Below are 113,574 nucleotides of genomic sequence, written 5' to 3' on the forward strand. Positions count from 1 at the left end.
GACGGGTCGCCGATTGCTGGCAGATACTTGCGGAATGGCTGTCCGGGGACCGACCGGAGTCGGCGCTCACGTCGGACAACCCGGAGAACATTACGGATCGGGGGAACCCCGTGTCAACTTTGGTCCTGGGGCCTACCCACCAAGCCCGTCGGCACTGACGAAGGGGCCGGCCCCCCGGGAGCCGGCCCCTTCTGACCTGCGCGCTTGTTACACGTTGAAGCGGAACTCCACCACGTCCCCGTCCTGCATCACATACTCCTTGCCCTCCATGCGGGCCTTGCCCTTGGCGCGGGCCTCGGCGACCGAGCCCGCTTCGAGCAGGTCGGCGAAGGAGATGACCTCGGCCTTGATGAAGCCCTTCTGGAAGTCGGTGTGGATCACACCGGCCGCCTCGGGGGCCGTGGCGCCCTTCTTGATCGTCCAGGCGCGGGACTCCTTGGGGCCGGCCGTCAGGTAGGTCTGCAGGCCGAGGGTGTCGAAGCCGACGCGGGCGAGGGTGGCCAGGCCCGGCTCGTGCTGGCCGACGGACTCCAGCAGCTCAAGGGCCTCCTCCTCGTCCAGCTCGGCGAGGTCGGCCTCCAGCTTGGCGTTCAGGAAGATCGCCTCGGCCGGGGCGACCAGGGCGCGCTGCTCGTTCTTGAAGTCCTCGTCGACCAGCTCGTCCTCGTCGACGTTGAAGACGTAGAGGAAGGGCTTCGTCGTGAGCAGGTGCAGGTCGTGGAGGAGTTCGTTGCGCTCGGTGCCCTGGACGATGCCGTGCGCGAAGAGCGTGTCGCCCTTCTCCAGGATCTCCTTGGCCTCCTCGACGGCCTTGACCTTGGGCGCGATGTCCTTCTTGATCCGCGACTCCTTCTGCAGGCGCGGCAGGACCTTCTCGATGGTCTGGAGGTCGGCGAGGATCAGCTCGGTGTTGATCGTCTCGATGTCGTCCTTCGGCGAGACCTTGCCGTCGACGTGTACGACGTTCTCGTCCTTGAAGGCGCGGATGACCTGGCAGATCGCGTCGGACTCGCGGATGTTCGCGAGGAACTTGTTGCCCAGGCCCTCGCCCTCGGAGGCGCCGCGCACGATGCCGGCGATGTCGACGAAGTCGACCGTGGCCGGAAGGAGGCGCTCGGAGCCGAAGACCGACGCCAGCTGGGCGAGGCGGGGGTCGGGGACGCCGACCACGCCGACGTTCGGCTCGATCGTGGCGAACGGGTAGTTGGCCGCCAGCACGTCGTTCTTGGTCAGGGCGTTGAACAGGGTCGACTTGCCGACATTCGGCAGGCCGACGATTCCGATCGTGAGCGACACGTTGCGACTTCCCGTAGATGAGAGGGGCCAGGGGCTGCCAGGGGCCAGAGACACTGACCGATCCACCAGTCTACGGCGTCGTCCGCCATGGGCTCACGGGAGCGTCGAACGCCTGGCCAAGCTCTCCTCATCGGCGTGTCTGAGGGGCGATTCGGCACATAAACCGACCTAGGTTGGTCCAGTGGAGTATCACAGGACGCGACCCCCGAACGACGGACCACGCCGCGGCACGCCCCGCCCGCCGCTGCCGCCGCAGGCACGGCGGCCGGCCGGTGAGCGCAGGCCCGCGCCGGGTGCGCAGCGGGGGGCGCGGCCGGTACGGACCGCCCGTCCGGTGCCCCCCGGTCCGGTGCCGGGCCTCCGGCTCACCGGGCTCGGCGGGGGGTTGTTCTGCACGGTCGTGATGTTCCTGCTCGGCTTACTGGACCAGCTGCTGTTCGGTTCGTCGCTGACGCTGTACGGGGTGCTGTTCCTGCCGGTGTGCGTGCTGACCGCCCTGTGGGTGCGGGGCAGTGATGTGCTCACCGCGCCCGTCGTCGTACCGATCGCCTTCGCGGTGGGGCTCTTCCCCGCCGTCGACGGCGGCGGGGGTCTGCTCGGCCGGCTGGTGGGTCTGGTCACCGGGCTCGCCACGCAGGCGGGCTGGCTCTACGGGGGGACGCTGATCTCGGGAGTGATCGTGCTCGTGCGCCGGGTGCTGTGGGTGCGGGCCCGCAGGCGCCGCACCTGAGCACCGCTCCGCTATCCCGCGTGGTCGTGCGCCGCGCGCATCGCCGCTCCGACGATCCCCGCGTTGTTCTGCAGCTGGGCGGGCACGATCTCGGCCTGGACGCCGTCGATGAGGTGCAGGAATCTGTCCGCCTTGCGGCTCACCCCGCCGCCGAGGATGAACAGCTCGGGCGAGAAGAGCATCTCGACGTGCGCGAGGTACTTCTGCACGCGGCGGGCCCAGCGCTCCCAGCTCAGCTCGCCGTCCTCCTTGGCCTTGCTGGAGGCTCGCGTCTCGGCGTCGTGGCCGTTCAGCTCCAGGTGGCCCAGTTCGGTATTGGGCACGAGGGTGCCGTCCATGAAGACGGCGCTGCCGATGCCGGTGCCGAAGGTGAGCAGGATGACGGTGCCCTTGCGGCCCTGGCCGGCGCCGAACTGCATCTCGGCGACGCCCGCCGCGTCCGCGTCGTTGACCACGGTCACCGGCAGGCCGCCCAGCCGGTCGCTGAACAGGGCGCGCGCGTCCGTGTCGATCCAGCTCTTGTCGACGTTGGCCGCCGTACGGACCGTGGCGCCGCCGGTGACCACTCCGGGGAAGGTCAGGCCCACCGGGCCCGTCCAGCCGAAGTGGTCGACGACCTGCTTCACCCCGTCGGCCACGCCCTCGGGCGTCGCCGGGTGCGGGGTGAGCACCTTGCACCGCTCCTGAGCCAGGTCGCCCTTGTCCAGGTCCACGGGAGCGCCCTTGATCCCGGATCCGCCGATGTCCACGCCGAAGATCTGCATGGCTCCACGTTACGTCGGACGACTGACAGTCACGCCCCGGACGGACGGACGGTCACGCGTCCGACGTACCCGATCCGCCGCGCTCGGCGACCAGGGCGGCCGCCTCGTCGCGCAGCTCACGGCGGAGTTCCTTGGGCAGCGAGAAGGTGATCGACTCCTCGGCCGCCTTGACGATCTCGACGTCGCCGTAGCCCCGCTCGGCGAGCCACTCGAGGACCTCCTCGACCAGGACCTCCGGGACGGAGGCGCCGGAGGTGACGCCGACCGTGGTGACGCCCTCCAGCCAGGTCTCGTCGATCTCGCTGGCGAAGTCCACCAGGTAGGCCTCGCGGGAGCCGGCGAGCTTGGCGACCTCGACGAGCCGCTTGGAGTTGGAGGAGTTGCGTGAGCCGACCACGATGACCAGCTCGGCCTCGGCGCCCATCTGCTTCACGGCGAGCTGGCGGTTCTGGGTGGCGTAGCAGATGTCGTCGCTGGGCGGGGAGACGAGCCCCGGGAACTTCGTCTTCAGGGCGTCGACGGTCTCCATGGTCTCGTCCACGGAGAGGGTGGTCTGGGACAGCCAGACGACCTTCGACTCGTCGCGGACCGTGACCTTGGCGACGTCCTCGGGGCCGTCGACCAGCTGGATGTGGTCGGGGGCCTCGCCGGAGGTGCCGATGACCTCTTCGTGGCCCTCGTGGCCGATCAGGAGGATGTCGTAGTCCTCGTCCGCATAGCGGAGGGCTTCCTTGTGGACCTTGGTGACCAGCGGGCAGGTCGCGTCGATGGTGGCGAGGCGGCCCTTTCTGGCTTCCTCGTGCACGACCGGGGCGACGCCGTGCGCCGAGAACATCACGATGTTGCCCGGCGGCACCTCCTCCGTCCGCTCGACGAAGATGGCGCCCTTCTTCTCCAGGGTCTGCACGACGTACTTGTTGTGGACGATCTCGTGCCGGACGTAGATCGGGGCCCCGTACTGTTCCAGGGCCTTCTCGACGGCGATCACGGCACGGTCCACACCGGCGCAGTAGCCCCGGGGGGCGGCGAGCAGGACACGGCGGCCAGGCGAAGCGGTCATGGGACCCATCGTAAGGGTGCGTCCGGCGGGCCCGGGATCGCGTGCCCGTCCCCTTCAGGGGAAACCGGTCCCCATGTCCGACACCGGCACGGCCGTATGTCAGTACCGGCCACTACGCTCGCCGCATGGCTGTGAACACGTCGCCCGAAGCGCCGCTCCCCGTCGGTGAGGTCTCGCGGCTGATCGGGGGGTGGATCGAGCGGCTCGGGGCCGTGTGGGTCGAGGGGCAGATCACGCAGTTGTCGCGGCGGCCGGGTGCCGGGGTCGTGTTCCTGACCTTGCGGGATCCGTCGCACGACATCTCGGTGAGCGTGACCTGCTACCGGCAGGTGTTCGACGCGGTCGCAGACGTCGTCGGCGAGGGCGCCCGCGTGGTCGTCCTGGCAAAGCCGGAGTGGTACGCACCGCGCGGGCAGCTCTCGCTGCGGGCCGCCGAGATAAGGCCCGTGGGCGTCGGTGAATTGCTGGCCCGCCTTGAGCAGCTGAAGAAGACGCTCGCGGCCGAGGGGCTGTTCGCGCCGGAGCGGAAGAAGCCGCTGCCGTTTCTGCCTCAGCTGATCGGGCTGGTCTGCGGCCGCGCCTCCGCCGCGGAGCGGGACGTGCTGGAGAACGCCCGCCATCGCTGGCCCGCCGTCCGCTTCGAGGTGCGCAACGTTCCCGTGCAGGGCGTGCACGCCGTCCCGCAGGTCGTGCAGGCCGTGAAGGAGCTGGACGCGATCGAGGACGTGGACGTGATCATCGTCGCGCGGGGCGGCGGGAGCGTGGAGGACCTGCTGCCGTTCTCCGACGAGCAGCTCGTACGGGCGGTGGCTCAGTGCCGTACGCCCGTCGTGTCGGCCATCGGGCACGAGCCGGACAACCCGCTGCTCGACCACGTCGCCGACCTGCGCGCCTCCACGCCGACCGACGCGGCCAAGAAGGTCGTACCGGACGTCGGTGAGGAGTTCGAGCGGGTGCGGATGCTGCGGGACCGGGCCCGGCGGTGCGTGGAGGCGTTGGTGGAGCGGGAGCAGCGGGGCCTGGCGCACGCCCTGGCGCGGCCCTCGATGGAGGATCCGCACCGGATGATCGACGAGCGCGCCGACCACGTGGCCTCCTTGCTGGACCGCGGCCGGCGCACCCTCGGCCACCTCCTGGACCGCGCCGACTCGGAGCTGACGCACACGCGCGCGCGCGTGGTGGCTCTCTCCCCCGCCGCGACCCTCAAGCGCGGCTACGCGGTGCTGCAGAAGGCCGACGGTCATGTGGTGCGCGACCCGGAGGAGGTCGCGGAGGGCGAGGCGCTGCGGGCGCGGGTCGCCGAGGGTGAGTTCACGGTACGTGTTGATGTCTGATGTCTGGGGATGGGTAGATGACCGGCAAGGTGGATGAGGCGCTCTCGTACGAGCAGGCGCGGGACGAGTTGATCGAGGTCGTGCGGCGGCTGGAGGCGGGCGGCACGACGCTGGAGGAGTCCCTGGCGCTGTGGGAGCGCGGCGAGGAGCTGGCCAAGGTGTGCCGGCGCTGGCTGGAGGGCGCACGGGCCCGGCTGGACGCGGCGCTCGCCGAGGAAGAGGCCCAGGAAGAGGGCGAGTAGGCAAGAGCGGGGTGCTGTGAAGCGGGTCACCACACCTCGCTTTTTGTTGAACGTTGAACTTCGCTTGCGTAAGGTCGGGTTCGTCAGCCGGTCACACCCCCGGACCGGACGCGCACCTGAGGAAGTCACGCATGTCTCTCGTTCTTGACCCCACCGCCCAGGACCTGCTGTTCCGCGAGGCCCGTACCGCGAACACCTTCACCAACGAGCCGGTGACCGAGGAGCAGGTCCAGGCGATCTACGACCTGGTCAAGTACGGCCCCACCGCCTTCAACCAGAGCCCGCTGCGCATCACCCTGGTCCGCTCCGCCGAAGCCCGCGAGCGCCTGGTGCAGCACATGGCCGAGGGCAACCAGGCCAAGACCGCCACCGCCCCGCTGGTCGCGATCCTCTCCGCGGACAACGAGTTCCACGAGGAGCTGCCGGCCCTCTTCCCGCACTTCCCGCAGGCCAAGGACGTGTTCTTCAGCGAGCGCCCCGCCCGTGAGGGCGCCGCCGCGCTGAACGCCTCCCTGCAGGCCGCGTACTTCATCATCGGCGTCCGCGCCGCCGGTCTCGCCGCCGGCCCGATGACCGGCCTCGACTTCGAGGGCGTCCGCAAGGAGTTCCTGGACGACGACCACACCCCGCTGATGGTCGTCAACATCGGCCGCCCGGGCCCGGACGCCTGGTTCCCGCGCTCGCCGCGCCTGGCGTACGAGGACGTCGTCACGACCGTCTGAGTCGCCCCAGTACGGCAGGAGGCCCCCAGCAGCGTCGCTGGGGGCCTCCTGCGTGTGCGCTCACGGGCGCGCTCACCGCACCTTCCGCGCGGACACGCTCACTGCATCTTCAGCGCCGCCGCCATCTTCGTCAGCTGGTCGAAGGAGGCCGTACCGGCGACCACCGTCGTGGAGCCGGGGGTGCCTTCCAGGACCAGGGCGTCGTAGCGGCCGCCGGTGTAGCGGGTCCAGGTGCGGTCGCCGATCTTCTCGGTCCGCTTGGTCGCCTTGGCGCCCTGGCCTGCCTGGTCGATGAAATCGGCACGCTTCTTCTGGGCGGACTGCTCGACCTGCACGTACTGCCCGTCGGGGGTCTGGAAGCCGAGGTGCCAGCGGTCGGACTCCTCGCCCTGGTAGCGCACCGAGGTCGCCTTCCAGGTTCCCGGCAGCCCTTCCGGCGCGGCCACCGGGTAGCTCGCCGCGCGGCGCGCCGTGAGCAGCTCGACCCGGTAGTCGACCCGCTTCAGCTCGGGCGCGTGATCGTCGTGCGGGACGAAGAGGTAGATGACCGCCGCCGCGATCCCGATGAGGCCCAGGGAGAGAATCATGTCCCGGGCCGTCTTCTGCTTGCCGTTCGAACCTGCCACGCCCCCTATCGTCGCAGGTGCCCGGAGCGCTCATCCGTGGGGTCCCCTGCTCATTTTGTCTACCTAACGATAGAGTCGGAGGCACACCCTCATCCGGCCGTCGTCGTATCAGAAAGGTGCGCTCCGATGACCGAGAATCATCATCTGCCGTCCGAGCTGGACGTTCCCTCCGAAGCCCCCGACCGCAACCTCGCCCTGGAACTCGTCCGGGTGACCGAGGCCGCGGCGATGGCCGCGGGCCGCTGGGTCGGACGCGGCGACAAGAACGGCGCCGACGGCGCCGCGGTGCGCGCCATGCGAACCCTCGTCTCCACCGTGTCGATGAACGGCATCGTCGTCATCGGTGAGGGCGAGAAGGACGAAGCCCCGATGCTCTTCAACGGCGAACGCGTCGGCGACGGCACCGGGCCCGAGGTCGACATCGCCGTCGACCCGATCGACGGCACCACGCTGACGGCGAAGGGCATGCCGAACGCGATCGCCGTCCTCGCGGCCACCGAGCGCGGTGCCATGTTCGACCCGTCCGCCGTCTTCTACATGGACAAGCTGGTCACGGGCCCCGAGGCCGCCGACTTCGTCGACATCGACGCGCCCGTGGCCGTGAACATCCGCCGGATCGCCAAGGCGAAGCGGTCCACGCCCGAGGACGTCACCGTCGTCATCCTGGACCGGCCGCGGCACGAGGGCATCATCAAGGAGGTCCGGGAGGCCGGCGCGCGCATCAAGCTGATCTCCGACGGCGATGTGGCCGGTTCGATCTACGCGTTGCGCGAGGGCACCGGCGTCGACCTGCTGCTCGGCATCGGCGGCACGCCGGAGGGCATCATCTCGGCCTGTGCCGTGAAGTGCCTGGGCGGCACGATCCAGGGCAAGCTGTGGCCCAAGGACGACGAGGAGCGGGCGCGGGCGATCGACGCCGGGCACGATCTGGACCGGGTGCTGACCACCGAGGACCTGGTGCAGGGGGAGAACGTCTTCTTCGTCGCCACCGGCATCACCGACGGTGAGCTGCTGCGCGGGGTTCGCTACCGGTCCGAGACCGCCACCACCGACTCGATCGTGATGCGGTCGAAGTCCGGGACCGTGCGGCGGATCGACTCCGAGCACCGGCTGAGCAAGCTGCGTGCCTACAGCGCGATCGACTTCGACCGGGCGAAGTAGCACCCGAAGCCTGCAGCAGCAGGCAAAGCCTTGGGCGCCCTCGGTGCGGAGAGGGCGCCCTTGCTCATGCCTGGGCTCTGTCGGACCTAGGCCCTGTCGTCAAACTCCCGTCTGCCGCGCGACGCCATGCACGCTCCCCCAAGCTCTTCGAGCAGGGGGGACCCCCACTCGCCGCACCGGGCCCCGACCCAAGTACATCCAGTACGAGGGTCAGGGCCCGGCACTCCCCCAAGCTCTGCGAGCAGGGGGTACCCCCAGAGCACGCACCTGACGCCGCGCGGCCCGCCCTTCGGGCGGACGACGGGAGTTTGACGACAGGACCTAGCCCGCTATGCGGTTCGCCGTCGCGCGTGCCGCCTTCTTCAGTTCCACCTCGCGCCTGCGCCGCCTGGCCAGGACCACTCGGCGTTCCGCTGCCGTCAGGCCGCCCCAGACGCCGTACGGTTCGGGCTGGAGGAGGGCGTGTTCGCGGCACTCGACCATGACCGGACAGCGCGCGCAGACGCGCTTGGCCGCCTCCTCGCGGGACAGTCGGGCGGCCGTCGGCTCCTTGGACGGGGCGAAGAAGAGACCGGCCTCGTCCCGCCGGCACACCGCCTCGGTGTGCCAGGGTGCGTCTTGGTCCCGGTCGCGCACGGGCACCCGCTGGGCCGGAACGGCAGCGACCTGCAAGGACGAATGCGGCGGTTGCAGCACGGTCTACTCCTGACGACGGCTTCGCGAGTGAGCGACGATGCAGCAAGGCCTACCCGCTGTGCGCGAGCCTATGCACAGCGTTTCCAACCGCAGGCGCACGGCGGCTTGTTCACGCCCCCGGGCACCTCAGCGGCAGTTCCGCGCCCCTCTGGTCACCGGCGGATTCGCGACCGTCAACGGTCCAGGTGTTTGCGCAGCTTCCCGTCGACCTTGTCCTGGACCCGGTCGAGGATGTCCGCCACGCGCCGGCCGCGCTTGGGCCGCGCCTCGACGTTGCCGAGCACGGCCCACCCGTCGACGTAGACCACGGGCGCGCCGGAGTCGACCGAATCCAGGGTGTCCACCTCGAAGTTGCCCAGTACACCGCCGCCCGTGCCGCGCAGCGAGACGTTCTCGGGGACGCGGATCTGGATGTCGCCGAAGACCGAGACGGCCTTGATCACGACCTGCTGGTACTCGAAGATCGCCTCGCTCAGGTCGATCTCGACCGAGCCGAAGACCGAGTACGCGTGCAGCCGGCGGCCCGCGCGCCAGCGGCCCCGGCGCACCGCACTGCTGAAGACGGCCACCACGTTGGCGTCGGCCTCGGCGGGTACCGCGCCCGGTGCGGGGCGCGGCGGGACGGGCGTGTACGCCGGGGGCGCGGGCTGCTGGTGGGCGGCCGGGAGGTCGCGGATGAAGACCTCCAGCTCGCCGACCGTCTTGGCGTGCAGCACCCCGTCCACTCGCTCGGCGTGCTCGTCCGCGGTCAGCCGGCCCTCGGCCAGGGCCTCGCGGAGGATGTCGGCGACACGGTCACGGTCGGCGTCGGAGGCGCGCAGTTCGGACGCGAGCGGCGCGCTGTCCTGGGGCTGGGCGTGCTTCTGAAGGTCCACGACAGCAGCGTACCGAAACGCGATAGATCGCGACTAGGGGACCGAGACGACTCGCGTGTCCCGGAACTGAGCCTTACCTCACAGGTTCCGTGTCGGTGGCAGGTTCTACGCTGGGGAGGCCCGCCAGCGTCGGCGGGCAGCCGTCCGTCAGAGTGAGGAATGGGCTGAGATGCCTGAGTTCGCGTACACCGATCTGCTCCCCCAGGGCGAGGACACCACCCCGTACCGGCTGGTGACCTCGGAGGGCGTGTCCACCGTCGAGGGACCGGACGGGCGGACGTTCCTCAAGGTGGAGCCGGAGGCGCTGCGCAAGCTGGCCGAGGAGGCCGTCCACGACATCCAGCACTACCTGCGCCCGGCCCACCTGGCGCAGCTGCGCCGCATCATCGACGACCCGGAGGCGTCGAGCAACGACAAGTTCGTCGCGCTCGACCTGCTGAAGAACGCGAACATCGCGGCGGCGGGCGTACTGCCGATGTGCCAGGACACCGGCACGGCGATCGTCATGGGCAAGCGCGGCCAGAACGTCCTCACCGAAGGTGCGGACGAGAAGCACCTGTCGCACGGCATCTACGACGCCTACACCAAGCTGAACCTGCGCTACTCGCAGATGGCTCCGCTCACCATGTGGGAGGAGAAGAACACCGGCTCCAACCTGCCGGCCCAGATCGAGCTGTACGCGACCGACGGCGGCGCCTACAAGTTCCTGTTCATGGCGAAGGGCGGCGGCTCGGCCAACAAGTCCTTCCTGTACCAGGAGACGAAGGCCGTCCTGAACGAGGCCTCCATGATGAAGTTCCTGGAGGAGAAGATCCGTTCGCTCGGTACGGCCGCCTGCCCGCCGTACCACCTGGCGATCGTCGTCGGCGGTACGAGCGCCGAGTACGCGCTGAAGACCGCGAAGTACGCCTCCGCGCACTACCTGGACGAGATCCCGGCCGAGGGCTCGGAGCTGGGCCACGGCTTCCGGGACAAGGAGCTGGAGCAGAAGGTCTTCGAGCTGACGCAGAAGATCGGCATCGGCGCGCAGTTCGGCGGCAAGTACTTCTGCCACGACGTCCGGGTGGTCCGCCTGCCCCGCCACGGCGCCTCCTGCCCGGTCGCGATCGCCGTCTCCTGCTCGGCCGACCGCCAGGCCGTCGCGAAGATCACCGCCGAGGGCGTGTTCCTGGAGCAGCTGGAGACGGACCCGGCGCGCTTCCTGCCGGAGACGACCGAGGAGCACCTCGACGAGTCCTCCGACGTCGTGAAGATCGACCTCAACCAGCCGATGGACACGATCCTCGCCGAGCTGACCAAGTACCCGGTCAAGACCCGCCTCTCCCTCACCGGCCCGCTGGTCGTGGCCCGCGACATCGCGCACGCCAAGATCAAGGAGCGCCTGGACGCGGGCGAGGAGATGCCGCAGTACCTGAAGGACCACCCGGTCTACTACGCGGGCCCGGCCAAGACCCCCGAGGGTTACGCGTCCGGTTCCTTCGGCCCGACCACGGCCGGCCGTATGGACTCCTACGTCGAGCAGTTCCAGGCGGCGGGCGGCTCCAAGGTGATGCTCGCCAAGGGCAACCGCAGCAAGCAGGTCACCGACGCCTGTGGCACGCACGGCGGCTTCTACCTCGGCTCGATCGGCGGCCCGGCCGCCCGGCTCGCCCAGGACTGCATCAAGAAGGTCGAGGTCCTCGAGTACGAGGAGCTGGGCATGGAGGCCGTCTGGAAGATCGAGGTCGAGGACTTCCCGGCGTTCATCGTCGTGGACGACAAGGGCAACGACTTCTTCCAGGACCCGGCGCCCCAGCCGACGTTCACCTCGATTCCGGTGCGGGGGCCGGGGCTGGCCTGATCGGCGGGCCGAGGCCGGACCGGCCTCGGCCCCCTGTGTCAGTGGGGTACGCAGCCGAACCAGTTCACCGTGTCGCCTCTGGTGGTGTAGCCCATGCACCTGATGGTTCTGTCGTGCAGCGTCTCGGTCCGGTCGACCGGTCCGTTCCGATAGTCCGTCTCGTGGTGGGGCTGTACGAGGGTGTCGATCTCGACGGTGTACCAGCGGCGCCCGTTGGACGGCATGCTGCAGCCGTGGCCGGTCACGTTGCGGCTGGGATCACCGCTCCAGACGGGCCGTTCGGCGCGGTCGCAGTAGGCCCTGCCTCGGGCGTCGGCGGTGCCGGCGCCCGCACCCAGCAGGGCCGTCGCGCCTATGGACACCGCCGCGGTGGCGCCGAGCAGGCGCTTCGGAGTGAGGTTCATCGATCGGTCCTCCTGCAAGCCGTGGTGACGGCGGGGAGTCGCCCTGTCACCTTGGAGTGATAGTCACATTTATCCGTGATGTCCGGCCCGGCAGCCGGTGGAGCTGTCCCCCGACCCGGTGACGTCGGTGGTGCCAATGCAGCAGGCGGCGCTCACCCCAGCCCCGTGCGGCCCACGGTCCGGAACAACCGCCGTGCCCCGATCGCTGACACCGGCATGAGCGAATACCGCATCGAGCACGACTCCATGGGTGAGGTCCGGGTCCCCGCCCACGCCAAGTGGCGGGCGCAGACCCAGCGTGCCGTCGAGAACTTCCCCGTCTCCGGGCAGCGGATCGAGCGGGCGCACATCGAGGCGCTGGCCCGCATCAAGGCGGCTGCGGCGCAGGTGAACGCCGAGCTGGGGGTGCTGGACAAGGACGTCGCGGAGGCGATCCAGGAGGCGGCCGCCGAGGTCGCCGGCGGGAAGTGGGACGAGCACTTTCCCGTCGACGTGTTCCAGACCGGGTCCGGGACCTCGTCCAACATGAACACCAACGAGGTGATCGCCACCCTCGCCACCGAGCGGCTCGGCCGGGACGTGCACCCGAACGACCACGTCAACGCCTCGCAGTCGTCCAACGACGTGTTCCCGTCGTCCCTCCACATCGCCGCCACCGGCGCCGTCACCCACGACCTGATCCCGGCGCTGGAGCACCTCGCCGACGCCCTGACCCGCAAGTCCGAGGAGTTCGCGGACGTCGTGAAGTCCGGGCGGACGCATCTGATGGACGCGACGCCGGTGACGCTGGGGCAGGAGTTCGGCGGGTACGCGGCCCAGGTGCGGTACGGCGTCGAGCGGCTGCGCGCCTCGCTGCCCCGGCTGGCCGAACTGCCGCTGGGCGGCACGGCCGTCGGGACCGGGATCAACACGCCGCCCGGGTTCTCCGCCGCGGTGATCAGGGAGGTCGCGCGGGCCACCGGGCTGCCGCTCACCGAGGCCCGGGACCACTTCGAGGCACAGGGTGCCCGGGACGGGATCGTGGAGACCAGCGGGCAGCTGCGCACCATCGCGGTCGGGCTGACGAAGATCGCCAACGATCTGCGGTGGATGGCATCGGGGCCGCGCACCGGGCTCGCCGAGATCCGGCTGCCCGACCTGCAGCCGGGCTCCTCGATCATGCCCGGCAAGGTCAACCCGGTGATCCCGGAGGCCGTGCTCATGGTCGCGGCCCAGGTGATCGGCAACGACGCGACCATCGCCACCGCCGGCGCCTCCGGGAACTTCGAGCTGAACGTCATGCTCCCGGTCATCGCGAAGAACGTCCTCGAATCCGTGCGACTGCTCGCCAATGTCTCGCGGCTGCTGGCCGACCGCACCGTCGACGGCATCGTCGCCGACCGCGAACGGGCCCGCGAGTACGCCGAGTCGTCGCCCTCCGTGGTGACCCCGCTGAACAAGTACATCGGCTACGAGGAGGCCGCGAAGGTCGCCAAGAAGTCCCTGGCCGAGCGGAAGACCATCCGCGAGGTCGTGCTGGAGAGCGGTTACGTGGAGCGCGGCGACCTCACCCTGGAGCAGCTGGACGAGGCACTGGATGTCCTGCGGATGACGCACCCGTAACAAGTGGTGCCGGCCCGTTGAACCGTGACGCCCGCCGCAGCGTCGTATGCCTGCGGCACCTAATATCTGTGCATGACGGACGACGGAGCGGTGAGGCGAGTGGCGGCAGGGCCTGCGACGTACTGGACCCCCGGGACCCAGATCCTGTGGCGGTACCGGGAGAACGCCGGTGAGCGCTTCCACATCGCGCGGCCCGTCACCGTCGCCCGGGACGACGAGGAGCTGCTCGCGGTGTGGCTGGCGCCCGGCACCGAGTGCGTCAAGCCGGTACTGGCCGACGGCACGCCCGTCCATCAGGAGCCGCTGGAGACCCGCTACACCAAGCCGCGTTCGGTGCAGCGGGACCGGTGGTTCGGCACGGGCGTGCTGAAGCTGGCCCGGCCCGGCGAGCCGTGGTCGGTGTGGCTGTTCTGGGAACCGGGCTGGCGCTTCAAGAACTGGTACGTCAACCTGGAGCAGCCGCTGGCCCGTTGGGCGGGCGGTGTGGACTCCGTGGACTACTTCCTGGACATCTCGGTGCACCCGGACCGCAGTTGGCACTGGCGCGACGAGGACGAGTTCGCGCAGGCCCAGCGGGACGGGCTGATGGACGAGGCGACCGCCGAGCGGGTACGGGCGGCCGGCCGGGCCGCGGTGGAGGCCATCGGCGCCTGGGCCCCGCCGTTCCCGGACGGCTGGCAGCACTGGCGCCCGGACCCCTCCTGGGCGGTACCGTCACTCCCCGAGGACTGGGACCGTACGCCCGCGCACGTGTCCTCATGAGACCCTTGATGCGCCCCCGGTCCACAACCGTAGGATCGTCCTCCGCAAGGGGGCGCGACAGTAACTACCGGAGCGTGCACCGGGCCTGACCAAACGTCACCGAGGGGCGGCAGGACGTGAGCAAGGGGTACGAGGGCAACACCGCCGGGGCCTGCCCTGGCCCGGGCGGGTTCGCCGACGGCACAGGAACGACCTCTGACCACGCCGGAATTCCGTTCCTGGGGCACGTATTCCGGGTATCGGCACTTCGGCGGGACCATCTGCGCGCCCGGCGCGCAGCCCCGGACGGATGGATTCGACACGCGTGACGGAGCACCCCACCTCCTACGAGCGCCCGCAGCCGGGCGCCGACCCCGCGGAGGCCCGCGGGGCGCTCTTGCGTACCCCGAAGCCGCACGGCACCTCGGCCTTACCGGCACAGGCCCGGGCGGACGGACCGCCCTCCGGCCCGGGGACGACCGCGCCCTGCGGCAAGGGGAACAAGGGGAAGGAGCCCCCAGTCAACGGCCCGGAGCACTCCCAGCCCGCCACCGCGGAACCGGACACCCACCGCCCGCGCCCCGCGCCGGAAGCCATTCCGCCGCAGCCGGGCGCCGAGGAGGAGCGGGCGCCGGGCGGCCAGGATCGCCGTACCGGGCGGGGGCTGCCGCCGGGGCGGCCGATGCCGATGCGGCGCGACGGGGACCGGCTCAGGTTCGTGGGCGCGGCGACCCGGCGGATCGCCCGTGGCATCGATCTGGACGAGATCGTGATGGGGCTGTGCCGCGCCACCGTGCCGACCTTCTCGGACGCGATCCTGGTCTATCTGCGGGACCCGCTGCCGGTCGGTGACGAGCGGCCCACCGGCCCGGTGGTGCTGCGGCTGCGCCGTACCGACCGGATACCGGACGAACGGGACACCGAGGGCCTGCTGCTCCCGCCGTTCCCGGAGCCGGAGCCCGAGTCGTCGGCGCTCTCCGAACTGTCGTCGCTGACGAGCGAGCTGTGCGAGGTGCGCCCGGGCGGCGCCCTGAACGAGGTGCTGCGCGGGGTGCGTCCGGTGTTCGCCGACGCGCCCGCCGCCCGGGCCGCGCTGCCCGAGCTGCTCGGCGAGGGCGGCGAGGCGGTCGTACCGAGCGGCCAGCACGCGATCCTCGCGCCGCTGCGCGGCCGGCGCCGGGTGATCGGCGCGGCGCTGTTCCTGCGCCGCCCGGAGCGGCCGGCGTTCGAGGCGGACGACCTGCTGGTGGCCGCCCAGCTCGCCACGCACAGCGCGCTCGGCATCGACAAGGCGGTGCTGTACGGCCGGGAGGCCTACATCGCCGACGAACTGCAGCGCACCATGCTGCCCGAGACCCTGCCCCGCCCGACCGGGGTGCGGCTGGCCTCGCGCTATCTGCCGGCCGCGGAGACCGCCCGGGTGGGCGGCGACTGGTACGACGCGATCCCGCTGCCCGGCAGCCGGGTCGCGCTGGTGGTCGGTGACGTCATGGGCCACTCCATGACCTCGGCGGCGATCATGGGCCAGCTGCGCACCACGGCCCAGACCCTGGCCGGGCTCGACCTGCCCCCGCAGGAGGTGCTGCACCACCTGGACGAGCAGGCGCAGCGGCTGGGCACGGACCGCATGGCGACCTGCCTGTACGCCGTCTACGACCCGGTCACGCACCGCATCACCATCGCCAACGCCGGTCATCCGCCGCCCGTTCTGCTCCACCTGGGCGGCCGCGCGGAGGTGCTCAGGGTGCCGCCGGGCGCGCCGATCGGCGTCGGCGGGGTGGACTTCGAGGCGGTCGAGCTGGACGCGCCGGCCGGGGCCACGCTGCTGCTGTACACCGACGGCCTGGTGGAGTCCCGGCTGCGGGACGTGTGGACCGGCATAGAGCAACTGCGCGAACGGCTCGCCGCGACCGCCCAGTTGACCGGACCGGACCATCCGCCGCCCCTTGAGGCCCTGTGCGACGAGGTGCTGGACATGCTCGGCCCGGGCGACCGGGACGACGACATCGCGCTGCTCGCGGCCCGCTTCGACGGGATCGCGCCGAGCGACGTGGCGTACTGGTCCCTGGATCCGGAGGAGACGGCCCCCGGCCAGGCCCGTCGGCTGGCCCGCCGCGCGCTGGCCCGCTGGGACCTGGAGGAGCTGACGGACTCGGTGGAGCTGCTGGTCAGCGAGGTGGTCACGAACGCCGTGCGTTACGCCTCCCGGCCGGTCACGCTCCGCCTGCTGCGCACCGACGTGCTGCGCTGCGAGGTCGGCGACGACGTCCCCCAGCTGCCGCGGCTGCGCCAGGCCCGGGCCACGGACGAGAACGGCCGCGGGCTGTACCTGGTCAACCGGCTGGCCCGGCGATGGGGTGCGACCCGGCTGAGCACCGGCAAGGTGGTCTGGTTCGAGCTGAACCGGGTCTGAGAGCCGGTCCGGTACGACGCGAAGGGCGCCCGGGGAGTCCCCGGGCGCCCTTTCCATGCGCGGACCTTGGCCTACTGGCCGAGCCCGCCGTTGCCTTCGTCGAGCGGATCCTCCGTGACGTCGCCCGTCGGCGTCCCGGTGGTCGGGGCCCCGGTGGTCGGGGTCCCCGTGGTCGGGGCGCCGGTGGTCGGCGTCTGGGTCGGGGTCCGCGTCGGCGTCGTGGACGGGGTCGTGGACGTCGGCGGAGCGCTGCTCGGGGTGTTCGACGGGGTCTGGGACGGGCTCTGGCTGTACGTCGGCGTGTCCGTCGGCTGGACGGCCGCGCCCTGGGTGGTGTTCAGGTCGAACTTGGCCTGGTCCGTGACGCCGAAGGTGTACGCCGCCCAGATCTGCGCGGGATAGGTGCCGCCGTTGACACGGCCGGGGGGCAGGAGCAGGCCGGTGGCGCCCATCATGGACACGTGGGCCTTGGTCTTGTTGTCCTCGCCGAACAGGCCGACGGAGGTGACCAGGTCGGGCGTGTAGCCGGTGAACCAGGCGGACTTGTTCTCGTCGGAGGTTCCGGTCTTGCCCGCCACCTGCTGGCCGTTGCGCAGCGGGTTGTTCGCCACGTTCCTCTTGGCCGTACCGTCGTCGACCACGCCGGTCAGCACGGAGGTCACCGTGTCGGCGGCCGTGCGGCTGATGACCTGGCTGCCGAGCGGGCTGGGGATGTCGACCGAACGGTCCTTCTGCACCGCCGACTTGAGGATGCCCGGCGTCACCTTGTAGCCGTGGTTGTCGAACGTGGCGTAGATGCCGGCCATCTCCAGCGGGCTGGCCCCCATCGAGCCCAGCGTCTGCGCGGGCACCGCCTGCATGCCGTCGGTGTCCATGCCGAGCTGCTTGGCCGTGTCCATCACCTTGGTCATGCCCACATCGACACCCATCTGGGCGAAGACGGAGTTGACGGACTGGTTCATCGCCTTCTGGACGGTGATGGGCCCGTAGTTGACCTTGTCCTCGTTCGGCGGGCCGAAGCCGACCTTGCTGCCGTGGTCGACGACCTGGCGGCCGCTGGTGCCGTCGTAGACGGTGTTCGCGGCGATCGGCTTGCCGCTCTGCGTGGTGGCGTTGTTCTCCAGCGCGGCGGCGAGGATGACCGGCTTGAACGTCGAGGCGGGCTGGTAGTCGCGGCGCGTCGCGTTGTTGAAGTAGTGCTTGAAGTAGTCCTGGCCGCCGTACAGGGCGACGATCTTGCCGTTCTTGGGGTTCACCGAGACGGCGCCGGCCTGGATGTTGCCGTCGACCTTGCGCTTCTTCGGGTTCAGCTTGCTGGTCAGCTGGGACTTGACCGCCTTCTCCAGCGCGGCCTGCTTCTTCTTGTCGATGTTCAGGGTGATGGTCCAGCCGCGGTCCACGACCGCGTTCTCCGCCTGGGCCTGCGTCAGCCCCTGCTGGTCCATGAGCTGCTGTTCGAGCTGCTGGTTGGCGAGCCGGACCAGGTAGCCCTTCTGGCCCTCTTCACCGGGCGTCCCCTTGGGGTCGTCGGGGATCGCTTCCTTCTTGAAGTTCATCGTCTGCCGCTTGGCGGGGTCGAGCCAGTGCTGCTTGACCATGTTGTCCAAGACGTAGTTCCAGCGTTGCTGGACCAGCTTCTTGCCCACGGGTCCCGCGGCAGCCCAGTCGTACTGGCTCGGCGCCTGGAGCAGCGCGGCGAGGTAGGCGCCCTCCTGGACGCTCAGTTCGGCCGCGTCCTTGCCGTAGTAGGCCTGTGCCGCGGCCTGGATGCCGTAGGCGTTGCGGCCGTAGTAGCTGGTGTTGATGTAGCCCGCGAGGATCTCGTCCTTGGTCAGCCGGCGGTCCACCTTCAGGGAGATGACCATCTCCCTGAGCTTGCGGGAGACCGTCTGGTCCTGGTTGAGGTAGTAGTTCTTGACGTACTGCTGGGTGATCGTCGAGCCGCCCTGGGTGCCCCGGCCGGTCACCGTGTTGAACAGGCCTCGGGCCAGGCCCTTAAAGTCGATTCCGGAGTCGTGGTAGAAGGACTTGTTCTCCGCCGCCACGAAGGTGTGCTGGACCTCCTTGGGCACCTTCTCCAGGTCCACGCTCTCGCGGTTCACGTCGCCCACCCGGGCCAGGACCTTGCCGTCGCTGTACTTGTAGATGTTGCTCTCCTGCTTGGCGGCGGCGTTGCCCTCCGGGACGTCCACGACCAGGTACAGCACGATGAAGCCGCCGATGCCCAGCAGGCACAGGCCCAGGAAGGTGCCGAGCATCTTCTTCCAGGTGAACAGCCGGCGTATTCGGCCCTTGGCGGGCTTGGCACCGGCTGCGGGGGCGGAGCGGCGGCGTTTGGGCGACGCCGCGCGGTGACCGCGCTGCCGCGCTCGTCTCTCTTCCGCTCGTCCCATGGCTCTGTACGCTCCGCTTCCTCTCGGGGTCAGCTCCGAAAGCTAACACCCGTCTATATGACAAAGGGCGTCTGATCCGCTCTTTTACGGACGTGACAATCAGCACCCGCCCCAAAGGAACCGACGGATATCACTGGCCGAAGGTTGCCTGCCAGCGTAATGTGATATCACTTAGCTAGATCGAAGCTAGGCATGACCAGAACGGGGGATCCACCCATGTCCGCACATGACGCATTCGCGACCGCCGACGTACCCGAGATGCCCGCGCCACGCGTGCGGGAGTTCCAGGCACACAGCATCGGGGGCGGGCTCGCCCTGCTCCTCGGCGTGGTCGGGCTCGGCACCTCCGCCGCCCTGCTCGCCACCGCCTCGGCGGTCACCGTGCCCGGCGCCAAGGGCGGGCTCATCGCCGGCGGCATCCTCGTCCTCCTCGCCGCGGTCATCGCGATGCGCGGCCTGAACACGGTCGCGCCCGGCGAGGCTCGGGTCGTGCAGCTCTTCGGCCGGTACCGGGGCACGATCCGGCAGGACGGCCTGCGCTGGGTGAACCCCTTCACCTCGCGGACCCGGATCTCCACCCGGGTGCGCAACCACGAGACCGCCGTACTGAAGGTCAACGACGCGTACGGCAACCCGATCGAACTGGCCGCGGTCGTGGTCTGGAAGGTCCAGGACACCGCCCAGGCGGTGTTCGAGGTGGACGACTACGCCGAGTTCGTCGCCACCCAGACCGAGACGGCCGTCCGGCACATCGCCATCGAGTACCCGTACGACGCCCACGAGGAGGACGGCCTCTCGCTGCGTGGCAACGCCGAGGAGATCACCGAGCGGCTGGCCGTCGAGCTCCAGGCCCGGGTGGAGGCGGCCGGAGTGCGGATCATCGAGTCGCGCTTCACGCATCTCGCGTACTCTCCGGAGATCGCCTCGGCGATGCTCCAGCGGCAGCAGGCCGGTGCGGTGGTCGCGGCCCGGCGGCAGATCGTGGACGGCGCGGTCGGCATGGTGGAGGCGGCGCTCGCCCGGATAGCGGAGCGGGACATCGTGGAGCTGGACGAGGAACGGAAGGCGGCGATGGTGTCCAACCTGATGGTGGTGCTGTGCGGGGACCGCGCTCCGCAGCCCGTACTCAACACGGGGACCCTCTACCAGTGACGGACTCTCCCGAAGAGACTCCGCGGCGCCGGCCGCAGCAGCGCAAGCAGGTGCTGCTGCGGCTGGACCCGTCCGTGTACGAGGCGCTGGCACGGTGGGCCGGGGACGAGCTGCGCTCCGCCAACGCGCAGATCGAGTTCCTGCTGCGCAAGGCGTTGGCCGAGGCCGGGCGGCTGCCGAAGGACACCGGGCCGCTGCCGCGTCGCGGGCGGCCGCCTGTTTCCGAACAGTGACAATCGGCCCCCACCTGCACCTCCACACCCCACGCGCACCCCTCGCATACCCCACGCCATGATCTACACACTCCGCGTATACATGGTGCGTATACACCGTGTGTAGAGTGCTGCCATGTCCATCGGTCACACCCTTCTAGGACTCCTGGAGTCCGGCCCCCGGCACGGCTACGACCTGAAGCGGGCCTTCGACGAGAAGTTCGGTCAGGACCGGCCGCTGCACTACGGCCAGGTCTACTCGACGATGTCCCGGCTGCTGAAGAACGGCCTCGTGGAGGTCGACGGGATCGAGACGGGCGGCGGGCCCGAGCGCAAGCGGTACGCCATCACCGACGCCGGCGTCACGGACGTCGAGCGGTGGCTCGCGACCCCGGAGAAGCCGGAGGAGTACCTCCAGTCGACCCTCTACACCAAGGTCGTCCTGGCGCTGCTGACCCACCGCAACGCGGCCGACGTCCTCGACACCCAGCGCTCCGAACACCTGCGCAGCATGCGGATCCTGACCGACCGCAAGCGCAAGGGCGACCTCGCGGACCAGCTGATCTGCGACCACGCGCTGTTCCACCTGGAGGCGGACCTGCGCTGGCTGGAGCTGACCGCCGCGCGCCTCGACAAGCTCCGTGCGGAGGTGGCCAAGTGATTCCTCCTCCGGGTTCCCTGCTCATAGCCCAGGACCTGCGCAAGGCGTACGGGCCGACCGTCGCGCTCGACGGCGCCGGGTTCTCCATCCACCCCGGCGAGGTCGTCGCCATCATGGGCCCCTCCGGGTCCGGCAAGTCGACGCTGCTGCACTGCCTCGCGGGGATCGTGCCGCCGGACTCGGGCTCGATCACGTACAACGGGCAGGAACTCGCGACGATGAGCGACGCCCAGCGCAGTGCGCTCCGGCGCTCCGAGTTCGGCTTCGTCTTCCAGTTCGGGCAGCTCGTCCCGGAGCTGACCTGCGTGGAGAACGTGGCGCTTCCGCTGCGGCTGAACGGAACCTCCCGCAAGGCGGCCGAGCAGGCGGCACTGGGCTGGATGGAGCGCCTGGAGGTCGACAACCTCAAGGGCAAGCGGCCCGGCGAGGTCTCCGGCGGTCAGGGACAGCGCGTCGCGGTGGCGCGGGCGCTGGTCACCGGGCCCCGGGTGCTGTTCGCCGACGAGCCGACCGGCGCGCTGGACTCCCTCAACGGCGAGCGCGTGATGGAGCTGCTGACCGACGCGGCCCGTTCGACCAACGCGGCCGTGGTGCTGGTCACGCACGAGGCGCGGGTAGCCGCCTACTCCGACCGCGAGATCGTCGTACGCGACGGGAAGTCCCGCGACATGGAGCGGGCCATATGAATGTTCGGCAGTGGTCCAGGGATCTGGCCATGGGGGGCCGGTTCGCCTTCACCGGCGGACGCGAGGGCTGGGTCCGGGTGCTGCTGACGGCGGTCGGTGTCGGGCTCGGCGTCGCGCTGCTGCTGCTGACGACCGCCATACCGAACGCCCTGGCGGTGCGGCACGAGCGCGACGAGGCCCGCCTGGACTACACCTACGACCAGAAGCACAAGCCGAAGGCCGCCGACACCCTGGTGATCTCGGACGCCAACACGAACTACCACGGCTCCGACATCCGCGGCCGTCTGGTGGAGCCCGAGGGGCCGCGGGCGCCGCTCGCACCGGGCCTGGCCAAGTACCCGGCCCCGGGCGACATGGTCGTCTCCCCGGCGCTGAAGCGGCTGCTCGACTCCTCCGACGGCAAGCTGCTGCGCGGGCGGCTGCCGTACCGGGTGGTCGGGACCATCGGCGAGCCCGGGCTCATCGGCTCGCACGAACTCGCCTACTACGCCGGCGCGAAGAACCTGGCACCGCACATCAACGGCTGGCAGACGGCCCGGATCACCGCGTTCGGGAATCCGCACCCGAGCCCGCCCGACAAGACGGACCCCGTGCTGATCCTGCTGGTGCTGGTCGTGTTCGTGGTGCTGCTGATGCCGGTCGCCGTGTTCATCGCCGCGGCCGTACGGTTCGGCGGCGAGCGGCGCGACCGCAGGCTGGCCGCGCTGCGGCTGGTCGGCTCCGACAGCCGGATGACCCGGCGAATCGCCGCGGGCGAGGCGCTCGCGGGTTCCCTGGTCGGGCTGGTCTTCGGCACCGTCTTCTTCCTGCTGGGCCGTCATCTCGCGGGTTCGGTCGAGATCCTGGACGTCAGCGTGTTCCCCAGCTATCTCAACCCGACGCCCGCGCTGGCCCTGCTGGTCGCCGTCACCGTCCCGGCGGCAGCGGTGCTGGTCACCCTGTTCGCGATGCGCGGGGTGGTCATCGAGCCGCTCGGCGTGGTCCGCACGGCCAAGCCCTCGCGGCGCCGGCTGTGGTGGCGGCTGCTGCTGCCGCTGGGCGGCCTCGCGATGCTCGCCCCGATGATCGGCCAGGGCCGCTCGAACGGCGAGTTCAACCAGTACCTGGTGATCGGCGGCGTCCTGCTGCTGCTCGTCGGCGTGACCGCGCTGCTGCCGTGGGTCGTCGAGGCCGTGGTCGCCCGGCTCGGCACGGGCAATGTCGCCTGGCAACTGGCGGTACGGCGGCTGCAGTTGAACAGCGGCTCGGCGGCCCGCATGGTGAACGGCATCGCGGTCGCGGTGGCCGGGGCGGTCGCCCTGCAGATGCTGTTCTCGGGCGTCGAGAGCGACTACACCAAGGTGACCGGCCAGAACGTCGAGCGGACGCAGATGCGGGTCCAGATGTCGCGGGGCGGCGCCTTCCTCTCGGTCTCCGACAAGTTCGACGCCACCAAGGGCGTACGGAAGGCCACCGCGCTCGGCGGCCTCTCGGTGGGCGACCGGAGCTGGAACGACGAGAACGGGCCGAAGACCTCGACGAGCGTGACCGTCGGCGACTGCGCCGCGCTGCGCGAGGTGGCACGGCTGACGTCCTGCCACGACGGGGACATCTTCGTGGCGCGGGGCGGGGACAAGGACATGGACGCCGACGCGGCCAAGCTCGCCAAGCCGGGCCGCAAGCTCTACTTCGACACGGGCAACGGCTTCTACCAGGGCCGGGACTTCGTCTGGTCCGTGCCGAGCGGCCTGCAGCAGGTCCGTGCGGTCATGGGCCCGGACGAAAGCACGGGCAGCGGCTTCCTGATGACCCCCGCCGCCGTGCCGCACCGGATGGCCGGGCTGGTCAGCGGTCAGGTGTATCTGTCGCTGGACGAGTCGGTGGCGGACGTGCACGAGTACGTCCGCAACACGGCGGCCCGGATCGACCCGCTGGCGGACACGATCGTGTGGTCGTCCACCGAGAAGTCCACGAAGTTCACCTCCATCCGGACCGGCCTGCTCGTCGGCGCCACCTGCGTGCTGGCGCTGATCGGCGCGAGCCTGCTGGTGTCCCAGCTGGAGCAGCTGCGCGAGCGCAAGATGCTGCTGTCGGCGCTGGTCGCCTTCGGCACCCGGCGGCGCACCCTGAGCCTGTCGGTGCTGTGGCAGACGGCGATCCCGATCGCGCTCGGTCTGCTGCTCGCCACGACCGTGGGGCTGACGCTGGGCGCGGTGCTGCTGAAGATGGTGGGCGCGACGGTGGGCGTCGACTGGTCGAGCGTGCTGACGATGAGCGGCATCGGTGCGACGGTCGTCCTCGTGGTCACCCTGCTCAGCCTGCCGCCGCTGTGGCGGCTGATGCGCCCGGAGGGCCTGCGCACCGAGTAGCAGGCCCACCCCATGGGCCCTTCCCCGCCGGGAGGGGCCCATGTCCGCTTCCTCACAGGCTGTGCTCGCGCACCACCCTGCGCGCCTGGGCCAGCAGCATGCCGACGTTCACCGACTTACGGCAGACGACGACCGCGACGACGTCCTGCTGCTCGTTCATCCTGACGAACAGGTGAGTGAGGTTGTCGCTGTTGACGAGGATCTCCTGGAAGAAGTGGGCGTCGCCGGTGGCCCCGCGGCGCTCCTTGAAGATGTCCTCGATCATCACGACCGTACGCCCCTGGAACAGGTCGAGGGTGGCCCCGGCCAGCAGGTCCAGGACCTCGGGCGGGTGGTTGTCCACGGTCTCGTACGACAACAGCATGCCGGTGGACATGTCGACCACGCCGGCCGCGACGCAGTCGGGCGCGTTCGAACGCAGCGTCTTGACCAGGCTCATCACCTGGTCGGAGAAACCCGGGGTCATACGCTTCGTCGCCATCCCTTCACACTCCTTCAGTGGTCTTCTCGGTGAGGATCGAGCCGATGCGGTCGAGGGCCGGCCGGGTCGCCCGGTGCAGGCGCTCCAGGTCGAGTCCCTCGTCACCGAGCACGACCATCAGCGCCGTGTCGCCGACGGCGTAGAACGCGGCACAGCCGTGGCTGCCGTAGGCCACCGTCTGCCGCAGCACCCCGCGCGAGGTGGCCTGGGTGGTACGGCGGGCGAGGCCGAGACCGGCCGCGGCGAGGGCCGCGAGCCCCTCCGGGTCTATCGACTCCGCGGTGTCGGCGGCGATGAGCAGGCCGTCGGCGGCCGCGACGGCGGTGTCGGTGATGCCTGTCACCTGTTCCCGAAGCCCGCGCATCTCCAGCGCCAGCGCTTCACGATTCATCTGGTGGAACTCCCTTGTTCTTCGATCGGGTTCAGCCGTCGCGGCGGGCCGTCCGCCCCTCTCACTCGGCGGTTGTGTGCCGCAGCCGGAAGAACCCTTTCCAGCTCGTCCCGTTCTTGGGCGGGGCGAGGGCTTCGGTGATGCCGCTGGCGCCGGGGTCGCGGCGCGGCAGGGCGGTGGGCACGGGGGGCGGCTCGGGCGGTGGGTCGCGGTGCCGTACGGCCCGTACCCGTGCCTCCGGGGGCAGCCGGACCGGGATCTCCGCCGGCGCGTCGGCGCATTCCAGGAACCCCTCGGCGAGCATCCGCGCGACCTCCACCGTGACGGTGTAGACGCCCCGGCCGACGCAGAAGGCCAGGTCCCGTGGGGTGCGGCGGCCGTCGGCGTGGGCGAGCAGCTCCTGTTGCAGCGCGGTGAGCGGGCGGCCGGTCGGTGCGGCGGGCAGCGGGCGTTCCCGGTCGGGGCCGACCGGGTACGGCAGGGTGGCGAGGGCGGCGAGTTTGCGGGCCGCGTCCTGCACCAGCCGGGCCGGGGTCTCGCCGGCGGTGACGGGTGCGTGCGGTTCGGTGCCGACGATGCGTTCGCAGCCGTCCACCCGGCCCGCGACGATGGCGAAGGCGGCGTCGTGGAGCGCCATCACGCACACCACCCTGAGCTGAGCGGCCCCGGCGTAGCCGCGGGCGACCAGCGCCGCGGCCGGCCAGCGCGCTCCGTCGGACTCCCGCACCAGCTCGGCCCACCGCTCGGCGCCGATGCGGTCGGTACGCAGCAGCAGCACTTCCGGCCCGGGGGAACCGGGACTCTCGGCAGCCACCACGAGTCCGTCCCGCAGGTGGAAGGTGCCGCCGGGCCGGCCGGACACCCGCAGCTCTCCGGTGAACTCCGCGTGCCCGCAGGCCGTGAGGGCGTGCGCCAGCCGGTCGTAGCCGACACGGCCCAGGGCGTCCCGAACGTCCGACATCACTCCCCTTGGCTCTTCGCACAGACGCGTGACGCGTCGCACTGAGGGGGTATGTGTATCAGTTCGTAGGCATATTCCGGTCAGGCCTTTCCGACCTGTCCCGAGCTGGCGGAAGTTGACGTTTGATGCCGCCCAACTCGCTTTATCGAAAGCTCATTTGATCGATTCCGGGGCAGGGACGCCCGGCCCTCAGACACCTCGCTCGCACACCCGCACGGGCAGCGGACGCAGTGCCTCGCGCAGGGCGGTCGCCAGCTCCTCGTACTCCGCGCCGCGGGCCGCGCCGGTGCGCATGGCGAAGGCGACACGGCGGCTCGGGGCGGGCTCCGCGAAGGAGCCGGTGAGCAACTGGCTGCTGCGGGTGGTCTCCAGCTTGAGGGCGGTACGCGGGAGCAGGGTGCAGCCGAGGCCGCCCGCGACGAGCTGGACCAGGGTGGAGAGCCCGGCGGCCGTGGTGGTGACCGGGGCGTCCGCCCGCCCCGCCTCCCGGCAGATGTCCAGGGCCTGGTCGCGCAGGCAGTGACCCTCGTCCAGGAGCAGCAGGTTGAGTTCCTTCAGGGCCTCACGCGGGATCCCCTCTCGGCCGCCGAGCCAGTGGTCCAGCGGGGTGACGAGCACGAAGTCCTCGTCGAACAGCGGGAGTTCCACGACCCCGGGCACACCGAGCGGGACTGCCAGCAACAGCAGGTCGAGCCGGCCGGAGTTCAGGCCGTCGATGAGGTTCGTGGTCTGCTCCTCGTGCACCTGGAGGTCGAGCTGCGGGTACCGCTCGTGCACCAGGCGCAGCACGGTGGGCAGCAGGTACGGCGCGACGGTCGGGATCACCCCGAGCCGCAGCACTCCGGTGAACGGCGCCCGGACCGCCTCGGCCTCCTCCAGCAGCGCCCCGACCTCGTCCAGCACCGCCTTCGCCCGTACGGCCAGCCGCTCGCCGGCGGGCGAGAGCAGCACCTTGCGGGTCGTACGCTCGAGGAGGGTCACGCCCAGGGTCTCCTCCAGCGCCGAGACCGCGCCGGACAGGGCGGGCTGGCTCATCCCGATGGCTGCCGCCGCGTCCCGGAAGTGCAGATGCTCGGCCACGGCGGCGAAGGCACGCAGCTGCGCGAGGCTCGGCTGCCTCCGCTTGCCGTTACTGATGGTCACTGATAGCTCCCTCCGATCAACACGACCGAGTGTAGCTATTTCACTAATCAATGCACCCTGTGCCACCATCAGCAGCGTCCAACCCATACGAGAAAACGCCCCCAAAAGGGGCTTTTCTTCGCTGCAAGGAGAGCTAGTGCTCACTGTCGGTGACAAGTTCCCCGAGTTCGAACTGACCGCCTGCGTCTCGCTGGAGAAGGGCAAGGAGTTCGAGACGATCAACCACAAGACCTACGAGGGCAAGTGGAAGATCGTTTTCGCCTGGCCGAAGGACTTCACCTTCGTGTGCCCGACCGAGATCGCCGCGTTCGGCAAGCTGAACGACGAGTTCGCCGACCGTGACGCCCAGGTCCTCGGCTTCTCCGGTGACTCCGAGTTCGTCCACCACGCCTGGCGCAAGGACCACGACGACCTGCGTGACCTGCCGTTCCCGATGATGGCCGACTCCAAGCACGAGCTGATGCGCGACCTGGGCATCGAGGGCGAGGACGGCTTCGCCAAGCGTGCCGTCTTCATCGTCGACCACAACAACGAGATCCAGTTCTCCATGGTGACCGCCGGCTCCGTCGGCCGTAACCCCAAGGAGGTCCTGCGGGTCCTGGACGCCCTGCAGACCGACGAGCTGTGCCCGTGCAACTGGAGCAAGGGCGACGAGACGCTCGACCCGGTCGCGCTGCTGGCCGGTGAGTGACCCATGTCGCTCGACTCGCTGAAGTCCCGCGTCCCGGACTACGCCAAGGACCTGAAGCTCAACCTGGGCTCGGTCATCGGCAACTCCGACCTGCCCGCGCAGCAGCTGTGGGGCACGGTGCTGGCGACCGCCATCGCCTCCCGTTCCCCCATCGTCCTGCGCGAGCTGGAGCCCGAGGCGAAGGCGAACCTCACGCCGGAGGCGTACACCGCGGCCAAGTCCGCGGCCGCGATCATGGCGATGAACAACGTCTTCTACCGGACGCGTCACCTGCTGTCCGACCACGAGTACGGCACCCTGCGCGCGGGCCTGCGGATGAACGTCATCGGCAACCCGGGCGTGGAGAAGGTCGACTTCGAGCTGTGGTCGTTCGCGGTCTCCGCGATCAACGGCTGCGGGCTGTGCCTGGACTCGCACGAGCAGGTGCTGCGCAAGGCCGGGGTCGACCGTGAGGTGGTCCAGGAGGCGTTCAAGATCGCCTCTGTGATTCAGGCGGTCGGCGTCACGCTGGACGCGGAGGCGCTGCTCTCCGAGTAGGCCGTCGTGCCGGGGCCTCGCTCACTCCTGGTGGGCGAGGCCCTCGGTGTTTTCCTGGGCGTCCTCGGGGGCTGCGCCCCCGGACTCCCCTTCGGCCTGAACGGGCTCGTCCTCAAACGCCGTACGGGCTGGTTGTTGCTGGACCTCCAGCGAATACTGGCGCAAGTACCCGACCACCGTGTTCGTCACCGCCACCAGCGGTACGGCGACCACCGCGCCGCCGATGCCCGCCACCATGCCGCCGGCCGCCACCGTGAGGACCACCGCGAGCGGGTGGACACGGACCGCGCGGCCGAGGATGAACGGCTGCAGGATGTGCCCCTCGATCTGCTGGACCAGGAGCACCACCAGGAGGGTCATGACGGCCACGAAGACGCCCTGGGTCACCAGCGCCACGATCACCGCGAGCGCGCCGGAGGCGACCGCGCCCACGAGCGGGATGAACGAGAACAGGAAGATGAAGACGGCCAGCGGGACGGCCATCGGCACATCCAGCCAGTAGATGCCGACGCCGATGCAGATGGCGTCGATCAGGGCGACCAGGACCGTGCCCCGGACGTAGGCCGTCAGGGTGTTCCAGGCGCGGGGGCCGGCGCCGGCCACGCCGGGGCGGGCCGCGGCGGGCACCAGCTTCAGGAACCACTGCCAGATGCGCTCGCCGTCGTAGAGCAGGAACAGCGTCGAGAAGAACACCAGCAGGATGCCGGTCAGGGCCTCGACGATGACCTGGACGCCCTCCAGGCCGGCCGACGTGATCTGGTCGGCGTTGGCGCCGATCGCCTCGCGGAGGTTCTTGGCGATCTGGTTGATCTGCTTGTCGGTGACGTGGAAGGGGCTCTTCAGCAGCCAGTTGCGCAGGTCGTCGATGCCGCCCTGGATCTGGTTGGAGAGCGTGTCGATGTTCTCCATGACCTGCCAGGTCACGAACCAGCCCATCAGGCCGATGACCACGAAGCCGAGGATGGCGGTCATCGCGGTGGCCAGGCCGCGCGGCACCCCGCGGCGCCTGAGCCGGGCGACCGTCGGCTGGAGCAGCGCGGTGATCAGCAGGGCGATGACGAAGGCGAAGACCACCAGTTGTACGGCGGTGATGACCCGCATGAGGACCCACACGGTGCCGGCGAGGACCAGCAGCCGCCAGCCGGCCTCGGCCGCTACGCGTACGCCCCAGGGCACGGCCTCGGCGGGGTCGGGGCGGGGACCGGACGGGGCGGCCGGCCGGGGCGCGGGCACCACCGGGTCGGGGGCGCGCTCGGCGAGGGCGGGTTCGGGGACGGTGTCCTTCTCCACCTCGGCACGGCGCTCGTCCAGCCGCTCGCTCATCTCGGTCAGCCCGGCGCCGAGTCGGCCGAGCCACCCTGGCACTCGCGACATGATCCGTCCTCTTCCCCCGCGTCCCCGGGTGTCTGCCACCACTCCCCCCTGGAGTCGTTCGGGTACGACCGTACAGGGCGAAAGCCCCTCCCCCTAGGACGGGGAGGGGCTGCGCAGGGTCGAGCGAAAGCCGGGCGGCCTAGTACCAGTGGTTGGCCTGCCAGAACGACCAGGCCTCACAGGGGCTGCCGTACCGGCTGTTCATGTAGTTGAGGCCCCACTTGATCTGCGTGGCCGGGTTGGTCTGCCAGTCGGAGCCGACGGACGACATCTTGGAGCCGGGCAGGGCCTGGAAGAGACCGTAGGCGCCGGAGGAGGCGTTGACGGCCCGGTAGTTCCAGCTGGACTCGTGGTCCACGATGTTGCTGAAGCACTGGAACTGGCCGCTGGCCACCATCTGGCGTGCCATCGCCTGGATCTGCGCGACGCTGTAGCTGCTCTGCACGGGGAAGCTGGAGGAGTCGCGGGTCGACCGGGTGGTCGCCTTCTGCGCCTCCGCGCGGGCCTTGGCTTCCTTCTCGGCCTTCTCGGCGGCAGCCTTCTTGGCGACAGCGGTCTCGGCCGCGGCCTTGCGGGCGGCTGCCTCGGCGTCCTTCTTGGCGCTCGCGTCCGCGGCGATGGCCTGCGAGTCGGCCTGCTGCGTCAGGGATGCGGTCTGCACCTGGGCCTGCTCACCCGCGGGTATGTCCGCGAGGAGCGTGGCGTCGGCTGCCGTCGCCTCGGCGTCGTTGGGCTGCGCGGTGCTGCCCGAGGCAACGCCGACGACGCTTCCGACAGCGGTGACCGCGGTGGCCGAGACCACTGCGAATCCCCGGACCGAAATCCGGCTCACACGGTTTCCTTCCAGCATCGCCCGCTTCGGTGACCCTGGCGGACGCAATCGTGCCCCTGACACTGGCCTCCCAACTGCGGGGTCACGGGAGGCGCGGGCCCGGTGGGCAACTCCCGCGAGGGGAGCGCCGCGTGGTGCTCGGGCGGCATACGACAACTCTATGGAGTTAGAGGTGGTTCTTCTGTGGTGCCGTACCGCTGGGGGTACAGGTGTGTCGTATGCGGGGCCTGACAGGAGTGAGACTCTGCCGTAACCCGACACCGGGTGGCAATTCTGCGTTGCGTGTGAAAGCTCACACCCCGTTTGGCCCTGGGGATTTCAGGAAACCCCCACACGCGAAGGCGCCGCCCGGCTAGGCTCTTGGCCTTTGCCGGACGGCGCCAACGGGCGTCGGGCATACGTCAGATGTACGTCAGATGTGACCGTCCTCCAGCATTTCGGTCACAAGCGCCGCAATCTGGGACCTCTCGGAACGCGTCAACGTGACGTGCGCGAAGAGGGGATGCCCCTTCAGCTTCTCCACGACGGCGACCACACCGTCGTAGCGGCCTACGCGCAGATTGTCCCGCTGTGCCACGTCATGGGTGAGAACGACCCGCGAATTCGCGCCGATTCGGGACAGAACGGTCAGCAGGACGTTCCGTTCCAGGGACTGCGCCTCGTCGACGATCACGAACGCGTCGTGCAGGGAGCGGCCCCGGATGTGGGTCAGGGGCAGGACCTCCAGCATCCCGCGCGCGGTGACCTCCTCGATGACGTCGCGGCTGGTGACCGCGGAGAGCGTGTCGAAGACGGCCTGCGCCCACGGGCTCATCTTCTCCGCCTCAGAGCCCGGCAGATAGCCCAGCTCCTGCCCGCCCACCGCGTACAGCGGCCGGAAGACCATCACCTTCTGGTGCTGGCGGCGCTCCAGGACCGCCTCCAGGCCCGCGCACAGGGCGAGCGCCGACTTGCCGGTGCCGGCCCGGCCGCCCATCGAGACGATGCCGACGTCCGGGTCGAGCAGCAGGTCGAGCGCGATGCGCTGCTCGGCGCTGCGACCCTTGATACCGAACGCCTCCCGGTCGCCGCGCACCAGACGGACGTTGCCCTCGGCGGAGATCCGGCCGAGCGCCTTGCCGCGCTCGGACTGGATGGTCAGGCCAGTGTGCACGGGGAGGTCGGAGACCTCCGGGACGTACACATGCCCTTCCTCGAAGAGGATGTCCACCTGCTCACCGGCGAGCGTCAGTTCGGACATTCCGGTCCAGCCGGAGTTCTCCGTGATGGCGAGCTCGGCGCGGTACTCCTCGGCCAGCAGACCGACGGAGGAGGCCTTGATCCTGAGCGGCAGATCCTTCGACACGACGGTGACGTCGTACCCCTCGGCCTGCAGGTTCCGGGCCACCGCGAGGATGCGGGAGTCGTTGTCCCCCAGGCGGTAGCCGGTGGGCAGCACGCTGGGGTCCGAGTGGTTGAGCTCGACACGGATCGTTCCGCCCAGCTCCCCGATCGGGATGGGAGCGTCGAGGCGACCATGCTTGACCCGGTAGTCGTCCAGCAGGCGCAGGGCCTGGCGGGCGAAGTACCCGAGTTCGGGATGGTGCCGCTTGGCCTCCAGCTCCGTGACCACGACGATGGGGAGCACGACCTCGTGCTCGTCGAAGCGGGTCAGGGCGTTCGGATCGGCCAGCAGGACGCTGGTGTCGAGAACATACGTGCGCCGGTCTGGCTTGTGGCGCTTTGTGCTGGTCACCACGGAAGGACGTACCCCCTCGGATGAGGTCGGGGAGCGACGAAGTGGAAGCCGGGCCGGGAGGGAGGGAGCATTGCGACCGGTCCCTGGCCCCCGCGGACGGCGGGCCGGACACCGGACCTCCGCGGCTGCTTCCGTGCAGTGACAGCACGGTCGGGCTGGTGCAAAGGGCCTCCCGGGCGGGCGGCCCCGTGCCGCCCGCTGAGATCCGACGCCCGTGGTTCGGGCGTCGACCTGCTTGGCTTATGCCCTCGAACATGCACCGCCATGCAAAAGCGGCCAACAGCGCGCCGGTGAACTCCTTGTTACTTGCGCCCCAACCGGGGTGAACCGAACACCCCGCCGCAGTGGTGACGGGCGGGGTGTTCGAGGCGGATCAGCCGCCGTAACGGCGGTGACGTGCCGCGTAGTCGCGCAGCGCGCGCAGGAAGTCGACCTTGCGGAAGGCGGGCCAGAAGACCTCGCAGAAGTAGTACTCGGAATGTGCGGTCTGCCACAGCATGAATCCGGACAGCCGCTGCTCGCCGCTGGTACGGATCACCAGGTCCGGGTCGGGCTGGGCTCCGGTGTAGAGATGACGGCCGATCATGTCGATGTCGACGGACTCGGCGAGGTCCTCCATCGACACACCCCTGTCCCGGGCGTCGAGGAGCATGGAGCGCACGGCGTCGGCGATCTCCTGGCGGCCGCCGTAGCCGATGGCGACGTTGACCACTATTCCGTCGACGTGGGCCGTGGTCTCCTCGGCCTCCTTGAGGGTGCGCTGCATCCCGGGCGGCAGCAGGTCGAGGGTGCCGACGTGGTGCACCCGCCAGCGGCCGTCGGCGGCGAGGGTGCGGACGACGTCCTCGATGATGCCGAGGAGAGGACCCAGCTCGTCCTGCGGGCGGTCGAAGTTGTCCGTGGACAGCAGCCACAGGGTGACGACCTCGACGTCGGTCTCGCTGCACCAGCCGAGGAACTCCTCGATCTTCTCGGCACCGGCGCGGTGGCCGTGGACCGTCGTGGAGCCGGCGGCCTTCGCCCAGCGGCGGTTGCCGTCCATGATGACGCCGATGTGCTTGGGCACCTGGGCGTGGTCCAGGTGGCCTTCCACCCGGCGTGCGTAGAGCCTGACGAGCAGGCTGCGCAGCGTGTCGCGCACGTTCACGGGACCCTCCGGGGGTTGGGCGGGTTTTGAGCCTACCCCTGCCGTCGGCTCGGCCCGTCAGGTTGGGACGCTCGTCCGTTGTTCTGAAGTTCCGGGAGTTCCCATGAAAAAACGGGCCGGTCCGTGGGGGGGGAGACGGACCGGCCCGAGGGGGGGTTTCCACCATAACCCTTCGTAAGGGATGGTGGGTGCATCGGCGCGATACAACTACTCTCCGGAATCGCCCGACGACGCCCCGGCGCACGCGGAACGATGGATTCCGGGGCATTTCATGGCTGATTCGCAGCGGAATCCCAGGGGATCGGGGCCCATATGGAGAGATCAAGAGGATTTGGGGCGCCTTGGGGATGGTTCGGCGAGTTGTCCGAGCGTCCCTCCGACGGGCTACCGGGCAGCGAACGGTGACTTGACGGTTCCGCTCCGCGCTCGGCTCGGTATCGCAGCACCGCGCAGCCCCCTCCACTGCGCGGTGCCGCCCGCGCAGCTTTGCTCACGCGAATTACCTTGGTCTGAACTTACGTGACGGGTGGGGCGGGTGTGAACCGCCGCCGATAACGATGTGGAAACCGTGAGAGAACGGCGAGTGAACTGGACGGCGAAATGCCCTTTAAGTCCGGTTCATCAGGGGGTCGGCTTCCGGACGTCGAAGAGATGGCGGGAGCTGTGCGCCACGAACGGCCCCTCTTTCTCGATCCGCTCGTGCAGGGAGCGCAGTTGGGGCGCGTACGCCTCGACGGTGAAGCCGGGGACCATCCAGACGACCTTGCGCAGGAAGTGCACGACGGCGGCGATGTCATGGAACTCCATCCGCAGCCGCTCCGCCCGCAGGTCCACGACCTCGAACCCCGCCGCCTCCGCGTCCTTCCGCTCCCGCTCGGGATCACGGCCGCCGCGCACCTCGTCCGGCTGACGTCCGAGGAAGTACTCGACCAGCTCGAACGCACTGCTGGGCCCGACATGCTGGGCGAAGTACGTACCGCCGGGCCGCAGCACCCGGGCGATCTCCGCCCAGTCCGGCCGCACCGGGTGCCGGCTGAGCACCAGGTCGAAGGCCTCGTCGGCGAACGGCAGCGGCGCGTCGTCCGGTGCGGCGACCACCACCACACCGCGCGGCCGCAGCAGGGCGGTGGCCTTGGCGACGTTCGGCGGCCAGCCCTCCGTGGCCGCGACCAGCCTCGGCCCGTCCTCCCCCGCCCGGCCCAGGGCGAAGCCGAGCACCTCACCGCCCCCGGTCTGGATGTCCAGCGCGGCCTCGGCCCGGGCCAGCCGCTCCCCCGCCGACTGTGCGTACCCCCAGGACGGCCGCGCCTCCGTGGCCCGCCCCTCGAACCACGAGAAGTCCCATCCCTCGGTGGGCTCGGCGACGCCCTCGGCCACGAGCTGTTCAAAGGAGCGGTTGTCCGTCATGAACGCCATGGTCCCAGGGCGTTGTCGGTCGGGCCTGCTAATTTCCGCGGACATGACGACCTCGGGAGCCGGCCACACCGCCGGTGAGAAGAACATCCTGCACGCGAGCCTGAACCGGCACCGGGACGCCGTGCTCTGGAAGCTGGACGGGCTGGACGACGAGCAGCTGCGCCGTCCGATGACACCGAGCGGGACGACCCTGCTCGGCCTGGTCAAGCATCTGGCCTCGGTGGAGTACGGCTGGCTCGTGGAGACGTTCGGGCGTGCGGGGGAACCCCTGTGGTTCGACCCCTACAAGGACGAGGACATGAGCGTGGCCCCCGGTGAGACGACGGAGCAGATCGTCGCCTTCTACGCCCGCGCTCGCGCCGCCGCCGACCGCACGATCGCCGAGCTGCCCCTGGACGCTCCGGGCCGCCCCGCCTGGCGCGACGTCTCCGTCTCCCTGCGCTGGACCCTCGTCCACATGATCGAGGAGACGGCCCGGCACGCCGGCCACATGGACATCCTGCGCGAGCTGATCGACGGGGCGACGGGCGACCACCGCCCGGTCACCGAGGCCTAGGAACCGGGTGCCGTCAGACGCGTTTCTCGGGAGCCAGGCCGCCGAGCACCCGGCCGCCGAGCACCAGCAGAACGTGCTCGTCCTCCCCGTGCCGGACCGTACCGGCGCGCTCGAAGCCGTGCTTCTCCAGCAGGCGGACGGAGGCGGTGTTGCCGGAGAACGGGTCGGCGTACAGGGGCCGTACCCGCTCCAGCTCCAGGAAGAGGCCGAGGGCGCGAGTTCCGACACCACGGGCCCAGTACGGCCGCCCGAGCCAGTAGCCGACGTACCGCTGCCCGCCCTCCGTCCAGGAGACGACGCTCCCGGCCACCTCACCGTCGACGGTGACCGTCCGCACGAGGCAGTCGGGATCGCCGAGCACGCGCTCCCGCCAGTGTCTGAGGAAGGCGTCCCGCGGCCGGGGGGTGAACCTCGACCGCCGGACGGCTTCCGGGTCCTGCTCGTAGTCGTGGAAGACGTGGAGGTCGTCGTCCGTCACGTCCCGCAGACGCACATCGCTGTGTTCGCCGGTCATGCGTGGCAGTGTGGCAGCCGCCACTGACAACGCCCCGCGTCTCCCGCGGCCTCCTCCGCTACGGCACCAGGGGCCGAACCTCCTCCGCGACGAAGCGCACGAAGCCCTCCGGGTCGGGCTCGTCCCCCGTCGGCTGCAGGACGACGGTGTCGGCACCGGCCTCGGCCAGCCGCTGCACCGCCTTGGCCACGGCACCCGCGTCCCCCGCGACCCCGAGATCGGGGACCGACTCCAGCCCCTCGGCGGCGAGTTCGGCGCGCAGCCGGGCTGCGGCGTCGGCTCCGGTGGCGGCCAGCAGATAGACCACGACCCGGTGCGGGCCGGTACGCCCCGCCTCCCGCCGCCCCTCGTCGATGATCCGCCGGGCCTCCCGTACGCCCTCCGCCGAGGTGGAGGCGGTGAGCAGGGTGCCGTCGGCCTTGGCGCCGGAGAGGCGGAGCGTACGGACTCCGGTGGCACCGGCCAGTACGTCGACCGGCTGCAGCGGCGGCCAGTCGAGGCCGACGTCGTCCAGCCGGACGTACCGCCCGCTCACGCTGAACCGCTCCCCGCGCAACAGGGCGCGCAGGGCGTCGAGATGCTCACCCAGCAGGGTGAGGGGCGAGGCGGCCCGCGCGCCGACCTGCCCCATCCAGTCCTGCACACCGTGCCCCACGGTCAGGACGGCCCGGCCCGGGAACATCCGCTCCAGTGACGCGGCCTCCATGGCGGTGACGGCCACGTTCCTGAGCGGCACGGGCATCAGCCCGACGCCCACCCGCACCCGTTCGGTCCAGGCGAGAGCGGCGGCGGCCGTGGAGATCCCGCCCTCCCGGAAACAGTCCTCCCACAGCCAGAGTTCTTCGAGCCCTGTGGCATCCGCGATCCGGGCCACCGCGCGGAGCCGCTCGGGGGGAAGTTGGGGTCGGAATACGGCACCAAGTCCAGTCATGGGGCTTTCCTAGCCATGGACCGGGGTCACGCAAACTCGATCACGCGCGCGGCGGGTCGCCGGTGGGGGTGACGGGTACGGTCGCCTCGACCGGGCGAGAGCGGGCGGAGGTGGCCGGCATGGGGCGGCGCTGGCGGGACGGGCGAGGCAAGTTGGTCGTGCAACGGACGGACGGAACCTCTGTCCCACTCTCCCTGGAGATCGCAACTTCGTACCGCGCCCGGACGAAAGGGCTGCTCGGCCGGGACTCGGTCGACGGGGCGATGCTGCTGTCGCCGGCCAGCGGGGTGCACACCTTCCGGATGCGGATGGCGATCGACGTCGCCTATCTCGATCGCCGGCTGCGGGTCATCGCCGTACGCACGATGAAGCCGGGGCGCATGGGCCTACCCCGGTTCCGTTCCCGGCATGTGCTGGAGGCGGAGGCCGGGGTGATGACCGGGTGGGGGCTGACGGTGGGGGCGGTGGTCGACGTCGAGGCGGAGGGTGGTGTGTCCTGATGGCAGGTCACCGGCCCGTGGCCGTCGTCAGCTGTCGGGGCCGTTGTCAGTGGGGCGGCATAGCATCCGGGCATGCGAGCATCTGGGACGTTCAAGGTTGCGGAGTTCACTCCGGCGGAGGTCGCCGGGCCGGTGGTCGAGACGGCGGTGCCCGTCGGGGTGGCCACAATGCGGAAGCAGTACGAGGGTGAGGTCAGCGGGGTGTCGGCCACGCTGTTCACCGCCGCGTACGACCAGGCCACGGCCACCGGTACCTACGTCGCCATGGAGTCCTTCGAGGGATCCCTCCACGGCGCGGCCGGTTCCTTCAACTTCGCCCACTCGGCGACGACCCTGGGGGAAGGCCGCGAGTCCGAGTTCTTCGTGATCGTGCCGGGAAGCGGGACGGGGGCGCTGGCCGGGATCCGAGGGGCCGGCGGCATGGCGATCGACGCGGACGGCACCCATCGGATCTGGTTCGACTACGAGGTGGGTGAGTAAGGGAGCGCGTGAGCCCTTCTCTCACGGGCGAGGGGACGTCAACGATTCAGGTCCATGACCCCGACGCCGAGCCCGTCATAGGCCTCCGGCGCGACGGTGGCCACCAGCGCCCCTTCGGGAAGCATCGGATTGGGTCGTGCCACGTGCACCGCTGCCGCGACACCGAAGGCGACACCGTCGCGAAGCAGCTCGGCGACAGTCATGGCCATCGCGTAGTCGTCATCGATGACACGGAGTACGTCCAGCAGTACACCCGCGTGAGCGATGATCCCCACGCGCTCACGCTCAGCCTCCAAGAGGCACAGGACGGGCACCCACAGGCGCACGTCATCGCTGGACGCCGCAGCATGGAGGAGGCCGGAGACCTGCTTGTTGCCGCCCATCACCAGCAGTGTGGGGCTGTCGAGGACGTAGTGTTCGATCTGGTTCAACGGGACGACTCTGCCTCTGCGAGAGCAGCCCGGTGAGCGACGGTGGCCTCCCGCATTCTGCGCCGCATCTCGGTGGATTCCTCGTCCGTCACGTAATGCCCGAACCGCTCGGCGAGCAGAGCGCGGGTGCGATCTGCCCGCTCCTTGATCTGCTCGGGAGTCAGGGTCTGCGCCGCTATCTCCTGCATGAGGGCACGGAGGCTGGTCCCACGCGCCTCCGCTACGGCGGCGAGCTGGTCACGGACTTCGGCGGGCACGCGAATCATGACGTCGGACATGCCACGAGTATACGCGGCGTATACGTCGGCTGTCTTCCACTCCAGTGGACGGCTGCCCGCCTCATCAGCTCTCCGTGCGCGGGAACGAGACCTCCACCCGTCGGTTCTTCTTCCGGCCCTCCTCCGTCGAGTTGTCGGCGATCGGGTACTGCTCGCCGTAGCCGCGTACGTCGAAGGTGATGTCCGCGCTGTTCAGGTCCTGGTCCAGGACCGCCTGCACGGCGTTGGCGCGCTGCTTGGACAGGACGTCGCCGTGGGCCGAGGAGCCGAGGTTGTCGGTGAAGCCGAAGACGCGGACCTGGGTCGCGTTCTGCTTCTTGATCTCCTCGGCGATCGTCGCGATGCGGGCCTTGGCCTCCCCGCCGAGCTTGGCGCTGTCCTTGCCGAACAGCACCTCGGCCTGGAGCGCGAATGTCACGTCCGCGTTGGTGTCCTCACGGCGCTCGTCCCCGCTCTGATCTTCCACGACCGACTTGATGTCCAGCACCTTGGGCTGAGCGAGGGTGGCGCCCTCGGGGAGCTTGAGGTCGGGGTCGGTGGGGTCGAGCTTTACGGGGGCGGTGGCGGAGGGTTCCGTGCCCGGGGGGTTGCTGGGGTCGGTGTCGTCGGCGTGGGCGAGGGTGAGGTTGGTGACGGCGAGGAGCGCTGCGGTGGCGAGGGTGAGGGTGAGGCGGGGTGTGGTGGTCACTTTGGCCTCACCCTGAGATTTTGATGGTGGCGGCCGAGAAGGTCGGCAGCTGGAACTCCACCTCGGAGATGTTCGCCGGAGGTGCCGGGAACTGCATGAAGACCGCCAGGTTCGCACCGGCCTTGAGCGTCGAGAAGCCCGTGGTGGTCAAGGGACGCCCCTCCGTGTCACGCAGGACGTAGTACCGCTTCTTCCCCTGGGGATCGACCAGCGTGGCACCGCCGAGGGATCGGCCGTTCCTGATGATCTCGGTCTCGTTGCCGCTCAGGGCAGAGGGGATGACAGCGCTGTTGGCGCCGTCGTTCTTCAAATTGGCGTTCACCGTGACGAATCCACCGGCATCACGCTGAGCGGAGGTGATCTGAAGGAGCAGGCCGTCCGAGCCCTTCAGCTCGGCCAACGGGGTGTCCGACTGCCCCTCTTGGGTACTCGGGTTCGCTCCACCGGACGTGGAGGCGGACGTCGTACGGTCCGGCTTCTTGGCGTCATCGCCACCGCCACCGCCGCAGCCGGCCACGCCGAGGGCCAGACCAGCCACGACAGTCAGCGCGACCATCCCCCTGGTGGCCTTCCCTGTGACCCGAATGCTCATGACTCTGCTTCCTTCGCTTGTCAGTCGGCCAGGTGGACGTCGAAGAGGTCCTCGGGCTTCGGAAGCCCGGCTTGGTCGTCCGGATTCAGGTCCCACGTCTTGCCATCGCAGGTGAGTTGAGGCAGCACGTCGGCCCCTGCATCCTCACCAGGGGGCTTGAACTTGCAGAGCCACTCGATCTCAGCCGTAGCGGACTTCGACGACTTGACGTTCTCTGTCCCAGGTACGACGGAGTGGCCCACCGACTTGTTGGTCGTCACCGTCACCGTGTACTTCAGCGGCTCCAGCGGCTTGCAGGCGTCCAACTCGGCGTCGTTCGCCTCAGCGAGCTGTCCGGCACGCCAGCACGGGTCGTCAACCGCAACCTTGCCTTCGAAAATGTCCTGCCACTTGGTTGGGTCGAGCAGGTCTTTCAACCACTTGCCCGCCAGTTGATCACGGACGTTCTGGGCGGCGGCCAGTGCAGCTGCATCTGCTGCGGTCTGCGCACCGCTCCGATTCACCGATGCCTGTCCGACGGCGAGGTAGGCCAACGCAAGAAAGAGCAGACCTGCCACCACCGTGATGTAGATGGGGAAGGCCTGCCCTGCGTCGCGATACCGGCGGGGGCGGATCAGCCGCCGGTGACTTCGGCGATCTTCGTCGTGATCGCGTCGTAGATCGACTGGCCGATGCTCGTGCCCGTGATCGCCAACACGATCGCCACCACCACAGCGATGATCCCCAGGTACTCGACCGCGGTCTGCCCCTTGTCGTCGGTGCGCCGCTGCATGGCAACCCAGAACTTCAGAAACAGATCGCTCACGGTGTTCCCCTCCGACTTCGCTTCCGATCCCGGCAACGTAAGGCGAAGGCCGGTGCCCCCCAGAGGGCCCCAGGACCCAACCCCGGACCCAATCCACCTCACCCCACCCCCAACCACTTCGCAGCCGCCTGCGACCTGCTCGTGCTGTGGAGCTTGGCGAAGATGCGGTTGATGTGGTTCTTGACCGTCTTCTCGCTGATGAAGCAGGCCGCGGCGATCTGCTGGTTGGTCATGCCGGACGCGATGAGGTCCATGATCTCCGCCTCCCTGGCACTCAGTTGGAACCGCGACCGAAACGACTGTCCCACATCGGATTGCATGTGCGAAAGCTTTTGCGGCGGAATTACGCCGAGAAGAGTTGAGAGTTCAGGTTCCGTGTGTGCAGGTGCACTTGTCTGAAGGTGGGTCAGTAACGCCTTCGCCGCCCCCGGTGTCACATGCGGCCGCCCCTCCCGCACATCCCGCACCGCCCTCACCAGCTGCTCCGCGGTGAACTCCCCGTGCACCAGATATCCCCCCGCCCCCAGCCGCAAAGCCTCCCGCACGGTCTCCGTCTCGTGGCTGTAGGTGAGCATCATGACGGGAGCCAGCCGGACCAGGTGGGGCAACGCCGAGATTCCGTCGATGCCGGGCATGCGGACGTCGAGGAGGATCACGTCGGGGCGGTGCCGCAGTGCCGCCTCGTACGCCTCGCGGCCGTCCGCTGCCTCCGCGACCACCGTGGTGTCCTCGCGGTCGGAGAGAAGAGCCGTGAGGCCGGCGCGGATCACGGGGTTGTCGTCGGCCACCACGAGGCGCAGGGGGGCCGTGGCAGTGGGTGCCGGGAACTCCAGGCCCGGCGGGTTCCGGTGCTGCATCGGGTGCCTCCTCTCAGGTTTCCCGGGATGAAAGATCGACGGCGAGGGCGCGCAGCGGCAGCTCCACCCGAACCTCCGTACCCCGCTCGTGCTCGCCTCGCCCGATACGGATCCGGGCCCCTGCCGAGGCCGCGCGCTCGACCATGCCGAGCAGGCCGAAGTGGCCGGAGTGGCGGAGCTGTTCGAGGGTGGTGCCGGGGGGCAGGCCGCTGCCGTCGTCGTGGATCGTCAGGCGGAGCAGGTCGCCGTCGATCCCCACGGTCAGGTCCACCCGGGTCGCCGAGGCGTGGCGGTGGGTGTTCTCCAGCGCCTCCGTGGCGATGGCGAGGAGATCGCGGGCGAAGGGCGGGGGGACGGGCGGGACGGGGATTGCGTTCAGTCGCCGGCAGGACACCGGTATGCCCGTACGGGTCGTGAAGTCCGCCGTGCGTGCGCTCAGTTCTGTCCACAGGTCCGTCGGCCGCGCCGCAGTCGGCGTCTCCTCGCGGCGCAGGTCCTCCAGCAGTTCCCTCGACTCCGCCGCCGCCCTGCGTGCCGAGCGGGACACCAGTTCCGCCTGCTGCCGGATGCGCGCCGGGTCGGGTGCGTCGGCCGATGCCGTCGTCGCCAGGCCGTCGGCCGCCAGGGCGACGCCGTACAGGGTCTTGGCCACCGAGTCGTGCATCTCCCGGGCCAGCCGGGCTCGTTCCGCGTGCACCGCCTCCGTCGCCGCCAGGCGGGCCTGGACCGCCGTGAGGGCTTGGGTGGCCGCGCCGAAGCGGAGCATCAGGTTGCGCAGGGTCGAGCCCATCGCCCCGGCTATGACGCACAGGCCGGGCAGGAGGAGGGACTCGGCCACGGCGGTCCGGCCGTCGGGCTTCAGGGTCGCGTGGACCAGGAGCAGGATCAGCGACTGCAGGGAGGCGAAACAGGCCGCGCCCCGCCAGCTGTAGACCAGGCCCGCCAGCAGCGGGGTGCACACGCTGACGTAGGCGAGGGTGGTGTCCGGGCCCGCCGAGATCAGGAGGAGGGACCCGAAGAGGGTGTCGGCGGCGAGCAGGCTGGGGTGGCGCAGAAGGAGGGGGCCGAAGCGCTCCCAGTCGCGGAAGAGGACGTACGACACCATGAAGGTGACGACCACGGCCGCCCCGACCAGGCGGACGCCCAGGCCCGGAGCCGCGTTGAGCAGGGCCGCGGGGGCGGCCACGACGATCATCGCCAGCCGGAAGCCGAAGACCTGGCGGCACATCGCCTGCAGGGCCCGTATCTGGATCTTCTCAGAGGGTTCGGGGACGGGAGCATCCGCCTGCGGTGCCCTGGACATCCGCGCCACCCGGGATATCCGAGGCGGCACCGACAACCGCTTCGGCCGGCCGCGCTCGAACCACGCCCGCCACCCCCTCCCCAGCCCCCGGAGGGTCAGGCGCCTGCCCGGCCGCCCTGTCGCTCCCATCGTCGTCATCCGCCGCTCACCTCCCCGTGAGCGAGCCGAAGTCCACGCCGGAGCCGAGCAGCAGGCCCGCGCCCAGCAGGAGCATCGTCGCCGGGACCATGAACGTGGTGATCATCAGCGTGGCCTTGGGGACCGCGCGGGCGGCCTTGCGGCGGGCGTTCTGGGCGTCCGTGCGGCGCATGTCCTTGGCGAGGGAGACGAGCGTGTCGACGATCGGGGCGCCCAGTTCCTCGCCCTGCTGGAGCGCGGTGACGAACATGGCCACCTGCTCCGAGTCGTTGCGGCGGCGCAGTTCCGCGAAGGCCTGGCGGCGGCTCATGCCGAGGTCCATCTGGCGGAGCGTGATGCGGAGTTCGTCCGCCCAGGGGCCCTCGTAGCGCGAGGCCACCCGGTCCAGGGCCTGGCGGAAGCCCAGTCCGGCGCTGACCACCACCGCCAGCACGTCCAGGAAGTCCGGCAGAGTCCGTTCGATCACGTCCTTGCGGACGCGGATCGCCGACCATATGCCGACCTCCGTCCAGAACGCGCCGAAAAGTAGCAGGAGGAGGGCCACGAACCACTGGCCCCGCAGCAGGAACACCAGGAAGCCGACACCGCCGAGGGCGCCGTACACCGCGCGGCGGGCGGCGTAGCGGTCGATGGTCAGGCCGCCGGGGTTGCCCGCGAGGTCGATCTTGCGGCGGTACTTGGCGACCAGGCGGGGGCCCATCAGGCGCAGCACCGCGGGGGCGTAGCGCATGCCCATGCGGTCGATGACGGAGCCCACGGCGCCGGTGCGGGTGGCGCCCACCTCCAGGGCGAGCGCCAGGTCACCAGGGAGTTTGACGTCCGCGCGGTACATCCGGATGCCGGCGAAGACGCCCCAGACACCGAGGCCCATGAGGAGTGCGAACAGGAATCCCATCAGGTCAGGCCCCTCACACGTCGATCCGGCTCATACGGCGGATGAGCACGAAGCCGACGGCGTACATCGCGAAGGCGATGATCACGCACGCCTGGCCGACCGGTGAGCCGGTCATCCGCTCCAGGGCGCCGTCCTTGACCCCATTCATCAGGAACAGGGCGCCGACGCCGAGGACGGGGACGGCGTACGACGTCATGGTCACCTGGGAGAGCTGGGTGCGGATCTCGCGCCGGGTCTCCTTGCGTTCCTCCAGCGTCTCGGTCAGGTTCCGTAGCGCCGAGACCACTTGGCCGCCCGCGCGGTTGGAGAGGACCAGCGTGGTCACGAGGACGACCAGTTCGCGGGAGGGGAGGCGTTCGGCCAGTTCACCGAGGGCGTCGTCCAGGGAGTGGCCGATCGCCAACTGGCTGGAGACCTTGGCCAGTTCTTCGCCCGCCGGTGCCTCAAGCTCCTCGGCGGCCATGCCGATCGCGGTGCGCAGGGCGAGGCCTGCCTGGGTGGCGTTGGCCAGGATGCGGGCCAGTTCGGGGAGTTGGTTGATGAAGCGCTCGATGCGTTTCTGGCGCTGCCAGTTGAGGAACTGGACCGCGGCCCAGATGCCGAGCAGTCCGGCGAGCGGGCCGAAGAAGGGGGCCAGGGCGGCCTGGCCGATCAGCCAGAGCGCGGCGACCGCGGCGAGCATGTAGGCGAAGAACTCGCCCGGGGTGACGTCCAGGCCGGTGGCCGCCAGCCGCAGCTCCAGCTTTCGGCCCAGTGCCGTACGGCGCAGACGGCGGTCGAGGTTGCGGAAGCGGCGCCTGCGGCCGGTCGCCGGTGCCTGGCCGGTGGACGACAGCCGCTCGACCAGTTCGGCGCGCTGGGCCCGGCCGGCCGCGTAGGTGTGCACTCCGACGACGGCCAGGACGCAGGTCAGCAGCGCGACACCGGTGGTGAGCCGGACGAGGGTGTGGAGTTCCATGGTCCTACCTGGCTTCTCGGGTGGCGAGCTGGTCCGCGGAGTGGGCGACGCCGAAGGCCTGCGGGACGGGCTGGCCCGCCATGAAGAGCCGGTCGGCGGTACGGCGTGGCAGCGGGAAGTACTCGAAGGCGCCGTACACCCGGCCGTCGGGCGTCATGGGCCGGGCGTGGAAGCGGGCCACGGACGCCAGCCGGTACGGGTCGCCGCCGTGGCTGTCGAGCAGGGCGATCTCGGTGATGCGGCGGGCTCCGTCGGCGAACCGGGTGAGCTGGACGAGGACGTCGACGGCGCTGTTGATCTGGTCGTGCAGGGCCACGAACGGCACCTCGACGTCGGACATGGAGGCGAGGGTCTGCAGCCGGGTGAGCGCGTCCTCGGCGCTGTTGGCGTGGACCGTGGCGAGGGAGCCGTCGTGGCCCGTGGACATGGCCTGGAGCATGTCGAGGGACTCGCCGCCGCGGACCTCCCCGACGACGATCCGGTCGGGCCGCATGCGCAGCGAGTTGCGGACCAGGTCGCGGATGGTGACCTCGCCCTTGCCCTCGACGTTCGGCGGCCGTGACTCCAGCCGGACCACATGGGTCTGCTGGAGCTGGAGTTCGGCCGAGTCCTCGATGGTGATGATGCGCTCGTGCGCCGGGATCAGCCCGGAGAGGGCGTTGAGCAGGGTCGTCTTGCCGGTGCCGGTCGCGCCGGAGACGATGATGTTGAACTTCGCCTGCACCAGCCCCGCCAGCAGGTACACCATGTGCTCGTCGAGCGAGCCGAAGCCGATCAGCTCCTGGAGGGTGAAGGAGCGCGGGAAGCGGCGGATGGTGAGGGTGGGGCCGGTCAGCGACAGTGGCGGGATGATGACGTTGACGCGCTCGCCGGAGGGGAGGCGGGCGTCCACCATCGGGTTCGACTCGTCGACGCGGCGGTTGACCGTGGACACGATCCGTTCGATGGTCTGCATCAGCTGGTCCGCCGAGGCGAAGCGGAGCGGCAGCTGCTCGACCCGGCCGCCGCGCTCCACGAAGATCGCGTCGGGTCCGTTCACCATGATCTCGGTGATCGACGCGTCCTCCAGCAGCGGCTCCAGGATGCCGAGGCCGAGTGCCTCGTCCACCACCCGGCGGATCAGCTGGGATCGTTCGACCGTCGACAGCACCGGGCCCTCGCGGCTGATGATGTGCCCGAGCACCCGCTCCAGCCGCGCCCTGCGTTCGGCGGCGGCCAGCGAACTCATCTCGGCGAGGTCGATCTCCTCCAGCAGCTTGGCCCGGTAGGAGGCGACCAGGTGCCCGTCCTCGCCCCGGCTGCCCTGCTCCTCGGGGGAGTTGATGCGTGCCCGCAGGCTCATGGGTCGGCAACTCCTCGGTCAGTGGTCGAGCGGCATGGTGGCGATCTTGTGGGCGTCGCCGAAGTCCCAGACGACCTCGGGGATGTGGACGGTGGCGGTGACGGTGACGGTGACCGAGTCGTCCCCCTCGGCCGACGAGCAGCGCACTGTCATCCCGCCGCTGACCGCCTGCGCACACGCCTGCTGCGCGTCCTGCCGCAGCGACGCGGCCCGCGCCCCTGCCCGGGCCGCCGTACCGGCCTGCTCGGCGGCGTAGGCGACGGCCCCGATCTGGATGCCGGCCAGCCCGACGATCAGCAGGACCGGGATGAACCCGAGGTACTCGATGGCGACTTGACCTGCGTCGCGCCTGCGGCGGTGCGGCATCTCAGTCCTTCACCTCCTCGACGGCGCCGGCGTGGCCGTGGACCGTGACGGGGAAGTCGATCGAGCCAGGGAAGAGGACGGGGACCTTGACACGGACATCGGCCGTGACATAGCCGGACGGACTGCACCTCACCGACGCTCCCCCCTTCCACGCCCCCGACAGATGCTTCAGCCCGGCCGCCTCGCACGCGGCCTGCCGCTCACCGCCCCGATGCGCCGCCGTCCCCGCCCGTACGCCCTCGTCCGCAGCATTCCCCGCGAGCGTGTACGCGTACCCCACGAGCACGCACTGCCACATGAGCACCAGCGTCAGGATGATCAGCGGAGTCATCCCGAGGAACTCGATGCTGACCTGTCCCCGGTCCCCTCCCGGCCGTCCGGTCACCCCTCACTCCTTCCGCCGCCGGAAGCCGACCGCCCCCCGGCCGCTCCCGCGATGGGACCCCTCGGGTGCCTTCGCCAGGCCCAGCTCGCCGGCGAGGGCCCACAGGGCCTGTTTCACCGTGCTCCTGCTGTCGAGTTCGTGCAGGCGCCCCGCGTCCACGACCCCCTGCAACTCCTTGAAGTTGGCGGGTACGGCGGTACGCGCCACCGCCGTACCGGTGATCCGCTGCACCAGCGCGGGCTGGATCTCCGTGCTCCGGGTGTGCCGGTTGACGACGACCGTCGTCTCCTCGGCCTTGCGGATCTGCAGCCGGTCCCACATGCGCACGGTCCGCTTGGCGGCGCGTACGGCGACCACGTCCGGGGTGGTCACCAGCAGGGCGGTGTCGGCCGACTCCACGACGGCCGCATTCGCCGCGCCGAGCTGGGCCCCGCAGTCCACCACGACGACCTCGTACCGGGAGCGCAGGACGCTCACGATCTGGCGGGCGGCCCGGTCGGTGACCTCCTCGCCGCGTTCGCCCTCGCCGGGGGCGAGGAGCAGGGCGAGGCCGGTGTCGTGGCGGAAGACGGCGTCGGCGAGGACGCGCGGGGAGATGTCGCTGATGGCGGCGAGGTCGACGACCGAGCGGCGGAACTGGACGTCCAGGTAGGAGGCGATGTCGCCGGTCTGCAGGTCGAGGTCGACGAGGGCGGTGGGCCGGCCGGAGGCCTGGGCGGCGAGCGCGAGCTGGATCGCGGCCAGGGTCGCGCCGACGCCCCCCTTGGCGCCGCTGACCGTGACGACCGTACCGCCGGCCCCGCCGAACACATCGGCGCCGTGGCCGAGATGGCGGCGTACGCCGGTGGACCACTGGGCGACGGCCTGGACGCGGCTGGCGAGTTCCTCGTACGACAGCGGGAGCGCGACCAGGCCGCGGGCGCCGGAGTCCATGGCGGCGGCGAACAGGCCGGGGCCCGCGTCGGTGGTGACGAGGATGACGCCGACGGCCGGAAAGCGCAGGGCGACCTCGCGGATCAACTCCAGGGCCGGAACCGGACCGATCCGCTCATGTACGACGACGACCTCGGGCAGTTCGTCCACCGACTCGGCGGCGAGGCGGGCGAGGGTGTCGACCAGCTGGGTGGAGTCACCGACGGGCGGCTGCGGTTCGGCGTCGGGGAGCTGGCTGAGCAGCGTGGTGAGGGAGCGGACGGCGTCCGGGTCCGCGCCGGCCGGGAGGATCCTGGTGGGCATGCGGGCCGCCTCTCACTTGTCCGTCGCGAGTTCGTAGGTGCGGTCCTTGTCCGGGACGCCGGTCTCGCTGCCCGGTGCCACCAGCGCGAGCCGGACCCGCTGGGCGAAGGACTCGGCGTAGGTGATCCGCTGGGCGTCGAGGGTGGACAGCGCGAAGGTGATGGGGACGGCCTCGGTGGGCTGCTGGTTCTTGTCGCGGTCGGGGTCGAGGGCGGTGATCTGGCCGACGTCGAGGACCCGGGCGTTGGTAACGATGATCTTCGACTGATCCGGGTCGCCCTCCTTCTTCCCCTCGAAGGTGGCGTACACGTTGACCCGCGACCCCGGGGTGATCTTGCCGGCGACACCGGTCGCCGCGTCGATCATGATGGCGACCTCCTGCTGGCCGGGCTGGAGGGCGGGCTGATCGACGATCATGTCGGTCTGCAGCAGGGAGCCGGCGCGCAGGGTGGTCACGGCGATCTTGCCCTGGATCTGCCGGAGGTCGGTGACGGCGTTGCCCGACAGCCACCGCTTCGGCATCTTGATCTTCTCGAACTGGCCCGTGTTCAGCGCGGTGTACGGCTTCACGTCGGACCTGACCCGGTAGGCGCTGACCTCGGGCCCGACCTTGGACTGGACGTCATCGACGACGGAGAGCACGCCGGCGAACGCGCCGAGGGCGCACAGGACCGACAGGATCAGGAGTATCACGCCGCGGCGCTGACGGGAGTTCATGAACCGTGCAACCTCATTGGGGGAATCGGTCGAGCGGGATGTGAGTGACGTCTGTACGGGTCAGGCGGGCGTTCGTTGTTCCAGCGCACGGGGCGCGGGCGGCTCGTACACGGGCGGGGTGGCCGAGCAGAACACACACAGGTCGCCTATGACGTCGAGGCCGCACCAGTGACATCGGGACTGCCGCACCGAGGTCACCAACTGATACAGGACCGACAGATCGGCGAGATAGCTGCAGAACTCGACCATCCGCCCGGTCCCCCACCACCGCGAGGACTCGGCGGGCAACGGCGTCTCCCGCAGCCCGTGCGGTCCCCACGCCTCGGCGAGCCCGGCGATCCAGTCCGTCTGGAGCTGCCCCTTGGCGACGAGCATCCACGTACTGAACTCAGGTCCCTTGAGCGTGGCACCCGGGGCGACCTTGACGAGCTGCGGCTCGGGATGGGCGACGACGGCGAACTGACTGCCCGGCACCCACGACTTGGCGTGCGCTTTCAGCCCCACGGGCACCCGGTCGAGCCGGGCGACCGACCCGAGAACGGCACCGGAGTGGATGTAGTGGGTGAGCAGCCGCCCGGCGGAGGCGAGCACACCAGGGCTGAGGTCACACGAAGCAAGCTGCCGCAACTGCCTGGCCAGGACGGCGATACCGAGCGGAGGCAGTTCGGGCCGGAAGAAGGCGATGCGATCGCTCTCCAGCAACGACCGCAGGGTGTACAGCCGCCGCACCACAGACTCCGGCGCGGCCTGGGAGCAGACGACCACGACGTACCCGTACTGCTCGATCAGGGCGTGGAGTTCGGTGAGGGCGTGGTCCAACGGGCGCTGGTCGAGGTCGCGCAGCACGGCGGCGGGCATGGTCCGTTCGTCCTGCGCCGGCAGTGCCATGTCGGCACTGGTCACGGCAATGACAGTTGGCACGCTCAGCTCCCCGCTCTTCACACCCTTCGGCCCACCGGTGTTACTCCAATGCGCCAGGACGACTTCATTGCGTGACTACTTGAGCACTGTATCCACGCCCCAACGACCGGAGAACAGCGTTTGTGTAGCTCGTGTGGAACTCTCTGGGCACAAGTCCCGCCAAAACAGGACAGGTTGAGCGCATGAACTTGAGGGCGAGTTCCTGACGACTTCCGGGCGGACGGAGATGGTTTTGGTCTGGACCTCTTGACAGTGAGATTGGTCTGGACCAACTTGTAGGCCAACGGTGGCCACCGTCCTCACCCTTCTCCCCTCTCCTTTCTCCCCTTTCCCCTCTCCCCCACCGGAGGCCCCAGTGGACCGCGCACCAGGCATGCCCAGACGCAGAGGACGGATCGCAATCTGGTCCTCCGCCACGGCCCTCGCCCTCTCACTGGCGGGCCTCGCCGCAACTCCCGCGTCCGCAGCGGACGTCAACAACGTCAAGAACGCCGGCTTCGAGTCCGGCCTGACCAACTGGACATGCACAGCGGGCAGCGGCACGACGGTCACGTCCCCGGTCCACGGCGGCTCATCGGCCCTGAAGGCGACCCCGGCCGGGATGGACAACGCTCAGTGCACCCAGCCGGTGGCGGTGAAGCCCAACGCCACGTACACGCTGAGCGCGTGGGTGCAGGGCGGCTACTCCTACCTGGGCGTGACGGGCACGGGCACGACGGATGTGTCGACGTGGACTCCGGATTCGTCGTCGTGGAAGCAGTTGTCGACGACGTTCACCACAGGCGCGTCCACGACGTCGGTCACGGTGTACACACACGGCTGGTACGGCCAGGCCGCGTACTACGCCGACGACGTCTCGGTCTACGGCCCGGATGGGGGCGGAGGCGGCGACCCGGCCCCGACCGTCCCGTCCACCCCTTCCGGCCTCTCGGTCTCCGGTACGACATCCTCCTCGGTGTCGCTGTCCTGGTCTGCGGTGTCGGGCGCGACGGGCTACAACGTCTACCGCAACGGCACGAAGGTCACGGCGGTGACGGGCACCTCGGCGACGGTGACCGGCCTGTCGGCGTCGACGTCGTACTCCTTCCAGGTCACGGCGACGAACTCGGCGGGTGAGTCGGCGAAGTCGACGGCGGTGACGGCAACGACGGCCGCCACCGGGGGCGGGGGCGGAGGGGGCGGGAACCTTCCCAAGCACGCCGTGACGGGCTACTGGCAGAACTTCAACAACGGCGCGACGGTCCAGAAGCTCTCCGACGTCCCGTCCGCGTACGACATCATCGCCGTGGCCTTCGCGGACGCCACCTCCACGCCGGGCGCGGTGTCCTTCAGCCTCGACTCGGCCGGCCTCGGCGGCTACACGGTCGACCAGTTCAAGGCGGACATCAAGGCCAAGCAGGCGGCCGGCAAGAAGGTCATCGTCTCCATCGGCGGCCAGAACGGCACGGTGTCGATCAACGACTCGACGTCGGCGACGAACTTCGCGAACTCCGTCTATGGGTTGATGCAGACGTACGGCTTCGACGGCGTCGACATCGACCTGGAGAACGGCCTGAACGCGACGTACATGACGCAGGCGCTGCGGTCGTTGTCGTCGAAGGCGGGCTCGTCCCTGATCATCACGATGGCCCCGCAGACGATCGACATGCAGTCGACGTCGAACTCCTACTTCCAGACGGCGTTGAACGTGAAGGACATCCTGACCGTCGTCAACATGCAGTACTACAACAGCGGTTCGATGCTGGGCTGCGACGGCAAGGTGTACAGCCAGGGCTCGGTGGACTTCCTGACGGCCCTCGCCTGCATCCAACTGGAGGGCGGCCTGTCCCCGTCCCAGGTGGGCCTGGGCCTGCCGGCCTCTACGAGCGCGGCGGGGAGCGGCTACGTGTCGCCTTCCGTCGTGAACAACGCGCTGGACTGCCTGGCCAAGGGCACGGGCTGCGGTTCGTTCAAGCCGTCGAAGACGTATCCGGACCTGCGGGGTGCGATGACCTGGTCGACCAACTGGGATGCGGCTTCGGGGAATGCGTGGTCCAACTCGGTGGGGGCGCATGTGCACGGGATGCCGTAGCGGGAGGTTCTTGAGCCTCTCTTAGCTTTCCTGAGCTTTCCTGAGCCTTCCGGGCTTCTCGGCGCCCGGGCCTGAGTGTGGGGTCCGGGCGTCGTCGTCTGCGTGTGTCCCCCTGTATGCCCTTGCGCGTCGGCGGACGGACACATTCGGCCAAAGGCCTTCCACTGTGCCGAGTACCGCGTTGCGTTCGACAACGCACCGATGTGATGATCCCGGACATGGTTGATCACGGGGGTGGCGCCGACTCGTCGGGGCCGATACGCAGGTCACGGCTGGCGGAGTACGCGGAGCTGGCCGACGCGGACGTATCTCCTGTGGCTCCTGCACCCTCCGAAACGGACGCGATAGCGCGCAGGCGGCGCGAGTTCGCTGCTGTGCTGGGCGAGTTCCGCCGTACGGCAGTGCTGCTACCCCTCGATGCGGACGAGACCCCACTGACCACCGACTATGGCGGCATCCGCTGGATCCTGGCCTTCTCGAACGAGCAGACGCTGGCCCGGTTCGCGATCGCGAGAGGTGAAGGGGAGCGGGAGTGGGCGTACCAGCGGGTGCTGGGCGCCAGGTTGCTGGATGCGGGGGTTCCGGCCGTCGGGGTGCCGTGCGGGGTGGCCCTGGATGCGGCCAGTGGGGCTGAAGGGGTGCTGTTCCCGCCCGTGGCGGGGATCGTGCCGGACGCGGCAGCCGTCGACCTGATGCATGAGGAGGCACCGCAGTGAGCGGGGGCAAGGGCGGCAAGGACATCAGGGCTGCCGGGCTGGACGAGATAGCGAAGGGCATCACCCAGACGCTCGCCGAGCTGAAGGAGCTGGGCGTAGACAGCCTGGCGGGCGCAGGCCGGGGCTTCTCGAACCTGGAACTGTCCGGGCTCCAACTGGGCCACGAGGGTCTGACGTCGAAGTTCAAGTCCTTCTGCGAGCGTTGGGAGTGGGGTGTGCGTGCCCTGGTGGTGGAGGGCAACACCTTCGCGGAGGACGTGGGTCTGTCGGCGGGCACGCTGCACGAGACGGACCAGTACGTCGGCGGCGCGCTGAAGGTCGGCTACAACTCGCTGGTGGGCAACCCGTACGCGTCCGAGGACGACGTCGAGAAGATGAGCTGGGACCAGCTGCGCCGGAGCAGCGCCGATGACCTGACCCACCCCGTCTACAGCGAGAAGTCCTTCGACGAGGCGTGGCAGCACAGCAAGCAGAGCTTCAAGGACGCCGGGCGCGACGTGATGACCGGATCGCTGGGGCTGCCGCCGGGCGTGACCATGGACGACATCAACCGGGCGACCGGAAACAACGACGACTACAACCGCATGCTCGACGACACGTGGGGCCCGTCCCCCGAGGAACGTGCGCGGGCCGCTGAGCAGCAACAGAACCAGCAGCAGAACGGGGGTGCCGGCTGATGGGGCTCGGTGACGTGACCAACGACCTCATCAGCGGTGCCGGGCACATCGTCGACTCCGGCAAGAAGTTCGTCGGTGAGGGCATCGACAAAGGCACCGACCTCGTCGGTGAGGGCCTGGACAAGGCCGGTGCCCACGGCTGGGCGGACAAGGTCGAAAACTGGGGCGATGGGGCCGCGTCCGCCCTGGGCGCCACTCCGGGCGAGAAGCAACTCGGCGAGAGTGACGACCCGAAGGACCTGGTCCACGGCAACGCGGCGGACATCCTGGCCACCGCCAAACACTTGAAGGACTTCCACAAGGCCTTCGACAACGTCGGCGAGGGCATGCGGAAGCTGGACTCCTCGCAGTGGCAGGGCGAGGCTGCGGAGGCGTTCCGCAAGAAGTTCGCGATGCACCCGGTGAAGTGGCTGCACGCGGCGGACGCCTGTCAGAAGGCTGCCGCGGCCCTGGAGACTTACGCGGAGACGGTCACCTGGGCACAGAAGCAGGCCAAAGACGCGATCGACCTGTACAAGGCAGGCAAGGAGACCTCCGAGAGGGCAAAGGCGGCGTATGAAAAGCGCTCCGACGCCTACAAGGCCGCTGTCGCTTCGGGTGACAAGCACCCCGGCCCGGCCCCCGGCGACTTCGACGACCCCGGCGCCGCAGACATCACACGGGCCGACGAGATCCTGAACGAAGCCCGCAAGCAGCGCACCCATGCCGCCGACACCGCCACCAAGGCCGTCGACACGGCCCTCGCCCATGCCCCTGCCGAACCGCCTCTGCTGACCCAGTTCAAGGTGGACGCGGCCGACGGCTTCAACGCCTTCAACACGGAGGCCGTCCACTTCGGGGGCGGCGCCATCAAGGCGGGCACGGGTCTGGTGAGCACGGCCCTCAACGCCAACCCACTGAGCCCCTACAACCTGACCCACCCTGCCGAGGCCCTCCAGCACCAGGCGATGACCCTGGCCGGCCTCGTCTCCGGCATCGCGCATCCAGAACAGACGCTGAAGCAGAACCTGGGCGACTTCATCAAGGATCCGTCCGAGTTCGGGGGACGGTTCACTGCCCAAGCGCTTCTGACCGGCGGACTGGGGGTGGAGGCGAACGGGGTGAAGGCCGCGGCGAGGGAGGCGCGGGCGGCCGAGGACGCGGCGAAGGCGGCGGCGAAGCGCGAGGGCGGCGCGGGGGCCGGGACTGGTGGCGAGAACGCCGCTCGGAACAAGGTGAACGAGCACCCGCACGAGTCCTCGCGCCAGGAAAACTGCGTAAAGGGGTGCGGTGACCCGGTCGATGTGGCCTCCGGCAAGATGTTCCTGCCGCAGACCGACGTCATCCTGCCCGGGGTGCTGCCCCTGCTCCTCAAGCGACGCGCGGAATCCGGCTACCGACTGGGCCGCTGGTTCGGCCCCTCCTGGTCCTCCACCCTGGACCAACGTCTGGAGATCGACGCCGAGGGAGTCGTCTTCGTCACGGAGGACGGCCTGCTCCTGGCGTACCCGCACCCGGCTCCCGGCCTGCCCACGCTCCCCAGTCACGGCCCACGCTGGCCCCTGGACCGCGTGGACGACGGCTACACGGTCACGGACCCGCAGACACACCGCATCTGGCACTTCGCTGACCGAAGCGAAAGCCTGGCTGTGCTGGAGCAGATAGACGACCGCAACGGCAACTGGATCACGTTCGAGTACGACGCGGAGGCCACCCCGCTGGCAGTGGTCTCCAGCAGCGGCCAAGGCGTCCACATCACGACAGATTCCGGCCGCATCATCGCCTTCCACTTGGCCGCGACCGGCGAGGAGCTGAAGCGCTACGGCTACACGGACGGCAATCTCACCGAGGTCATCAACTCCTCCGGCCTACCGCTCCGCTTCACCTACGACAAAGCCTGCCGAATCACCTCGTGGACGGACACGAACGACCGCAGCTATGCCTACGAGTACGACGACAAGGACCGGTGCATAGCCCAGGGTGGCCCGGCAGGCCACATGACCATGCGTCTGTCCTATGAGGAGCCCAACCCGACGACCGGTCTGCGGACCACGACGGCCACGACAGGCGAGAGCCACAGCTGGCGCTACTTGATCAATGACGCCCTACAGGTGGTAGCCGAGACCGACCCGCTCGGCGCAACGACTCGATACAGCCGCGACCGCTACAACCGTCTGCTCTCCGAGACGGACCCGCTGGGCCACACGACGACGTTCCGCTATGACGACGAGGGCAACCTGACCTCGGTCGTACGCCCGGACGGGCGCGAGGCGAAAGCGGAGTACAACGACCTCGGCCTACCGGTGAAGGTGGTCAACCCAGACGGCACAGTCGTGCGCCAGACGTACGACGAACGCGGCAACCGCACGTCGGTGACGGACCCGGCGGGCCAGACAACCCGCTTCACCTACACGGAGGGCGGCCACCTCACCTCCGTGACCGACCCACTCGGCAACACCACGACCGCGATCTGCGACCGCTCCGGCCTTCCTCTGGTGGTGACGAACCCGCTCGGCGCGACCACCCGCTACGAGCGAGACGCCTTCGGCCGCACAACCGCGATCACGGACCCCACCGGTGCCACAACCCACCTGTCGTGGACCGTCGAGGGTCACCTGGCTCGCCGCACGGCCCCAGACGGCACAACGGAGGCCTGGACTTATGACGGCGAGGGCAACTGCACCAGCCACACCGACCCGATCGGCGGCGTCTCCCGCTTCGAGTACACCCACTTCGACCTGCTGACGGCACGCACGGGCCCGGACGGCGTCCGCTACGAGTTCGACCATGACATGGAACTGCGCCTGACGAAGGTCGCCAACCCGCAGGGTCTGACTTGGACGTACGAATACGACGCAGCAGGCCGCCTGGCGACGGAGACGGACTTCGACGACCGCACCCTCACCTACACGCACGACGCGGCAGGCCGCCTCACCTCACGCAGAAACGTTCTCGGCGAGGTGATGTCCTTCGAACGGAACGAACTCGGCCAGGTGACCCGCAAGGACGCCGCTGGCCAGGTCACTACCTACGCCTACGACTTCACAGACCAGCTCGCCCAGGCGACCGGCCCGGACGGTACGACGCTCACGCTTCTACGTGACCGCTACGGCCGCCTGCACTCGGAAACGGTCAACGGCCGCACGCTGAGCTACACGTACGACACGCTTGGCCGCTGCACAGGCCGCTCGACCCCCACCGGGGCCTCGACAACCTGGTCGTACGACGCCGGGGGCCGTCGCACCGGCATGGTGGCATCGGGCCGCGCCATCGACTTCACCTACGACGAGGCAGGCCGCGAGCTGTCCCGCCACATCGGCGGAACGATCGCCCTAGAGCACACCTTCGATGCTCTGGGCCGGCTGAAGAACCAGTCAGTGACGGGTGCCGACGGCCGCACCGTCCAACACCGGGCGTACACCTACCGAGCCGACGGCAACCTGATCGGCATCGACGACCAGCTCATGGGCTCCCGCCACTTCGACCTGGACGCGGCGGGCCGGGTGACGGCGGTACATGCGGCGGGATGGACGGAGCGGTACGCGTATGACGAGGCGGGCAACCAAACCCAGGCGTCCTGGCCGTCGGACCACCCAGGTCAGGAGGCGGCAGGCCCCCGCACCTACACCGGCACCCGCATCACCCGAGCGGGTAACGTCCGCTACGAACACGACGCCCTCGGCCGCATCACCCTCCGCCAGAAGACCCGCCTGTCCCGCAAGCCGGACACCTGGCACTACGAATGGGACGCCGAGGACCGCCTGACGTCAGTGGTGACCCCCGACGGCACGCGCTGGCGCTACACCTACGACCCCCTGGGCCGCCGCACGGCAAAGCTCCGCCTGGCGGCGGACGGCGAAACGGCCGTAGAACGCGTCGACTTCACCTGGGACGGCACCACCCTCTGCGAACAGACCACGACGTCCCCCGACCTCCCCAACCCGGTGACCCTCACCTGGGACCACCAGGGCCTACGCCCCCTGACCCAAACGGAACGCATCACAGCGGCCGACACACCCCAGGACGAGATCGACGCCCGCTTCTTCGCCATCGTCACCGACCTCGTCGGCACCCCCAACGAACTCATCGACGAACACGGCGACATCGCCTGGCACACTCGCAGCACCCTGTGGGGTACGACGGCGTGGGCGGCCAACAGCACCGCCTACACACCCCTACGCTTCCCGGGCCAGTACTACGACCCTGAAACAGGCCTGCACTACAACTACTTCCGCCACTACGACCCCGAAGCCGCTCGATACCTCACCTCTGACCCGCTCGGGCTTTCCCCCGCTCCCAACCCCGCAACCTACGTCAATAACCCTCATGCTTGGACTGACGCACTTGGCTTGGCGCCCGAAGAATGCCCAAAGACAGAAGGAGGAGCCAAAAGCAAGGGCAGGATGGCACAGGAGAGGGGAGATTCCTACGAGGGATTCCTGCAGGATCAACTGGGCGGAGGAGGCGGATTCTCAGAGAGCGGCCGCCAGTTCGACGGTGCCTTCATCGATACTGCCACAGGGAGCGGCACCTGGTACGAAGCGAAGTCGGGGCAATTCTGGGAAAAGCTTGAAGCGAACGACAGAATGCGATCGAAATTCTTCTCAACAGAGGGTCAGAAGCAACAGATAGCCACAAGCAAGGGAATCGACTACATAGTGATATCCGAGAATCCGATCCCAGATCGCGTCACGACATGGCTCAATAAAAAAGGAATACCGTGGCGCATAATTCCAATGCAGTAAACCACAGCCGCCCGACGTCCAATTAGGCGATAAAATGACCAGATCTGCGGATATCGACTTTGACTTCTCTAGAGCGGTCAGCGTTTCGGAAATCCTCCACTCCCTCTCCATCGAAGGCGTATCCCTGCACGAAAATAACAGAATCTCCTACGTACTCGACCGGGACGAGTCATTCGACTGGGTTCAGGCGCACTCCAGCGATATTAATCGCATTATTTCCGCCGCAGATGAATCCGACCCGGAAGGCACCACTTTCGTCATCTCGATCTCCTTCTCCGGAACCCGGGTAGGTGGAGAGATTCTTTTCCACAAGGGTCGCAGGGCGGTCTCTTTCATGGCGTCCGTGAATCGTCGATACATCTCCGGCACTTCTGTTTTCTGCGATTTCGGCTGGTATCTGGAGCGACTAGTTCCAGCGTTGGAGCCGTTCGGACTCTCCGAAATTACCGCACGCGACTATAAATAGGGACAATGAGACTTGGGTGACTTATCGCCTCGAGGCTTAGCGCTCGGGCTTTAATCCCTGTGATGTGATAGGCGACGCGATCATCTGGACTGGCCTCGAAGGTTAAAAAGAGGATCATTCGATAATCGAGACGGTGCCGATCGGGTATGGGGCGCGCCATCGAAGATGGCCCGGCGAGGGGTCGGTGCCCGGTGCGGGACACTGACATCGGGGCGGCACACCCCAGGGGCGGCGCGAAGAGGTCTCCGTTTCCCGCGTCCGCGAAGAAGAGCAGCGGATCGAAGAGCATGTAGAGCGTGGCGAGCTCCTCGTCACCGCGAAGAGTGGTGTTCTCGGAGGCGATCCGCTCGGCCGACCAGATGAGACCTTCCCCATACTCGCCCTCGATGCCGTTGCTCTCCCGAAGGAGAGCCACAAGGTCCGCAGGCAGCGGATGCCCAAGGGCGGTGGCGCACCTGAGCAGCGATGCCTCCGAGGCCGGCGGCTGGAAGACCGACGGACCAGGCAGGGCGGTGACCAGTTCGGTCCACACGGCGGGAACGACCTCCATGAGATTGGCCGGCGGTCAAGCGCTCAAGCAGTCACGTCGGCGTGGGCCGGTGCTTCCCGTGGAGCAGGAAGCACGAATGATCATCGCTCGGACAGTATGGCCCTGGCCCGCGCCGGTCGCTTCACGGCCCCTCACCCTTGCAGGAACTGCACGAAGACTTCGGCAACAAGTGGCAGATCTGTGCCACCCGAAGAACCAGTCAGCCTTCTGACCTGCCCCTTTACCCAGGCCCTTGGCTCAACTGCTCCACTCGCCGACTGAGTGGGGAGGGCTGGGATCCTGTGACGAACGGGGCAGTCACCGGCCCCGCCCACAGACCGGCACCCGGCACTGCTGGTGCCGCGTTGGTGGCCTGGTGGGCCTGGAACTGGGAGCTGCCGCCTACACGGGGCGCCGACACCGGGAAGGGGCGTGCGCTGCTTAGCATGTGACGTGGTGAGGGGGTGCGATGCCGACGTTCGGGCTGCTCGGGCCGCTGGTGGTTCATGACGGGACACAGGAGCGACCACTGGGAAGCGGCAAAGTCCGCGTTCTGCTGGCCGCCCTCCTGATCCACCGCAATCGGACCATCTCGAAGGACGGCCTGAAAGAGGCCCTGTGGGGGCCGAATCCCCCGGCGACCGCCGACGCCTCCCTTGCCAATCACGTGGCGCGACTGCGACGGCATTTGGCGCTTCTCGGCGACGATCCGCGACGGCTGGCGGCGGAGCCGCCCGGATACCGGCTGCACGTCGGCGACGGGGAGCTCGATGTCGACGTCTTCGAGGCCCATGTGAGCGCCGCCCGCCAGGCGTATCTGCACCAGGACTGGGCCACGGCGGCACGCCGGAGCGCCGACGCCATGGCGCTGTGGCGCGGGCAGCCGCTGGCGGACATTCCCGATTTCGCGGACGCCGAGCCGCAGGCACGGCTGGTCCAGCAGCTTCTCGAAACCCGGCTCCAGGTGCTGGAGTGGGGGTTCGAAGCGACCCTCGCTCTCGGCAGGCACCACGAGCTGGTCCCACAGTTGACGGCGCTCGCCTCCGAGCACCCGCTGCGCGAGGCCTTCCACCGGCAGCTGATGCTCGCCCTGCACCGCACGAACCGGCAGGCAGAGGCCCTGCAGGTGTACGTACGGCTGCGTCGGAACCTGGTGGAGGAGCTGGGCGTCGAGCCGTCCGCCGCTGTCCGGGCGACCCACCAGGACGTGCTCACCGACGAGGGCACCACCGTTGTGCCGACGCCCGCGGCTGACACCGACGCCGTCTCCGCGCCCGAGCGTCGGCCGTTGCGCCAACTTCCTGCGGATGTGGGTTATTTCACCGGCCGGGACAGGGAGATCGCCGCTCTCACAGAGCTGCTCCGCCCGGACGCCGACGCCGGGAGGCAGCCGTTCGGCCACGGCCCTCGACCGGTGGTCGTCTCCGGAATGGGCGGCATCGGCAAGACGGCCCTGGCCGTCCATGTCGCGCACCGGCTGCACGAGGACTTCCCGGACGGCCAACTGTACGCCGACCTGCGCGGCTTCAGCCCGGGCCGGGAGCGCAGCCCCCGCGATCTGCTCGCACGGTTCCTGTCGGATCTCGGAGTGCACACCGAGTCCCTGCCCGAGGACACGGACGACTGCGCGGTGCTCTTCCGTACGGTCATGGCAGAACGCCGGATGCTGCTGGTGCTCGACAACGCGCGAGATGCCGCCCAGGTCACGCCGCTGCTCCCCGGCAGCGGCAGCTGCGCCGTGGTGGTCACCAGCCGCCACACCCTCGCGGACCTGCCCGATGCCACGCTCGTGCCGCTGTCGCCCCTTGATAACGACGCCCAGAAGGTGCTTCTGGCCGCGCTCTGCGGAGGCCAGCGCGTGCTGGAGGAACCGGCCGCCGCCGCCGACATCCTGGCTGTGTGCGGTGGGCTGCCGCTGGCGCTGCGCGTCGTGGGTGGCAGGCTGGCCTCCCGGCCGGCGTGGCCGCTCGCCCTGCTCGCGCGGCAGTTGTCGTCCAGCTCCGGCCGTCTGCGGGAACTCAGCGTCGGCGGTCTCGACGTCCACGCGACGTTCGCCATGAGCTACGTCGCCATGCGCGACAGCGAAAAGCCCGAGGAGCGGGCGGCCGCCCGAGCCTTCCGCCTGCTGGGGCTGTGGCCCGAGCATCAGCTGACACCGCATGCGGCGGCGGCGCTGCTGGGCCTGCCGGTGCGGGAGGCCGCCCGCCTGCTGGACCTCCTGGCCGACGTCCACCTCGTGCAGAGCCCGACGCCCGACCGGTACGCCTTCCACGATCTTCTCGGCGAGTACGCCGCCGAACGAGCCGCGGCGGAGGAAACCCCGGGGGAGCGGGCGGACGCCTCGCTCCGGCTGCTGTCCTGGTACGTGGCTGCGGTGGAGAAGGCCTCGAGGGTGACCGTCGGTGCGACGCAGCCGCCTCCCCCGCTGGACGAGCAGCCGGCCGAACCCGTTCCGGACTTCGAGGATGCTCAGCAGGCGCTGCGGTGGTACGTGCGGGAGCTGCCCGCCATCCGGCAGGCGATCGGCCGGGCCGGTTCCCTCGGCCGCTCCGACGTGGCCTGGCGCCTCGCCGTCGGTCTGTTCGGGTACGCGGACACGTACTGGTGGACCGGCGAGTGGGACACCTGCCTCCAGGCCGCGCTGGCCATCGCCGTGGAACGTGACGACACCGTGGGGCAGGCCTGGCTGTACCGCCGTCTCGCCGTCGCGCACGGCATGGCCTATCGCAACGACGAGTGCCTGGAAAACCTGGAGATCTCCCTGGACCTCTTCGAGCGGGCCGGGGACATCACCGCCCAGGCATCGATCCTGGGCAACATGGCGGCACTCCACACTCAGGCCGGCCGGGCGGAAGAAGCCCTGGTGTACGCGTTGCGCTCGCAGGAGCTGTACGGCAGGACGGACAACCCCGGCAGCGAGGCCCTCGTACTCGGCAGGATCGCCGACGCGCTCCAGTTGGCCGGGGACTTCAGCGGTGCCGCGGAGCAGCACCGTAAGCGCATCCCGCTGCTGCGGAAACAGGCACGACCCACAGCACTCGCCACCGCTCTGACGAACTACGGCTCCGTGCTGCAGAACCTGGGCCTCCGTGACGATGCCTTCGCGGCCCTGGACGAAGCCATGGCCATACGCCGTCAGCTGGGCGATCACGGCGGCGAGGCGGACTGCCTGGCGGCAACCGCCCAGGCCCACCATCACTTCGGGGAGTGGGAGGCCGCCCGCCACTGCTGGCACGCATGCCTCGACCTCGCGCGCGCCCACGCCCTCCCACAGCGCGCCCAGGAGAGCCTGGACGGTATCGCGGCACTGGAACGAGCCTGCACGACCGGCGCGCCGACGTCGGTGTGACTTCGGGAGTCGCTTTGCGGCGAGCATCAAGATCAATGTCAGTGACTTTTGATGTCACTCGAGTGCGGCGAACCTCAGGCCCTGATATCACCCGAACGACGCTATGAGGCTCCTCGGTACGTCGATCTTTTCGTGATCAAATCTGACCGGCAAGCGGAAGTCACACGGCCGGAAGTGCCGTATTTACCCGCGATCTGCTTAGGAGTGTCTCGGCATGCGCAATTTCGGATTGCTCGGTCGGAGTTCCGTAGCAGCCTTGAGTGCTGTTGTGTTCTCCGCTCCGCTGGCTTCAGCAGCTGCAGCATCATCCCTGGCCGATGGCCAACACGGCGAGCAGGTACTGTCACTGGTCGCGAAAACCACGCAGTTCACACCGAACGGCTCGGGCGATGCCCAGGGCAACGGGTTCACGCTCGCCAACGACCTTTACCGCAACGACCAGAGGGTCGGCTCGGGCGGCGGAGGCTGCGCCATTGTCCGCCTCGAGGCAGGCGCGAGCACCGGCACCTTGCAGTGCCTCATCACCTTCGCCCTCCCCGACGGTGACATCACGGTCCAGGGCTTTGCTCCCTACGCCCCGCCGCCTCGCGACTTCAATCTCTCGATCAACGGCGGCACGGGTCGCTACGCGGCAAGCCGCGGCTACGTGCACGGGCACACCGTGGACGACACGACCACCGAACTTACCTTCCACATCGTGCCCTGAACGACGCGCTCCCCCCGAGTGGGGAGAGCTGGGGCGGCCCACCCCAGCCCCGCTCACTCCTCGGCGATCAGCTCCGCAGCGTCCGTGGCGTGCATAGCCCTCTGCGCCCAGACCTCGAGTTGGTCCAGGTCCGTGACTGACTCGACCCGCTCGCGGACAGTGTCGGTCACCGAGAGGCCGCGCCATTCCAGGATGTGGAGGATCATCTCGGCCTTGGCCTCAGCCCGGCCCTGCTCCCGACCCTCCTCACGCACCTGCTCGGCCAGCGGGTGTCGCCAGAAGTACTGAATCGCCGTCATCAAATCCCTCCACATCTGCTTAGCCTGGGGATCGGCCAGGCACGAGTCGACGAACTGCACGAAGACCGCGGCACTGTCAGGGTCGATGGTCCGCAGAGCGGAGGCCAACGACTCCAGTATGGCCGGAGCCTGCCGGCCACGCCCGTGTGTCATGGCCGAGAGCACCGCAAGGGGGACGTCCCGTTCCGCCTGCCGCTCACTCGTAATCACCGGCACGTTGTCCGGGCCCAGCACCAACGGACGCACCGTCAGCGAGTACCAGCCGGGGATGCCGAGCCGGATCGGGTGCGACGCCCAGCGTGCCGTGGCACTGCTCTGCGTGATCACGATCAGTAGGCGCAGGCTCCGCGAGGCTGCGGGCCTCAGTTCTCGCGAGGCAGCGGCTCTGCTCGGCGTGAACTCCGTTCAGATCAGTCAGATCGAGGCTGGCACCTCAGGAGTGAGCGAGCAGCGCCTACGACGCATGGCAGCCAACTACGCTTGCACGGACGCATAGTTCATTGACGGCTTGGCGGCGATCGCGACCGACCGGACACAGGGCTGGTGGGAGGAGTACCGAGGCCAGCTGCCTACGCCGTTCATGGATCTGCCCGAGCTGGAGCACCACTCCCGCTTCCGATGGGACGTGGAGTTCCTGCACGTGCCCGGCCTTTTCCAGACCGCAGATTACGCTCGCTCCCTCTTCTCGTACGTGAACCCGGAGTTCCCGCAGAGTGATGTCGAGCGATGGGTTGATCACCGGATGAAGCGCAGGGTCATCATCGAGCGCCCGGACCCGGTGCCGTACGAGGCGGTGATCCACGAGGCTGGGCTGCGCATCAGGGTCGGCGATCGGTCCACAGCACGGGCTCAGCTCGCCCGGGTCCTGGAACTGTCCGAGGCTGACCACGTCACCGTGCGCGTAGTCCCCTTCGAACTGAACAACTTCGGCGGGGCCGGGAGTGCGATGGTGTACGCGAGTGGACCCGTCCCCAAGCTGGACACCGTCGTCCGCGACGGCCCCGGCGGCCCGGTCTTCATCGATGCCGAAGCCCAGCTCAACCGATATCGAACGCTCTTCCGTAGGGTGGAGGCAGTGTCACTCGACCCCGACCGTTCGCGTGACTTCATTCACCGGCTGTCGAAGGAGCTGTGAGCATGCCGATTCCCGACACCTGGAAGAAGTCCTCCTTCTCCGGTGGCGGCCAGGGCGATGCCTGCGTCGAAGTCGCAGACCTGGATGCCCACATAACCATCCGCGATTCCAAGGCCCCGGCCAGAGCAACCCTCACCTTCCCACCCGGAGCCTTCACCCCCTTCATAGAAGCCCTGAAGACAGCGGACCTCCCCCTGTAGGCCAAAGATGCCTCCCCACCTGAGACAAACCCTCACCGACCTAGGCGCATACGAAGGCCCCGGCGCCTACGACGCATTCCTCAGCGCCCTCGGCGGATCACTGGCCAGGCTCCCCATCCTCATCAGCCGCGCCGAAGTCGCCCTGGACGTCTCCGACCTCGACGCGGAGCAGCTGAGAGACGCCCTGCGCGCCACCGTCAAGGATGCGGGGCAGGACGTCTGGGCGGCCTGGCCCGCCGAACGTACGGCCGTGCGGGTCACCTACCGCGCCGTACTCGACCGACTCGACGACCTCTGGTACCCGAGCACGGACGACCTGCTGATCATCGACGGTGACGAGCGAGTCCTCGTACTGGACCACGAGGAGCGGCTCTTTCTCACCCGGGCCGACGCGAGGTTGCAGATCTACTCGGTCGAGGAGCGGGATGGGGCGACTGCCACGTGCATCGTCCGGTGCGTGGGCGGAGTCGTACGCGTCGGCCAGCGGTTCGGCGTCGGGCCGGACGAGGGCACGAGAGAAGGCGCGCCACTGGTGACCCTTGAGGGGATTCTTCGCTACGAGCGGCCGGTGGATTTCGTGGGTCCTCCCCACAGCGCCAAGGTCCGGCTGACAGGCAAGGCGGTCCGCCTTCTTGAGGAAGGGTCGGTCATCACCGCCGCCTGAGACCTGGGCCTGAGATCGCGCGGTGTCCTACTTCTTGCCCAGCCTCTGCGTGACAAGCGGGTCCCCGAACGCGTTGTACACCGTCACCGTCTTCGCCTTGGCGGACTTCCCCGCCCCACCCGCATAGTCACGGTAGGCGTCCGCGACCTGCTGCGCCCGGGTCATCGCCTCGTCCACCGCGCCGATGTTCGTCGAGATGAGGATGTGCCCGCCGCCGGCGTCGCGGGCCTGGATGCGTTCGACTTCGCCCGTGACCTTCGCCAGGCTGTGGGTCATGCCGTAGTCGCGGAGGGCCTTGGCGTTCGCCTTCATCTCGGCGCGGTCGCCCGTCGCGGGGAACTTCTCCGGGATCGTCGAAGACTCCTTGGTGGCCGTCTCACTGGTGCAGGCCGTGGCGAACAGGCAGGCGGCCAGCAGGGCCGCCCAGGCGGCAGTTCTCCGGTTGATCACGTCGAGACTCCTTGAGGCTGCTTGAGACTCCTGTGGGGAACGGCGGGGCCCAGCCCCTCCCCTACCAGACGGGTAAACAGAGAGTCAGGTCGCGGTAAAGCGAGGTGAGCTGGACCACTTGCCGGCGAACACCTCATGCAAAACGCGCCGCCCCGCCGAAGCCACCATCCCCGCGTCACATAGCATGACCAGGCAAGTCAAGTCGCCTCAGACGGCCATAAGTTGAAAAGGGCACGACATGTCGTTCGGTCCGCCACCCGCAGGGTTCGGGCCTGCGACACCGCCAGCCTGGACTCCGCCCGGGTCGACCCCGCCGGCCTGGACTCCGCCGACGGCCATCGAACAGGCCCTCCTCGAAACCAAGTCGCGCGAGGACTGGGCGGCCTACTTCGACACCCTGGCGGACAGCCGCCTGTACTTCGAGATACGGCGCGACGGGGCGGATGCCGAACCGAGCAGGACGATTCCCGTCTTCGGACACGATCCCCGAGTCGCTGGCGGGCGGATCTGGGCCGTGTACACGGAGGGGATGCTGCCCGCGCCAGACCCGCACCGGGTGTTCGACTGGCAGAAGCTCGGGTGGTTCGCCCGCGTGTGGGAGCCGAATGATCCGACCATGATCGTGGTCAATCCGGGCAGTCCGTGCGAGGCGTTTCTGCCCTCCGCACCGCCGCACTCCGCCGTGTGGGCGCAGCACAAGGCGAAGGGTCCGCTGAACCGGACGCGGGTGAGCACGCTCCGGCTCGGCGGGCCCCTGGAGGGTCCTGTCGCGCAGGGGCTGGCCTGCGGCGCACTGCTGGTCGTGTGGCACGGGCTGCCCTGGAACGCCATGGCGTATCACGGCAACGGCTATCAGGCGGAGCGCGAGTCGCTCCGGGAGTGGTGGGGTGTCACGAATCGCGAGGAGTGGCAGGTCCAGCAGCGCGCCCTGCTCGATCCCGACGGCGCCAACCCCGTCTGGGAGTTCGCCCTGAACCTGCGTCGCACCATCGCCCGTGACTTCGGCGGCCATGTCGACACCGCCTACTGGCGCGACGCGGTCGCCCGGGTGCTGCGCGGTCGCACCGGTGGCGAGATCGTCATCACCCCGGACGGGGTCACCAGCACCCCCGCCGGTCCGGAGGCGGAGACCGAGGCACGCATCAAGGGCATCCAGGCTCTCGTCGGGCGCATCACCCGCTACGAGGCGCGCTTCCGGGCCGACGGCATCCTCGACGAGAACCGGTTCGTCAGTTCCGTGGACGCCTGGAACTTCGGGCGGGCGTCCGGCATGGCCCGCTGGGGGCTCGGGGCCCGGTACTGCTCACTGCCGGAGGCCGAGTCCGCCGTCATCGAGGCCGGGCGGGCCGCCGCGCGGTCGTACAAGTCCTGGCAGGACTTCGCCGCCGGGTACATCCTCGGGCGCTGTCTGCACTTCGATGACGAAGAGTTCGGCAGCTGGTACACGGACATGGTCGACGTTCATCGGATTTTGATGTCCGAACCCGACAGTCCCTGGCTCACCATTCCCTTCCGGTGAGGCTGCCGTATCTCATGGCTCCGACGAATGGGCCTCTTGACCTGATCATGCCAACACCGCACCATGAGCGCCAACCCCCGCACAGCGGCCCCACAGCAAGAAGCACGTCGCACTGACGCACCCCCCAGCTCCACTCCCCACTTCCGGCGACCCCGGAATCCCTGGAGACCCAAGGAGAGTTCATGCGACTTCGCATCCGCGGCTCCGGCGCGCGCGGCGGCAAACGGCGTACTGCCGCACTCGGCGCCCTGCTGGCGCTCGCCCTCGCGGCACCCGTCTCGGCCGGCGCCACACACGCCACCGCCGGCAGCGTCCGGAAGGCCGAGCCTTCCGGTGACGACATCCGGCAGTACGAGATCCATCAGAGCACCAACCCCGTGACCCGTACGGCCATTCAGCAGGCCGGCGTCACCGTCGACGAGGCCGACGAGGAGACCGTCGTCGTGTCCGGGCGGGCCGAGCAGATCGGCAAGCTGCGGAAACTCGGGTACGACGTCAGCCCGTTGGGGGCGGCACCCCAGCGGTCCGGGGTCCGGCTCTACGACTTCCCCAGCGCCGACTCGAAGTACCACAACTACGCCGAGATGAACGCCGAGATCGACCAGCGGCTCGCCGCCTACCCGGCCATCATGAGCAAGAGGGTGATCGGGAAGTCGTACCAAGGGCGGGACATCGTCGCCATCAAGGTGAGCGACAACGTGGGGACGGATGAGGACGAGCCGGAGGTGCTGTTCACCTTCCACCAGCACGCTCGTGAGCATCTGACCGTGGAGATGGCCCTGTACCTGCTGCGCGAGTTCGGCGCCGGGTACGGGAGCGACTCACGGATCACGAACCTGATCAACAGCCGGGAGATCTGGATCGTCCCCGATCTGAACCCGGACGGCGGCGAGTACGACATCGCCACCGGGTCGTACCGGTCGTGGCGGAAGAACCGGCAGCCCAACTCGGGGTCGTCGTACGTCGGGACCGACCTCAACCGGAACTGGGACTACAAGTGGGGCTGCTGCGGCGGCTCTTCGGGCTCGAAGTCGTCCGAGACCTACCGCGGTTCGGCCGCCGAGTCCGCGCCCGAGGTGAAGGTCGTCTCCGACTTCGTGCGCAGCCGGGTCGTCGGCGGCAAGCAGCAGATCAAGGCCGGCATCGACTTCCACACCTACAGCGAGCTGGTGCTGTGGCCGTTCGGGTACACCTACTCGGACACGGCGACCGGGATGACCGCCGATGACGCCGCCGCGTTCAAGGCCGTGGGGCAGAAGATGGCCGCGAGCAACGGGTACACGCCGGAGCAGTCGAGCGATCTGTACATCACCGACGGGACCATCGACGACTACCTGTGGGGCGTCCACAAGATCTTCGACTACACCTTCGAGATGTATCCGACGTCCAGTTCCGGGGGTGGGTTCTACCCGCCCGACGAGGTCATCGAGCGGGAGACGTCCCGGAACAAGGACGCGGTGTTGCAGTTGCTGGAGAACGCGGACTGCATGTACCGGGCGATCGGGAAGGCCGCCCAGTACTGCAGCTAGGGCCTGTCGTTCGGATCAGGCCTCTTCGAAGTAGGCGTCGAGGACCGCGTCCAGCTGGTCCTCCCACTCCTTGAAGCGCGCCCTGGCCGTCGCCTCGATCTCGATCGGGAACCAGCGGCGGTCAGGGGTGTGCACCGTGATGGTGAAACGCTTGCCGAAGCGGGGCGACTCCGTCTCGACCGCGGCGATCTCGTCCCAGCGGAACTCGCACTTCTCCTCGTCCAGGCTGAGCCGGATGCCGCGGTGGTCGGCGGCGAACTTGGCGCGGCGGTCGGAGGCCTCGAAGACGGGCCCGTCCGCGGGCGCCTGCTCCTCTTCCTCCGGCTCCTCCGGCTCTGCCGGTGCCTCGGCCGCCTGGGCCTTCGGCTCCGGCTCCGGCTCCTCGGCAGGCTCCGGTGCCGCCGCCTGCGGCTCCTGCTCCTGGTCCGACTTCGCCGCCGGTGCGGTGAGCCCGGGGATGAAGGCCGGGTCGAATCCGGCGCCCTCGACGGGCTTGCTGCTCGATCCTATGCGCTGCTCCACGGCGGCAGTATGGACGACATTCCTGTGCCGGAACCAGTCGGACCACCCGACTCACGGATTGACCCTGGTCACTCGTCCAGTCATTCGTCCATGAAGACGATCCTTCGGGTACGGCCTCCGTCGCCCGGTACCGGCGTCACGGCCGCCCGGCCCGCCGGTACCGCGCGCTCGCGGCCCCAGGCTCGGATCTCCTCGATCTGCTCGGGGTTGCTGACGCTGAGGGGACGTACCTGGGCGAAGGTGTCCATGACGTACGAGTCCTTCAGCTGGGGGAAGCCGCCGCGGCGTACCGCCTCCTCGCCCACGTCGTGCAGGGCGGCCTCCAGGTCGGAGCCGGCGAAGCCCTCGGAGAGGTCGACCAGGCGGTCGAGCTGCTCGGGGTCGGGGTCCGCCTGGAGGTAGCGGCGGTGGTAGATGCGGATGATCTCCTTGCGGTCCTGGGCGTCGGGCAGGTCCACGAAGAAGAGCTCGTCGAAGCGGCCCTTGCGCAGCAGCTCCGGGGGCAGGCTGCGGATGTCGTTGGCGGTGGCGACGACGAACGCGCGGGACTGGGACTCCTGGAGCCAGTACAGGAACTGGCCGATGATGCGCTGCGGGACGCCGGACATGTCGTCCCGGCCGGCCAGGCCCTTCTCGATCTCGTCGATCCAGAGCACGCAGGGGGCCACGCGGTCGGCCATCGCCAGGGCCTCGCGGAAGCGGCCCTCGGACTCGCCCAGGTACTTGCCGTGGATGCTGGCCATGTCGAGGCGGTAGAGCGGGAGCTGCCAGTCGTGGGCGATGGCCTTGGCGGAGAGGGACTTGCCGCAGCCGGGGACGCCCACCAGAAGGACCCCGCGCGGCGGGCGCAGGGCCGTGTGGCGCAGGTCGCGGGAGATCATGTCGTGCTTGCGTTCCAGCCAGGTACGCAGGCCGGTCAGGCCGCCGATGGCGTAGTCGCTCTGCTTGAGGTGGACCCGTTCCAGGCCGGTGAGGTCGCTGAAGATGCGGTCCTTGGCCTGGGCGAGGCCGAGGACGTCCTCGCGGCGAATGGCACCCTTCGCGGCGATGGTCGCCATGAGGTTGACGCACTCGGCCTCGGTGACGCCGTTCAGGAACTCGGCCGCGCGGCGGGCGTCCTCCTCGGTCCAGTCGATGGGGATGTGTCCGTGGTGGTCGCCGAGGAAGCCGCTGAGGATGCCGTACATCTCCTCGGAGTCGGGCAGGTCCAGGCGCAGGCTCATGCCGAGGCGCTGCAGGCCGCTCCAGATGGGGGTGTCCGTGATCAGGACGATGCTGCCCATGTTGCTGTCGGCGAGGCGGGCCAGTTCCGCGAAGTGGCGGGTGACCGGGGTGTCCGACTCGAGTTCGTCGGGGTCGACGAAGACGACGGTGGCGTTGGCTCGGCTGCCGAACTGGGCGGCCGCGAAGTCCATCGCACCCGCCAGCGAACGGTCGTCCTGCACGGGCGCGTTGGTGCGCAGGTCGCGCAGGCCGGTGGCCCGGGTGTAGATCCAGAACGGCATGCTGCTGCGCCGGGACTGGGTGGCCGCCTCCCGCAACAGGCGCAGGGCGCGCTGCTGTTCGATGGTGCGCATCGCGATGACCGGGACGCGGGCGGAGATGTAGCTGTCGAGGTGGCTGAGGCTCTCGGCGTAGTTCGACATTCGGGCCTTCTCGGAGGTGTTCGGGGACGGCGGGACGTGCGCGGCAGGCCGTGGCTCGCCGCTGTCCGCCTCAGCCGGAGCCGGGGACGATGCGGCGTCTGGGCGGGGCCGCGGGGTCGTACGCCCAGGCGTCCTGGGCCGGGCGCGCCGTGAGGGTGGCGGTCAGCGCGTTGTCCCGCAGGGTGCGGCGGCGGCGCTCGACCAGGCGGGGGTCGGTGCCGCGCCGGATCTCGGCGTCCAGGTTCCGCTCCAGCTGGGCCTGCACCTCGGTGATCTGGTTGTCGACCAGATCGGTCAGCCGGGTGCGCAGGGACTCCGGGAGGCCCGGGTGGGCGGCCAGGGCGCGGACGGCGTGCAGGCCGGTGCGGGCCTGGGCCAGCTCGCGGCCCCAACTGAAGTCGTCCCGTGCCTCGTTCAGGGCGCGGACGAGATGCTCGGCCCAGGCGACCAGGCGCGTACTCAGGGCGCTGGTGAGGTGTTCGGTCAGCCGGGACCAGGTGTCGCTGTCGTACTGCTCCTCGGCGAGCGTGGGCAGCACGGCCGGGTCGACGGGCTCCAGGGCCGCCCAGCGGCGCAGGAAGCCGACCCAGGCCTGGTACGGGCCGCCGTCGCCCCACAACCCGCTCATGCGCCGCTGCCCGGCCGACGCACGACGGTCTCCCCCGGCGGCAGCGGCTCCCAGTCCGGCAGCCCCTCCACGACCCGCCGAAGCCGGCTGGTGACCCGCTCCTGCTGCGGACGCCGCTGCGCGGCCCAGGGGGAGGCCTGGGCACGGGCGGAGTCGGCGGAGGCGGCCCACGCGGAGGCGGTGGGCTGTTGACCGCTGCCAGTGGGCTGCTGGGCGGGGCCGACGGGCTGGTGGCCGCTGCCAGTGGGCTGGCGGGCGGAGTCGGCGGAGGCGGCCCAAGGGGAGGCGGTGGGCTGTTGACCGCTGCCAGTGGGCTGCTGGGTGGGGCCGACGGGCTGGTGGCCGCTGCCAGTGGGCTGGCGGGCGGAGTCGGCGGAGGCGGCCCAAGGGGAGGCGGTGGGCTGTTGACCGCTGCCAGTGGGCTGCTGGGCGGGGCCGACGGGCTGGTGACCGCTGCCGGTGGGCTGGTGGGCGGGGCCGCCTGCGGCGGGCTGCGGGGCGGCGGCCCAGGGCGCCGCCGGAGTGGGCCCCTGCGCGGGCACCGTGGCCCCGGGCTGCCCGGTCGCGGCCCAGGAACGCTGGGCGGCGGACGCCGACGGAGGTGCCGTGGAGTTCCCTGGCGGCACAGTCCCCGCCTCGTGCGACGCGGGACGCGCGGCGTTCGCCCACGGCGACTCGTCCTGCGCGCCGCGCGGCGCCGGGCCGGGCTGGTGGGCGGGCGGCGGTGGCGTACTCATCGGGCGCTGTCCTCCTGGGACTCGGACGAGATCTCCTGACCGGCCTTGTCCTCCGGCTCGGCCTCCTTGCGCAACGACGACTCGGACACGGAGGTGCCCTCCGCGCGAGCCGACGAACCCGGCGCCGTATCCTCCCGGACCGACGCCCCGGCCACGGCTCCCGAACGAGCCGCAGGCACGGCGTCGCCCTGGGCCGACCCCTCAGGCACGGACGTCTTCCCGGACCGGGACTCGGAAGCAGCCGCCCAACCAGGCCCAGATTCGGACGAGGTCGCCTCGCGGACCGACGACTCGGACGAGGCCTCCGCGCCGCCCAACGACTCAGCCGAGGCCTCCCCGCCGCCCAACGACCCAGACGACGCCTCCCCGCCGGCAAACGACCCTGATGCCGCCTCCCAGCCCGCCGAAGGCGCAGCGCCCCCCTGAGCCGACCCCGCAACCGCCGACTCCTTGCGTACCGTCCGTCCCTCGAACGGCGACGCACCCCCGCCCGCGGTCGGCAGCGTGGCGATCAGTTCGCGGACCTTGGCCTCGGTCTGGTCGGCTGTTGTGAACTTCTCGTACCAATCGGTGAGTTCGGCGGAGGCGCTGCGGAGCTGGTGGAGGGACTCCGTCTTGGCGCGGTCCAGGAGTTCGCGGGCCGCGGCCTGGGCGCGGGCCGCGGTCTGGGCCTGGTTGCGGAGGACGAGGCCCCAGACGAGGGCGACGATGGCTGCCGCGCCGATCGCGAAGGCGGGCCAGCTGCCGGCGAGGAAGAGGAGGATGGCCGCGACGACGCCGGCCAGCGGGGCCACCTTCTTCAGCCACGGGAAGGCGAGCGCTTCCACGAACGGGCCCGTGTAGCGGTCCCAGTGGTCGCTGAGGGACTTCTCCAGGGCGGCCAGGGGTTGGGTGAAGGAGCCGACCCAGGTGGGCAGTTGGAAGAGCTGGGAGCCCACGGAGTGCGACGTGGCGAACTGGGCCTGGACGTCCTGCGGCACGGCGGCCCGGTAGTCGCGGGTGTGGGCGGCGTGCGCCTGCTGGAACCACTCGTGGCAGGCCGCGACGGAGAGCCGCTGGGTGGCCGGCGAGGTACCGATGGCCTGCGGGTTGAGCGCGGCCGTGGTCTGCACGGTGAGGTAGTCGAGGGTCTCCTCGTACGAGGCCGCGTCCGCGTCGGCGGTCTTGCGGGCCGCGGTGAGGTCGCCGTCGTGGTCGACCACCGCCTGGTTGAAGGCGAGGTCGCGGCGCAGCGGCAGTTCCTCGTTGTCGTACTCGGAGACGAGCCGATCGAGGATGTCGTCGACGGCGTCCTCGATGCGCTCGGACGGCTGGAACTCGCGGTCCATGATGGCCCGGTACTTGTCCAGCACGGGCTGCTGGCCGCGCGCGGAGGAGAGCACGCCGTCGAGGGTGACCCACTGCGGGGAGACGGCGGCCAGGCGCGGGAACTCGGCCGCCTGGGACGGACCGCGCAGGGACTCCAGCTCGTCGCGCCAGCGCCGGACCTGCCTGGCCTGCGCGTCGGCGCTGTCCATCAGCTGGGAGCGCCACTCGGCGAGGGTGCGGTCCAGCAGTTCGCGGCCGACGAGTCCGAACGCGCCCTGGGCGATGGCCTCCAGGATGACCGCGAACTCGCGGCCGAGCGCGGCCGGGTCCTGGGCGAGGAGATAGTGGCGGAGCCACCGCACCGCCCCCTCGGAGCGGCCCTGGCGGCGCAGGACGAGGGCGAAGAACAAGGACGTGCGGTCGGGCGAGCGGCGGAACGCCTCGTCGACCGCGCGCTCGCACAGGGTGCGGTCGTCGGCGGACCAGGAGGCGAGGGCGACCAGGGCGGGGGCGAGCCAGTAGCGGGGGGTCTGGAGCATCAGCTGGTCGCCGACCAGCCGGACGTTGTCCTCCGACACGAGGCCGATGTCGAAGGCCTGGAGCATGCCGACCGCGGTACGGCGGACCGTCTTGTGGTGGCCGAACTCGTGGTCGATCTTGTCCTCGATGGCCCCGATGCGGGTCTCGGCGCGCTGCACGTTCGCGGTGGCCTGCGCCTGCTGGACGAAGGCGAGGAACTCGTCGCGCAGCTGCTGGAGTTCGGTGCGGGTCTGCTGCTGGTTGGCCTCGACGGTGGAGACCTGGCCGGAGACGGAACCGACCTGTTCGCTGAGTCTGATGACGAGGTTGCTGACCTCCTGCACCTGGCGGCGCAGTGTGTAGTCGACCTCGGACATACGGAACTCCGTTCGAGTGCTGCGGGGTGAGCGGGCAGGGGGAGGGGCACGGGCAGGGGGCAGGGATCCGGGCTCAGGGGCGGACTACGGTGCCGTCGTCCAGGACGGGCAGGATCAGGCCGTCGTCGTAGACCTCTACGTAGGCGTAGCCGCCGGAGCGGGCGAGCATGCGGGCCGCCGAGAAAGGGTCGGGCATCGGCTCGGCCGGGGCGAAGTGCCGCACGATGACGTGGAAGAGGTTCAGCTGGTGGTCGACGTACGGCGGGCCCAGGTAACAGCGGGCGACGAAGCCGAGCGGCACCGAGCCGTACGCCGTCGTGTACTGCTCGCGGACCCACTCGGCCAGCGACCGGCAGGCCTGCTCGTCCAGGCCCGCGTCGAGCCGGCCGACGGCGTCGAGCAGCTTGCGGGAGCGCGGTGTGTACAGCTCTCGGCGTACGACGCCGGGCGCCGGGTTCGCGGGCGTGGAGCCCGGCTGGGCGGCCGGGCCGGGCTGGATCCCCGGCCCCTGCTGTGCCGGCCGCACGATACGGCGCGGCCGTTCGGTGTACCCCATGTGTCCCCCGAGAGTCATGGGTGGTGAGCGGTTGTGCGATGCACGGAAGGCGAAGGTTAGTGACGTCACGTCAAGAGTGCATCTGGGTACGCCTGATTGACCCCTGAATGACACTGGCAAACTCTGTTCTCATGGGGAGGATCAAGGCACTCCTGGTGGGCATCGACGACTATCCGGCGTCCGTGGCCAGTGCGCTCGGCGGCTGCGCGAACGACATCGGTGAGGCGCGGCGACTGCTGACCGAGCTGGTCGGGGAACAGGTGGACATCACCGTCCTGTTGGACGCCGACGCGACCGTGGCCGCCGTGACGGACGCGGTGCTGCGGCACCTGGGCTCGGCCGGTCCGGGGGACACCGCGCTGCTGTGGTTCTCCGGGCACGGCACGCAGGAGGCCGCCACCGGCGACGATCTGTTGATCGAGGCGACGGGCCTGAACCAGGCGCTGGTGTGCGTGGACGGTCCGCTGCCCGACAAGCGGCTGGGCGCGCTGCTGGACCGGGTCACGGCGGGCGGTGCCCAGGTCACGGCGGTGCTGGACTGCTGTCACTCGGGGGGCGCGACGCGGGAACTCACCGCGCGGTACGCGCCGCCCCGGCCGGAGTGGGACTTCGGTGCCCGCGGGTACGGCGGGCCGCCCCGGCATGTGCTGCTGGCGGCGAGCCGGCTGGACGAGCCGTCGTACGAGGGCTGGTTCGAGGGGCGCCGGCACGGGGCGTTCACGCACGCGCTGGTCGGCGCGGTGCGCGCGGCCGGTCCCGGCGCCACGTGCCGGGAGCTGCTGGCGGGGGCCGCGGCGCGGGTGCAGCGGGCGGGCAGCACCCAGCATCCGGTGCTCTTCCCCGACCTGCGGGGCGGTGCGGCGGACCGCCCGCTGCTGGGCGGCGCACCCGGCACGGCGAGCCCGCACCTGCTGCGGTACGGCGCCGACGGCTGGGAGGTGGACTGCGGCGCGGTGCACGGGCTCCGGGAGGGCGGTGCCGAGGCGCAGGGCACCACGTTCGCGGCGCTGGAGGAGGGGCCCGGTCGGGGGGTCGTCAGGGCGTTGGAGGTGTCGTCCGCGCGTACGCTGGTCGCGCCGGTGGACTGGGACCCGGAGCCGGAGCGGGTGTATCCGGTCGCGCTGTCGGAGGTCGCGCTGCCGCCGGCCAGTGTGGCGGTGGACGGATCACCGGAGGACGGACGGTGGCTGGCCCGCGAACTCGGCCCGCTGGTACGGCTGGTGGAGGGGCCGGAGGGGGCGCTCGGGCTGCACTTCCAGGTGCGGGTCCGGGACGGGCGGGCGTACGTCCTGCGGCGCGACGGTACCGAGTTCACGGCGCCCCTGCCCTTCAGGGGTCCCGGGGACGCCGGGCGGGTCGCGGACTGCCTGGCCCACCTCGCCCGCTGGCACCAGCTGCGCGACCTCGCCCCGCGGCCCTCGCTGCTGGACGGGCTGGTGGAGCTGGAGATCGTCCCATGGGGCTCGCACGAGCCGCTGCGGCCGGACGCGTCCGGGGAGATCGTCTGCCCGTACACCCAGGGCCCTTCCGGACCGCGCCCGCCATGGGTGTCCATCCGGCTGCACAACCGCTCCCCCGACCGCAGCCTGTGGTGCGTGCTGCTGGATCTGACCGACGGCTACGCCTCCTCCTCGGTGCTGTATCCGGGGCACTTCGTCGGACCCGGCCGTACGGGCCATGCGCTGGACGGCGATCCCGTGCAGCTGTCGCTGCCCGCTTCCCGGGCCGCGGTGCCGGGGGCGGAGGCTCGGGACTGGCTCAAACTGGTGGTGTCCGACCGGGAGTTGAACGCGGTGCCGTTCCAGCTGCCCCCGTGGCAGACCGCCACCGACCGCCGGATCCTGGGGCCCGTGCTGGGGGCGGCGGGCCGCTGGACGGCGGTGACCGTACCGCTGCGCACGCTGGTGCCGGAGCCGGTCAGCGGCCGAGATGCGTGAAGCCGGCCCAGGCACTCAGATCGTGCGGATCGATCCCGCGGGCCCGCTCGGCGAGGAACTCCGGTAGCTCGGACGGTAGTTCACGGTCGGGGTTGAGCATCCACAGCTGGGCGCGGCGCAGGGCGCGGGCCGGGGGTTCGCCGTGGGTGCGCAGGAAGTGGTGGGTGAGGAACATCAGCACCGAGGTCGCCTCGTCCGGGACCGGCCACAGCGAGCCGACGACCGAGCGGGCGCCGGCGGCGAGGAAGGCGGTGGCGAGGCTGTAGGCCTCGTTGTGGCCGCGGCTCGAGACATGGCTGCGGCAGGCGGCCAGCAGCACCAGGCCGAGCCGGTCACCGCCCGCGCCGGTGATCTCCTCCGCCGCCAACTGGCCGTCGTGCAGGGTGAGATGGGCGCTGCGGCGGGCGTTCTCGGCGACGGACGCATGGCAGGCGAGATGCAGCACTCCCCCGTCGTACGGCGACTCGCGCAGCCACCGCAGCACCTCGCCGGGGGTGCCGGGGCCGTCGGTGGGACCGGTCGTGCGGCGGCCCAGGAACCGGGCCTCGGGGTAGAAGGCGCGCTGTACGGCATCGGCCTCCTCGCCCGCGTGGCGCAGGTCGCCGGTGGGGTTGCCGACGATCAGCGCGGCGCCGGTGTGCTCGGCGGCGGGGCGGGCGGCCACCTGGCACAGCAGGCGGGCCGAGGCGGCGTAGGAGATCTCGGCGGCCTGCAGCGCGTACTGCCGCCCACGCGGCCCGCCCGGCTGCCAGGCCGCGTGCCAGGGCACGAGCCCCAGCCTGCCCATCGGCACCAGCACCAGCCGGGGCAACCGCCCGGCCGGCATCTCGAAGGCCTCCAGCAGCGGCCGCATCGCCGCGTACCAGGCCCACCCGCACAGCCGGTCGAGCTGCGCGCGGAGGGTGGCGGGCGCGGAGGGGCGCCGGCCGGGGACGGGGCCGAGGTCGCGGGGGTGGGTGGGGGTGCGGGCAGGGCTGTGGGCGCGGGCGGAGGCGTCCGCCGGCCCGTGCTCCGTCAGCGGGTCCCTGGGGGCGGAGTCCCGGTCGCGGACGAGGCCACCGCCCGGGGCCGAGTCGCCCGCGTCGCCGGACATACCAGCGCCCGAGGTGTGGTCGGGCTGCGGCGCCGCTGAGTCCGGGCTCCTTTCTCGGGACGCCCCCTCCCCCGGCGCGTACTCCTTCAACGGCGCCGCGTCCTCCGTCAGCTTCGGCAGGGGTACGGCGTGCACCGCGCCCTTCGACGTGACGACCAGGGCGGTGCCCGGGGTGTCCTCCGTGCTCGGCACCAGGTAGACCAGGGCGTCCTTGGTGAGGCCGCGCAGGGCCTCGGCGATCTCGTCGGGCGTGGGCGGGTCGAGGAGCTGTGCCTGGTGGGTGCCGGTGAGGGCGGCCAGGACGCGGCGGCGCAGGGTGCTGGGCACGGTGAGCGGGGTCCGGACGGCGGCGAGGGGGTCGGCGGGCTGTTCGGTCGCGTCGGCGCCGGCGCCGGCGCTCCGCCACTCGGCCGCGAGGTCGGTGTGTCCGGTGGCGGTGAGGAGGTCGGGGACGGTCGCCGAGGTGAGGGTCGCGTGCAGGACCAGGCCCCGGCAGGCGTCCAGGGCCTGGAGGGCCTCCTCGGGACGGTCGTCCTTCAGGCACCAGCCGGCCACCTGCAGCGCCGCCCCGGTGGCCTGCGCGGCGGCGACCGTCGCATGGTCGGTGCCGGACTGCAGCAGGGCGGCCCAGGCATACCCGCGCAGGGACTTCAGGCCGAGGGCGCGGGCGCCGGCCCGGTCGCGGCGGTGCAGGTCGTCGCGGGAGCGGCGGGCCTGGGCGAGGGCGAGGCCGATGTCGGCGTAGAGCCGGTGCTCGGGGCCGCCGGTCTCCGCGAAGGCGCCCTCCAGCAGGGTGATGCCCTTGGCGAGGCGCTCGCGGCGGCGCACCCGGTCGATCTCCAGCTCGGACAGGGCGCAGTGGGCGATGCCCAGCGCGTTCGCGTAGCGCAGGCGGCTGTCGCTGCCCGGATCGCACAGCTCGTGGGCCTCCCGGAGCAGGCCGATGGCCGACGCGATGCCCGGCCCGTCGTGCTGCGTGACGGCGTGCACGAACCGGGTCATGCCGCAGTCGCCGAGCACCCAGGCCCGGTGGTCGCGGGGCAACCGCCGTGCCTGGTGGCGCAGTTCGGTGGCGCTCGGGCGGGCTGCGAGCGGCGGCAGCGGGGGTACGCCGAGGCGCTGGGCGAGGTTGTCGCGCCCGGTGCGGGCGTTCTCCAGGAGGGTGAGGATCTCGATGCGGGAGGGGTCCTCGTCGCCGAGCGCGGCGTGGCCCTCGGTGAGCGTGGCGATATGGCCGTCGGCGGCGGCCAGGTCGCCGCGCCGGACGGCGGCGTGCGCGTCGTAGCCCGCCTGCTGGAGGTCCATCAGGTGGCGCAGGTGCGCGGGCAGGGCGGGGTCGGAGCGCAGCCGCCGCCAGGTCGCGGCGCCGGCCTCCATGTCGTCGCCGGCGCCGCCGGTCTGGCCACGCTGGGTCTGGGCGACGAACCGGGCGAGGGCGAGGCCCGTGTCCGCCTCGTCGCCGAGGCCGCCGTCGGCCTCCGCCCGGTCGAAGTGGGCGAGCACCTCGTCGAACCCGGCGCCGGTGCCGCTGCTCATCTCCTGGTGCAGCCGGGCGACGCCGGCGATGGCGTTCGCCGGCCCCTGCCAGGCCGGGTCCCGTTCGGCCCGCTCCAGGACGGCCTGGGTCAGCTCGCGCCGGTGCTCGGCGGTGACGTAGGTGCCGTCGGGGTCGACGAGGGGGAGGTTGCTCAGCAGCAGCGAGGCGAACTGGGCCCGGCGGGGGCTGCCGGGTTCGAGGGAGCGCAGCTGGGCGAGGGCCTGCTCGAAGCCCTGGATGCGACGGTGGGCTCCGAGGACGTCCCGTTCCATGCCCCGCAGGAACTCGTCCTCCCCGAAGTCGACGAAGGCCCGGCCCTCGCGGATGTCGGCGATCGTGTCGTCCCACGTCTGCTTGAGCCGTTCGGCGTCGAGTCCTTCCGGGTATCCGTCGGTCTCGGACAGCACCCCGTGCTCGACGAGGGTGAAGCGGGCCCAGCCGTCGAGCGTGCGGGCGAACTGGAGCATGTCGTGGTTGTCGGTCCCGGAGTCCAGGACGAGACCGGCGGCCCGCAGCACGTCCCGGGCGCGGTCCGGCCGGGGGTCGTCGTGGTGACGGGACTGCTGGAAGAGGGCGAGGAAGAGGGCGGTGGCGGCGATGTCGCCGTCCCGTTCCGGCCGCCAGGTGTCGACGGCCCGGCGGACCAGGGCGATACCGCGGTCCCTGCCCTCGACGTCGTCCCGGGCGGCGGCCCGCTCGTACAGCAGGCGCCCGAACATGTCCAGGTACTGCGGCAGCAGCTGCTCCTCGGCGCCGGGCCGCTCCAGCAGACGGCGCAGCTCGACCTCGGCGGCCAGGCTGTGGCCGACGTCCTTCCAGGTGGACCAGATCAGGGTCCGTACGAGGAGGGCGTTGACCTCGGCCTCGAACGCCCAGTCGGGTGCCGGACCGCCCGCCCGCCGGGCTTCGGTGAGCGCGGTGTCGAAGGCGTCCCGGGCGCTCTCCAGTTCCTCCCGGTCGATCCGCACCCGTCCGCGTACCATCGCGGCCAGGCCCAGGCTGTAGCGCAGGTGCGGGACGTCGGCGGGCGGGGCGGTGTCGAGGAGGGCGCGGTAGTGGCGGGCCGAGGCGTCGGCGGCGTCGAGGTCGCCGTGGAGCAGGGCCCGCCGCATGCACAGGTATCCGGCACCGGCCTTCAGGTCGGCCTCTTCCTCGCTGCCGGGCTCCACGTCCTGAAGGGCGTCGTCGTGCCTGCGCAGGGCCTCCTCCAACAGCTCGGCGGAGTCGGGGTCGGCGAGGCAGCGCAGCTTGGCGCACACGGCGAGCACATGCCGCCCCCACACGCGCTCCCAGGTGAAGTCGGGGTCCGCGGCGGGCAGCCCCTCCACCCCGGCCGCCAGCAGCTCGAAGGCGTCCTCCAGCAGGTGCCGCTCGCCGCTGTCCTCGTACTGCACGCCCCGCAGATGCCCGAACCTGACCCGCCAGGCCGACCAGAGCGGCTCGGTGCCCGGGGTGCGGAACGCGTGCTCGAACGCCTCGACGGCCAGGGCGAGTTCCTCGTCCCGGCCGTCATCCTCCCGCAGCAGGTACAGCCGGTGGCTCAGCTCTCCGGCGTACCCGCACAGCTCGGCACTTTCCGGATCACCGGCGGAGCGCCGGGCCAACTCATCGAGTACGGCGTCGCGTTCGGCGGTGATGTCACCGACAGGACCGGTCGGCCGGGAGGAGGAGAGGGTCACGTACCCATACTGCCTACACGAACACGCTGAGGTGCCGTCAGCTCAGGACGGCGAGGGCGTCGATCTCGATGAGGAGGCCGGCCGGCAGACCGACGTAGACCGTGGTCCGGGCGGCGGGCGGCTGGGTGAGGCCCTGCTGCTCGAAGTACGCGTTGTAGATCTCGTTCATCTCGGCGAAGTGGTCCACGTCCGTCAGATAGACGCGGATCATCATCACGTCGTCCCAGCTCGCGCCGCCCTCTTCGAGGATCGCCTTGACGTTGGCGAGGGTCTGCAGGGTCTGCTCGCGCAGGGTGGGACCGGCCGGCGTCGGGGGCCTGCCCTCCTCGGCGGGCAGGAAGCCGACCTGGCCGGCGACCTGGAGGATGTTGCCCTTCTTCACGCCGTGGGAGAACTTCGCGGGCGGGGTGGTGTGGGTCTTCGGGGTGAGCGCGATCTTCTCGGTCATTCGGGGGTGCCCTTCGCTGGCGACTCGGTCATTCGGGGGTGCCCTTCACCGGCGTTCGTCCGGAGTACTCGCCGCTGATCGCGTCCGCGGTACGGCGCACCTGCGGCAGCAGGGTGAGGAGTTCCTCGGCGGTGACGACGACGTTCGGCGCGGACACCGACATCGCGGCGACCACCCGGCCGTCGGCGCCGCGGACCGGGGCCGCGACGCAGTTGATGGACTCCTCGTGGCCGCCGAGGTCGGTGGCCCAGCCCTGTTCGCGCACCTGCTCCAACTCCCGCAGGAAAGCGGTGGCGTTGGGGGTGGAACGGGCTGTGTACAGGGGATAGTCGAGCTTGTCCGCGAGGGCGCGGCGCTCGGGTTCGGGCAGGTCGGCGAGGAGCAGCTTGGCGACGGCGGCGACCGTGATGGCGACGGGCTTGCCGATCCGCGAGTACATCCGGACCGGGTAGCGGCTCTCGACCTTGTCGATGTACAGCACCTCGTTCTCCTCGTACACGGCGAGGTGGACGGTGTGGCCGCACTGCTCGTTGAGGCGGACGAGGTGGGGGTGGGCGATCTCGCGGATGTCGAGGTTCTCCATCGCCTCCTGGGCGAGGGCGAAGAGGCGGGCGCCGAGGCGGTAGCGCTGGTCGGACTGGCGGTAGACCAGGCCGTGCTCGTGCAGGGTGCGCAGGAGGCGCAGCGCCGTGGACTTGTGGACGCCGAGCCGGTCGGCGACCTGGCCGAGGTCGGCGGGGCCCTCGGCGAGCAGGGGCAGGATGCTCAGGGCACGGTCGACGGTCTGACTCATGGGGTGTTCGCCTCCTCCGGGGCCTCGTCGGCCTGCGTCCAGCCGGGGCCGAGTCGAAGTCTCCCCCATGCGTCGTCGTCCAGGGCGGCGAGGCGGTCGGCGTGGCTTCGGGCGGGCGGGGCAGCCAGGTCGCCGGGGGTGGTGAGGGTGGCTGCCGCCATGAGGTGGCCGTGCCGGAGGCGGTCGCGCATCGGAAGTCCACGCAGGGTGCCGGAGAGGAATCCCGCGGCGAAGGCGTCTCCGGCGCCGACGTGGGCGACGACATCGACCCGCGGCGCCCGGACGAGGGTTGCCGTACCGTCGGCGTCCTCCATTGCGTCGGTGTTCTTGTCGAACGCGACCGCTCCACCCCTGCCCTGCTTCACGACCACGATCTCCGGCCCGGGCAGCGCGTCCACGATGGCCCGGCCGCCGTGCAGCCCCCAGGCCTGGCGTGCCTCGTCGTGCCCCACGAACACGATGTCGGCCGCCCGCGCCAGCTCCAGCAGCACCCGGGCGTCGTCGGCGTCCCGCCACAGTCCGGGCCGGTGGTTCACGTCGAAGGAGACCAAGGGCCGCCCCTCGCCGGGCTTCACCAGCTCGCGTACAAGTTCCAGGCACCCCTCGGACAACGCCGCCGTGATCCCCGAAAGGTGCAGCACCCGCCCCGCCCGCACCGCCGCCACGTCCACGTTGTCCACCGTCATCGCGGAAGCCGCAGAGCCCGCCCGGTAGTACGCCACCTCGTGCTCGTCCGTCGCCCGGTCCCCCGCCGTGCGGAAGTACAGGCCGGTCGGGCGTGCCGCGTCCCGGCGGACGTGGGCGACGTCGACGCCGTACGCCCCGATCGTCTCGACCAGGTGTTCCCCGAACCCGTCGGCCCCCACCCGGCTCACCCACCGCGTGGAGTGGCCGGAGGCCGCCAGCGCGCAGGCCACGTTGGACTCGGCTCCGCCGATCCCGCGCTCGAAGGAGGGGACGTCGGCGAGGCGGCCCGGGCGGGTGGGGAGGAAGGTGACCATGGACTCGCCGAGCGCCACTACGTCCACAATGTCGGGGGCGTTGCGGGCTCCGGTGGCGGTCACGATCGTCGTAGCTCCTCGGTGGGGGGAGTCCGTTGACCCCGCGTGGCCGAGATGTTAGACAGCAGTGAGCGACATGCGCAATGAATGTTGCAGAGGGTGCAACGCACCAGATTGGGGAGGCCTCATGGCCCATGAAGCCGGCACCGAAGCGCTCGCCCGCCTCGCCGAGGAACGGGTCGACCACCGCTTCAAGGGCCTCCCGCCGGACGCCGTGGGCCTGACCGTCGCCGAGCTGGCATCCGAGCGCCGCAACCTCTTCACCGACGGCTTCACCACTCCCATGCTCGCGCTCTCGGCCGAGCGCCTGGAGCACAACCTGCGGCTCATGGAGACGTACGCAGCCCGGCACGGCCTCGCCTTCGCCCCGCACGGCAAGACGTCCATGGCACCCCAGCTCTTCCGGCGCCAGATCGAGCACGGGGCGTGGGGCATCACCCTCGCGGTGCCGCACCAGGTGTGGGTGGCCCGGGCGTTCGGGATCGAGCGGATCTTCCTGGCCAACGAGCTGGTCGACCCGGCGGCCCTGCGCCGGATCGCCGCCGACCTGGCGGCCGACCCCGACTTCCGTTTCGTCTGCTACGTCGACTCCGTGCGCGGCGTCGAGCTGATGGACGCGGCCCTGCGCGGCGCCGCCCGCCCGGTGGACGTCGTGGTGGAACTGGGCGCGGGCGAGGGTGCCCGTACCGGTGTACGCACGGACGCGGACGCGCGGGCTGTCGCGGACGCGGTGGCGGGCGTTCAGACGCTGCGTCTTGTGGGCGTGGCGGGCTACGAGGCCCAGGTGCCCGGCGCCGCCCCCGAGCCGGTGCGGGCCTGGCTGGGCCGGATGGTCGCGCTCGCGGCGGAGTTCGACAAGGCCGGGCGGTTCGCCGGGGCCGAGGAGATCGTGGTGAGCGCGGGCGGCAGCGAGTGGTTCGACGCGGTCGCCGACGTCTTCGCCGGCATCCCCGAACTCTCCTTGCCGGTCCTTAAGTTGCTCCGCTCGGGCGCGTACGTCTCGCACGACGACGTGCACTACAGCAGGCTCACCCCGTTCAACCGGGTGCCCGAGGAGGGCGCGTTGGAGCCCGCGTTCCGGCTGTGGGCGCAGGTCGTCTCCCGCCCGTCCCCCGAGCAGGCCTTCGTCAACGCGGGCAAGCGGGACGCCGCCTACGACCTCGACCACCCAGTGGCCCACGTGGTGCGCCGGGACGGCCGCGAGCACCCGGCGACCGGCATCGAGGTGACCGCCCTGTCCGACCAGCACCTCTGGCTGGGCACCGGCCCCGAGGCGGACGTCGAGGTCGGTGACTGGATCGGCTTCGGCCTGTCCCACCCCTGCACGTCGTTCGACAAGTGGCAGCTGATCCCGGTGGCCAAGGCGGACGGGACGGTCGTCGACTTCATCCGTACGTTCTTCTAGAGATCCGGCTTCTGGAGATCCGGGGAGAGCCATGGAGCAGCTCGTCATCCGTGACGCGGACGTCGTCGACGGCAGCGGTGCGGACTCCTACCGCGCCGATGTCGTGGTCGACGGCGGCCGGATCGTCTCGATCGTCAAGGAGGCCGCGGCGGCGGGCTGTCAGCGGCCCCGGGCGCGGCTCGAGCTGGAGGCGGAGGGGCTCGTCCTCGCCCCCGGCTTCATCGACATGCACGCCCACTCCGACCTGGCCCTGCTGCGCGACCCCGACCACAGTGCGAAGGCCGCGCAGGGGGTCACGCTCGAAGTCGTCGGCCAGGACGGTCTTTCGTACGCGCCCGTGGACGACCGCACGCTGGAGGAGGTCCGGCGGGCGATCACCGGCTGGAACGGGTACGGCGACGATCTCGACATGGACTGGCGGACGGTCGGCGAGTATCTCGACCGGCTGGACCGGGGCATCGCCGTCAACGCCGCCTATCTCGTCCCGCAGGGCACGGTCCGCGCGCTCGCCGTCGGCTGGGAGGACCGCCCGGCCACGCCCGCGGAGCTCGACCGGATGCGGCACCTGGTGGCACAGGGGCTGGAGCAGGGCGCGGTCGGCCTGTCCTCGGGGCTCACGTACACGCCGGGGATGTATGCCGCGGACGCCGAACTGAGCGCGCTGTGCCGGGTGGTGGCGGAGTACGGCGGCTACTACTGCCCGCACCACCGGTCCTACGGCGCCGGCGCCCTGGAGGCCTACGCCGAGATGGTGGCGCTGACCCGGGAGGCGGGCTGCCCGCTGCATCTGGCCCACGCGACGCTGAACTTCGGCGTGAACGAGGGCCGGGCGCCCGAGCTGCTGGCCCTGCTCGACGACGCGCTCGACTCCGGCGCGGACATCACGCTGGACACCTATCCCTACACCCCGGGCTCCACCACCCTGGCCGCGCTGCTGCCGAGCTGGGCGAGCGCGGGCGGCCCGGAGCGGGTCCTGGCCCGGCTCGGCGACCCGGCGACCGCCGCGCGGATCCGGCACGACCTGGAGGTGACCGGCGCGGACGGCTGCCACGGCGTGCCCGTGGAGTGGGAGACGATCGAGATCTCCGGCGTGACCGCACCGGCCCTGGCGGACCACGTCGGCCGCACGGTCCGGGAGTCGGCGGACCTGCGCGGCGAGAGTCCCTGGACGACCGTCCGCCGCCTGCTGGTCGAGGACCGGCTCGGTACGACGATCCTGCAGCACGTCGGCCATGAGGAGAACGTCCGCACGATCATGCGGCACCGCGCCCACACCGGCGGCTCGGACGGCATCCTGCGGGGCGCCAAGCCGCACCCGCGGGCCTACGGCACCTTCCCCCGCTATCTGGGGCACTACGTACGGGAGTTGGGCGTGCTGACGCTGGAGGAGTGCGTCGCGCACCTCACGGCGCGGCCCGCGGCCCGGCTGCGACTGCCGGACCGCGGGCTGGTGCGCGAGGGATACCGGGCCGACCTGGTGCTCTTCGACCCGCGGACGGTGTCGCCCGGCGCGACCTTCGCCGAGCCCCGCACGCTCCCGACCGGGATCCCGTACGTCCTGGTCGACGGCAGGTTCGTCATCGAGGACGGCCGGCGAACGGACGTACTGGCGGGCCGGGCGGTGCGCCGTACACCGGTGTGACCGCCCGGCCCGCGGGCACTACGGCTTGGGCAGGGTGCAGCCGGAGGCGCTCAGGTTGAGCTTGTTGCCGGTCGTGAAGCAGGCCGGGATCTGGTAGGTCTCCTCGGCGTAGTTGATGCCCTTGCGGACGGTCACGTTGCCGCTCTCGTCCACCTCGCACGGGTTGTTCTCGGTGCAGCTCTCGCCGTCCTCGTTGCCCGTGTTGTTGACGGCGACGACGTTGCCGGTGGCCGTGTCGATCACCGGGGAGCCGGAGGTGCCGCCGATGGTGTTGCAGGAGGAGGTGTAGCGCATCGAGTCCTTCCAGGTCCAGCCGCCCTCCTTCAGCCGGTACACGAACCCGTCCACATTGCAGCTGTAGGTCCGCTTCCAGTAGCCGGAGACGACCTTGATGGCGGTGCCGGTGGTCGGGTGCGTGTTCTGCACGGTGAGCGGGCTGATGCCGTACGAGCTCTTGATCGCCGCGTAGGTGGTGGTCAGCCGGTAGATCGTGACGTCCGTGTCCGTCATGGTCGAGTAGACGACCTGGTTGGCGCGGAGCGTGCCGATCCGGCTGCCGGAGGCGTTCAGGAGGCCGAAGCTGCGGCTGGAGGACTGGCCGGTGATGACCTCGCCCGGGTCCGGGAAGCCGGTCTCCAGGCAGTGGCCGTTGGTCATCACGAGCGCCGGGTCGCTGTCCGCGGAGTTCGGGAAGCGGATGACGGAGCCGGAGCAGTTGCTGAGCGAGACGGTGCCGGCGTAGCTGACGGTCACCGCCTTTGCCGTCTTGCCCTGGGGCGCGGCGACGGCGGGGGTCGCGCCGAGCCCGGCGATGGCCAGGGCGGACAGCGCGGCCAGGAGAGGCTTGTTCATGTGGGGGTCCCCTCTGCAGACATAAGCGACCGGAGATCTTCCGGCCGCCCACTGTCTTGTCATGAGCATTCTCATGAGAGGGGCATGCCTGAGCAAGCAGTTGTATGCGAACTGTTTTACTGACGGTACGTCAATCCTGGGACGATCTAGGCTTCTTGCCGACACCGCGGCCATGTCCCCGGACGCTGGGCGCGGTCGTCGTCGCGGTCGCCGACGGGGCAGTCGCCGTCGGCGTGGGCGCGGCGGAGGTCTTCGCGCCCGGAGAGGTGGCCGCGCCCGCCGAGGTGGCGGTGGACGTGGGAGTGGGAGTGGGGGACGGCGAGGTCCCGCCCGGGGTGCCTGCGGTGTCCGTGGCGCTCGGCGTGCCGCTGTCCTGCCGCGTGCTCGCGGAGTCGTCGGAGGAGACCCGGCCGCCCTTCGCGGGCTGCTGTCCGGCCGGGGAACCCGAGCCGCCCGTCAGACCGGCGATCACCGCGACGACACCGGCCGCCCCGAGGACCCCCGCGACGGCCACCCGGCGACGGCCACCCTGCTTCCTCCGGCGCCGGAGATCGGCCCGGCCGCCGCCGGGTATGAGAGGGGGCGGCCCGGCGGGATCGTCCGGCGCGGGCACCTGGGGCAGCTCACGGGTCTCGTCGTAGGCGTTCTGCCAGCCGTGGGCGGCGGCAGGATCGGCGTACTCCTCGTACGACGGGGTCGGGGCGGCATGCGGGTGGTAGACGTTCGGCGGCGCCCCCGGCTCGCCGCCCGCTCCGTGCGCGCCGTACGTCTCCGCCCCGTGCTCACGATCGGTGGCCATGGGCGGGAATTGTAGAGACGTGTGTGACTCCTGAGACAGCTACCGGCGATAACAGCACAAAGCTCCGCGTCTCACGTGTCGGAAAACACGACCCGTGAGGCGTTACCGGGCCGTAAGCTCACGGACATGCAGGTGATCCAGTCGACCAAGCTCGCCAACGTCTGTTACGAGATCCGGGGCCCGGTTCTCGAGGAGGCGATGCGCCTGGAAGCGGCAGGTCACCGCATCCTGAAGCTCAACACAGGCAACCCTGCCGCCTTCGGCTTCGAGTGCCCGCCGGAGATCCTGGAGGACATCCTCCGCAACGTCTCCACCGCGCACGGCTACGGCGACGCCAAGGGCCTGCTGGCCGCGCGCCGGGCGGTCGTCATGCACAACCAGACCCTCGGCATCGAGACCGACGTCGAGCACGTCTTCGTCGGCAACGGCGTCTCCGAGCTGATCGTGATGGCGATGCAGGGCCTGCTGGACGACGGCGACGAGGTCCTCGTACCGGCCCCCGACTACCCCCTGTGGACGGCGGCCGTCTCGCTGTCCGGCGGTACGGCGGTGCACTACCGCTGCGACGAGCAGTCGGACTGGATGCCCGACCTCGCCGACATCGAGCGCAAGGTCACCGACCGCACCAAGGCGATCGTCATCATCAACCCGAACAACCCCACGGGCGCGGTCTACGACGAGGCGATGCTCAAGGGGCTGACGGACATCGCCCGCCGGCACAACCTGCTGGTCTGCTCCGACGAGATCTACGACAAGATCCTCTACGACGACGCCACGCACGTCCCGACCGCCAAGGTCGCCCCCGATCTGCTCACCCTCACCTTCAACGGCATGTCCAAGGCGTACCGGGTGGCCGGCTACCGCGTCGGCTGGATGTCGATCTCCGGCCCCCGCGCGCACGCCGACTCCTACATCGAGGGCCTGACGATCCTGGCCAACATGCGGCTGTGCGCCAACATGCCGGGCCAGCACGGCGTGGTCGCCGCGCTCAGCGGGCGCCAGTCGATCAACGACCTGGTGCTGCCGGGCGGCCGGCTGAAGGAGCAGCTGGACGTCGCCTACGAGCTGCTCACCCAGATCCCGGGCGTGACCTGCGTACGGCCCAAGGGTGCGCTGTATCTCTTCCCGCGCCTCGACCCCAAGGTCTTCAAGATCAAGGACGACCGGCAGATGGTGCTGGACCTGCTGCGCCGGGAAAAGATCATGGTCGTCCAGGGCACCGGCTTCAACTGGCCCGAGCCCGATCACTTCCGTGTGGTGACCCTGCCGACCGTCGGCGATCTCCGGGACGCGATGACCCGGATCGGGAACTTCCTGGACGGGTACGGCCAGCCGTAGCGGACGGAGACCGGCGGACCGCAGTCCGTGACACGACTCAACTTTAGACGAAATCCAAGCTAGGATGGTTTCCTGTCAGAGCACAGGAGGCCATCCCCATGTACGAACCGATCCGCACCAAGTCGGTCCACAGCACGATGGCCGGCACCACCTCGGACTTCCCCCACCGGTCGCGCGAGGAGGAGCTGGACATCCAGCTCGCGGGACACCTCGCGGCCCTGCTCGCCGTCACGGACGAGCTGCGGGCGCTCGCGCCCTCCGCCGACCTGGACCTGGCGGCCGAACGGCTCGCCGAGCAGGTGGCCAGGCTGCGCAGCGGGCGTACGCCGGCCCGCGCAACCGGCACCGGGCCCGACTCCCGGCCGGCGGCCCTGCACGAGCGGGCCCACACCCTCGCCGGTCGCGCCCTCGTCGTCGCGGCCTCCCGCGCCGATACGGCGGCGGCGATCCTGTCCGCCGAACGCATGGACGCGCACACCGCCGCGCTGGCCGACCCGAAGGAACTCAGCGCGGCCCACTGACCCCCCTCCCCCGGGGTCCCCTCGTCGGCCCCGGTCCGCGTGCACCCGCAGCGACGCGCGGACCGGGCGCCATTTTTTTGTGATACGACACGTACATTCGGGTGGACTGCGCGTCCCTCATGCCCGCCAAACGGCGGCCGCATCACCACTGCCTCGTAACGTCGGTGGAAATGACGGTGGTTCGGACTCCGACACCCCATCGTCCCTCACTATTCCACGAGATGTGACAAAGTGAAACGTAGGCAATTGTTGGTGGGACTCGTCGCTGTGGCTGCAGTTGCCACCGGAGTGACGTCGTGGGCGGTCATGTCCTACTCGGCAGCGCCCCCGGACGCCAAGGCCCCGTCATCGGCGGACCAGAACCTGCGGGACGCCGATACGCTTTTGCAGGCAGGCATTGCGCAGCAGCAGAACCATGACATCGAAGGGGCCGACCGCACCTACCGGCGCGTCCTGGAGCTGGACCCACAGAACAAGTACGCCTGGTACAACCTGGGAGTCATGGCGCACCAGGCCGGCCGGACGGCCGATGCCCGTGCCGACTACGACAAGGCCCTGAAGATCGACCCGGTGTTCACATCGGCTCTCTTCAACAAGGCGCTTCTGGTGGAGTCGAGCGATCCCGACCAGGCCGGCGAACTTCTGAAGCGTGTCATTGCCGGCAATCCCGATGCGGCCACGGCACATCTGCACCTCGGACGAATCCGGGCGCAGCAGAACCGTGACAAGGACGCCGCGGACGAGTTCCGTCGCGCAATCGCCGCCGATCCGTCACTGCGTTCCCAAGTGCCGGAGGAATTCCGGTGATTCCCGACCCTTCAACCCTCTCACCGACATCGAGCCAAGCAGGGAGCAACAGATGACGTCGACCGCGACACCGAGGTTCTCCGTCTTCACCCCCAGCCACCGGCCCCGTTTCCTCGATGAGTGCCTGGCAACCCTGCAGGCACAGACCTGTTCGGACTGGGAATGGATCGTCCTGCTCAACAACGGCGCCCGGTGGCGGCCGGAGCGGCCGGACGACCGGGTCCGCATCGAGATCGCTGACGACGTCGAGGGCGTGGGGGCCGCGAAGCGCAGGGCCTGCGAACTGGCGCGCGGCGAGATCCTCGTGGAACTCGACCACGACGACCTGCTCGCGAAGGCGTGCCTGGCGGAGCTCGGCAAGGCGTTCGACGAGCATCCCGAGGCCGTGTTCGTCTACAGCAACACCGCGCAGATCACCGAGGAGGGGAAGCGGGACGACAGCCGCTTCGACGAGACGTTCGGCTGGCAGTACGAAGAGGTGAAGGTCGACGGCCGCAAGCTGCTGCAGGTCGTCTCCCTGGCGCCGACCCCGCACAACGTCGCCTACATCTGGTACGCGCCCAACCACGTGCGGGCGTTCCGCAAGGACAGCTACGAGAAGGCCGGCGGGTACGACGCCGCGCGCACGGTGCTGGACGACCAGGACCTGATGTGCCGCCTGTTCCACCTCGGCGACTTCCACCACATCAACCGCTGCCTCTACCTGCAGCGGGTGCACGCCGGGAACACCCAGCGCGACCCGGAGATCAATGCGCACATCCAGCGCGAGACGGTCGCCCTGTACGACAAGTACATCGAGGCCAACGCCCTCGCCTGGACCTACCGGCGCGGACTGATCGCGCTGGACCTCGGCGCCGCCCGCCGGAAGCCGCCGGGCTACGTCGGCGTGGACCAGCGGGCGGGAGACGGTGTCGACATCGTCGCGACCCTGCCCGGGAAGCTGGACCTGCCCGACGGCTCCGTGGGCCTGATGCGGGCGGTGGACTTCCTTGAGTACGTCCCCGCCAAGGTGCCGCTGATCAACGAGCTGTACCGGCTGCTGGCGCCCGGCGGCATGCTCCTCACCATGACGCCCAGCTCCGACGGCCGCGGCGCTTACCAGGACCCGACGCACACCGCCTACTACAACGAGAACTCGTTCTGGTACTACACGGACGACCAGTACCGCGCCTTCGTGCCGGACCTCGAGGCCCGGTTCCAGTCATCGCGTCTGGTCACCTACTTCCCGAGCGAGTGGCACTCCAAGAACGACATCTCGTACGTGGTCGCCAACCTCATCGCGATGAAGGACGGCACCGCACGGCACGGCGGAAAGCTGCTCGTCTAGGCCGTCCGAAACAGCGGGCGCCCGGTGGACCTGAGGTTCCACCGGGCGCCCTCGACGTCTGTGGGCCGGACTCACATCGCTTCAGACTCCAACGCGTTGCTTCGCCCCGACGAGCTGCCTCGAGCGCAGGTGGCGTCGTGAGAGCTCCAGGTTCTGGAGCACGCGGTCACGATGTTCGGCGGGCAACTTGTTGCCTGCAAGCAGGCGTTCACAGCAGTCCTCCGATTCCTCGTACTCCCCCACCCAGTAGGCGGACACCCCGAGTTCGTCGAGTGCGCGCCAGTGGTACCAGTCGGGCTCGACGAACAGGTGGTCGGCCCTCGGACAGGGGAGGCGCGCCGCCTGTCGCGCGAACAGGTGGGCGAGCGGCCATCGCTGCCCGTTGAGGCGGCACCAGCGCGCGAGCTCACCGAGTGCTTCGGCGCGTGTGGGGCGACTCTCGTGCGCACCGAGGTAGCGGTCCATCACTTCCGCCGGCGGCCGCTCCAGCCTCTCGGCCAACTGTGCGGCGAACAGTCGGGAGCAGAAGACCTCCTCGTCCCAGCCGCCCATGCCCGCCCGGCGGTCGTAGGCTTCGATCGCCTTCTCGAACTCACCCACGTTGCGCCAACTCTGGGCCAGGTAGAACACATAGCGCTCGTTGCCGGGCTCCTTGAGCAGCCCCTGCTGGAGGATCTCGACATCTCCCAGGTACTTCTCCCGCTGGCTTTTTCCCCTGCTGCGTCCCCCGCCGCCCACGACGACGATGGTGGCGCCCTCCAGATTCCCGAGGCTGTACTGCGTACCGCAGTCGAGGTACTCGTGCAGGACACCGACGTACCGCCACGGCAGCCGGGTCGAGACCAGGGCGCGGCGCCGGTGGGTGTAGCGCTCGCTTCTGACGTTGAGCCGGTAGGCGTCGAGAGTCAGATCGGGCATGACAGCGCCGGGCGCCACCTCCATCATGTCGTCGGCGTCCATGAAGAGCAGGTAGTCCGCGCCGGCACGAGCGAGTTCGATCGCCTCGGTACGGCTGCCGTCGAACCCCTTCCAAGGCCGTTCGTGGAGTTCGCCGGGCAGATCGCTGTAGACGTCGCGGATGACGTCCTGCGTGCCGTCGGTCGAGCCGGTGTCCACGATGACCCAGGTGTCGATCAGGGGCCGTACGGATTCGAGACAGCGCCTGATCACCGGAGCCTCGTCTTTGACGATCATGTTGAGACAGACCGTTGATTTCACGGGCCACATCCAATCCATCCGATGAAAGCCACGCAAAGAGGCTGGGCCGCAACCGTTCTCAGGACTCGTGCATTCGAGTGGACTGAACGCCCCTCGCGCCTGCCGTACGACTGCACTGTCGAGGGCGCCTCGTAACGTCGGTGCCAACGACCTGAGACAGGCGAACTCGATCCGTCCGCCACCTTCACGAAAAGTGACCAAGTGAAACGTACGAGATTGTGGGCAGGGCTCGCCACGGCGGCGGCGGTTGCCACCGGGGTGACCGTCTGGGCGATTCATTCTCCGTCGGCCGAGCCATCGGAATCCAAGGCCGCTTCAGTGACCCGGAGCGCGAAGTCGGTGGACGCGCTGCTGAAGTCCGCCCTTCAGCACCAGATTCAGCAGGATTCCCCAGGGGCCGCCCGGGACTACCGGCACGCTCTGGAACTGGACCCCCAGAACAAACGTGCCTGGTACGGCCTCGGGCTCGTCGATCAGCAGTCCGGCAGGACGGCGGATGCCCGGGCAGAATTCGACAGGGCGCTCGAAATCGATCCGCACTTCATGTCCCCTCTCTACAGCGAGGCGTACATGCTGAGAACGAGTGACCCCGACCGGGCCATTGAACTCCTCAAGCGTGTCGCTGCCATCGATCCCAGGGCGACAGTGCCCCAACTGCAACTGGGTCGGCTCCTGGCGGAGAACAACCGCAAGGGCGAGGCCGAGGCCGCGTTCCGCCGTGCGGTCGCCGCCGATCCCAAGTCCCTCTCCCAAGTGCCGCAAGAGTTCCGGGACGCCGTGAGCCGATGAGTGCCTGGCGCTCGGACGGCGCCCGGCGGACCGCGAGGTTCCGCCGGGCGCCTGTCATGTGCGCCGCGTGCTGGTGCGCGCCGCGGCGGCCAGTGCGGCGAACTCGGGCGCCTTCAGCGCGGCCGTCAGCTGGTCGCACCATGGGGAAAGGGGCGCCAGACCGGCCCGCAGCCAGTTGCCGTGACCGAGGACACCGAAGGCCGGGCGGACGGCCGGACGCGGGAACTTGTCCGAGCCGACCGGGCGGATCCGCTCGGGATCGAGTCCGCTGAGCCGGAAGGTCTCACGCGCCAGACCGCACCATGTGGTGCGGCCAGCCGCCGTGCCGTGGTAGATGCCGGCCGGTGCCCGTCCGGTCAGCGCGGCGCGGCCGAGCGCGGCCAGCTGCCGGGCGAGCGCCCGGGACCAGGTCGGCTGACCGTGCTGGTCGGCCACCACGTCCAAATTCTCCCGCCGGGCGGCAAGTTCGAGCATGGTGGCCACGAAGTTCGGGCCGTGAGAGCCGTACAGCCAGGCAGTGCGCACGATGTAGCCGGTGTGCGGGAGCAGTTCGACGACGGCCCGCTCCCCCGCCAACTTGCTTCGCCCGTATGCGTTGACGGGCCGCGTCGGCGCGTCTTCCGGGTACGGACGGCGGGCGTCGCCCGGGAACACGTAGTCGGTGGAGATGTGCAGCAGGACGGCGCCGGCGTCTGCACACGCGCGTCCGAGGTGGCGGACGCCCGTGCCGTTCACGGCCGTGGCCGCCGCCTCGGACCGCTCGGCGCCGTCGACGTCCGTCCATGCGGCACAGTTGACGACCACTCGGTGATCGGTGACGGCGGCGCGGACGGCTGTCGGGTCGGTGATGTCGAGCCCGTCCCGGCTCAGTCCCGTCACCGTGGCCTCCGGATCGGCGGCGAGCTCGGCCAGCACGTCCTGGCCGAGGAGGCCGCGTGCACCGGTCACCAGCCAGCTCGTGGTCATCGCAGCTCGGCCCTCTTCTTGAGCGGCTCCCACCAGGAGCGGTGTGCGCGGTACCAGGCGACCGTGTCGGCCAGCCCCTCCGTGAAGGACACCTGCGGGACATAGCCGAGGTGCTCCCGGATCTTGCTGTCGTCCAGCGAATAGCGCAGGTCGTGGCCCTTGCGGTCAGCCACGTACTCGACCCGGTCCCAGCCCGCGCCGGTCGCGTCCAGCAACAGTCCGGTGAGCTTGTGGTTGCTCAGCTCGGTCCCGCCGCCGATGTTGTAGACCTCCCCGGCCCTGCCGCCGTGCAGGACCAGGTCGATGCCCCGGCAGTGGTCAAGGACGTGCACCCAGTCGCGGATGTTGCGGCCGTCTCCGTAGAGGGGGACCGTCTTCCCGTCGATGAGGTTGGTGATGAAGAGCGGGATTACCTTCTCGGGGAACTGGTACGGCCCGTAGTTGTTGGAGCACCGGGTGATCACGACGTCCAGGCCGTGGGTGCGGTGGTAGGCGAGCGCCAGCAGGTCGGAGCCGGCTTTCGACGCGGAGTAGGGGGAGTTCGGCGCCAGGGGCCACTCCTCGGTCCATGAGCCTTCGCCGATCGAGCCGTAGACCTCGTCGGTGGAGACGTGGACGAAGCGGCCGACACCGTGCCGGTGGGCCGCGTCCAGGAGCACCTGCGTGCCCATCACATTGCTGCGGACGAACGGACCGGCCCCGTCGATCGACCGGTCCACGTGCGACTCGGCGGCGAAATGGACCACCGCGTCGTGGCCCGCCATCACCTGGTCGACCACATCCGGGTCACAGATGTCGCCGTGGAGGAAGGTGTAGCCCGGATGCCCCGCCACCGGGGCCAGATTTTGCTCTACCCCCGAGTAGGTGAGTTTGTCCAGGACGGTGACCCGCGCCGACGGGTCCGAGCTCAGCCGTCGGCGGACGTATTGCGAACCGATGAATCCAGCACCACCGGTTACGAGGACGCGCATGATTCTCCAGGTGTCTTGCTGCGTCGGGGATGCGGGCACATGCGGACGGTGCCCGCGAGGCCGAAGTCTCGGGGCACCGTCACTAGTTCCCATGTGGAGCGGCCGACCAGAACGGAACTGCCGCTCGCGCGGGATTCAGGAGGCGTTGCAGACCACGTAGGCAGTGATCGTGGAGGTGGCGCCAGGAGGCGTGGCCGAGGTAGCCGGGGTCCCGGCCTGCCACCCGTGGGGGATGGTTCCATCAGGGAGAGGACCACCGGGCGGGACAGCAACGGCGGGGAGGGGCCTGTTGATCGAGATCTGGACGCCGCCCGGCTCGACCTCGTATCCGCCGCCGGTGGCCACGTCGCCGGTGTCGCAGAAGACTTCCACGTGGTGCACGTTCGAGTCGACGGTAGCGCTCTTGTAGTACGTGTGGACGCCGCTGGCGCCCTGAGCGCCCTGCGCGCCCTGCGCACCCTGAGCACCCTGCGCACCCTGCGCACCCTGCGGTCCCTGCGGACCCTGCGGTCCCTGGGTACCCTCGCCCTGCGCACCCTGGGCGCCCTGCGCACCCTGCGGACCCTGCGGACCCTGCTCGCCCTGGGCACCCTGCGCGCCCTGGGCACCCTGCGCGCCCTGGGCTCCCTGGGGTCCCTGCGGACCCCGCTTGCCGGGCTTGCCCGGCTTGCCTGCGGGGCCCTGGGGGCCCCGGTCGCCGCCCCTGCCGCCGGCCATGTCTTCGTTCGTGCTGCTGGACGCCGCCTGGGGCACAGAGCCCGACCTGTGGATCGCGTCGGCGATGGCCACCGAGCTCTGCCCAACGTTGAGCGCCACCGCGAGAGCGCCTGCGGTCACCAGTGTGGCGGACCTCAGGCGTGAACTTCGGATCGTTCGACGGTTCAAGAGAACCTTCCTCAGTAACTTGGGGGGAGTCAGACCGCAAGCGCGCGCACCCGGTGCGCTTTTTCGCATGCGCGTCACGTCGCCTCTGCTACGGACAGATCTATTTTTAAACTCGCGGCAATTGAAAGGTCACGGGTCACGCCACGAGTTGCGTGAGGATCACCCGTGCGGCCTCAATGAACCTACTTTCTCTGTGTCTTCCTCACGGATTCCCTCGGCGAGCCCTCCGCGATACGCGACGCAGTCCTCGAAGGAAGGCAGCAGACCTTGCCGCCCGGCCTCCTCCAGCGTGGGCGCGGCGGCGTCCTTGCCGGAAAGTTTCGGGACGAGTTCCTCGGGCCATGCGATGGCCAAATCGGGGTCGAGCGGGTTGATCCCGTATTCACGGTGCGGCGCATATCCCGCTGAACAGAGGTAGACGACGGTCGAATTGTCCTCCAGGGCCATGAAGCCGTGGCCCAGGCCTTCCGAGATATAGACGCAGCGGTGCGCCGTGTCATCGAGCCCGACCGCTTCCCATTTGCCGAAGGTCGGCGAGCCGATACGGATGTCGACCACCACGTCGAGGACGGCGCCGCTGACGCAGGTGACGAACTTGGCCTGGCCCGGTGGGGCCGCTGCGTAGTGGATGCCGCGGAGAGTGCCGAGAACGGAGCGCGAGCAGTTGGCCTGCTCAAGCCGCAGTCCCTGGCCGGTGGTCTCACGAAACTGTTCTCCCTTGAACCACTCATGGAATCTGCCCCTGGGGTCCGTGAACACCTTGGGCGTGTCCACCCAGGCCCCTTCGATGCCAAGTGGCTCCATGTGAATGCTCCTTTCCGCCGCGCATTCGGTTCAGGGACGGCTCGTCGGTTCCTCGTGGCGCGCTTCGCCGGCTCTCTGCGGCACGACGACTTGCCGGTAGTCCTCCAGCAGCCCGAGCAGGTAGTGGCCGTATCCGCTCTTGAGCAGGGGCCGGGCCAGTTCCCGGAGCCGGTCGTCGTCGATCAGGCCGGCACGCCACACCGCTTCCTCCACGCACCCGACCTTGAAGCCCTGGCGCTCCTCGATCACCCGGACGAACTCGGACGCCTGCATCAGGGAAGTGAAGGTTCCGGTGTCCAGCCATGCGGTGCCGCGGTCCAGCCGGGTGACCTGCAGCGTCCCGGCCTCCATATAGACCCGGTTGAGGTCGGAGATCTCCAACTCGCCCCTGGCGCTGGGTCGCAGACCGCGGGCCACCTCCACGACGTGACGGTCGTAGAAGTAGAGGCCGGGCACGGCGTAGCGGGACTTCGGCCGGGCCGGTTTCTCTTCGATGGACAGTGCCCGGCCCGACGCGTCGAACTCCACGACGCCGTAGGCCGAGGGGTTGGCGACCGGGTAGGCGAACACTCTTCCGCCCTTGAGGTCGTCGTGGCGGGCCAGCCGGGTACCGAGGCCGCTCCCGTAGAAGATGTTGTCGCCCAGGATCAGGGCCACCGACTCGTCGCCGATGAAGTCGGCCCCCAGGAGGAACGCCTGGGCAATGCCTTCCGGGCGCTCCTGTGCCATGTATTGGAGCCGCAGGCCGAGTTGGCGGCCGTCGCCGAGCAAGCGACGGAACTGGTACTGGTCTTCGGATGTGGTGATGACAAGGATGTCGCGCACACCGGCCATCACCAGTGTGGAAAGCGGGTAATAGACCATCGGTTTGTCGAAGACCGGCAGCAGCTGTTTCGACACCGAGTGGGTCAGTGGCCACAGTCGCGAACCGGTGCCCCCGGCCAGGAGAATTCCGCGCATGGCAGCACCATAGGTGGATTGCCTATCGGTGCCACCATTACACGCGACGGACGGCGTAAGCGGCGAAAAGCGGGGACCGGCCGGTCGGCCATTCGGTGGATTCTCGGCACACGGGAGTTCGCTCGTGTCCAAATGCCGCATGGTGCTGGCATCTTGATGGCCGCACGTCTCTGTTTCCCGAGGGGGTTCCCGATGCAGACACCGCTCGTCAACGGCGCGACAGTTCCTGCGCAACAACAGACTCGTGACAAAACGGCGGTGGCCGAACCACCGCGCAAAGGCCGCTTCGATGGCACATGGTGGGTCTGGGCCATGGCGGGAGCGCTGTTCGTGATGTACGCGGCGGTGTCACTGCGACTCCACCAGCGCATGTTCACGAGCAGTTACGACCTGGGAATCTTCCAACAGGTCGTGCGCTCGTACGCGGAAGGACACCTGCCGGTCTCCGAGGTGAAGGGCCAGGACTTTCCCGTCCTGGGGGACCACTTCTCTCCGATCCTGGCGCTTGTGGCGCCCTTCTACCGGGTGTGGCAGGGAGCGGAGACACTCCTTGTCGTACAGGCCGCGCTTCTCGCCCTGAGCGTCGTCCCGTTGGCTCTCTGGGCGCGCCGAGCCCTGGGCCCCTTGGCCGGCGCGGCGATCGGTGCCTGCTACGGGCTTTCCTGGGGAATCGCGAGCACGGTCGGCTACGACTTCCACGAAGTGGCATTCGCCGCTCCGCTCCTGGTGCTCTCGCTGACCGCCCTCGGGAGCGGCCGGCTGACCGCCGCGGCATGCTGGGCCCTGCCCCTGCTGCTCGTGAAGGAGGACCTCGGGCTCACGGTTCTCGTCATCGGCCTCGTCATCGCCTGGCGAGGCGACCGCAGACTCGGACTGCTCACGGCTGTGGCCGGCCTTGCCGGGAGTGCGCTGGCTCTGTTCGTGGTCCTGCCGGCCTTCAACCCGGGCGGGTCCTTCGCCTATTGGTCTCTGGTGCAGGGTCCCGCCACAGGTGGCCACGGGGCGACCGGAGGCGGCGGGGGCAGTCTGCTGGATCTGCTCGACCAGGGCACCATCGGTCTCGTCACCCCCCTGCCCAAGGTGACGACCTTTGCCCTCCTGCTGGCTCCCACCCTGTTCCTGGCGATGCGATCGCCCCTGCTGTGGGTCGCCCTGCCCACGCTGGTGTGGCGCTTCGCGTCCAGCAACAACCTGCACTGGGGGACCAGCTTCCACTATTCGCTGGTCCTGATGCCGATCGTCTTCGCGGCTTTCGTCGACGCCCTGGTGCGACGCGGGACGAGCGGACGTGGCCTGCGCCGCTACCTCGCGGGCTCCGCCGCGATCACCCTCATGATCCTTCCGAGCTTCCCCTTGTTCCAGCTGGTGCAGCCCGACACCTGGCGAACCGACTCCCGCGTCATCGTCGCCCGCCGTCTGCTGGCCATGATCCCCGACGGCGCCACGGTCCAGACGTCCGACCATCTGGTACCCCAGCTCGCCGACCGTACGAGCGTCGGCCTCTACGGCTCCACCGGCAGCCGCCCCGATCCCCAGTGGGTCATGGTGGACACCTGGGTGCCGGCCGACCAGCGATGGTGGCCGGGCCAGCCGCTCGGCGTCGAGGAGGAGCAGCGGCGCTTGGCCGCCGACCGCCGCAATGGGTACGACCTGGTGGCCTTGCAGGACGGCTACATGCTGCTGCACCGCCGGGCGTGAGCCCGCGCAGCCGCGGCACACGAAGGAGCCCGGGGCCCGCCCGTACGCCGTTGTACAGGCGGGCCCCGGGCCCTTTGGTGCCGTCACCGCGGCCGGCCGTGACGATCGCTGGTCAGGGCATCCGAGGACCGGCCGCGGAGTCTTTTCGTGCGGGGCTCAGCCCAGACGCTCGACCAGCGCCCGGTACTCGTCCCACAGCTCCTTCGGCGTGTGGTCGCCGAAGGTGTTGAGGTGCTCGGGGACGAGGGCCGCCTCCTCGCGCCAGACGTCCTTGTCGACCGTGAGCAGGAACTCCAGGTCGGACTCGGCCAGTTCCAGGCCGTTGGTGTCCAGCGCGTCCCGGGTCGGCAGGATGCCGATCGGGGTCTCGACGCCCTCGGCCTTGCCGTCCAGGCGCTCCACGATCCACTTCAGGACGCGGCTGTTCTCACCGAAGCCCGGCCAGACGAACTTGCCCTCGTTGTTCTTCCGGAACCAGTTGACGTAGTAGATCTTCGGCAGCTTCGCCGCGTCCGCGGACTTGCCGACCTTGATCCAGTGGGCCATGTAGTCGCCCATGTTGTAGCCGCAGAACGGCAGCATCGCGAAGGGGTCGCGGCGCAGTTCGCCGACCTTGCCCTCGGCGGCGGCGGTCTTCTCGCTCGCCACGTTGGCGCCGAGGAACACGCCGTGGTTCCAGTCGAAGGACTCCGTCACCAGCGGCACCGCGGTGGCGCGGCGGCCGCCGAAGAGGATCGCCGAGATCGGCACACCCTTCGGGTCCTCCCACTCCGGCGCGATGATCGGGCACTGGGCGGCGGAGACCGTGAAGCGGGAGTTGGGGTGCGCGGCGGGCTCCGAGGACTCCGGCGTCCAGTCCCGGCCCTTCCAGTCCGTCAGGTGGGCCGGAGTCTCCTCCGTCATCCCCTCCCACCACACGTCGCCGTCGTCGGTGAGCGCGACGTTGGTGAAGACCGCGTTGCCCCACAGCGTCTTCATCGCGTTGGCGTTGGTGTGCTCACCGGTGCCGGGCGCGACGCCGAAGAAGCCGGCCTCGGGGTTGATCGCGTACAGCCGGCCGTCCTCGCCGAACCGCATCCAGGCGATGTCGTCGCCGATGGTCTCCACGGTCCAGCCCGAGATCGTGGGCTCCAGCATGGCGAGGTTGGTCTTGCCGCAGGCGCTCGGGAAGGCGGCGGCGACGTACTTGGACTCGCCCTGCGGCGGGGTGAGCTTGAGGATCAGCATGTGCTCGGCCAGCCAGCCCTCGTCGCGGGCCATGACGGAGGCGATGCGCAGGGCGTAGCACTTCTTGCCGAGCAGCGCGTTGCCGCCGTAGCCGGAGCCGTACGACCAGATCTCGCGGGTCTCCGGGAAGTGGGAGATGTACTTGGTCTGGTTGCAGGGCCACGGGACGTCCGCCTGGCCGGGCTCCAGCGGGGCGCCGACCGAGTGCACGGCGCGCACGAAGAAGCCGTCGTCGCCCAGCTCGTCGAGGACGGCCTGGCCCATGCGGGTCATGGTGCGCATGGAGACGGCGACGTATGCGGAGTCGGTGATCTCCACGCCGATGGCGGAGAGCTTGGAGCCGAGCGGGCCCATGCAGAAGGGGACGACGTACATGGTGCGGCCGCGCATCGAGCCGCGGAAGACGCCCTTCTCACCGGCGAAGACCTCGCGCATCTGCGCGGGGGCCATCCAGTGGTTCGTCGGGCCGGCGTCCTCCTCCTTCTCCGAGCAGATGAAGGTCCGGTCCTCGACGCGCGCGACGTCGGTCGGGTCGGAGGCGGCGTAGTAGGAGTGCGGGCGCTTGATCGGGTCGAGCTTCTTGAAGGTCCCCTTGCCGACGAGCTCCTCGCACAGTCGCTCGTACTCGGCCTCGGATCCGTCACACCAGACCACGCTGTCCGGCTGGGTCAGTTCGACGATCTCGTTGACCCACGAGATCAGTTCCTGGTGGTTGGTGGGGATGCCGGTGGGAGCCGCGATGTCGCGCGCCACGATCGCTCCTAAATGAGGGATTTTTTGTCTTGTCGCCCCGTGGGGGCTGCGACCCGGACGCTTCGTAGCTGCTCATCCGGTGCCGACCGCACTCATTTGATCATCCGATTCTAGTGCCCATCTGTCCAGAGGGCATCACAGGTGAGCAACGTGAGGAATCCCACGGTTTCCGTGATTCTTTGCGTGCACGTGGAGTTCAGCAGAAGGACCTTTTGCGTACGGCCACTCACAAGGGCGCCCTGACACGCGACTTACGGGGCCGTAGGTACCATGCCCCGCATGACTGCGCCCGTCCCCGACGCGCCCACGGACTCGCCGGCCGCCGGCCGTGGTCCCAGCGCGCTCTCCCTGCCGCATCCGGTCAAGCCCAGGCTCCGCGGCTGGCTGCACCTCGGCATGTTCCCGGCCGTACTCATCGCGGGGCTGGTACTCACCGCCCTCGCCGACTCCACCAGAGGCCGCATCGCCTGCGGGATCTACGTCCTGACGGCATGCCTGCTCTTCGGCGTCAGCGCCCTGTACCACCGGGGCAACTGGAGCCCCCGGATGGACGGCGTCCTGCGCCGCCTCGACCACGCCAACATCTTCCTGATCATCGCGGGCACCTACACGCCGCTGACCATGCTGCTGCTGCCCAGCGCCAAGGGCCAGTGGCTGCTGTGGGGCATCTGGGCCGCGGCCGCGGCGGGCATCGTCTTCCGCGTCTTCTGGGTCGGCGCCCCGCGCTGGCTCTACACCCCCTGCTACATCGCGATGGGCTGGGCGGCCGTCTTCTTCCTGCCCGACTTCATGCGCACCGGCGGCATCGCCGTCCTGGTCCTGGTGATCGTCGGCGGCCTCCTCTACAGCGCGGGCGGCGTGATCTACGGCATCAAGCGCCCGAACCCCTCACCGCGCTGGTTCGGCTTCCACGAGGTCTTCCACTCCTTCACGCTCGCCGCGTTCGTCGTCCACTACGTGGGTATCTCGCTGGTGGCGTACCAGCACGCATAACCCTTCCGAGCGAGCCTCTTTCCGGCCACGGCACTCCTGCCGTGGCCGTTTTTCATGCCATGACAGCACATCCCTATTGACGGCGGCCATCTTTTGAGAGCTACTCTCATTTCATGGTTGCTGTCACCCAGACCGACGAGACGCGGCACGACCCCCGCCGCTGGTGGGCCCTCGGGGCCCTGGTCGCGAGCATGCTCACGCTCGGCTTCGACATGACGATCCTCAATGTGGCGCTGCCGACCATGGCGGAGCAGCTCGGCGCCACCACCGGTCAGCAGCAGTGGATGGCGGACGCGTACGTCGTCGTGTTCGCCGCGCTGATGCTCCCGGCCGGACTGCTCGGTGACCGGTTCGGACGGCGACGGATGCTGATCACCGGACTCGGGATCTTCCTGGCGGGCTCCCTCATGGGTGCCCTGGCCGGGGACGTGGACTGGGTGATCGCCGCCCGCACCGTCATGGGTGTCGGCGCCGCGCTGATCACGCCGCTGGCGATGTCCGTGCTGCCGTCCCTGTTCACGCCCGACGAGCAGGGCAAGGCCCTCGGCCTCGTCTCCACCGGCTCGGCCCTGGGCCTGCCGCTGGGCCCGATCATCGGCGGCTGGCTGCTCGACCACTTCTGGTGGGGCTCGGTCTTCCTGATCAACATCCCGATGGTCGCGCTCGGCATCCTCGCCTGCGTCCTGCTGCTGCCCGAAACCCGCGACCCGGCCACCCCCGCGATCGACTCCCTCTCCACCGTGTTCACCACCGCCGGACTCGGCGCCCTCATCTACGCGATCATCGAGGCCCCCGACCGAGGCTGGGGCGATCCGCTGGTCCTCGCCATGTTCGCGGGAGCCGCGGTCCTGATCACCGGGCTGGTGCTGCGCTCGCGCCGGGTCCGGCGCCCCATGCTGGACATGAGCCTGCTCGCCCAGCGCGGCTTCCTGCTCAACACCGTCGCCGCGACCCTCGTGATGTTCGTGCTGTCCGGCCTGATGTTCGTGCTGCCGCCCTATCTCCAGGCCGTCCTCGGCAACGACACCCTCGGCACCGGCGTCCGGATGCTGCCGATGGTCCTCGGCCTGTCCGTCGCCGCGAAGCTCGCTCCCCCGCTCGCCGACCGCTTCGGGTCGCGCGCCACGGTCAGCGCGGGCCTGGTGGTGCTGGCCTTCGCCGCCCTGCTCGGCAGCCGTACGACGACGGACTCGGGCTACGGCTTCACCGCGCTGTGGCTCACCATCGCCGGACTCGGCTTCGGCTGCGCGCTCGTACCGGCCATGACCGGTGCCCTCGCGACCCTGCCCCGCGACCGGGCCGGCAGCGGATCCGGCCTGCTGATGACCCTGCGCCAGGTCGGCTCCGCGATCGGCATCGCCCTGCTCGGCAGCCTGCTGGCAGGCGTCTTCCGCGACCGGCTCGACGTGACCGGCCTGCCCGCACCGGCCGCCCACACGGCCGGGGACTCGGTGGTCGCCGCGCATCTGATCGCCGAGAAGACGGGCTCCGCCCACCTCGCCGCCTCCGCCAACGGCGCGTACGTCCACGGCATGGGCGTGGTCCTGCTGGTGTGCGGCGTTGCCTCCCTGGTCTCCGCGCTGCTGGCGGCGGCGTTCCTGCCGAACACCCCGGCCGCGCGGCGCACGGAACGCCAGGGGGCCCCGGCCGTGGCCGCCCCCGCGGGAGATGCCGGACAATGACGGGCATGACGGCCGCTCACTCCCCCGCCTCCAACTCCGCCGCCGACCGCCCCCGCCTCGGTCTGCGCGAACGCAAGAAGATCAAGACCCGTGAGGCGATCCGCGCGGCGACGTACGCCCTGGTCGAGGAGCAGGGGTACGACGCCACGACGATCGACCAGATCGCCGACCGGGCGGAGGTGTCGCCGTCGACCGTCTTCCGCTACTTCCCCACCAAGGAGGACATCGTCCTCACCGACGAGTACGACCCGTTCATCCTGGAGGAGATCAGGCAGCGGCCCGCGGAGGAACCCTGGGCGGACACCCTCCGGTACGTGCTGCGGCGGGCCGTCCGGCAGGCTGTCGACGAGGACGAGCGGATCCTGCGGCTGCGGACGCACCTGATGGTCCAGGTCCCCGCGGTGCGCTCGCGCATGATGGAGAGCATGTCGGTGACCGGCCGCATGCTCTGCCAGGCCATCGGCCAGCGCACCGGCCGCGATCCGGAGAGCCTGGAGGTGCGGGTCTACGCCATGTCGCTGATCGGCGGCCTGATGGAGACGTCCATGTACTGGGCCGAGCACGGCCAGCGGGACGACTACGAGAGCCTCGTCGACCGCACCCTGAACGTCCTGGAACACGGCCTCCCCGCCGAAAAACCCTGAGGCCCCGGCCCGGCCCCGTGCGATCCTGACGATGTGAACGGACCCGAGATCCACGTCGAAGTCGCCCCCGCCCTGCACCTGTTCGTGCCGCCCGTGCGGCGGGCGGGCGCCAGCGCCCTGGGCACGGACGGCGTCTCGACCCTCGGCCATGTGGTCGAGTCCCTCGGGATCCCGCTGACGGAGGTCGGCGCCCTGGTGGTGGACGGCCGCGAGGTGCCGCCGTCCCACATCCCGGCGGCGGACGAGCGTGTCTCGGTCCGTGCCGTGCAGCGCCCCCAGCAGGTCCCCGGCGCCCCGCTCCGCTTCCTCCTCGACGTCCACCTCGGCACCCTCGCCCGCCGGCTGCGGCTGCTCGGTGTGGACACGGCGTACGAGTCGACCGACATCGGCGACCCGGCGCTGGCCTCCCGCTCGGCCGCGGAGAAGCGGGTCATGCTCAGCCGCGACCGGGGCCTGCTGCGCCGCCGCGAGCTGTGGGCCGGGGCGTACGTCTACAGCACCCGCCCCGACGACCAGCTGCAGGACGTCCTCGACCGCTTCGCCCCCGACCTGCGCCCCTGGACCCGCTGCACCGCCTGCAACGGCCTGCTGAAGGACGCCACCAAGGAAGAGGTGGCCGACCGGCTCAAGGGCGGCACGCAACGCTCGTACGACGTCTTCGCCCAGTGCACGGAATGCGGCCGCGCCTACTGGAAGGGCGCGCACCACGACCAGCTGGAAGCCATCGTGGAGCGCGCCCTCGCCGGCCGGGGCTAAGCCCTGCGGGTGTCTCCCCTCCCGCAGGCCACGCCGTCCCTGTTGCGGTCGAGACCCAGCGGGTCGTCACCGCCGTTGACCTTGAGGCGGCCGTAGTGGTTCTGCTTCAGCCAGGTGCAGCGGGCGGCGGTCGTCTTCTTCACCTGGGGCGGGAAGACCGTCGGCACGCACACGTTGACCGAGCCGTAGTGCCGGTCGCAGCCGGAGATCGTCGGGCTGACCTTCTGCGACGTCCGCTTCCTGCCCGGCCCGGAGACCTTGCCCGACAGGGAGTCGGCGAAGGAGTGGACGTGCGGGGAGGCGGCCGAGGCGCTCAGCGCGGCCGGCCCCTGCAGGTGCACCCACTTGGCCACCGACGGCACGCCGCCCGCGTCCACCGCGAAGAGCATGTACCAGCCGGGCGGGGCCAGGTTGGGGTTGCTCGTCACGTTCAGGTCGACGTTGTTGCCGTCGACGGACAGCGGCAGGTCGACGAAGCGCTGGTTCGGGTCGGAGGAGTGGGTGACCGCGGCCGGGCGGATCAGCTCGGCCTTGGCGATGGGCCGGTCGACCGTGATCCGCTGGGTGTCGCCGTACTTCCACTCCTGGTTGATCACCGAGGTGATCGTCGGGCGGCTGCCCTTGTAGAGGTAGGGCGGTGTGTAGATCGACACGTTGTGGTTCCAGGTGCCGTTGCCCGGGTTGTCGCCGGTGGCCATCACCCGGCCGTCGGGCAGGAGGAACGCGGAGGAGTGGTAGCCGCGGGCCTCAGGGTCGGCCGCCACCGGGTCGAAGGTGTTCGTGCCCGGGTCGTAGATCGAGGACTCGTACACCGGGTCGGCGCGGTTGTGCAGGGCGCCGCCCGTCTCCAGGACCTTGCCGTCGGGCAGCAGCACCGCTGAGACGTACATCTTGCCCTGGTTGCCCGTCTCGGCGACCTTGCCGGCTCCCAGGTCGACGGTGCCCTGTGGGAGCGGGGGACCTGCGACGTACGACGGGTTCGCCTGCTTGAGGTCGATCAGGTCGGTGAGGCGGTTGCCGTCGGGGTTGGAGTCGATGTTGCCGCCGCCGAGGGTGAGGACCCTCTGGTCCTGCGCCGGAGGCAGCAGCACGCTCGCCGACTGGTCCCGCTGGTCCTTGTTCTGCAGCCCCGGGATCTGGGTGACCGTGTTGGCGTTGTAGTCGTAGACCGCCGAGCCGGTGCCGGGGATGTTGTTGCCGAAGACATGGCTGCCCGTGTAGAAGAGGCGGCCGTCCTGCATGAGGACCATCGACGGGTACAGACCCCAGTACGACCAGGTCTGGTTCACCTTCCACAGCGGCAGCCACTGCTGGTCCTTGTCCGACCAGTACTCGGCTGTCACCGAGCCGGTGGAGTCCTCGCGCAGACCGCCGAAGGAGATGACGTCACCGTTGCCCAGCTCGGTCGCCGACGGGTACCAGTGGCCGTCGTTGAGGTCGTTGGTCTTGCTGTAGGTCTCGGTCTTCGGGTCGAAGATGTACGAGTCCTTGAACCCCTCGTAGCCGTGCCCGCCCGGGACCGGGTAGGCCTTGTTGCCGCTCATGACGAGCACCCGCCCGTCCTGGAGCTGCACATGGCCCGCGCAGAACATGTCCTTCGGCGTCGGGATCACCTTGTAGGTGCCGGCTGCCGGGTCGTACACCGCGCTGGTGAAGCTGCCCGCGGCGAAGTTCTCCTCGCTGTTGCCGGAGCCCGCGATCAGCAGCACCTTGCCGTTGTTGAGGACGACCGAGTGCATGGAGCGGACCGGGTTCTGCGTCGGCAGCACGGACCAGCTGCCGTTCGCGCACTGGTCGCCCGTGCCCGTGCACTGGGCGGGCGGGACCGGATCCGCGACCTGCTCCATGGAGTAGTCGTCGGTGGTCGCCGAGCCGGTGCCGTAGACGGAGACGCCCCAGGTGATCCGGTCGGTGCCGGCCGGGACCTCGGGGGTGCGGACCGTGGCCTGCGTCCACGCGGACGCCATGTCCAGCGTCTTGAGGTCGGTCCAGTACTGCCAGCCGGCGGTGGTGTCGTGCCGGAACAGGGTGATGTTGGCGTCGGGTGTCGTGGTCTTGTACCAGAGCCCGAGGTCGTACTGCTTGCCGGCGCTCACCACCGGCGCGCACGCGATGGACTCGGTGATCAGCGCCTTGCGGTCGCCGTCCACCCGGCGGGTCAGCGTCACCTTCATGGCCTTGGCGCCGGAGTGCGCGTCGGAGGTGGTCTGGAAGCTGAAGTCGTTGTCGCCCCAGCCGGACTTCTCCCAGCAGTACGGCATGTCGTCCGTGCCGGCGGTCTCGAAGCCCGGGTTCTTGACCAGGTTGGCGGCCTCGGCGCTCTGTGGCGAGGTGAGGAGCAGACCGGCGGTCAGGGCCCCCACCCCGACCAGCGCGGTCCGTCTGCGGTGTTTGTTCACACGGCTCTCCTTGCGGTTGTACGGTCCCCCCGCCTGCGCGGGAGATAGACCAGCGCTTCGGTCCCGACGAAGCGCACGACGAACGTCGTCACCAGCGCGAGCGCGGTGGCGGGCAGCGCGCCCATCCCGAACCGGCCGACGAGCAGCGCGATCAGCGGAATGCGCAGCACCAGGTCCGCGTTGGCGAGCAGCGCGAACCGGCCGAGCCGGTCCCACCAGCGGCGGTGCGCGCGCCGGTCGCGGAACAGCAGCTGCTCGATGAGCAGGAAGTTCCAGGCGACGCCGAACTGGTTGGCGAGGATCTCGGCGGGGACGTAGTGCAGGCCGAGCGCGGTCAGCGCCCACAGTCCGACGAGGTTCGGCACGAAGCCGCTCGCCCCGATCAGCCCGAAGCCCACCATGCGGGCGACCGGCGAGGCGGTGCGCAGCCCGACCAGGTGGCGCAGGAAGCGGAAACCCTCCTGCGCGCTCGACTTGGACTCGCCCGCGAACCGGTCCTGGAAGACGAACGGCACCTCGGCGACCTGCCGGGGCCGGCTGCGTACGGCCAGCTCCAGGAGGATCTTGTAGCCGAGCGGCTTGAGCACGTCGGCGGTGACCGCGCTGCGCCGGATGGCGAAGAAGCCGCTCATCGGGTCGCTGATGCCGTGCAGCCGGCGCGGGAAGAGCGCCTTGGTCAGCCAGGTTGCGCCGCGCGAGACGGCCACCCGGTAGCTGTCGGCGAGTCCGGCCCGGCTGCCGCCCTTGATGTACCGGGAGGCGACCACGAGCCCGGCGTGCTCCCGTTCGCCGGTGGCCACCAACTCCGGTACGAGGGAGGGCGGATGCTGGCAGTCGCCGTCCATGACGACGATCCACTCCGAGGTCGCCGCCTTCAGCCCCTCGACGACCGCCCCGCCGAGCCCGCCGACCGGCTCCTCGCGGTGCAGCACGGCCACCGGGAAGGGGCAGTCCTGCGCGGCCGCGCGGATCACCTCGGGGGTGTCGTCGGTGGAGTCGTCCACGAAGACGACCTCACAGGGCAGTCGCGCGGGCACCGACTCGGTGATCTGGTGCAGCAACTGCCGTATGTTCGCCGACTCGTTGAAGGTCGGCACGACGATGGTGACGGCACCGGGTTCAGCGACTTCCGCGGCGTCCAGGCCCTTTGCGGGAACCGTGTACTCGTGGCTGCTCATCGCGCGCCTCCCGCGGCTGCCGTCTGGATCTGCCGGATCTCGATGCGGTCGGGTCCGGTGCCGAAGGTGGCGACCGGCTCGGAGTGCTGGATGGCGGCCTTGACGCCCGGCAGGTCCTTGGCGTCGCGGCGGACGGTCGGCGAGGCGACGACGTAGTCGATGTCCCGCCAGCCGTGCGGCATGGTCTTGGTGACGGCCGGGTCGAGGTCGGCCTTGTAGAACCAGATCGCGCCGAGCCCGGGCCGGTACCCGGCGTGCACGAGGTCCAGCCACAGGGCGTCGTCGACCAGGACCCGGGTGGCCTTCGGGTTCTCGACCTTGGTGCTGAGCCAGGCGGAGGCCTGCCGGTAGGGCCTGTTGGCGTCGGCGGTGAGGGCGGTGCGGTCGCCGTCGTACCAGTGCGGTACGACGAAGGCGCCGGCGGCGAGGGCCAGGACGGCGGCCAGCGCGTACCGGCCGCCGGTGACGTACCGGTTCTCTCCGTCGGCGCGCCGGCGGCGCACGACCGCGTGGGTGACGGAGGCGGCGCCGCCTGCCAGGACGAGGGCGAGGAAGGGCAGCGCGCCGATGATGTACATGGCGGGCAGATAGCCGCCCGGGCGCATGGCCACGGCGGCCAGGATCGCCACGGTCAGGGCGGGTCCGGCGAGCGCGCGGGCGGTGACCGACCAGCGCCAGGTGGCGATCAGCAGCAGGGCCCCGGCGAGGCCGCCGAGGGGCAGCACCCGGTCGTAGTACAGCCAGGAGTGCAGGACGCCGTACGAGCCGGAGGAGGTGTCCAGGATGAAGCCCGAACCGGGCCTGGACATCTGGTACTTGATTCCGTCCCAGAGCGAGACGTGCCCGCTGCCCGGGAGCAGCTCGCCCTTCAGCAGGGCGAAGAGCGGGTAGGAGAAGCCGATCAGGGCGCAGGCGGTGACGGCTCCGGTGAGGGCGAACTTGCGAGTGTCGCGGTGGCTGTGCCGCCACATGGTGACGAACAGGGCGGGCAGGACGACGAGCATCGTCTCCTTGGTGAGCACGCCCGCGGCGGCCGCGAGGCCCGCGCCGAAGTGGTGCCACAGGTGCCGGCTGGGCGAGGCGGCCAGGCAGAACGCCAGCAGCAGCCACATCACGGCGATGTTGTCGAGGAAGATCTCGCGCTGGAGCACGACGGCCAGCGGGGAGAGCCCGAAGAGGGCCATGCCGAGCCCGGCGGCCCAGCGGGGCAGGGAGAGCCTGCGGCCGAGGACGTAGACCAGCACCGCGCTGATGCCGCTGATCACCAGCATGGCGATCCGCATGGAGCCGACGGTCATCGAGCCGGGGCTGATGGCCGAGGGTATCCAGGTGAGCAGGGCTATCTGGAGCCAGCCGAGCGGCGGGTGGTCGTACCAGTAGGTGTAGTGGGCCAGGCCCTTGCCGTGCTGGACGGCCCAGGCCTGGGCGAGGTAGGTGCCCTCGTCGTCGCTGAGGGTCGGGTAGTCGGCGATGTTCCAGCCCTGGACGACGAGGATCGCCACGAGCAGGAGACCGCACAGCAGCAGGTCGGAGCGGGAGGAGCGGAGCCGCTCCGGAGGGCTTGTTCGGCCGGTCGAACGCTCAGCAGGCGCAGGCTTGCGCTGCGCGGGGACCGTCGGAGTGGTCACCGCGGGAAGAGTGGAGGTCACGCAGGAACGTCCTCTCGGATCGGCTCGGCCGCGGTGAGGTGCGCGCCGACGTGCGTGGTCAACTCCCAGTCGTTGCGGCCGCGCTGCTCGCGCCACACGGCGCGGATCGCGGCTCCGGCGAGGAGGACCTGGTAGAAGGGGCCGCCCACGATGAGCTTCACGTAGTGGACCAAGCGGACCCGGAGCCCGTACTGCTTGCCGAAGTCGTGCAGTCCGACCACCTCGAAGACGAAGGTGACGGCGGCCGTGACCAGCGGCAGGAAGGTGAGGAAGGCGACCCCCACGGGCACGTCGAGGAAGAGCGCGACGGCCGCGTTCACCGGGATGATCACACCGGAGAAGGCCTGCAGGAACGGGGTCATCAGCGTGTACCGGGCGAGCAACCGCTGCCTGAGCGCCGGCAGTTGCTTCCAGTCCTTCTTCCGGTAGACCTGCAGGAAGCCCTGGTTCCAGCGGGTGCGCTGCTTCAGCAGCGACATCAGCGAGCCGGGGGTCTCCTCACGGGTGACCATGTCGGAGTCGTAGGCGACGACGACCTTCTTGCCGACGCTGGACAGCCGCACGCCCAGGTCGCAGTCCTCGGCGAGGCAGTTGGGGTCCCAGCCGTCCGCTTCCCTGAGGACGTCGGTCCGCACGAAGACGGTGTTGCCGCCGAGCGGGATGAACCCCTTCTGCGCGTGCAGGTGCAGCCGGGAGCGGAACCAGAAGAAGTACTCCAGGCAGTTGCGCAGGCTGTACCAGTTGGAGTGGAAGTTGATGAGCTGGACGCCGCCCTGGACGACGTCCGCCTCCGTGGTCCGGAACGCGTGGTCGACGTGGGCGAGCAGCTCCGGGTGGACCTGGTCCTCGGCGTCGAAGACCCCGACGACGTCACCGCGGCAGTGCGGCAGCGCCGTGTTCATGGCCTTGGGCTTGTTCTTCTTCTCGTGCGTGTCGACGACGACACGGACACGCCGGTCGCGCTCGGCCGCCGCCCGGGCCACCTCGGTGGTCTCCGGGTCGTCGTGCCCGACGATCACGATGATCTCGAAGTCGGTGTGTGTGGACTCCAGCAGCCGCTGGATGGTGTGGTCGAGCACGGCCTGCTCGTGCCGGGCCGGCAGGAGCAGCGAGAAGGACAGGCTCTCGGCCCCGTCCGGTCTGCTGAATCGGGTGGAGGCGAGCACCTCGGGCGTGCGCCACGCGTGCATCTGCCACCACAGAGTGAAAGCGGCCATCCAGAACAAAGCCATCGAAACGGCAGCAATAAAGACAGACGTCAGCAAAAGATCCCCCCAGATCCCCAATACCCCCAGTGCACGCAACGCTGAGTAACACCCGTTGCACGCGACGTGGAGAGACTAAGGGGGATCTGTGAAGTGGGGGAGCTCTTCCGATAAATTACGTGTTTCGGAACGGTGGTGCGGGTAGCGGGATCTATCCGAACACCTGCTCACATTCGGACAGTTCGCCGCCTCCGCTCTCCCGGGGATCCCCCCTGCTCAGCGGGCGTTCAGCGCCGCTCCGAGCCGTTCCGGATCGGTCGTCGGCACCTCACAAGTGAAATTACGGCAGATGTACGCCGCCGGTTCACCGCCCACGAGCGGACGGTCGGCGAGCAGGGGGAACTCGTCACTGTCCGGAGTCCCGACGGCCACGACGGCGCCCGGCGCGGTGCCGAGAAGCGCCGTACGGTGCAGGGCGGTCGTCCGCTCGTCGGCGAGGGACGGCCCGACGACCGCGACCTCCCGGGGTCCGTCGAGCAGCCCTTCCGCGGCGGCCAGCCCCCACCCGATGAACCGCGGCACCCGCGGTCCGAGCGCCTTCACCACGCCCAACGCCCGCTCCGCCGCAGCCCGATGAGGCTCAGAGCCGGTGTGGGCCGCATAGCTCAA

General features: G+C 69.9%; 104 protein-coding genes and 2 pseudogenes (1 of these 106 only partly in view). 44 read left to right on the top strand and 62 right to left on the bottom strand.

Features of this window, described 5'->3' with window-relative positions:
* Positions 1-207: 207 nt before the first annotated feature.
* Positions 208-1,296 (bottom strand): redox-regulated ATPase YchF, encoded by a 1,089-nt coding sequence (gene ychF / locus ACFYZZ_RS41520; protein ID WP_389188075.1) that lies wholly within the window; start codon positions 1,294-1,296, stop codon positions 208-210.
* A gap of 334 nt (positions 1,297-1,630) precedes the next feature.
* On the opposite strand from ychF, the gene ACFYZZ_RS41525 reads away from it, so the two are divergent.
* Complete coding sequence (locus ACFYZZ_RS41525) at positions 1,631-2,026, top strand: DUF6542 domain-containing protein (RefSeq protein WP_389188078.1); 396 nt, start codon at positions 1,631-1,633, stop codon at positions 2,024-2,026.
* Positions 2,027-2,037: 11 nt separating this feature from the next.
* Here ACFYZZ_RS41525 and ppgK read toward each other — a convergent pair whose 3' ends face one another.
* Positions 2,038-2,790, bottom strand: a complete 753-nt coding sequence (gene ppgK / locus ACFYZZ_RS41530) for a polyphosphate--glucose phosphotransferase (protein WP_389188081.1) — start codon at positions 2,788-2,790, stop codon at positions 2,038-2,040.
* Positions 2,791-2,842: 52 nt separating this feature from the next.
* Positions 2,843-3,859, bottom strand: coding sequence for a 4-hydroxy-3-methylbut-2-enyl diphosphate reductase (locus ACFYZZ_RS41535; protein ID WP_389188084.1), 1,017 nt, complete (start codon positions 3,857-3,859; stop codon positions 2,843-2,845).
* Positions 3,860-3,975: 116 nt separating this feature from the next.
* Between ACFYZZ_RS41535 and xseA the strand changes: the two genes are divergently transcribed.
* The 3 genes from xseA (at position 3,976) to ACFYZZ_RS41550 (ending at position 6,148) form a co-directional block, all read left to right on the top strand.
* Entirely contained in the window at positions 3,976-5,184 is a 1,209-nt protein-coding gene (gene xseA / locus ACFYZZ_RS41540) for an exodeoxyribonuclease VII large subunit (protein ID WP_389188087.1), read from the top strand.
* A 17-nt stretch (positions 5,185-5,201) separates the two neighbouring features.
* Positions 5,202-5,426, top strand: coding sequence for an exodeoxyribonuclease VII small subunit (locus ACFYZZ_RS41545; RefSeq protein WP_389188090.1), 225 nt, complete (start codon positions 5,202-5,204; stop codon positions 5,424-5,426).
* 131 nt (positions 5,427-5,557) lie between these two features.
* Positions 5,558-6,148, top strand: coding sequence for a malonic semialdehyde reductase (locus tag ACFYZZ_RS41550; protein ID WP_389188093.1), 591 nt, complete (start codon positions 5,558-5,560; stop codon positions 6,146-6,148).
* A 98-nt stretch (positions 6,149-6,246) separates the two neighbouring features.
* On the opposite strand, the gene ACFYZZ_RS41555 is transcribed toward ACFYZZ_RS41550, so the two are convergent.
* A complete protein-coding gene (locus ACFYZZ_RS41555; RefSeq protein WP_389188096.1) occupies positions 6,247-6,774 on the bottom strand; it encodes a DUF4245 domain-containing protein in 528 nt (175 codons plus the stop codon).
* A gap of 126 nt (positions 6,775-6,900) precedes the next feature.
* Here ACFYZZ_RS41555 and glpX point away from each other — a divergent pair, with 126 nt between their 5' ends.
* Positions 6,901-7,935: a class II fructose-bisphosphatase gene (gene glpX, locus ACFYZZ_RS41560; protein WP_389188099.1), complete on the top strand. Its 1,035-nt coding sequence runs from the start codon at positions 6,901-6,903 to the stop codon at positions 7,933-7,935.
* A gap of 321 nt (positions 7,936-8,256) precedes the next feature.
* Here glpX and ACFYZZ_RS41565 read toward each other — a convergent pair whose 3' ends face one another.
* Positions 8,257-8,631: a WhiB family transcriptional regulator gene (locus ACFYZZ_RS41565; RefSeq protein ID WP_079057750.1), complete on the bottom strand. Its 375-nt coding sequence runs from the start codon at positions 8,629-8,631 to the stop codon at positions 8,257-8,259.
* Between the two features lie 173 nt (positions 8,632-8,804).
* Positions 8,805-9,506, bottom strand: a complete 702-nt coding sequence (locus ACFYZZ_RS41570) for a DUF1707 domain-containing protein (RefSeq protein ID WP_389188103.1) — start codon at positions 9,504-9,506, stop codon at positions 8,805-8,807.
* A gap of 169 nt (positions 9,507-9,675) precedes the next feature.
* Between ACFYZZ_RS41570 and ACFYZZ_RS41575 the strand changes: the two genes are divergently transcribed.
* Positions 9,676-11,346: a fumarate hydratase gene (locus tag ACFYZZ_RS41575; protein WP_389188106.1), complete on the top strand. Its 1,671-nt coding sequence runs from the start codon at positions 9,676-9,678 to the stop codon at positions 11,344-11,346.
* Between the two features lie 38 nt (positions 11,347-11,384).
* Here ACFYZZ_RS41575 and ACFYZZ_RS41580 read toward each other — a convergent pair whose 3' ends face one another.
* The gene (locus ACFYZZ_RS41580) at positions 11,385-11,750 is read right to left on the bottom strand and encodes a hypothetical protein (RefSeq protein ID WP_389188110.1); all 366 of its coding nucleotides are present in this window, start codon (positions 11,748-11,750) and stop codon (positions 11,385-11,387) included.
* 216 nt (positions 11,751-11,966) lie between these two features.
* Between ACFYZZ_RS41580 and ACFYZZ_RS41585 the strand changes: the two genes are divergently transcribed.
* From ACFYZZ_RS41585 to ACFYZZ_RS41595, 3 genes are all read left to right on the top strand, one after another.
* The gene (locus ACFYZZ_RS41585) at positions 11,967-13,352 is read left to right on the top strand and encodes a class II fumarate hydratase (protein WP_389188113.1); all 1,386 of its coding nucleotides are present in this window, start codon (positions 11,967-11,969) and stop codon (positions 13,350-13,352) included.
* A 72-nt stretch (positions 13,353-13,424) separates the two neighbouring features.
* On the top strand, positions 13,425-14,114 hold the full coding sequence (locus ACFYZZ_RS41590) for a DUF402 domain-containing protein (protein ID WP_389188116.1): 690 nt from the start codon (positions 13,425-13,427) through the stop codon (positions 14,112-14,114).
* Between the two features lie 289 nt (positions 14,115-14,403).
* On the top strand, positions 14,404-16,506 hold the full coding sequence (locus ACFYZZ_RS41595; protein WP_389188119.1) for a SpoIIE family protein phosphatase: 2,103 nt from the start codon (positions 14,404-14,406) through the stop codon (positions 16,504-16,506).
* A gap of 71 nt (positions 16,507-16,577) precedes the next feature.
* Here the strand turns inward: ACFYZZ_RS41595 and ACFYZZ_RS41600 are convergent, their stop codons facing one another.
* Positions 16,578-18,899: a transglycosylase domain-containing protein gene (locus ACFYZZ_RS41600; RefSeq protein WP_389188122.1), complete on the bottom strand. Its 2,322-nt coding sequence runs from the start codon at positions 18,897-18,899 to the stop codon at positions 16,578-16,580.
* Positions 18,900-19,115: 216 nt separating this feature from the next.
* On the opposite strand from ACFYZZ_RS41600, the gene ACFYZZ_RS41605 reads away from it, so the two are divergent.
* From ACFYZZ_RS41605 to ACFYZZ_RS41625, 5 genes are all read left to right on the top strand, one after another.
* Positions 19,116-20,051, top strand: coding sequence for an SPFH domain-containing protein (locus ACFYZZ_RS41605; RefSeq protein WP_389188125.1), 936 nt, complete (start codon positions 19,116-19,118; stop codon positions 20,049-20,051).
* Complete coding sequence (locus ACFYZZ_RS41610; RefSeq protein WP_097252647.1) at positions 20,048-20,284, top strand: hypothetical protein; 237 nt, start codon at positions 20,048-20,050, stop codon at positions 20,282-20,284. Before ACFYZZ_RS41605 ends, ACFYZZ_RS41610 begins: the two co-directional genes overlap by 4 nt.
* 115 nt (positions 20,285-20,399) lie before the next feature.
* Entirely contained in the window at positions 20,400-20,924 is a 525-nt protein-coding gene (locus ACFYZZ_RS41615) for a PadR family transcriptional regulator (protein ID WP_389188128.1), read from the top strand.
* On the top strand, positions 20,921-21,610 hold the full coding sequence (locus tag ACFYZZ_RS41620; RefSeq protein ID WP_389188131.1) for an ABC transporter ATP-binding protein: 690 nt from the start codon (positions 20,921-20,923) through the stop codon (positions 21,608-21,610). Before ACFYZZ_RS41615 ends, ACFYZZ_RS41620 begins: the two co-directional genes overlap by 4 nt.
* Complete coding sequence (locus ACFYZZ_RS41625; protein WP_389188134.1) at positions 21,607-23,958, top strand: ABC transporter permease; 2,352 nt, start codon at positions 21,607-21,609, stop codon at positions 23,956-23,958. Before ACFYZZ_RS41620 ends, ACFYZZ_RS41625 begins: the two co-directional genes overlap by 4 nt.
* 52 nt (positions 23,959-24,010) lie before the next feature.
* On the opposite strand, the gene ACFYZZ_RS41630 is transcribed toward ACFYZZ_RS41625, so the two are convergent.
* The 4 genes from ACFYZZ_RS41630 to ACFYZZ_RS41645 form a co-directional block, all read right to left on the bottom strand.
* Positions 24,011-24,439, bottom strand: a complete 429-nt coding sequence (locus ACFYZZ_RS41630) for a hypothetical protein (RefSeq protein ID WP_389188137.1) — start codon at positions 24,437-24,439, stop codon at positions 24,011-24,013.
* Positions 24,440-24,443: 4 nt separating this feature from the next.
* Positions 24,444-24,830 carry a roadblock/LC7 domain-containing protein gene (locus tag ACFYZZ_RS41635; RefSeq protein WP_389188140.1) on the bottom strand — a complete coding sequence of 129 codons (387 nt, stop codon included), beginning with the start codon at positions 24,828-24,830 and terminating at the stop codon, positions 24,444-24,446.
* A gap of 61 nt (positions 24,831-24,891) precedes the next feature.
* The gene (locus ACFYZZ_RS41640) at positions 24,892-25,791 is read right to left on the bottom strand and encodes a MarR family transcriptional regulator (protein ID WP_389188143.1); all 900 of its coding nucleotides are present in this window, start codon (positions 25,789-25,791) and stop codon (positions 24,892-24,894) included.
* Positions 25,792-25,980: 189 nt separating this feature from the next.
* Positions 25,981-26,934 (bottom strand): LysR substrate-binding domain-containing protein, encoded by a 954-nt coding sequence (locus ACFYZZ_RS41645; RefSeq protein ID WP_389188146.1) that lies wholly within the window; start codon positions 26,932-26,934, stop codon positions 25,981-25,983.
* A gap of 136 nt (positions 26,935-27,070) precedes the next feature.
* Between ACFYZZ_RS41645 and ACFYZZ_RS41650 the strand changes: the two genes are divergently transcribed.
* Complete coding sequence (locus ACFYZZ_RS41650) at positions 27,071-27,625, top strand: peroxiredoxin (protein ID WP_389188149.1); 555 nt, start codon at positions 27,071-27,073, stop codon at positions 27,623-27,625.
* 3 nt (positions 27,626-27,628) lie between these two features.
* Entirely contained in the window at positions 27,629-28,162 is a 534-nt protein-coding gene (locus ACFYZZ_RS41655; RefSeq protein WP_389188152.1) for an alkyl hydroperoxide reductase, read from the top strand.
* Between the two features lie 21 nt (positions 28,163-28,183).
* On the opposite strand, the gene ACFYZZ_RS41660 is transcribed toward ACFYZZ_RS41655, so the two are convergent.
* The 5 genes from ACFYZZ_RS41660 to ACFYZZ_RS41680 all read right to left on the bottom strand — a co-directional run bounded on the left by ACFYZZ_RS41660 (position 28,184) and on the right by ACFYZZ_RS41680 (position 34,660).
* Positions 28,184-29,536, bottom strand: a complete 1,353-nt coding sequence (locus ACFYZZ_RS41660; RefSeq protein WP_389188155.1) for an AI-2E family transporter — start codon at positions 29,534-29,536, stop codon at positions 28,184-28,186.
* A 139-nt stretch (positions 29,537-29,675) separates the two neighbouring features.
* On the bottom strand, positions 29,676-30,368 hold the full coding sequence (locus tag ACFYZZ_RS41665) for a transglycosylase SLT domain-containing protein (RefSeq protein ID WP_389188159.1): 693 nt from the start codon (positions 30,366-30,368) through the stop codon (positions 29,676-29,678).
* A 412-nt stretch (positions 30,369-30,780) separates the two neighbouring features.
* A complete protein-coding gene (locus tag ACFYZZ_RS41670; RefSeq protein ID WP_386579334.1) occupies positions 30,781-32,106 on the bottom strand; it encodes a PhoH family protein in 1,326 nt (441 codons plus the stop codon).
* A 373-nt stretch (positions 32,107-32,479) separates the two neighbouring features.
* Positions 32,480-33,253: an isoprenyl transferase gene (locus ACFYZZ_RS41675; protein WP_389188163.1), complete on the bottom strand. Its 774-nt coding sequence runs from the start codon at positions 33,251-33,253 to the stop codon at positions 32,480-32,482.
* 621 nt (positions 33,254-33,874) lie between these two features.
* Entirely contained in the window at positions 33,875-34,660 is a 786-nt protein-coding gene (locus ACFYZZ_RS41680) for a class I SAM-dependent methyltransferase (RefSeq protein WP_389188165.1), read from the bottom strand.
* 52 nt (positions 34,661-34,712) lie between these two features.
* On the opposite strand from ACFYZZ_RS41680, the gene ACFYZZ_RS41685 reads away from it, so the two are divergent.
* A complete protein-coding gene (locus tag ACFYZZ_RS41685) occupies positions 34,713-35,225 on the top strand; it encodes a DinB family protein (protein ID WP_389188168.1) in 513 nt (170 codons plus the stop codon).
* Positions 35,226-35,238: 13 nt separating this feature from the next.
* Here the strand turns inward: ACFYZZ_RS41685 and ACFYZZ_RS41690 are convergent, their stop codons facing one another.
* The gene (locus ACFYZZ_RS41690) at positions 35,239-35,739 is read right to left on the bottom strand and encodes a GNAT family N-acetyltransferase (protein WP_389188171.1); all 501 of its coding nucleotides are present in this window, start codon (positions 35,737-35,739) and stop codon (positions 35,239-35,241) included.
* Positions 35,740-35,797: 58 nt separating this feature from the next.
* A complete protein-coding gene (locus ACFYZZ_RS41695) occupies positions 35,798-36,670 on the bottom strand; it encodes an LLM class flavin-dependent oxidoreductase (RefSeq protein ID WP_389188174.1) in 873 nt (290 codons plus the stop codon).
* A gap of 119 nt (positions 36,671-36,789) precedes the next feature.
* Between ACFYZZ_RS41695 and ACFYZZ_RS41700 the strand changes: the two genes are divergently transcribed.
* A complete protein-coding gene (locus ACFYZZ_RS41700) occupies positions 36,790-37,170 on the top strand; it encodes a DUF192 domain-containing protein (protein WP_389188177.1) in 381 nt (126 codons plus the stop codon).
* A 72-nt stretch (positions 37,171-37,242) separates the two neighbouring features.
* Positions 37,243-37,650 carry a DUF3224 domain-containing protein gene (locus tag ACFYZZ_RS41705; protein WP_389188180.1) on the top strand — a complete coding sequence of 136 codons (408 nt, stop codon included), beginning with the start codon at positions 37,243-37,245 and terminating at the stop codon, positions 37,648-37,650.
* A gap of 38 nt (positions 37,651-37,688) precedes the next feature.
* Here the strand turns inward: ACFYZZ_RS41705 and ACFYZZ_RS41710 are convergent, their stop codons facing one another.
* The 16 genes from ACFYZZ_RS41710 to ACFYZZ_RS41785 form a co-directional block, all read right to left on the bottom strand.
* Positions 37,689-38,081 (bottom strand): hypothetical protein, encoded by a 393-nt coding sequence (locus tag ACFYZZ_RS41710; RefSeq protein ID WP_389188183.1) that lies wholly within the window; start codon positions 38,079-38,081, stop codon positions 37,689-37,691.
* The gene (locus tag ACFYZZ_RS41715) at positions 38,078-38,359 is read right to left on the bottom strand and encodes an Arc family DNA-binding protein (protein ID WP_389188185.1); all 282 of its coding nucleotides are present in this window, start codon (positions 38,357-38,359) and stop codon (positions 38,078-38,080) included. Before ACFYZZ_RS41715 ends, ACFYZZ_RS41710 begins: the two co-directional genes overlap by 4 nt.
* A 64-nt stretch (positions 38,360-38,423) precedes the next feature.
* Entirely contained in the window at positions 38,424-39,047 is a 624-nt protein-coding gene (locus ACFYZZ_RS41720) for an OmpA family protein (protein ID WP_389188188.1), read from the bottom strand.
* 7 nt (positions 39,048-39,054) lie between these two features.
* Positions 39,055-39,639, bottom strand: a complete 585-nt coding sequence (locus tag ACFYZZ_RS41725) for a hypothetical protein (RefSeq protein ID WP_389188191.1) — start codon at positions 39,637-39,639, stop codon at positions 39,055-39,057.
* 20 nt (positions 39,640-39,659) lie between these two features.
* Entirely contained in the window at positions 39,660-40,253 is a 594-nt protein-coding gene (locus ACFYZZ_RS41730; RefSeq protein WP_389188448.1) for a pilus assembly protein TadG-related protein, read from the bottom strand.
* Positions 40,253-40,411 carry a Flp family type IVb pilin gene (locus ACFYZZ_RS41735; RefSeq protein WP_389188451.1) on the bottom strand — a complete coding sequence of 53 codons (159 nt, stop codon included), beginning with the start codon at positions 40,409-40,411 and terminating at the stop codon, positions 40,253-40,255. Before ACFYZZ_RS41735 ends, ACFYZZ_RS41730 begins: the two co-directional genes overlap by 1 nt.
* Positions 40,412-40,542: 131 nt before the next feature.
* Positions 40,543-41,301: a response regulator gene (locus ACFYZZ_RS41740; protein ID WP_389188194.1), complete on the bottom strand. Its 759-nt coding sequence runs from the start codon at positions 41,299-41,301 to the stop codon at positions 40,543-40,545.
* Between the two features lie 13 nt (positions 41,302-41,314).
* Complete coding sequence (locus ACFYZZ_RS41745; protein ID WP_389188197.1) at positions 41,315-42,604, bottom strand: sensor histidine kinase; 1,290 nt, start codon at positions 42,602-42,604, stop codon at positions 41,315-41,317.
* 145 nt (positions 42,605-42,749) lie between these two features.
* On the bottom strand, positions 42,750-43,637 hold the full coding sequence (locus ACFYZZ_RS41750) for a DUF5936 domain-containing protein (RefSeq protein ID WP_389188200.1): 888 nt from the start codon (positions 43,635-43,637) through the stop codon (positions 42,750-42,752).
* Between the two features lie 13 nt (positions 43,638-43,650).
* Positions 43,651-44,595 carry a type II secretion system F family protein gene (locus tag ACFYZZ_RS41755; protein ID WP_389188203.1) on the bottom strand — a complete coding sequence of 315 codons (945 nt, stop codon included), beginning with the start codon at positions 44,593-44,595 and terminating at the stop codon, positions 43,651-43,653.
* 4 nt (positions 44,596-44,599) lie between these two features.
* On the bottom strand, positions 44,600-45,937 hold the full coding sequence (locus ACFYZZ_RS41760; protein WP_389188206.1) for a CpaF family protein: 1,338 nt from the start codon (positions 45,935-45,937) through the stop codon (positions 44,600-44,602).
* A gap of 18 nt (positions 45,938-45,955) precedes the next feature.
* Complete coding sequence (locus tag ACFYZZ_RS41765) at positions 45,956-46,303, bottom strand: TadE/TadG family type IV pilus assembly protein (RefSeq protein WP_389188209.1); 348 nt, start codon at positions 46,301-46,303, stop codon at positions 45,956-45,958.
* Position 46,304: 1 nt separating this feature from the next.
* Entirely contained in the window at positions 46,305-46,688 is a 384-nt protein-coding gene (locus ACFYZZ_RS41770; RefSeq protein ID WP_389188212.1) for a TadE family protein, read from the bottom strand.
* A gap of 3 nt (positions 46,689-46,691) precedes the next feature.
* Positions 46,692-47,924 (bottom strand): CpaE family protein, encoded by a 1,233-nt coding sequence (locus tag ACFYZZ_RS41775; RefSeq protein ID WP_389188214.1) that lies wholly within the window; start codon positions 47,922-47,924, stop codon positions 46,692-46,694.
* 12 nt (positions 47,925-47,936) lie between these two features.
* Positions 47,937-48,641, bottom strand: a complete 705-nt coding sequence (gene cpaB / locus ACFYZZ_RS41780) for a Flp pilus assembly protein CpaB (RefSeq protein ID WP_389188217.1) — start codon at positions 48,639-48,641, stop codon at positions 47,937-47,939.
* A gap of 60 nt (positions 48,642-48,701) precedes the next feature.
* Positions 48,702-49,544, bottom strand: coding sequence for a hypothetical protein (locus tag ACFYZZ_RS41785; protein ID WP_389188220.1), 843 nt, complete (start codon positions 49,542-49,544; stop codon positions 48,702-48,704).
* 391 nt (positions 49,545-49,935) lie between these two features.
* On the opposite strand from ACFYZZ_RS41785, the gene ACFYZZ_RS41790 reads away from it, so the two are divergent.
* The 5 genes from ACFYZZ_RS41790 to ACFYZZ_RS41810 all read left to right on the top strand — a co-directional run bounded on the left by ACFYZZ_RS41790 (position 49,936) and on the right by ACFYZZ_RS41810 (position 58,216).
* Positions 49,936-51,633 carry a chitinase gene (locus ACFYZZ_RS41790; protein ID WP_389188223.1) on the top strand — a complete coding sequence of 566 codons (1,698 nt, stop codon included), beginning with the start codon at positions 49,936-49,938 and terminating at the stop codon, positions 51,631-51,633.
* A 218-nt stretch (positions 51,634-51,851) separates the two neighbouring features.
* Entirely contained in the window at positions 51,852-52,349 is a 498-nt protein-coding gene (locus ACFYZZ_RS41795) for a hypothetical protein (protein ID WP_389188226.1), read from the top strand.
* Complete coding sequence (locus ACFYZZ_RS41800) at positions 52,346-53,026, top strand: hypothetical protein (protein ID WP_389188229.1); 681 nt, start codon at positions 52,346-52,348, stop codon at positions 53,024-53,026. The genes ACFYZZ_RS41795 and ACFYZZ_RS41800 overlap by 4 nt, the downstream gene beginning before the upstream one ends.
* Complete coding sequence (locus ACFYZZ_RS41805; RefSeq protein ID WP_389188231.1) at positions 53,026-57,750, top strand: putative T7SS-secreted protein; 4,725 nt, start codon at positions 53,026-53,028, stop codon at positions 57,748-57,750. The genes ACFYZZ_RS41800 and ACFYZZ_RS41805 overlap by 1 nt, the downstream gene beginning before the upstream one ends.
* 34 nt (positions 57,751-57,784) lie before the next feature.
* Positions 57,785-58,216 (top strand): hypothetical protein, encoded by a 432-nt coding sequence (locus ACFYZZ_RS41810; protein WP_389188234.1) that lies wholly within the window; start codon positions 57,785-57,787, stop codon positions 58,214-58,216.
* Here ACFYZZ_RS41810 and ACFYZZ_RS41815 read toward each other — a convergent pair.
* On the bottom strand, positions 58,194-58,748 hold the full coding sequence (locus ACFYZZ_RS41815) for an SMI1/KNR4 family protein (protein WP_389188237.1): 555 nt from the start codon (positions 58,746-58,748) through the stop codon (positions 58,194-58,196). The two genes, ACFYZZ_RS41810 and ACFYZZ_RS41815, sit on opposite strands and share 23 nt — an antisense overlap.
* 466 nt (positions 58,749-59,214) lie before the next feature.
* On the opposite strand from ACFYZZ_RS41815, the gene ACFYZZ_RS41820 reads away from it, so the two are divergent.
* On the top strand, positions 59,215-62,094 hold the full coding sequence (locus ACFYZZ_RS41820; protein ID WP_389188240.1) for a BTAD domain-containing putative transcriptional regulator: 2,880 nt from the start codon (positions 59,215-59,217) through the stop codon (positions 62,092-62,094).
* Positions 62,095-62,308: 214 nt separating this feature from the next.
* Positions 62,309-62,800, top strand: a complete 492-nt coding sequence (locus ACFYZZ_RS41825; RefSeq protein WP_389188243.1) for a hypothetical protein — start codon at positions 62,309-62,311, stop codon at positions 62,798-62,800.
* A gap of 53 nt (positions 62,801-62,853) precedes the next feature.
* Here the strand turns inward: ACFYZZ_RS41825 and ACFYZZ_RS41830 are convergent.
* Positions 62,854-63,435 (bottom strand): annotated as a pseudogene (locus ACFYZZ_RS41830) (hypothetical protein); the annotation flags it as partial.
* On the opposite strand from ACFYZZ_RS41830, the pseudogene ACFYZZ_RS41835 reads away from it, so the two are divergent.
* From ACFYZZ_RS41835 to ACFYZZ_RS41845, 3 genes and pseudogenes are all read left to right on the top strand, one after another.
* Positions 63,368-64,234 (top strand): annotated as a pseudogene (locus ACFYZZ_RS41835) (helix-turn-helix domain-containing protein). The pseudogenes ACFYZZ_RS41830 and ACFYZZ_RS41835 overlap by 68 nt on opposite strands.
* A 2-nt stretch (positions 64,235-64,236) precedes the next feature.
* Entirely contained in the window at positions 64,237-64,434 is a 198-nt protein-coding gene (locus ACFYZZ_RS41840) for a DUF397 domain-containing protein (protein WP_389188246.1), read from the top strand.
* A gap of 7 nt (positions 64,435-64,441) precedes the next feature.
* Complete coding sequence (locus ACFYZZ_RS41845) at positions 64,442-65,098, top strand: hypothetical protein (protein ID WP_389188248.1); 657 nt, start codon at positions 64,442-64,444, stop codon at positions 65,096-65,098.
* A gap of 27 nt (positions 65,099-65,125) precedes the next feature.
* Here ACFYZZ_RS41845 and ACFYZZ_RS41850 read toward each other — a convergent pair whose 3' ends face one another.
* Positions 65,126-65,548: a hypothetical protein gene (locus tag ACFYZZ_RS41850; protein ID WP_389188251.1), complete on the bottom strand. Its 423-nt coding sequence runs from the start codon at positions 65,546-65,548 to the stop codon at positions 65,126-65,128.
* A gap of 238 nt (positions 65,549-65,786) precedes the next feature.
* Here ACFYZZ_RS41850 and ACFYZZ_RS41855 point away from each other — a divergent pair, with 238 nt between their 5' ends.
* Entirely contained in the window at positions 65,787-67,067 is a 1,281-nt protein-coding gene (locus tag ACFYZZ_RS41855; RefSeq protein ID WP_389188254.1) for a DUF1266 domain-containing protein, read from the top strand.
* A gap of 182 nt (positions 67,068-67,249) precedes the next feature.
* A complete protein-coding gene (locus ACFYZZ_RS41860; RefSeq protein ID WP_389188257.1) occupies positions 67,250-68,596 on the top strand; it encodes a M14 family metallopeptidase in 1,347 nt (448 codons plus the stop codon).
* A gap of 15 nt (positions 68,597-68,611) precedes the next feature.
* Here ACFYZZ_RS41860 and ACFYZZ_RS41865 read toward each other — a convergent pair whose 3' ends face one another.
* The 6 genes from ACFYZZ_RS41865 to ACFYZZ_RS41890 form a co-directional block, all read right to left on the bottom strand.
* On the bottom strand, positions 68,612-69,118 hold the full coding sequence (locus ACFYZZ_RS41865) for a hypothetical protein (protein ID WP_389188260.1): 507 nt from the start codon (positions 69,116-69,118) through the stop codon (positions 68,612-68,614).
* Between the two features lie 80 nt (positions 69,119-69,198).
* Positions 69,199-70,764 (bottom strand): AAA family ATPase, encoded by a 1,566-nt coding sequence (locus tag ACFYZZ_RS41870; RefSeq protein ID WP_389188263.1) that lies wholly within the window; start codon positions 70,762-70,764, stop codon positions 69,199-69,201.
* A gap of 70 nt (positions 70,765-70,834) precedes the next feature.
* A complete protein-coding gene (locus ACFYZZ_RS41875) occupies positions 70,835-71,392 on the bottom strand; it encodes a hypothetical protein (RefSeq protein WP_389188266.1) in 558 nt (185 codons plus the stop codon).
* On the bottom strand, positions 71,389-72,129 hold the full coding sequence (locus ACFYZZ_RS41880; protein ID WP_389188269.1) for a hypothetical protein: 741 nt from the start codon (positions 72,127-72,129) through the stop codon (positions 71,389-71,391). Before ACFYZZ_RS41880 ends, ACFYZZ_RS41875 begins: the two co-directional genes overlap by 4 nt.
* Positions 72,126-74,333, bottom strand: a complete 2,208-nt coding sequence (locus ACFYZZ_RS41885; RefSeq protein ID WP_389188272.1) for a hypothetical protein — start codon at positions 74,331-74,333, stop codon at positions 72,126-72,128. Before ACFYZZ_RS41885 ends, ACFYZZ_RS41880 begins: the two co-directional genes overlap by 4 nt.
* Positions 74,334-74,406: 73 nt before the next feature.
* Positions 74,407-74,889, bottom strand: a complete 483-nt coding sequence (locus ACFYZZ_RS41890; RefSeq protein WP_389188274.1) for a hypothetical protein — start codon at positions 74,887-74,889, stop codon at positions 74,407-74,409.
* 131 nt (positions 74,890-75,020) lie between these two features.
* Here ACFYZZ_RS41890 and ACFYZZ_RS41895 point away from each other — a divergent pair, with 131 nt between their 5' ends.
* Positions 75,021-76,826: a caspase domain-containing protein gene (locus tag ACFYZZ_RS41895; protein ID WP_389188277.1), complete on the top strand. Its 1,806-nt coding sequence runs from the start codon at positions 75,021-75,023 to the stop codon at positions 76,824-76,826.
* Here the strand turns inward: ACFYZZ_RS41895 and ACFYZZ_RS41900 are convergent.
* From ACFYZZ_RS41900 to ACFYZZ_RS41915, 4 genes are read right to left on the bottom strand one after another with little or no spacing between them, the layout of a single operon-like run.
* Positions 76,807-81,135 (bottom strand): CHAT domain-containing protein, encoded by a 4,329-nt coding sequence (locus ACFYZZ_RS41900; protein ID WP_389188279.1) that lies wholly within the window; start codon positions 81,133-81,135, stop codon positions 76,807-76,809. The genes ACFYZZ_RS41895 and ACFYZZ_RS41900 overlap by 20 nt on opposite strands.
* Positions 81,136-81,172: 37 nt before the next feature.
* Complete coding sequence (locus tag ACFYZZ_RS41905; protein ID WP_389188281.1) at positions 81,173-81,583, bottom strand: RidA family protein; 411 nt, start codon at positions 81,581-81,583, stop codon at positions 81,173-81,175.
* 28 nt (positions 81,584-81,611) lie between these two features.
* A complete protein-coding gene (locus tag ACFYZZ_RS41910) occupies positions 81,612-82,376 on the bottom strand; it encodes an IclR family transcriptional regulator (RefSeq protein ID WP_101374401.1) in 765 nt (254 codons plus the stop codon).
* Complete coding sequence (locus tag ACFYZZ_RS41915) at positions 82,373-83,440, bottom strand: sugar kinase (protein ID WP_389188283.1); 1,068 nt, start codon at positions 83,438-83,440, stop codon at positions 82,373-82,375. The genes ACFYZZ_RS41910 and ACFYZZ_RS41915 overlap by 4 nt, the downstream gene beginning before the upstream one ends.
* Positions 83,441-83,564: 124 nt before the next feature.
* On the opposite strand from ACFYZZ_RS41915, the gene ACFYZZ_RS41920 reads away from it, so the two are divergent.
* Together ACFYZZ_RS41920 and ACFYZZ_RS41925 are read left to right on the top strand one after the other, a co-directional pair.
* Positions 83,565-84,842 (top strand): alanine racemase, encoded by a 1,278-nt coding sequence (locus ACFYZZ_RS41920; protein ID WP_389188285.1) that lies wholly within the window; start codon positions 83,565-83,567, stop codon positions 84,840-84,842.
* 31 nt (positions 84,843-84,873) lie between these two features.
* Complete coding sequence (locus ACFYZZ_RS41925) at positions 84,874-86,484, top strand: amidohydrolase family protein (protein WP_389188287.1); 1,611 nt, start codon at positions 84,874-84,876, stop codon at positions 86,482-86,484.
* 18 nt (positions 86,485-86,502) lie between these two features.
* On the opposite strand, the gene ACFYZZ_RS41930 is transcribed toward ACFYZZ_RS41925, so the two are convergent.
* Positions 86,503-87,336 (bottom strand): serine protease, encoded by an 834-nt coding sequence (locus ACFYZZ_RS41930; RefSeq protein ID WP_389188290.1) that lies wholly within the window; start codon positions 87,334-87,336, stop codon positions 86,503-86,505.
* Between the two features lie 130 nt (positions 87,337-87,466).
* Positions 87,467-88,135 (bottom strand): hypothetical protein, encoded by a 669-nt coding sequence (locus tag ACFYZZ_RS41935; RefSeq protein WP_389188293.1) that lies wholly within the window; start codon positions 88,133-88,135, stop codon positions 87,467-87,469.
* A gap of 126 nt (positions 88,136-88,261) precedes the next feature.
* Here ACFYZZ_RS41935 and ACFYZZ_RS41940 point away from each other — a divergent pair, with 126 nt between their 5' ends.
* From ACFYZZ_RS41940 to ACFYZZ_RS41955, 4 genes are all read left to right on the top strand, one after another.
* Positions 88,262-89,473 (top strand): pyridoxal phosphate-dependent aminotransferase, encoded by a 1,212-nt coding sequence (locus ACFYZZ_RS41940; RefSeq protein ID WP_389188296.1) that lies wholly within the window; start codon positions 88,262-88,264, stop codon positions 89,471-89,473.
* Between the two features lie 98 nt (positions 89,474-89,571).
* The gene (locus tag ACFYZZ_RS41945; RefSeq protein WP_389188299.1) at positions 89,572-89,994 is read left to right on the top strand and encodes a hypothetical protein; all 423 of its coding nucleotides are present in this window, start codon (positions 89,572-89,574) and stop codon (positions 89,992-89,994) included.
* 252 nt (positions 89,995-90,246) lie between these two features.
* Positions 90,247-90,801, top strand: coding sequence for a tetratricopeptide repeat protein (locus ACFYZZ_RS41950; protein WP_389188302.1), 555 nt, complete (start codon positions 90,247-90,249; stop codon positions 90,799-90,801).
* Positions 90,802-90,853: 52 nt separating this feature from the next.
* On the top strand, positions 90,854-92,128 hold the full coding sequence (locus tag ACFYZZ_RS41955; protein WP_389188304.1) for a glycosyltransferase: 1,275 nt from the start codon (positions 90,854-90,856) through the stop codon (positions 92,126-92,128).
* A gap of 81 nt (positions 92,129-92,209) precedes the next feature.
* On the opposite strand, the gene ACFYZZ_RS41960 is transcribed toward ACFYZZ_RS41955, so the two are convergent.
* Positions 92,210-93,322 (bottom strand): glycosyltransferase, encoded by a 1,113-nt coding sequence (locus ACFYZZ_RS41960; protein ID WP_389188306.1) that lies wholly within the window; start codon positions 93,320-93,322, stop codon positions 92,210-92,212.
* A gap of 225 nt (positions 93,323-93,547) precedes the next feature.
* Here ACFYZZ_RS41960 and ACFYZZ_RS41965 point away from each other — a divergent pair, with 225 nt between their 5' ends.
* Positions 93,548-94,135, top strand: coding sequence for a tetratricopeptide repeat protein (locus tag ACFYZZ_RS41965; protein WP_389188309.1), 588 nt, complete (start codon positions 93,548-93,550; stop codon positions 94,133-94,135).
* 54 nt (positions 94,136-94,189) lie between these two features.
* On the opposite strand, the gene rfbD is transcribed toward ACFYZZ_RS41965, so the two are convergent.
* From rfbD to rfbA, 5 genes are all read right to left on the bottom strand, one after another.
* A complete protein-coding gene (rfbD, locus tag ACFYZZ_RS41970; protein WP_389188312.1) occupies positions 94,190-95,101 on the bottom strand; it encodes a dTDP-4-dehydrorhamnose reductase in 912 nt (303 codons plus the stop codon).
* On the bottom strand, positions 95,098-96,072 hold the full coding sequence (gene rfbB, locus ACFYZZ_RS41975) for a dTDP-glucose 4,6-dehydratase (protein WP_389188315.1): 975 nt from the start codon (positions 96,070-96,072) through the stop codon (positions 95,098-95,100). Before rfbB ends, rfbD begins: the two co-directional genes overlap by 4 nt.
* 135 nt (positions 96,073-96,207) lie before the next feature.
* Positions 96,208-96,909 (bottom strand): hypothetical protein, encoded by a 702-nt coding sequence (locus ACFYZZ_RS41980; protein WP_389188317.1) that lies wholly within the window; start codon positions 96,907-96,909, stop codon positions 96,208-96,210.
* A 207-nt stretch (positions 96,910-97,116) separates the two neighbouring features.
* Positions 97,117-97,761: a dTDP-4-dehydrorhamnose 3,5-epimerase gene (gene rfbC, locus ACFYZZ_RS41985; RefSeq protein ID WP_389188320.1), complete on the bottom strand. Its 645-nt coding sequence runs from the start codon at positions 97,759-97,761 to the stop codon at positions 97,117-97,119.
* 30 nt (positions 97,762-97,791) lie between these two features.
* Entirely contained in the window at positions 97,792-98,721 is a 930-nt protein-coding gene (gene rfbA / locus ACFYZZ_RS41990; protein WP_389188322.1) for a glucose-1-phosphate thymidylyltransferase RfbA, read from the bottom strand.
* Positions 98,722-99,033: 312 nt separating this feature from the next.
* Between rfbA and ACFYZZ_RS41995 the strand changes: the two genes are divergently transcribed.
* Positions 99,034-100,419 carry a DUF2079 domain-containing protein gene (locus ACFYZZ_RS41995; RefSeq protein ID WP_389188325.1) on the top strand — a complete coding sequence of 462 codons (1,386 nt, stop codon included), beginning with the start codon at positions 99,034-99,036 and terminating at the stop codon, positions 100,417-100,419.
* A gap of 156 nt (positions 100,420-100,575) precedes the next feature.
* Here the strand turns inward: ACFYZZ_RS41995 and ACFYZZ_RS42000 are convergent, their stop codons facing one another.
* Positions 100,576-102,399, bottom strand: coding sequence for a phosphoenolpyruvate carboxykinase (GTP) (locus ACFYZZ_RS42000; protein WP_389188328.1), 1,824 nt, complete (start codon positions 102,397-102,399; stop codon positions 100,576-100,578).
* A gap of 279 nt (positions 102,400-102,678) precedes the next feature.
* On the opposite strand from ACFYZZ_RS42000, the gene ACFYZZ_RS42005 reads away from it, so the two are divergent.
* The 4 genes from ACFYZZ_RS42005 (at position 102,679) to ACFYZZ_RS42020 (ending at position 106,474) form a co-directional block, all read left to right on the top strand.
* A complete protein-coding gene (locus ACFYZZ_RS42005) occupies positions 102,679-103,392 on the top strand; it encodes a hemolysin III family protein (protein ID WP_389188331.1) in 714 nt (237 codons plus the stop codon).
* Positions 103,393-103,505: 113 nt separating this feature from the next.
* The gene (locus ACFYZZ_RS42010; protein ID WP_389188333.1) at positions 103,506-105,074 is read left to right on the top strand and encodes an MFS transporter; all 1,569 of its coding nucleotides are present in this window, start codon (positions 103,506-103,508) and stop codon (positions 105,072-105,074) included.
* Entirely contained in the window at positions 105,071-105,718 is a 648-nt protein-coding gene (locus ACFYZZ_RS42015; RefSeq protein ID WP_389188336.1) for a TetR/AcrR family transcriptional regulator, read from the top strand. The genes ACFYZZ_RS42010 and ACFYZZ_RS42015 overlap by 4 nt, the downstream gene beginning before the upstream one ends.
* Before the next feature lie 33 nt (positions 105,719-105,751).
* On the top strand, positions 105,752-106,474 hold the full coding sequence (locus ACFYZZ_RS42020) for a Mut7-C RNAse domain-containing protein (protein WP_389188339.1): 723 nt from the start codon (positions 105,752-105,754) through the stop codon (positions 106,472-106,474).
* Here the strand turns inward: ACFYZZ_RS42020 and ACFYZZ_RS42025 are convergent.
* From ACFYZZ_RS42025 to ACFYZZ_RS42045, 5 genes are all read right to left on the bottom strand, one after another.
* Entirely contained in the window at positions 106,471-108,873 is a 2,403-nt protein-coding gene (locus tag ACFYZZ_RS42025; protein WP_389188342.1) for a galactose oxidase-like domain-containing protein, read from the bottom strand. The two genes, ACFYZZ_RS42020 and ACFYZZ_RS42025, sit on opposite strands and share 4 nt — an antisense overlap.
* Positions 108,870-110,051: a glycosyltransferase gene (locus ACFYZZ_RS42030; RefSeq protein WP_389188345.1), complete on the bottom strand. Its 1,182-nt coding sequence runs from the start codon at positions 110,049-110,051 to the stop codon at positions 108,870-108,872. Before ACFYZZ_RS42030 ends, ACFYZZ_RS42025 begins: the two co-directional genes overlap by 4 nt.
* Positions 110,048-111,700, bottom strand: a complete 1,653-nt coding sequence (locus tag ACFYZZ_RS42035; RefSeq protein ID WP_389188348.1) for an ArnT family glycosyltransferase — start codon at positions 111,698-111,700, stop codon at positions 110,048-110,050. Before ACFYZZ_RS42035 ends, ACFYZZ_RS42030 begins: the two co-directional genes overlap by 4 nt.
* Positions 111,697-112,965, bottom strand: a complete 1,269-nt coding sequence (locus ACFYZZ_RS42040) for a glycosyltransferase (RefSeq protein WP_389188454.1) — start codon at positions 112,963-112,965, stop codon at positions 111,697-111,699. Before ACFYZZ_RS42040 ends, ACFYZZ_RS42035 begins: the two co-directional genes overlap by 4 nt.
* A gap of 216 nt (positions 112,966-113,181) precedes the next feature.
* Positions 113,182-113,574, bottom strand: the end of a protein-coding gene (locus tag ACFYZZ_RS42045; protein ID WP_389188351.1) for a thioredoxin domain-containing protein. It continues 1,644 nt past the right edge of the window; only the last 393 of its 2,037 coding nucleotides appear in the window; the start codon falls outside the window, past its right edge; its stop codon occupies positions 113,182-113,184.

The organism is Streptomyces sp. NPDC001816 (genome assembly GCF_042892235.1).
In the GTDB taxonomy this organism is placed as follows: Bacteria; Actinomycetota; Actinomycetes; order Streptomycetales; family Streptomycetaceae; genus Streptomyces.

Coding starts and splice junctions, on each gene's coding strand:
- ppgK (WP_389188081.1), bottom strand. CDS start 2,790: ATGCAGATCTTCGGCGTGGACATCGGCGGATCCGGGATCAAGGGCGCT.
- ACFYZZ_RS41535 (WP_389188084.1), bottom strand. CDS start 3,859: ATGGGTCCCATGACCGCTTCGCCTGGCCGCCGTGTCCTGCTCGCCGCC.
- xseA (WP_389188087.1), top strand. CDS start 3,976: ATGGCTGTGAACACGTCGCCCGAAGCGCCGCTCCCCGTCGGTGAGGTC.
- ACFYZZ_RS41545 (WP_389188090.1), top strand. CDS start 5,202: ATGACCGGCAAGGTGGATGAGGCGCTCTCGTACGAGCAGGCGCGGGAC.
- ACFYZZ_RS41550 (WP_389188093.1), top strand. CDS start 5,558: ATGTCTCTCGTTCTTGACCCCACCGCCCAGGACCTGCTGTTCCGCGAG.
- glpX (WP_389188099.1), top strand. CDS start 6,901: ATGACCGAGAATCATCATCTGCCGTCCGAGCTGGACGTTCCCTCCGAA.
- ACFYZZ_RS41575 (WP_389188106.1), top strand. CDS start 9,676: ATGCCTGAGTTCGCGTACACCGATCTGCTCCCCCAGGGCGAGGACACC.
- ACFYZZ_RS41580 (WP_389188110.1), bottom strand. CDS start 11,750: ATGAACCTCACTCCGAAGCGCCTGCTCGGCGCCACCGCGGCGGTGTCC.
- ACFYZZ_RS41585 (WP_389188113.1), top strand. CDS start 11,967: ATGAGCGAATACCGCATCGAGCACGACTCCATGGGTGAGGTCCGGGTC.
- ACFYZZ_RS41590 (WP_389188116.1), top strand. CDS start 13,425: ATGACGGACGACGGAGCGGTGAGGCGAGTGGCGGCAGGGCCTGCGACG.
- ACFYZZ_RS41595 (WP_389188119.1), top strand. CDS start 14,404: ATGGATTCGACACGCGTGACGGAGCACCCCACCTCCTACGAGCGCCCG.
- ACFYZZ_RS41600 (WP_389188122.1), bottom strand. CDS start 18,899: ATGGGACGAGCGGAAGAGAGACGAGCGCGGCAGCGCGGTCACCGCGCG.
- ACFYZZ_RS41605 (WP_389188125.1), top strand. CDS start 19,116: ATGTCCGCACATGACGCATTCGCGACCGCCGACGTACCCGAGATGCCC.
- ACFYZZ_RS41615 (WP_389188128.1), top strand. CDS start 20,400: ATGTCCATCGGTCACACCCTTCTAGGACTCCTGGAGTCCGGCCCCCGG.
- ACFYZZ_RS41625 (WP_389188134.1), top strand. CDS start 21,607: ATGAATGTTCGGCAGTGGTCCAGGGATCTGGCCATGGGGGGCCGGTTC.
- ACFYZZ_RS41630 (WP_389188137.1), bottom strand. CDS start 24,439: ATGGCGACGAAGCGTATGACCCCGGGTTTCTCCGACCAGGTGATGAGC.
- ACFYZZ_RS41635 (WP_389188140.1), bottom strand. CDS start 24,830: ATGAATCGTGAAGCGCTGGCGCTGGAGATGCGCGGGCTTCGGGAACAG.
- ACFYZZ_RS41640 (WP_389188143.1), bottom strand. CDS start 25,791: ATGTCGGACGTTCGGGACGCCCTGGGCCGTGTCGGCTACGACCGGCTG.
- ACFYZZ_RS41655 (WP_389188152.1), top strand. CDS start 27,629: ATGTCGCTCGACTCGCTGAAGTCCCGCGTCCCGGACTACGCCAAGGAC.
- ACFYZZ_RS41660 (WP_389188155.1), bottom strand. CDS start 29,536: ATGTCGCGAGTGCCAGGGTGGCTCGGCCGACTCGGCGCCGGGCTGACC.
- ACFYZZ_RS41680 (WP_389188165.1), bottom strand. CDS start 34,660: ATGACGGACAACCGCTCCTTTGAACAGCTCGTGGCCGAGGGCGTCGCC.
- ACFYZZ_RS41685 (WP_389188168.1), top strand. CDS start 34,713: ATGACGACCTCGGGAGCCGGCCACACCGCCGGTGAGAAGAACATCCTG.
- ACFYZZ_RS41690 (WP_389188171.1), bottom strand. CDS start 35,739: ATGACCGGCGAACACAGCGATGTGCGTCTGCGGGACGTGACGGACGAC.
- ACFYZZ_RS41695 (WP_389188174.1), bottom strand. CDS start 36,670: ATGACTGGACTTGGTGCCGTATTCCGACCCCAACTTCCCCCCGAGCGG.
- ACFYZZ_RS41700 (WP_389188177.1), top strand. CDS start 36,790: ATGGGGCGGCGCTGGCGGGACGGGCGAGGCAAGTTGGTCGTGCAACGG.
- ACFYZZ_RS41705 (WP_389188180.1), top strand. CDS start 37,243: ATGCGAGCATCTGGGACGTTCAAGGTTGCGGAGTTCACTCCGGCGGAG.
- ACFYZZ_RS41715 (WP_389188185.1), bottom strand. CDS start 38,359: ATGTCCGACGTCATGATTCGCGTGCCCGCCGAAGTCCGTGACCAGCTC.
- ACFYZZ_RS41725 (WP_389188191.1), bottom strand. CDS start 39,639: ATGAGCATTCGGGTCACAGGGAAGGCCACCAGGGGGATGGTCGCGCTG.
- ACFYZZ_RS41735 (WP_389188451.1), bottom strand. CDS start 40,411: ATGCAGCGGCGCACCGACGACAAGGGGCAGACCGCGGTCGAGTACCTG.
- ACFYZZ_RS41740 (WP_389188194.1), bottom strand. CDS start 41,301: ATGCAGCACCGGAACCCGCCGGGCCTGGAGTTCCCGGCACCCACTGCC.
- ACFYZZ_RS41745 (WP_389188197.1), bottom strand. CDS start 42,604: ATGTCCAGGGCACCGCAGGCGGATGCTCCCGTCCCCGAACCCTCTGAG.
- ACFYZZ_RS41750 (WP_389188200.1), bottom strand. CDS start 43,637: ATGGGATTCCTGTTCGCACTCCTCATGGGCCTCGGTGTCTGGGGCGTC.
- ACFYZZ_RS41755 (WP_389188203.1), bottom strand. CDS start 44,595: ATGGAACTCCACACCCTCGTCCGGCTCACCACCGGTGTCGCGCTGCTG.
- ACFYZZ_RS41760 (WP_389188206.1), bottom strand. CDS start 45,937: ATGAGCCTGCGGGCACGCATCAACTCCCCCGAGGAGCAGGGCAGCCGG.
- ACFYZZ_RS41765 (WP_389188209.1), bottom strand. CDS start 46,303: ATGCCGCACCGCCGCAGGCGCGACGCAGGTCAAGTCGCCATCGAGTAC.
- ACFYZZ_RS41775 (WP_389188214.1), bottom strand. CDS start 47,924: ATGCCCACCAGGATCCTCCCGGCCGGCGCGGACCCGGACGCCGTCCGC.
- cpaB (WP_389188217.1), bottom strand. CDS start 48,641: ATGAACTCCCGTCAGCGCCGCGGCGTGATACTCCTGATCCTGTCGGTC.
- ACFYZZ_RS41790 (WP_389188223.1), top strand. CDS start 49,936: ATGCCCAGACGCAGAGGACGGATCGCAATCTGGTCCTCCGCCACGGCC.
- ACFYZZ_RS41795 (WP_389188226.1), top strand. CDS start 51,852: ATGGTTGATCACGGGGGTGGCGCCGACTCGTCGGGGCCGATACGCAGG.
- ACFYZZ_RS41805 (WP_389188231.1), top strand. CDS start 53,026: ATGGGGCTCGGTGACGTGACCAACGACCTCATCAGCGGTGCCGGGCAC.
- ACFYZZ_RS41810 (WP_389188234.1), top strand. CDS start 57,785: ATGACCAGATCTGCGGATATCGACTTTGACTTCTCTAGAGCGGTCAGC.
- ACFYZZ_RS41820 (WP_389188240.1), top strand. CDS start 59,215: ATGCCGACGTTCGGGCTGCTCGGGCCGCTGGTGGTTCATGACGGGACA.
- ACFYZZ_RS41825 (WP_389188243.1), top strand. CDS start 62,309: ATGCGCAATTTCGGATTGCTCGGTCGGAGTTCCGTAGCAGCCTTGAGT.
- ACFYZZ_RS41840 (WP_389188246.1), top strand. CDS start 64,237: ATGCCGATTCCCGACACCTGGAAGAAGTCCTCCTTCTCCGGTGGCGGC.
- ACFYZZ_RS41845 (WP_389188248.1), top strand. CDS start 64,442: ATGCCTCCCCACCTGAGACAAACCCTCACCGACCTAGGCGCATACGAA.
- ACFYZZ_RS41855 (WP_389188254.1), top strand. CDS start 65,787: ATGTCGTTCGGTCCGCCACCCGCAGGGTTCGGGCCTGCGACACCGCCA.
- ACFYZZ_RS41860 (WP_389188257.1), top strand. CDS start 67,250: ATGCGACTTCGCATCCGCGGCTCCGGCGCGCGCGGCGGCAAACGGCGT.
- ACFYZZ_RS41870 (WP_389188263.1), bottom strand. CDS start 70,764: ATGTCGAACTACGCCGAGAGCCTCAGCCACCTCGACAGCTACATCTCC.
- ACFYZZ_RS41875 (WP_389188266.1), bottom strand. CDS start 71,392: ATGAGCGGGTTGTGGGGCGACGGCGGCCCGTACCAGGCCTGGGTCGGC.
- ACFYZZ_RS41880 (WP_389188269.1), bottom strand. CDS start 72,129: ATGAGTACGCCACCGCCGCCCGCCCACCAGCCCGGCCCGGCGCCGCGC.
- ACFYZZ_RS41885 (WP_389188272.1), bottom strand. CDS start 74,333: ATGTCCGAGGTCGACTACACACTGCGCCGCCAGGTGCAGGAGGTCAGC.
- ACFYZZ_RS41890 (WP_389188274.1), bottom strand. CDS start 74,889: ATGGGGTACACCGAACGGCCGCGCCGTATCGTGCGGCCGGCACAGCAG.
- ACFYZZ_RS41895 (WP_389188277.1), top strand. CDS start 75,021: ATGGGGAGGATCAAGGCACTCCTGGTGGGCATCGACGACTATCCGGCG.
- ACFYZZ_RS41905 (WP_389188281.1), bottom strand. CDS start 81,583: ATGACCGAGAAGATCGCGCTCACCCCGAAGACCCACACCACCCCGCCC.
- ACFYZZ_RS41910 (WP_101374401.1), bottom strand. CDS start 82,376: ATGAGTCAGACCGTCGACCGTGCCCTGAGCATCCTGCCCCTGCTCGCC.
- ACFYZZ_RS41920 (WP_389188285.1), top strand. CDS start 83,565: ATGGCCCATGAAGCCGGCACCGAAGCGCTCGCCCGCCTCGCCGAGGAA.
- ACFYZZ_RS41925 (WP_389188287.1), top strand. CDS start 84,874: ATGGAGCAGCTCGTCATCCGTGACGCGGACGTCGTCGACGGCAGCGGT.
- ACFYZZ_RS41930 (WP_389188290.1), bottom strand. CDS start 87,336: ATGAACAAGCCTCTCCTGGCCGCGCTGTCCGCCCTGGCCATCGCCGGG.
- ACFYZZ_RS41935 (WP_389188293.1), bottom strand. CDS start 88,135: ATGGCCACCGATCGTGAGCACGGGGCGGAGACGTACGGCGCGCACGGA.
- ACFYZZ_RS41940 (WP_389188296.1), top strand. CDS start 88,262: ATGCAGGTGATCCAGTCGACCAAGCTCGCCAACGTCTGTTACGAGATC.
- ACFYZZ_RS41945 (WP_389188299.1), top strand. CDS start 89,572: ATGTACGAACCGATCCGCACCAAGTCGGTCCACAGCACGATGGCCGGC.
- ACFYZZ_RS41955 (WP_389188304.1), top strand. CDS start 90,854: ATGACGTCGACCGCGACACCGAGGTTCTCCGTCTTCACCCCCAGCCAC.
- ACFYZZ_RS41960 (WP_389188306.1), bottom strand. CDS start 93,322: ATGATCGTCAAAGACGAGGCTCCGGTGATCAGGCGCTGTCTCGAATCC.
- rfbD (WP_389188312.1), bottom strand. CDS start 95,101: ATGACCACGAGCTGGCTGGTGACCGGTGCACGCGGCCTCCTCGGCCAG.
- rfbB (WP_389188315.1), bottom strand. CDS start 96,072: ATGCGCGTCCTCGTAACCGGTGGTGCTGGATTCATCGGTTCGCAATAC.
- rfbC (WP_389188320.1), bottom strand. CDS start 97,761: ATGGAGCCACTTGGCATCGAAGGGGCCTGGGTGGACACGCCCAAGGTG.
- rfbA (WP_389188322.1), bottom strand. CDS start 98,721: ATGCGCGGAATTCTCCTGGCCGGGGGCACCGGTTCGCGACTGTGGCCA.
- ACFYZZ_RS41995 (WP_389188325.1), top strand. CDS start 99,034: ATGGCGGGAGCGCTGTTCGTGATGTACGCGGCGGTGTCACTGCGACTC.
- ACFYZZ_RS42005 (WP_389188331.1), top strand. CDS start 102,679: ATGACTGCGCCCGTCCCCGACGCGCCCACGGACTCGCCGGCCGCCGGC.
- ACFYZZ_RS42010 (WP_389188333.1), top strand. CDS start 103,506: ATGGTTGCTGTCACCCAGACCGACGAGACGCGGCACGACCCCCGCCGC.
- ACFYZZ_RS42015 (WP_389188336.1), top strand. CDS start 105,071: ATGACGGGCATGACGGCCGCTCACTCCCCCGCCTCCAACTCCGCCGCC.
- ACFYZZ_RS42030 (WP_389188345.1), bottom strand. CDS start 110,051: ATGAGCAGCCACGAGTACACGGTTCCCGCAAAGGGCCTGGACGCCGCG.